This window comes from Micromonospora mirobrigensis (genome assembly GCF_900091555.1).
Classification (GTDB): domain Bacteria; phylum Actinomycetota; class Actinomycetes; order Mycobacteriales; family Micromonosporaceae; genus Micromonospora; species Micromonospora mirobrigensis.
Genome location: NZ_FMCX01000013.1, coordinates 1 through 89,441, shown reverse-complemented (window position 1 = coordinate 89,441; position 89,441 = coordinate 1). Strand labels below are relative to the sequence as shown.

General features: G+C 72.0%; 91 protein-coding genes, 1 other RNA gene and 2 pseudogenes. 39 read left to right on the top strand and 55 right to left on the bottom strand.

The features are described from left to right. The 3 genes and pseudogenes from GA0070564_RS27755 to GA0070564_RS27745 all read right to left on the bottom strand — a co-directional run. Nucleotides 1–183: pseudogene (locus GA0070564_RS27755) on the bottom strand (IS701 family transposase); the annotation flags it as partial. Nucleotides 184–342: 159 nt separating this feature from the next. Further along, the gene (locus GA0070564_RS27750; RefSeq protein ID WP_091615793.1) at nucleotides 343–708 is read right to left on the bottom strand and encodes a hypothetical protein; all 366 of its coding nucleotides are present in this window, start codon (nucleotides 706–708) and stop codon (nucleotides 343–345) included. 32 nt (nucleotides 709–740) lie between these two features. After that, nucleotides 741–983 carry a winged helix-turn-helix domain-containing protein gene (locus GA0070564_RS27745; RefSeq protein ID WP_091615835.1) on the bottom strand — a complete coding sequence of 81 codons (243 nt, stop codon included), beginning with the start codon at nucleotides 981–983 and terminating at the stop codon, nucleotides 741–743. 325 nt (nucleotides 984–1,308) lie between these two features. On the opposite strand from GA0070564_RS27745, the gene GA0070564_RS27740 reads away from it, so the two are divergent. The 4 genes from GA0070564_RS27740 to GA0070564_RS27725 are packed head-to-tail and all read left to right on the top strand — an operon-like array spanning nucleotide 1,309 to nucleotide 3,045. After that, nucleotides 1,309–1,605 carry a hypothetical protein gene (locus GA0070564_RS27740; protein ID WP_245670318.1) on the top strand — a complete coding sequence of 99 codons (297 nt, stop codon included), beginning with the start codon at nucleotides 1,309–1,311 and terminating at the stop codon, nucleotides 1,603–1,605. Between the two features lie 29 nt (nucleotides 1,606–1,634). Then, nucleotides 1,635–1,868, top strand: a complete 234-nt coding sequence (locus GA0070564_RS27735; RefSeq protein ID WP_141714888.1) for a hypothetical protein — start codon at nucleotides 1,635–1,637, stop codon at nucleotides 1,866–1,868. Further along, nucleotides 1,865–2,143, top strand: a complete 279-nt coding sequence (locus tag GA0070564_RS27730) for a hypothetical protein (RefSeq protein ID WP_091615832.1) — start codon at nucleotides 1,865–1,867, stop codon at nucleotides 2,141–2,143. Before GA0070564_RS27735 ends, GA0070564_RS27730 begins: the two co-directional genes overlap by 4 nt. A gap of 2 nt (nucleotides 2,144–2,145) precedes the next feature. Beyond that, nucleotides 2,146–3,045, top strand: a complete 900-nt coding sequence (locus GA0070564_RS27725; protein WP_091615783.1) for a TIGR01777 family oxidoreductase — start codon at nucleotides 2,146–2,148, stop codon at nucleotides 3,043–3,045. A 105-nt stretch (nucleotides 3,046–3,150) separates the two neighbouring features. Here GA0070564_RS27725 and GA0070564_RS27720 read toward each other — a convergent pair whose 3' ends face one another. Then, nucleotides 3,151–4,365: an extracellular catalytic domain type 1 short-chain-length polyhydroxyalkanoate depolymerase gene (locus GA0070564_RS27720; RefSeq protein ID WP_091615780.1), complete on the bottom strand. Its 1,215-nt coding sequence runs from the start codon at nucleotides 4,363–4,365 to the stop codon at nucleotides 3,151–3,153. A 177-nt stretch (nucleotides 4,366–4,542) separates the two neighbouring features. Between GA0070564_RS27720 and GA0070564_RS27715 the strand changes: the two genes are divergently transcribed. The 6 genes from GA0070564_RS27715 to nadE all read left to right on the top strand — a co-directional run bounded on the left by GA0070564_RS27715 (nucleotide 4,543) and on the right by nadE (nucleotide 10,008). Then, a complete protein-coding gene (locus GA0070564_RS27715) occupies nucleotides 4,543–6,366 on the top strand; it encodes a DUF6311 domain-containing protein (protein WP_091615776.1) in 1,824 nt (607 codons plus the stop codon). Between the two features lie 52 nt (nucleotides 6,367–6,418). Then, nucleotides 6,419–7,060 (top strand): lipoyl(octanoyl) transferase LipB, encoded by a 642-nt coding sequence (gene lipB / locus GA0070564_RS27710; protein WP_091615773.1) that lies wholly within the window; start codon nucleotides 6,419–6,421, stop codon nucleotides 7,058–7,060. A gap of 102 nt (nucleotides 7,061–7,162) precedes the next feature. Further along, nucleotides 7,163–7,507 (top strand): YciI family protein, encoded by a 345-nt coding sequence (locus tag GA0070564_RS27705; RefSeq protein ID WP_091615770.1) that lies wholly within the window; start codon nucleotides 7,163–7,165, stop codon nucleotides 7,505–7,507. Between the two features lie 10 nt (nucleotides 7,508–7,517). Beyond that, entirely contained in the window at nucleotides 7,518–8,741 is a 1,224-nt protein-coding gene (locus tag GA0070564_RS27700; RefSeq protein WP_091615831.1) for an RNA polymerase sigma factor, read from the top strand. A 10-nt stretch (nucleotides 8,742–8,751) separates the two neighbouring features. Beyond that, nucleotides 8,752–9,144, top strand: coding sequence for a VOC family protein (locus tag GA0070564_RS27695; RefSeq protein WP_091615767.1), 393 nt, complete (start codon nucleotides 8,752–8,754; stop codon nucleotides 9,142–9,144). A 36-nt stretch (nucleotides 9,145–9,180) separates the two neighbouring features. Continuing rightward, nucleotides 9,181–10,008: an ammonia-dependent NAD(+) synthetase gene (gene nadE, locus GA0070564_RS27690; RefSeq protein ID WP_091615763.1), complete on the top strand. Its 828-nt coding sequence runs from the start codon at nucleotides 9,181–9,183 to the stop codon at nucleotides 10,006–10,008. A gap of 63 nt (nucleotides 10,009–10,071) precedes the next feature. On the opposite strand, the gene aspS is transcribed toward nadE, so the two are convergent. Then, on the bottom strand, nucleotides 10,072–11,358 hold the full coding sequence (gene aspS / locus GA0070564_RS27685) for an aspartate--tRNA(Asn) ligase (RefSeq protein ID WP_091615759.1): 1,287 nt from the start codon (nucleotides 11,356–11,358) through the stop codon (nucleotides 10,072–10,074). Nucleotides 11,359–11,770: 412 nt separating this feature from the next. On the opposite strand from aspS, the gene lipA reads away from it, so the two are divergent. Both lipA and GA0070564_RS27675 read left to right on the top strand, forming a co-directional pair. Continuing rightward, a complete protein-coding gene (gene lipA / locus GA0070564_RS27680; protein WP_091615756.1) occupies nucleotides 11,771–12,820 on the top strand; it encodes a lipoyl synthase in 1,050 nt (349 codons plus the stop codon). Between the two features lie 106 nt (nucleotides 12,821–12,926). After that, nucleotides 12,927–13,325 carry a hypothetical protein gene (locus GA0070564_RS27675; protein WP_091615753.1) on the top strand — a complete coding sequence of 133 codons (399 nt, stop codon included), beginning with the start codon at nucleotides 12,927–12,929 and terminating at the stop codon, nucleotides 13,323–13,325. A 199-nt stretch (nucleotides 13,326–13,524) separates the two neighbouring features. Here the strand turns inward: GA0070564_RS27675 and GA0070564_RS27670 are convergent, their stop codons facing one another. From GA0070564_RS27670 to GA0070564_RS29555, 3 genes are all read right to left on the bottom strand, one after another. Then, nucleotides 13,525–14,118, bottom strand: a complete 594-nt coding sequence (locus tag GA0070564_RS27670; RefSeq protein ID WP_141714887.1) for a hypothetical protein — start codon at nucleotides 14,116–14,118, stop codon at nucleotides 13,525–13,527. 70 nt (nucleotides 14,119–14,188) lie between these two features. Then, the gene (locus tag GA0070564_RS27665) at nucleotides 14,189–17,218 is read right to left on the bottom strand and encodes an ATP-binding protein (RefSeq protein ID WP_245670317.1); all 3,030 of its coding nucleotides are present in this window, start codon (nucleotides 17,216–17,218) and stop codon (nucleotides 14,189–14,191) included. Beyond that, nucleotides 17,215–17,385, bottom strand: a complete 171-nt coding sequence (locus GA0070564_RS29555; protein WP_176730874.1) for a hypothetical protein — start codon at nucleotides 17,383–17,385, stop codon at nucleotides 17,215–17,217. The genes GA0070564_RS27665 and GA0070564_RS29555 overlap by 4 nt, the downstream gene beginning before the upstream one ends. Nucleotides 17,386–17,599: 214 nt before the next feature. Between GA0070564_RS29555 and GA0070564_RS27660 the strand changes: the two genes are divergently transcribed. From GA0070564_RS27660 to GA0070564_RS27650, 3 genes are all read left to right on the top strand, one after another. After that, nucleotides 17,600–18,289, top strand: a complete 690-nt coding sequence (locus GA0070564_RS27660; protein ID WP_091615747.1) for a DUF4191 domain-containing protein — start codon at nucleotides 17,600–17,602, stop codon at nucleotides 18,287–18,289. A gap of 103 nt (nucleotides 18,290–18,392) precedes the next feature. After that, nucleotides 18,393–18,938 (top strand): SigE family RNA polymerase sigma factor, encoded by a 546-nt coding sequence (locus tag GA0070564_RS27655; RefSeq protein WP_091615742.1) that lies wholly within the window; start codon nucleotides 18,393–18,395, stop codon nucleotides 18,936–18,938. Next, on the top strand, nucleotides 18,935–20,263 hold the full coding sequence (locus GA0070564_RS27650) for a hypothetical protein (RefSeq protein ID WP_091615738.1): 1,329 nt from the start codon (nucleotides 18,935–18,937) through the stop codon (nucleotides 20,261–20,263). The genes GA0070564_RS27655 and GA0070564_RS27650 overlap by 4 nt, the downstream gene beginning before the upstream one ends. Here the strand turns inward: GA0070564_RS27650 and GA0070564_RS27645 are convergent. Then, the gene (locus GA0070564_RS27645) at nucleotides 20,260–20,667 is read right to left on the bottom strand and encodes an RDD family protein (protein ID WP_091615733.1); all 408 of its coding nucleotides are present in this window, start codon (nucleotides 20,665–20,667) and stop codon (nucleotides 20,260–20,262) included. The two genes, GA0070564_RS27650 and GA0070564_RS27645, sit on opposite strands and share 4 nt — an antisense overlap. A gap of 274 nt (nucleotides 20,668–20,941) precedes the next feature. Here GA0070564_RS27645 and glnA (GA0070564_RS27640) point away from each other — a divergent pair, with 274 nt between their 5' ends. Continuing rightward, complete coding sequence (gene glnA, locus GA0070564_RS27640; RefSeq protein WP_091615730.1) at nucleotides 20,942–22,366, top strand: type I glutamate--ammonia ligase; 1,425 nt, start codon at nucleotides 20,942–20,944, stop codon at nucleotides 22,364–22,366. Nucleotides 22,367–22,525: 159 nt separating this feature from the next. Here glnA (GA0070564_RS27640) and GA0070564_RS27635 read toward each other — a convergent pair whose 3' ends face one another. The 6 genes from GA0070564_RS27635 to GA0070564_RS27610 all read right to left on the bottom strand — a co-directional run bounded on the left by GA0070564_RS27635 (nucleotide 22,526) and on the right by GA0070564_RS27610 (nucleotide 31,483). Next, nucleotides 22,526–22,861 carry a hypothetical protein gene (locus GA0070564_RS27635; RefSeq protein WP_141714886.1) on the bottom strand — a complete coding sequence of 112 codons (336 nt, stop codon included), beginning with the start codon at nucleotides 22,859–22,861 and terminating at the stop codon, nucleotides 22,526–22,528. A gap of 236 nt (nucleotides 22,862–23,097) precedes the next feature. Beyond that, entirely contained in the window at nucleotides 23,098–24,591 is a 1,494-nt protein-coding gene (gene mptB, locus GA0070564_RS27630; protein WP_091615825.1) for a polyprenol phosphomannose-dependent alpha 1,6 mannosyltransferase MptB, read from the bottom strand. A gap of 72 nt (nucleotides 24,592–24,663) precedes the next feature. Beyond that, a complete protein-coding gene (gene mptB, locus GA0070564_RS27625) occupies nucleotides 24,664–26,106 on the bottom strand; it encodes a polyprenol phosphomannose-dependent alpha 1,6 mannosyltransferase MptB (protein ID WP_091615724.1) in 1,443 nt (480 codons plus the stop codon). After that, on the bottom strand, nucleotides 26,100–27,713 hold the full coding sequence (locus GA0070564_RS27620; protein WP_176730873.1) for a hypothetical protein: 1,614 nt from the start codon (nucleotides 27,711–27,713) through the stop codon (nucleotides 26,100–26,102). The genes mptB (GA0070564_RS27625) and GA0070564_RS27620 overlap by 7 nt, the downstream gene beginning before the upstream one ends. Further along, a complete protein-coding gene (locus GA0070564_RS27615) occupies nucleotides 27,706–30,711 on the bottom strand; it encodes a bifunctional [glutamine synthetase] adenylyltransferase/[glutamine synthetase]-adenylyl-L-tyrosine phosphorylase (protein ID WP_091615720.1) in 3,006 nt (1,001 codons plus the stop codon). Before GA0070564_RS27615 ends, GA0070564_RS27620 begins: the two co-directional genes overlap by 8 nt. Nucleotides 30,712–30,715: 4 nt before the next feature. After that, entirely contained in the window at nucleotides 30,716–31,483 is a 768-nt protein-coding gene (locus tag GA0070564_RS27610; RefSeq protein WP_091615717.1) for a type 1 glutamine amidotransferase, read from the bottom strand. Nucleotides 31,484–31,608: 125 nt separating this feature from the next. Here GA0070564_RS27610 and GA0070564_RS27605 point away from each other — a divergent pair, with 125 nt between their 5' ends. Then, nucleotides 31,609–32,484, top strand: coding sequence for a S66 peptidase family protein (locus GA0070564_RS27605; protein ID WP_091615822.1), 876 nt, complete (start codon nucleotides 31,609–31,611; stop codon nucleotides 32,482–32,484). Between the two features lie 139 nt (nucleotides 32,485–32,623). Further along, nucleotides 32,624–34,171 (top strand): metallophosphoesterase, encoded by a 1,548-nt coding sequence (locus GA0070564_RS27600; RefSeq protein ID WP_091615713.1) that lies wholly within the window; start codon nucleotides 32,624–32,626, stop codon nucleotides 34,169–34,171. Between the two features lie 48 nt (nucleotides 34,172–34,219). Here the strand turns inward: GA0070564_RS27600 and GA0070564_RS27595 are convergent, their stop codons facing one another. Next, the gene (locus GA0070564_RS27595; protein WP_091615710.1) at nucleotides 34,220–35,098 is read right to left on the bottom strand and encodes a Vgb family protein; all 879 of its coding nucleotides are present in this window, start codon (nucleotides 35,096–35,098) and stop codon (nucleotides 34,220–34,222) included. Between the two features lie 173 nt (nucleotides 35,099–35,271). Between GA0070564_RS27595 and GA0070564_RS27590 the strand changes: the two genes are divergently transcribed. Next, the gene (locus GA0070564_RS27590; protein ID WP_091615705.1) at nucleotides 35,272–35,745 is read left to right on the top strand and encodes a hypothetical protein; all 474 of its coding nucleotides are present in this window, start codon (nucleotides 35,272–35,274) and stop codon (nucleotides 35,743–35,745) included. A gap of 120 nt (nucleotides 35,746–35,865) precedes the next feature. Here the strand turns inward: GA0070564_RS27590 and GA0070564_RS27585 are convergent, their stop codons facing one another. From GA0070564_RS27585 to GA0070564_RS27575, 3 genes are all read right to left on the bottom strand, one after another. After that, on the bottom strand, nucleotides 35,866–36,237 hold the full coding sequence (locus tag GA0070564_RS27585) for a VOC family protein (RefSeq protein WP_091615700.1): 372 nt from the start codon (nucleotides 36,235–36,237) through the stop codon (nucleotides 35,866–35,868). Nucleotides 36,238–36,404: 167 nt separating this feature from the next. Beyond that, a complete protein-coding gene (locus GA0070564_RS27580) occupies nucleotides 36,405–37,097 on the bottom strand; it encodes a helix-turn-helix transcriptional regulator (RefSeq protein WP_091615697.1) in 693 nt (230 codons plus the stop codon). Nucleotides 37,098–37,129: 32 nt separating this feature from the next. Beyond that, the gene (locus GA0070564_RS27575; protein ID WP_091615693.1) at nucleotides 37,130–37,555 is read right to left on the bottom strand and encodes a DUF350 domain-containing protein; all 426 of its coding nucleotides are present in this window, start codon (nucleotides 37,553–37,555) and stop codon (nucleotides 37,130–37,132) included. A gap of 196 nt (nucleotides 37,556–37,751) precedes the next feature. Between GA0070564_RS27575 and GA0070564_RS27570 the strand changes: the two genes are divergently transcribed. After that, nucleotides 37,752–38,606 carry a class I SAM-dependent methyltransferase gene (locus GA0070564_RS27570; protein WP_091615690.1) on the top strand — a complete coding sequence of 285 codons (855 nt, stop codon included), beginning with the start codon at nucleotides 37,752–37,754 and terminating at the stop codon, nucleotides 38,604–38,606. Here GA0070564_RS27570 and glnA (GA0070564_RS27565) read toward each other — a convergent pair. Then, on the bottom strand, nucleotides 38,603–39,952 hold the full coding sequence (glnA, locus tag GA0070564_RS27565; protein WP_088972495.1) for a type I glutamate--ammonia ligase: 1,350 nt from the start codon (nucleotides 39,950–39,952) through the stop codon (nucleotides 38,603–38,605). The two genes, GA0070564_RS27570 and glnA (GA0070564_RS27565), sit on opposite strands and share 4 nt — an antisense overlap. A gap of 169 nt (nucleotides 39,953–40,121) precedes the next feature. Here glnA (GA0070564_RS27565) and GA0070564_RS27560 point away from each other — a divergent pair, with 169 nt between their 5' ends. Next, complete coding sequence (locus GA0070564_RS27560; protein ID WP_091615686.1) at nucleotides 40,122–41,879, top strand: NAD+ synthase; 1,758 nt, start codon at nucleotides 40,122–40,124, stop codon at nucleotides 41,877–41,879. Between the two features lie 130 nt (nucleotides 41,880–42,009). Next, nucleotides 42,010–42,855 carry a 3-methyl-2-oxobutanoate hydroxymethyltransferase gene (gene panB, locus GA0070564_RS27555; RefSeq protein ID WP_088972497.1) on the top strand — a complete coding sequence of 282 codons (846 nt, stop codon included), beginning with the start codon at nucleotides 42,010–42,012 and terminating at the stop codon, nucleotides 42,853–42,855. A 181-nt stretch (nucleotides 42,856–43,036) separates the two neighbouring features. Here the strand turns inward: panB and GA0070564_RS27550 are convergent, their stop codons facing one another. Beyond that, nucleotides 43,037–43,480: a VOC family protein gene (locus GA0070564_RS27550; protein ID WP_091615683.1), complete on the bottom strand. Its 444-nt coding sequence runs from the start codon at nucleotides 43,478–43,480 to the stop codon at nucleotides 43,037–43,039. Between the two features lie 131 nt (nucleotides 43,481–43,611). Here GA0070564_RS27550 and GA0070564_RS27545 point away from each other — a divergent pair, with 131 nt between their 5' ends. After that, nucleotides 43,612–45,075 (top strand): HNH endonuclease signature motif containing protein, encoded by a 1,464-nt coding sequence (locus GA0070564_RS27545; RefSeq protein ID WP_342672584.1) that lies wholly within the window; start codon nucleotides 43,612–43,614, stop codon nucleotides 45,073–45,075. A 118-nt stretch (nucleotides 45,076–45,193) separates the two neighbouring features. After that, nucleotides 45,194–45,820: a ribonuclease FAU-1 family protein gene (locus tag GA0070564_RS27540; protein WP_091615812.1), complete on the top strand. Its 627-nt coding sequence runs from the start codon at nucleotides 45,194–45,196 to the stop codon at nucleotides 45,818–45,820. Here the strand turns inward: GA0070564_RS27540 and npdG are convergent. The 4 genes from npdG to GA0070564_RS27520 form a co-directional block, all read right to left on the bottom strand. Continuing rightward, nucleotides 45,807–46,505 (bottom strand): NADPH-dependent F420 reductase, encoded by a 699-nt coding sequence (gene npdG / locus GA0070564_RS27535; protein ID WP_091615679.1) that lies wholly within the window; start codon nucleotides 46,503–46,505, stop codon nucleotides 45,807–45,809. The two genes, GA0070564_RS27540 and npdG, sit on opposite strands and share 14 nt — an antisense overlap. A 120-nt stretch (nucleotides 46,506–46,625) precedes the next feature. Continuing rightward, entirely contained in the window at nucleotides 46,626–48,056 is a 1,431-nt protein-coding gene (locus GA0070564_RS27530) for an RNB domain-containing ribonuclease (RefSeq protein WP_091615675.1), read from the bottom strand. Nucleotides 48,057–48,144: 88 nt separating this feature from the next. Next, nucleotides 48,145–48,942: a hypothetical protein gene (locus tag GA0070564_RS27525; RefSeq protein ID WP_091615672.1), complete on the bottom strand. Its 798-nt coding sequence runs from the start codon at nucleotides 48,940–48,942 to the stop codon at nucleotides 48,145–48,147. Between the two features lie 81 nt (nucleotides 48,943–49,023). Then, nucleotides 49,024–49,227 carry a hypothetical protein gene (locus GA0070564_RS27520; protein ID WP_091615809.1) on the bottom strand — a complete coding sequence of 68 codons (204 nt, stop codon included), beginning with the start codon at nucleotides 49,225–49,227 and terminating at the stop codon, nucleotides 49,024–49,026. 259 nt (nucleotides 49,228–49,486) lie between these two features. Here GA0070564_RS27520 and GA0070564_RS27515 point away from each other — a divergent pair, with 259 nt between their 5' ends. The 4 genes and pseudogenes from GA0070564_RS27515 to GA0070564_RS27505 all read left to right on the top strand — a co-directional run bounded on the left by GA0070564_RS27515 (nucleotide 49,487) and on the right by GA0070564_RS27505 (nucleotide 51,831). Further along, entirely contained in the window at nucleotides 49,487–49,861 is a 375-nt protein-coding gene (locus GA0070564_RS27515) for a hypothetical protein (protein ID WP_141714885.1), read from the top strand. Nucleotides 49,862–50,112: 251 nt separating this feature from the next. Beyond that, a pseudogene (locus GA0070564_RS30090) lies at nucleotides 50,113–50,508 on the top strand (M48 family metallopeptidase); the annotation flags it as partial. A 133-nt stretch (nucleotides 50,509–50,641) separates the two neighbouring features. After that, nucleotides 50,642–51,124: a M48 family metalloprotease gene (locus tag GA0070564_RS30085; RefSeq protein WP_245670321.1), complete on the top strand. Its 483-nt coding sequence runs from the start codon at nucleotides 50,642–50,644 to the stop codon at nucleotides 51,122–51,124. A 293-nt stretch (nucleotides 51,125–51,417) separates the two neighbouring features. After that, a complete protein-coding gene (locus GA0070564_RS27505) occupies nucleotides 51,418–51,831 on the top strand; it encodes a roadblock/LC7 domain-containing protein (protein ID WP_091615668.1) in 414 nt (137 codons plus the stop codon). A 57-nt stretch (nucleotides 51,832–51,888) separates the two neighbouring features. On the opposite strand, the gene GA0070564_RS27500 is transcribed toward GA0070564_RS27505, so the two are convergent. Next, nucleotides 51,889–52,170 carry a hypothetical protein gene (locus tag GA0070564_RS27500; RefSeq protein ID WP_141714884.1) on the bottom strand — a complete coding sequence of 94 codons (282 nt, stop codon included), beginning with the start codon at nucleotides 52,168–52,170 and terminating at the stop codon, nucleotides 51,889–51,891. 146 nt (nucleotides 52,171–52,316) lie between these two features. On the opposite strand from GA0070564_RS27500, the gene GA0070564_RS27495 reads away from it, so the two are divergent. Continuing rightward, nucleotides 52,317–52,883 carry a maleylpyruvate isomerase N-terminal domain-containing protein gene (locus GA0070564_RS27495; protein WP_091615806.1) on the top strand — a complete coding sequence of 189 codons (567 nt, stop codon included), beginning with the start codon at nucleotides 52,317–52,319 and terminating at the stop codon, nucleotides 52,881–52,883. A gap of 123 nt (nucleotides 52,884–53,006) precedes the next feature. On the opposite strand, the gene GA0070564_RS27490 is transcribed toward GA0070564_RS27495, so the two are convergent. From GA0070564_RS27490 to GA0070564_RS29100, 10 genes are all read right to left on the bottom strand, one after another. Then, entirely contained in the window at nucleotides 53,007–54,674 is a 1,668-nt protein-coding gene (locus GA0070564_RS27490) for a DUF262 domain-containing protein (protein WP_091615660.1), read from the bottom strand. Between the two features lie 103 nt (nucleotides 54,675–54,777). Next, a complete protein-coding gene (locus GA0070564_RS27485; RefSeq protein ID WP_091615655.1) occupies nucleotides 54,778–55,965 on the bottom strand; it encodes a tyrosine-type recombinase/integrase in 1,188 nt (395 codons plus the stop codon). Further along, complete coding sequence (locus GA0070564_RS27480) at nucleotides 55,965–56,147, bottom strand: helix-turn-helix domain-containing protein (RefSeq protein ID WP_091615650.1); 183 nt, start codon at nucleotides 56,145–56,147, stop codon at nucleotides 55,965–55,967. The genes GA0070564_RS27485 and GA0070564_RS27480 overlap by 1 nt, the downstream gene beginning before the upstream one ends. Further along, a complete protein-coding gene (locus tag GA0070564_RS27475; RefSeq protein WP_091615647.1) occupies nucleotides 56,147–57,901 on the bottom strand; it encodes a replication initiator in 1,755 nt (584 codons plus the stop codon). The genes GA0070564_RS27480 and GA0070564_RS27475 overlap by 1 nt, the downstream gene beginning before the upstream one ends. Beyond that, the gene (locus GA0070564_RS27470) at nucleotides 57,898–58,455 is read right to left on the bottom strand and encodes a DUF2637 domain-containing protein (RefSeq protein ID WP_091615803.1); all 558 of its coding nucleotides are present in this window, start codon (nucleotides 58,453–58,455) and stop codon (nucleotides 57,898–57,900) included. The genes GA0070564_RS27475 and GA0070564_RS27470 overlap by 4 nt, the downstream gene beginning before the upstream one ends. Beyond that, nucleotides 58,452–58,643 (bottom strand): hypothetical protein, encoded by a 192-nt coding sequence (locus GA0070564_RS27465; protein WP_091615645.1) that lies wholly within the window; start codon nucleotides 58,641–58,643, stop codon nucleotides 58,452–58,454. The genes GA0070564_RS27470 and GA0070564_RS27465 overlap by 4 nt, the downstream gene beginning before the upstream one ends. A gap of 6 nt (nucleotides 58,644–58,649) precedes the next feature. Then, a complete protein-coding gene (locus GA0070564_RS27460) occupies nucleotides 58,650–58,904 on the bottom strand; it encodes a hypothetical protein (protein WP_091615642.1) in 255 nt (84 codons plus the stop codon). Next, entirely contained in the window at nucleotides 58,901–60,499 is a 1,599-nt protein-coding gene (locus tag GA0070564_RS27455) for an FtsK/SpoIIIE domain-containing protein (protein WP_091615639.1), read from the bottom strand. The genes GA0070564_RS27460 and GA0070564_RS27455 overlap by 4 nt, the downstream gene beginning before the upstream one ends. 295 nt (nucleotides 60,500–60,794) lie before the next feature. Continuing rightward, the gene (locus GA0070564_RS27450) at nucleotides 60,795–61,190 is read right to left on the bottom strand and encodes a hypothetical protein (protein WP_026267676.1); all 396 of its coding nucleotides are present in this window, start codon (nucleotides 61,188–61,190) and stop codon (nucleotides 60,795–60,797) included. A gap of 304 nt (nucleotides 61,191–61,494) precedes the next feature. Next, nucleotides 61,495–62,964 carry a P-loop ATPase, Sll1717 family gene (locus GA0070564_RS29100; RefSeq protein WP_141714883.1) on the bottom strand — a complete coding sequence of 490 codons (1,470 nt, stop codon included), beginning with the start codon at nucleotides 62,962–62,964 and terminating at the stop codon, nucleotides 61,495–61,497. 195 nt (nucleotides 62,965–63,159) lie between these two features. Here GA0070564_RS29100 and GA0070564_RS27440 point away from each other — a divergent pair, with 195 nt between their 5' ends. Beyond that, on the top strand, nucleotides 63,160–63,618 hold the full coding sequence (locus tag GA0070564_RS27440) for a hypothetical protein (protein WP_091615799.1): 459 nt from the start codon (nucleotides 63,160–63,162) through the stop codon (nucleotides 63,616–63,618). Here GA0070564_RS27440 and GA0070564_RS27435 read toward each other — a convergent pair. The 4 genes from GA0070564_RS27435 to GA0070564_RS30080 form a co-directional block, all read right to left on the bottom strand. After that, on the bottom strand, nucleotides 63,602–64,378 hold the full coding sequence (locus GA0070564_RS27435) for a glycosyltransferase family 2 protein (protein ID WP_245670307.1): 777 nt from the start codon (nucleotides 64,376–64,378) through the stop codon (nucleotides 63,602–63,604). The genes GA0070564_RS27440 and GA0070564_RS27435 overlap by 17 nt on opposite strands. Then, the gene (locus GA0070564_RS27430; RefSeq protein WP_281182197.1) at nucleotides 64,366–65,178 is read right to left on the bottom strand and encodes a GntR family transcriptional regulator; all 813 of its coding nucleotides are present in this window, start codon (nucleotides 65,176–65,178) and stop codon (nucleotides 64,366–64,368) included. Before GA0070564_RS27430 ends, GA0070564_RS27435 begins: the two co-directional genes overlap by 13 nt. A gap of 158 nt (nucleotides 65,179–65,336) precedes the next feature. Further along, nucleotides 65,337–65,582, bottom strand: coding sequence for a precorrin-4 C11-methyltransferase (locus GA0070564_RS27425; RefSeq protein ID WP_091615626.1), 246 nt, complete (start codon nucleotides 65,580–65,582; stop codon nucleotides 65,337–65,339). 88 nt (nucleotides 65,583–65,670) lie between these two features. Beyond that, entirely contained in the window at nucleotides 65,671–66,207 is a 537-nt protein-coding gene (locus tag GA0070564_RS30080) for a hypothetical protein (protein ID WP_245670306.1), read from the bottom strand. 349 nt (nucleotides 66,208–66,556) lie between these two features. Between GA0070564_RS30080 and GA0070564_RS27415 the strand changes: the two genes are divergently transcribed. Together GA0070564_RS27415 and GA0070564_RS27410 are read left to right on the top strand one after the other, a co-directional pair. Further along, nucleotides 66,557–66,967, top strand: coding sequence for a GntR family transcriptional regulator (locus GA0070564_RS27415; RefSeq protein WP_176730871.1), 411 nt, complete (start codon nucleotides 66,557–66,559; stop codon nucleotides 66,965–66,967). Nucleotides 66,968–67,311: 344 nt separating this feature from the next. Further along, the gene (locus GA0070564_RS27410; protein ID WP_218105012.1) at nucleotides 67,312–68,379 is read left to right on the top strand and encodes a DNA-methyltransferase; all 1,068 of its coding nucleotides are present in this window, start codon (nucleotides 67,312–67,314) and stop codon (nucleotides 68,377–68,379) included. Here the strand turns inward: GA0070564_RS27410 and GA0070564_RS27405 are convergent. The 6 genes from GA0070564_RS27405 to GA0070564_RS27385 all read right to left on the bottom strand — a co-directional run bounded on the left by GA0070564_RS27405 (nucleotide 68,358) and on the right by GA0070564_RS27385 (nucleotide 74,637). Further along, nucleotides 68,358–69,731 (bottom strand): 5-methylcytosine restriction system specificity protein McrC, encoded by a 1,374-nt coding sequence (locus GA0070564_RS27405; RefSeq protein ID WP_176730870.1) that lies wholly within the window; start codon nucleotides 69,729–69,731, stop codon nucleotides 68,358–68,360. The genes GA0070564_RS27410 and GA0070564_RS27405 overlap by 22 nt on opposite strands. Nucleotides 69,732–69,757: 26 nt before the next feature. Then, the gene (locus tag GA0070564_RS27400) at nucleotides 69,758–70,720 is read right to left on the bottom strand and encodes an McrB family protein (protein ID WP_091615609.1); all 963 of its coding nucleotides are present in this window, start codon (nucleotides 70,718–70,720) and stop codon (nucleotides 69,758–69,760) included. Between the two features lie 11 nt (nucleotides 70,721–70,731). After that, entirely contained in the window at nucleotides 70,732–71,376 is a 645-nt protein-coding gene (locus tag GA0070564_RS29095; protein ID WP_141714882.1) for a hypothetical protein, read from the bottom strand. A gap of 850 nt (nucleotides 71,377–72,226) precedes the next feature. After that, an RNA gene (rnpB, locus tag GA0070564_RS27395) (RNase P RNA component class A) lies at nucleotides 72,227–72,641 on the bottom strand. Nucleotides 72,642–72,730: 89 nt separating this feature from the next. Beyond that, the gene (locus tag GA0070564_RS27390; protein WP_141714881.1) at nucleotides 72,731–74,128 is read right to left on the bottom strand and encodes a hypothetical protein; all 1,398 of its coding nucleotides are present in this window, start codon (nucleotides 74,126–74,128) and stop codon (nucleotides 72,731–72,733) included. Beyond that, nucleotides 74,125–74,637 (bottom strand): SigE family RNA polymerase sigma factor, encoded by a 513-nt coding sequence (locus GA0070564_RS27385; RefSeq protein WP_091615600.1) that lies wholly within the window; start codon nucleotides 74,635–74,637, stop codon nucleotides 74,125–74,127. The genes GA0070564_RS27390 and GA0070564_RS27385 overlap by 4 nt, the downstream gene beginning before the upstream one ends. A gap of 270 nt (nucleotides 74,638–74,907) precedes the next feature. On the opposite strand from GA0070564_RS27385, the gene GA0070564_RS27380 reads away from it, so the two are divergent. Next, the gene (locus GA0070564_RS27380; RefSeq protein ID WP_091615597.1) at nucleotides 74,908–76,449 is read left to right on the top strand and encodes an FAD-binding oxidoreductase; all 1,542 of its coding nucleotides are present in this window, start codon (nucleotides 74,908–74,910) and stop codon (nucleotides 76,447–76,449) included. 58 nt (nucleotides 76,450–76,507) lie between these two features. Next, nucleotides 76,508–77,272: a sulfite exporter TauE/SafE family protein gene (locus tag GA0070564_RS27375; protein WP_091615593.1), complete on the top strand. Its 765-nt coding sequence runs from the start codon at nucleotides 76,508–76,510 to the stop codon at nucleotides 77,270–77,272. Here the strand turns inward: GA0070564_RS27375 and GA0070564_RS27370 are convergent. Next, nucleotides 77,266–78,489 carry an MFS transporter gene (locus GA0070564_RS27370; RefSeq protein WP_091615590.1) on the bottom strand — a complete coding sequence of 408 codons (1,224 nt, stop codon included), beginning with the start codon at nucleotides 78,487–78,489 and terminating at the stop codon, nucleotides 77,266–77,268. The two genes, GA0070564_RS27375 and GA0070564_RS27370, sit on opposite strands and share 7 nt — an antisense overlap. A 58-nt stretch (nucleotides 78,490–78,547) precedes the next feature. Between GA0070564_RS27370 and GA0070564_RS27365 the strand changes: the two genes are divergently transcribed. From GA0070564_RS27365 to GA0070564_RS27355, 4 genes are all read left to right on the top strand, one after another. After that, on the top strand, nucleotides 78,548–79,027 hold the full coding sequence (locus GA0070564_RS27365; protein ID WP_091615586.1) for a MarR family winged helix-turn-helix transcriptional regulator: 480 nt from the start codon (nucleotides 78,548–78,550) through the stop codon (nucleotides 79,025–79,027). A gap of 129 nt (nucleotides 79,028–79,156) precedes the next feature. After that, on the top strand, nucleotides 79,157–79,672 hold the full coding sequence (locus tag GA0070564_RS29090; protein ID WP_141714880.1) for a DUF1453 domain-containing protein: 516 nt from the start codon (nucleotides 79,157–79,159) through the stop codon (nucleotides 79,670–79,672). 14 nt (nucleotides 79,673–79,686) lie between these two features. Beyond that, entirely contained in the window at nucleotides 79,687–80,832 is a 1,146-nt protein-coding gene (locus tag GA0070564_RS27360; protein WP_141714879.1) for a sensor histidine kinase, read from the top strand. Further along, a complete protein-coding gene (locus tag GA0070564_RS27355) occupies nucleotides 80,829–81,488 on the top strand; it encodes a response regulator (RefSeq protein WP_091615579.1) in 660 nt (219 codons plus the stop codon). Before GA0070564_RS27360 ends, GA0070564_RS27355 begins: the two co-directional genes overlap by 4 nt. Nucleotides 81,489–81,534: 46 nt before the next feature. On the opposite strand, the gene mctP is transcribed toward GA0070564_RS27355, so the two are convergent. From mctP to GA0070564_RS27320, 7 genes are all read right to left on the bottom strand, one after another. Continuing rightward, nucleotides 81,535–83,190 (bottom strand): monocarboxylate uptake permease MctP, encoded by a 1,656-nt coding sequence (gene mctP / locus GA0070564_RS27350; RefSeq protein ID WP_091615573.1) that lies wholly within the window; start codon nucleotides 83,188–83,190, stop codon nucleotides 81,535–81,537. Next, on the bottom strand, nucleotides 83,190–83,444 hold the full coding sequence (locus GA0070564_RS27345; RefSeq protein ID WP_091615570.1) for a DUF3311 domain-containing protein: 255 nt from the start codon (nucleotides 83,442–83,444) through the stop codon (nucleotides 83,190–83,192). The genes mctP and GA0070564_RS27345 overlap by 1 nt, the downstream gene beginning before the upstream one ends. A 156-nt stretch (nucleotides 83,445–83,600) precedes the next feature. Continuing rightward, nucleotides 83,601–84,716 (bottom strand): bifunctional RNase H/acid phosphatase, encoded by a 1,116-nt coding sequence (locus GA0070564_RS27340; protein ID WP_091615564.1) that lies wholly within the window; start codon nucleotides 84,714–84,716, stop codon nucleotides 83,601–83,603. A gap of 4 nt (nucleotides 84,717–84,720) precedes the next feature. Then, nucleotides 84,721–85,458, bottom strand: coding sequence for a zinc ribbon domain-containing protein (locus GA0070564_RS27335; protein WP_091615560.1), 738 nt, complete (start codon nucleotides 85,456–85,458; stop codon nucleotides 84,721–84,723). Then, nucleotides 85,455–86,321, bottom strand: coding sequence for a Nif3-like dinuclear metal center hexameric protein (locus GA0070564_RS27330; RefSeq protein WP_091615557.1), 867 nt, complete (start codon nucleotides 86,319–86,321; stop codon nucleotides 85,455–85,457). Before GA0070564_RS27330 ends, GA0070564_RS27335 begins: the two co-directional genes overlap by 4 nt. A 37-nt stretch (nucleotides 86,322–86,358) precedes the next feature. After that, nucleotides 86,359–86,958: a flavoprotein gene (locus GA0070564_RS27325; protein ID WP_091615553.1), complete on the bottom strand. Its 600-nt coding sequence runs from the start codon at nucleotides 86,956–86,958 to the stop codon at nucleotides 86,359–86,361. After that, nucleotides 86,955–88,187 (bottom strand): helix-turn-helix domain-containing protein, encoded by a 1,233-nt coding sequence (locus GA0070564_RS27320; protein ID WP_091615550.1) that lies wholly within the window; start codon nucleotides 88,185–88,187, stop codon nucleotides 86,955–86,957. The genes GA0070564_RS27325 and GA0070564_RS27320 overlap by 4 nt, the downstream gene beginning before the upstream one ends. A gap of 217 nt (nucleotides 88,188–88,404) precedes the next feature. Here GA0070564_RS27320 and GA0070564_RS27315 point away from each other — a divergent pair, with 217 nt between their 5' ends. After that, on the top strand, nucleotides 88,405–89,073 hold the full coding sequence (locus GA0070564_RS27315) for a bifunctional DNA primase/polymerase (protein WP_091615546.1): 669 nt from the start codon (nucleotides 88,405–88,407) through the stop codon (nucleotides 89,071–89,073). Nucleotides 89,074–89,120: 47 nt separating this feature from the next. Here GA0070564_RS27315 and GA0070564_RS27310 read toward each other — a convergent pair. Beyond that, the coding region (locus tag GA0070564_RS27310; protein WP_141714773.1) for a transposase at nucleotides 89,121–89,441 on the bottom strand (321 nt) is incomplete at its 5' end.

The following is an 89,441-nucleotide window of genomic DNA, read 5'->3' as shown; positions in this document are numbered from 1 at the left end:
AGCGTCGGCGTCCCACACCGCCCGATACAACAGGCGCTGCATCGCGTCCGGCCGGGCATGTCCGGCCTGCTCGGCCAACTGCCAGCACGTCTTCACCTCAAGCTCGGACAGCAGCCCGGTCACGAACTGTCCCGCCGCCCGACGCGGCTCCACGCGACCAAACCGGCCCGCGAAGCAGCCCAGCACCTCGGCCAACACCCGCTCCCACCGACCAACAGCTACGCTGTGGCACGCGGCCACCGCCAGATCTGATGATGTGTCCACAACGCACAGACGATCACGCGGTGGCCGCCTCGCGTCCACCCCGGTTCACCAGCAAGATCTCAAACGGCGGCTGCCGTACTAGTTGCCGAAGGTGGCGCGCAGGCTCTCGTTGATCAGGTAGTTGATCCGCTTGCGCAGGTGCCCGAGCAGCGACGCGTCCGGCATCGGCTCGTCGACGAGCAGCGTCCAGCGCAGCAGTGTGTCGTACGACCCGTCGGACTCGAGCTCGAAGCGCACCAGGGCGTCCGGTCGCCGGGGCCAGAGTGACGACCAGACGACCAGACCCGGGCAGGACGCCTCCACGATCCGCGGGGGCTGTTCGTCGTCGAGCAGCCGCGACCGCAGCCACGGCCGGGCCGGATCGCGGTCGGGTTGGGTGAGCGCCTCGAACACCACGGGTGGCGGTGGGGGCTGGGTCCGGGAGCGCTTACCGGCTTCGAGCATCACTCAGCCCGCGACGGCGAACGGCACGGACGTCACGACCCGTCCTGCCGCTGCGGCAGTTCCTCGGCCACGAAGACGCCGACGCCGTGCACGCCCTCGACCCACCCCTGCGTCTGCAAAAGGAAGATCGCCTGACGCACGACGGTCTGCGACACGCCGTGCTCCTCCTTGAGCTGCGCGGTCGACGGCAGCTTCTCCCCCGGCGCCAGCTCGCCCGACTCGATCCGCTCACGAAGATGGTCGGCCAGCTGCGCCCACTTTGCCTTGGCGGGCATCCACACTCCCAGGTCTGCACCGCCATTCGACCATGAACCACCAGCCACAACAAGTAAGACCAAGTTCGTCCTTGCTTTGTACAACAAGTTGTGTGAGGCTCAGATCGACCGGCTCCCAGGTCTGCAAACCGTGAGCTGGTCGTCCTGTGGAACCACCCGGCCGGCCACTCCCCCGGTGCCCGGCCGGGTGCCCGCTGCCCGCGACCAGCCGTCGACGGGCCCACCTGAGCAGGCCCGGGGCGGGTGCCGGGCTCCGGCCGACCAGGCGCGCGCCCGGCCGTCCCCGCCCGCCCCGGCGCCACCGTCGACGCGAAGGAGACGTCTCGTGCGGACGACAGCCACCCCACCGGTGGACGCCCTGGAAAAGGTGCTCGGCGAGCTGCCCCTGCCCTGGGTGGTCACCGTGGACGACCTGAAACTGGCGCTGCTGGCGCTGCTCGTGCACGCGCCGGAGCAGTGGCCCACCGGCCCGCTGTGCCGGGCCGACCGGACCGCGTACCCCTGCCTGCTGCACCGGTGGGCGCGGCGGGTGCTGCACTCGCGCGGCCTGCCCGACGAGCTGGTCGACGGGCTCGCCGAGCGCGACGGCCGGCTGGTCGGCGTACCCGACGGGCGGTCGTGATGCGGTGGCCGCGACGCAACGTCGCGCCGGTGCCGCTCGCACCCCGGCACCGGCGGACCTGGCGCGACGGGTGGCGTCGGTGCTCGTGCGGGCTGCGCTGGCCGGCCTGCCCGGACCGGCACGCGCCGGTCCCCACCGAACCGCCCGCCCCGCCGCCGAACACCCGGTGGTGGGAGGAGGCGACCCGGGCGAACCCGCAGGTCGGCCGGGTCGGCCGGCTCACCCCGGCCCAGACCTGGCGGGCCAACGGCGGTCGGTGGTGAGCGTCCCGCACACCCCGCTGCGCCCGCTCTGGCTCTGCCGGTCCTGCGCCGCGCCGTGGCCGTGCGCGCCGGCCCGGCTGCGGCTCCTCCAGGAGTACGCGGACGACCGGGTCACCCTCCTGGTCCACCTGGGCGGGATGCTGCACGACGCGGCGGGCGAGCTGCACCGGCTGCACCCCGACGACGGGCCGACCCCGACGCAGCTCTTCACCCGTTTCCTCGGCTGGGCAATGCGCTCAACGCATCCAGATCGGGTTCCGTACCCGAAGATATGAACATGCGGATCCTCATGGCCGGCGCGTCCGGCTTCCTCGGCACCCGGCTCGCCGACCGGTTCACCGCCGACGGGCACCAGGTCACCCGGCTGGTCCGGCGGCCGGCCCGCACCCCCGACGAGCGACAGTGGAACCCGTCCGCCGCGCAGCTCGACCCGACCGTGGTGGCCGGGGCCGAGGCGGTGGTCAACCTGGCCGGCGCGGGCGTCGGCGACAAGCGCTGGGACGACGACTACAAGCGGCTGATCCGGTCCAGCCGGGTCGACACCACCACCACCCTGGCTGTCGCCATCGCCGGGCTGCCGGCGGCCGACCGGCCGACGGTGCTGCTCAACTCCTCCGCCGTGGGCTGGTACGGCAACACCGGCGACCGGGTCGTCGAGGAGGACGCGCCGGCCGGCGAGGGTTTCCTGGCCGACGTCTGCCGGGTCTGGGAGGCCGCCACCCGGCCGGCCGAGGACGCCGGGGTACGGGTGGTCCGGCTGCGCACCGGGCTGCCGCTGCACCGCGACGGCGGCCTGCTCAAGCCGCAGCTGCTGCCGTTCAAGCTGGGCATCGCCGGGCGGCTGGGCAGCGGCCGGCAGTGGCTGCCCTGGATCTCGATGGTCGACTGGCTGGACGCCGCCGCGTTCCTGCTGGCCCGGGAGAACGTCGCCGGCGCGGTCAACCTGGTCGGCCCGAACCCGGTGACCAACGCCGAGTTCACCAGGGAACTGGCCCGGCAGCTGCACCGCCCGGCGATCATTCCGATCCCGGCGCTGGCGCTGAAGGTGGCCCTCGGCGGCTTCGCCCACGAGGCGCTGACCAGCACCCGGGTGCTGCCCGGGGTGCTGAACCGGGCCGGCTTCCCGTGGCGCCACCCGGACCTGGCCGGCGCGCTGCACGCCGCCCTGACCGAGTGAGGCCCGGGCCCTGGGTGTTTGCAGGGGCCCCTTGTTAACAGACGTCTGTTAACAAGGGGCCCCTGCTCTACCGGAAGCGTTAATAGGGGGCCCCTGCTTACATCCTCAGCAACCGATGACCCAGTAGCTGGGCCCGGTCTGCTTGAGGGTGGTCGTGTAGAAGGTGTTGTAGAGGCCCATCCGCTGGTTGCTGCCCAGCGCGTAGGCGTACCCGCCGGACTGGTAGGCGCGCCCGGCGGTCACATGGGCGTAGTTGCTGGCCGTGACGCAGGTCGGCGACGCCGTCGGGGACGGGCTCGGCGTCGGGGATGCGGTCGCCGTCGGGGTCGGGGTGGGCGACGCGCCGCCGCCCAGGCCGAAGAAGAGCGCGTCCCGGTACGTCGAGCAGATGGCGTCCAGGAAGTACGCGGCCACGTTGCCGCACTGGTCGGCGCCGGTGCCCGGGTCGACGGGCGTGCCGTGGCCCATCCCGGAGACCCGGTAGAGCCGGACGGCGTCGTTGCCGTAGACCTCCAGGCTGGTGCCGCCGGGCAGGGATGCGGTGCTGGTCGGGGTCTGCGGGACGCCGAGCACGTTGGTCCACTGGTCGCGGGACTCGACGGCGTTGGCCGGGGCCACCGTGGTGTCCGAGGTGCCGTGCCAGATCGCCACCCGGGGCCGCGGCCCGGCGTAGCCGGGGTACGCGCCCCGCACCAGGTCACCCCAGGCGGTCGGGCTCTTGTCCACCCCGGGGTTCATGCAGGAGTACGCGCTGGTGGTGCTGGTCGCGCAGCGGTACGGAAGGCCGGCGATGACCGAGCCGGCGGCGAAGACGTCCGGGTAGGTGGCCAGCATGACCGCGCTCATCGCCGCGCCGGCCGAGAGCCCGCTGACGAAGACCCGGGCCGGGTCGACGGCGTAGGTGCTCTTCGCGTAGTCGACCATCTGCTTGATCGACAGGGCCTCGCCCTGCCCCCGGGCGGTGTCGCCGGTCTCGAACCAGTTGAAGCAGGAGCTGGAGTTGTTGGACGTGGCCTGCTGGGGCACGACCAGCGCGAACTTCCACTGGTCGGCGTACTTCTGCCAGCCGGAGTTGGTGAAGTAGCCCGAGGCGTTCTGGGTGCAGCCGTGCAGCAGCACCACCGCCGGCGCGTTGGCCGGCAGGCCGTCCGGTCGGTAGGCGTACATGCTCAGGTTGCCGGGGTTGGAGCCGAAGCCGGTGACCTGGGTGAGCGTGGCGGCCTGGGCGGGCGCGGCGACGGCGACGACGGTGGCGGCGGCGAGCGCGGCCCCGGCGACCGCCCCGGCGAGTCTGGCGAGGATGGATGAGCGGCGGCGCACGGCGACCTCCCGATGAGGGTTGTGAACTGGGTCACTCCCGAGTTGCCGCGACGTTACGTCCGTGTTTCCGACCGGCGACATGGGCCGCGCTCACACATTCGCTCCTGCCGATGTGTCGGGCGGGTGGGCTTTCGTGTCTGCCCGGCGTGCCCCGTTCGGGTTGGTAACGTCCGCTGCGTGCCGAGTTCACCGTCCCTGGTCGACGGCCCCGCCCCCGCCGCGCCGGTCGCCCGCCGGGACCGCCGGGTCGACCTGGTGGTGGCGGTCGCCGCGGTGGCGCTGGCGTTCTGGGTGACCAGCGGGCTGTGGCGGGACCCGAACGGCCGGGCGATCACCGTCAACTCCAGCGACCAGGCGCTCTTCGAGTGGCTGCTGGCCTTCGGCGGGCACGCGCTCACCCACGGCGAGAACCCGTTCTTCACCCAGCTGATCAACGTCCCCGACGGGGTCAACCTCGCCGTCAACACCTCGATCACCGTCTACGCCGCGGTCTTCGCCCCGCTGACGTACCTGGTCGGGCCGCCGGCCACCTTCCTGGTGGTGCTCACGCTCAATCTCGCCGCCACCGGGCTGGCCTGGTACTGGCTGCTCAGCCGGCACCTGGTCGGCAGCCGACTCGCCGCCGGGGTGGGCGCGCTGTTCATCGCGTACTCCCCCGGGATGGTGTCGCACGCCAACGCCCACCTGAACTGGACCGCCGGCTGGCTGGCGCCGCTGCTGGCGTGGGCGCTGTTCGCGCTGGGCCGACCGGGGAACTGGGCGCGCGGCGGGGTGCTGCTCGGGGTGCTGGTGGCGGTGGCCTTCTCCATCGCCGCCGAGGGGCTCTTCTTCACCGCCCTGGCACTGGCCCTCTTCCTCGCCGTCTGGTCGGCGCACCCGGCCCGCCGGGCGCAGGCCCGGGCCGCGCTGCCGCACTTCCTGCGCGGGCTCGGGGTGACCGCGCTGGTGGCCGGGGCGCTGCTGGCGTACCCGCTGTGGCTGCACTTCGCCGGGCCGCAGCGGTTCCACGGCACCGGCTTCGACCCGATGATCCACTCGGAGGACATCGCGGCGTTCGGGGCGTACCCGCAGCGGTCGCTGGCCGGCGCGGCCGGACTGGGCACCGCGCTGGCCCCGAACCCGACCGAGGAGAACTCCTTCTTCGGGGTGCCGCTGCTGCTGCTCGCCGTGGCCTGCTTCGCGCTGCTGTGGCGGCGGGCCGCCCAGGCCCGCCGGGCCACCCTGGCCGCGCTGGGCGTCACCGCACTGGTCTTCGGGGTGCTGTCGTTGGGCCCGGAGGCGAGGTGGGACGGCCGGCGCACCGGGCAACTGCTGCCGTTCGGCGTGCTGGACAACCTGCCGGTGGTCAACGCGGCGCTCCCCTCCCGGCTGGCCCTGGTGGTCGCGCCGGTGATCGGGCTGCTGCTGGCGTACGCGATCGACAGCCTGCGCGCCGATCCGCCGCGCGCCCGGGCGGCCGGCCCGGCGTGGCTGGCCGGCTTCGCGGTGGCGCTGCTGCCGCTGCTGCCGGTCCCGCTGGCCACCAGCGCCCGCGAGCCGGTCCCGGCGTTCATCACAGCCGGCACCTGGAAGCGGCACGTCCCGCCCGACGGGGTGCTCACCCCGCTGCCGCTGACCCTCGACGTCACCCCCGACGGCCAGCGCTGGCAGGCGTACGCCCTGGCCCACCGGCAGGGCGAGTTCCGCATCCCGGCGGGCTTCTTCCTCGGCCCCGGCGGCCCGGACGGCCGGGGTCGGATCGGACCGCCGCCGCGCACCTTCGACACCCTGATGGACCAGGCCGGCCGGACCGGGCTGGTGCCGATCATCACCGACGGCAGCGTCCGGCTCTGCCGCGCCGACCTGCGCTACTGGGGGGTGACCGCGGTGGTGCTGGCCGACCGGGTGCACGGCGCGAAGTACGACCTCGACGAGGACGCTCTGCGCCGCACCGCCACCGCGATCCTCGGCCCGCCGCGACGGGTCGACGACGTCTGGCTCTGGACCGTGCCGGGTGACTGACGCAACGTCGCTCACCCCAGGTGACCGGCGGGTACGGGTCTAGGCTGGGCAGGTGAGCACGACGACTTCCGGCCTGAGCGCCGTCCGCGTGGGTGAGCTCGACTACCTGGCCGCCTGGGACGAGCAGCGCCGGCTGCACGAGGCGGTGGTGGCGGGCGAGCGGGGCGACACCGTGCTGCTGCTGGAGCACCCGAGCGTCTACACCGCCGGCAAGCGCACCGAGCCGTGGGACCGCCCGATGGACGGCACCCCGGTGGTCGACGTCGACCGCGGCGGCAAGATCACCTGGCACGGACCGGGGCAGCTGGTCGGCTACCCCATCGTCAGGCTGCCCGACCCGGTCGACGTGGTCGCCTACGTACGCCGCACCGAGCAGTTGCTGATCGACGTCTGCGCCGAGTTCGGGCTGGCCACCGGCCGCATCGAGGGGCGCAGCGGGGTCTGGGTGCCCGAGGACGACCGGGGGCCGGCCCGCAAGGTGGCCGCCATCGGCATCCGGGTCGCCCGCGGGGTGACCCTGCACGGCTTCTCGATCAACTGTGACTGCGACCTGACGTACTTCGACCGGATCGTCCCGTGCGGCATCCGCGACGCCGGGGTCACCTCGCTCACCGCCGAGCTGGGCCGCCCGGTCAGCGTCGCCGACGTGCTGCCGGTGGTGGAGCGGCACCTCGCCACGCTCGTCGCGGCCTGACGGAATCTCCTCCGCCCGTGGTGTCCCGCGGGGCACCGGGCCGATCGTCCCTATGGTGAGAGGCCAGGCGACCACGCCGGCCGCGACCGCAGGAGACGAACCATGCCCATGTACGCCGCCCTCATCTACAGCGCCGACGTCGACTGGACCCGGCCGGAGTACGCCGAGGAGATGAAGGAGTACAACGAGTTCGGGGCCGCCGCCGCGGCGGTCATCCGGGGCGGCAACGCCCTGTACCAGACGTCAACCGCCACGACCGTCCGCGTCAGCGGCGGCAAGGGCGGCGACATCCTCACCACCGACGGCCCGTACGCCGAGACCAAGGAGGCCCTGACGGGCTTCTACCTGCTGGAGTGCGCGGACCTGGACGAGGCCGTCAAGGTCGCCGCGACCATCCCGGCGGCCTGGGCCGGCGCGGTGGAGGTCCGGCCGGTCATCGAGTTCTGACGTGCCGTCCGTGCTGCCCGGTGACGCGGCGGTGGCGCGCGTGGTCCGCGACGAGCGGGCCCGCATCCTCGCCACGCTGGTCCGCGTCACCGGCAGCCTGGACCTGGCCGAGGACGCCACCCAGGACGCGGCGCTCCGCGCGCTGGAGTGCTGGCCGCGCGACGGCGTACCGGACAATCCGCGGGCCTGGCTGCTGGTGGTGGCCCGGCGGCGGGCGGTGGACCTGATCCGCCGGGAGGCGAACCGGGCGGTCAAGGAGGCGGCGGCGGTGGTCCTGTTCGACCCCGAGCCCGAGCCGCCCGCGACGGTCCGCGACGACCTGCTGCGGCTGGTCTTCACCTGCTGCCACCCCGCGCTCTCCCTGGACGCGCAGGTGGCCCTGGCGCTGCGGACCCTCGGCGGGCTGAGCACCGCCGAGGCCGCCCGGGCGCTGCTGCTGCCCGAGGCGACCCTGGCCAAGCGGCTCACCCGGGCCAAGCAGAAGATCACCCGGGCCCGGATCCCCTACCGCGTGCCGGAGGCCGAGGAGTTGCCCGATCGGCTCACCGGCGTCGCGACCACGGTCTACCTGATCTTCAACGAGGGGTACGCGGCCGGCGCGGGCGAGGACCTGGTCCGGGTCGCGCTCGCCGACGAGGCGCTGCGCCTGGCCCGGCTGCTCGTCGAGTTGATGCCGGACGAGCCGACCGTGCTCGGGCTGCTCGCCCTGCTGCTGCTCCAGGACTCCCGGCGGGCGGCCCGCACCGGCCCGGACGGCCGGCTGCTGCTCCTCGCCGAGCAGGACCGGTCACGCTGGGACCGGGCCGCGATCGTCGCCGGGGTGGAGCTGGTCGGGCGGGCCCTGCGCCGCACCCCGGACCACCCCGACCGGTACGTCGTCCAGGCCGCGATCGCCGCCTGCCACGCCCTCGCCCCGGCATACGACCGGACCCCGTGGGACGCGGTGGTCTCCTGGTACGACGTGCTGCTGACCGTGCACGACACGCCGGTGGTCCGGCTGAACCGGGCGGCGGCGGTGGCCGAACGGGACGGGCCCGGGGCCGGGCTGGCCCTGGTCGACGCCGTGGCCGGGCTCACCGGCTACCCGTGGTGGCACGCCACCCGGGCCGAGCTGCTGCGCCGCCTGGACCGGCCGGCGGAGGCGGCGGACGCGTACGACCGGGCGCTGGCCCTGGAGCTGAGCGGACCGCAGGCCGCGCACCTGCGCCGCCGCCGGGCCGGCCTGCCCGCGTAACCTGCTGGGGGTGCGCATCGACCTGGTCACCCTCGTGGTCGCCGACTACGACCCCGCGATCGACTTCTTCACCGAGGTGCTCGGCTTCGAACTGGTCGAGGACAAGCCCTCGCAGACCAACGACGGCCGCCCCAAGCGCTGGGTGGTGGTCCGTCCGCCGGGCGGGGGCACCGGCCTGCTGCTGGCCCGCGCCGACGGTGAGCGGCAGCAGGGCGCGGTGGGCGACCAGACCCACGGCCGGGTCGGCTTCTTCCTCCAGGTCGACGACTTCGACGCCACCTACCGCCGGATGGTCGAGGCGAGGGTCGAGTTCGTGAAGCCGCCGCGCACCGAGCCGTACGGCCGGGTGGCCGTCTTCCGGGACCTCGCCGGCAACCCGTGGGACCTGCTCGGCCCCGCCTGAACCCGCTCGCCCCCCTCAACCGGGAAGGACCCCCTGATGACCGACGTGATGTCACCGCAGCGGCAGATCGCCGAGGAGCTGCACGTGTCGCCGACCTTCGACGCGGCGCGGGAGATCGAGCGGCGGGTGGTCTTCCTCGCCGACCGGCTGGTCGACACCGGGCTGCGGACCCTGGTCCTCGGGATCAGCGGCGGCGTTGACTCGACCACCGCCGGCCGGCTCTGCCAACTGGCGGTGGAACGCGCCCGCGACGCCGGCCACAGATGCGAGTTCGTGGCCATGCGGCTGCCGTACGGGGTGCAGGCCGACGAGCACCACGCCCGGGCGGCGCTGGACTTCATCAAGCCCGACCGGGTGCTCACCGTCGACGTCCGGCCGGCCAGCGACGCCGCCCTGGACGCGCTGCTGGCCGCCGGGCTGACCTTCCGCGACGCCGCCCAGCAGGACTTCGTGCACGGCAACGTCAAGGCCCGCCAGCGGATGATCGCCCAGTACGCGGTGGCCGGGGCGAGCGCCGGGCTGGTCGTCGGCACCGACCACGCGGCCGAGGCGGTGACCGGTTTCTTCACCAAGCACGGCGACGGGGCGGCGGACGTCGTACCGCTGACCGGGCTGACCAAGCGGCGGGTCCGGGCGGTCGCCGCCGAGCTGGGCGCCCCGGCCGAGCTGGTCGGCAAGGCGCCGACGGCCGACCTGGAGAGCCTGGCCCCGGGCAGGCTCGACGAGGACGCCCTCGGGCTGACCTACGAGCAGATCGACGACTACCTGGAGGGCCGGCCGGTGCCCGCGGAGGTGGAGGCGGCGCTGGTGGCCCGCTACCGCGCCACCGACCACAAGCGCCAGCTCCCCATCGCCCCCGCCTGAGGCGCAAGGAGGGGCCCCTTGTTAACGCCTCCGGTATAGCAGGGGCCCCTTCTTAACAGGCGGTCAGGGCGTGAGCCGGTGCAGGTCGCGCGGGAAGGCGGTCACCTCGCGGACGTTCGCCGCGCCGGTCAGCCGGGCGACGAAGCGTTCCAGGCCGATCGCGAAACCGCCGTGCGGCGGCATCCCGTGCCGGAACGCGTCCAGGTAGCCGGCGTACGGCTCGACCGGCTCGCCCCGCGCGGCCAGCGCCGCCAGGTAGTCGGCGTGCCGGTGCAGCCGCTGCCCGCCGGTGACCAGCTCCAGGCCGCGGAACAACAGGTCGAACCCGTTCGAGTACGCCGGCCGAGCCGGGTCCGGATGGGTGTAGAACGGCCGCTTCGCCATCGGGTAGCCAGTGACGAAGAGGAACTCCGACCCGTGCTCGCGCCGCGCCCACTCCCCCAGCGCCCGCTCGTGCGCCGGGGCCAGGTCCGGCTCGTCGGCCGGCGCCCCGGCGATCTCCAACGCCTCGGTGAAGTGCACCGCGGGGATCTCCGCCGGCACCTCGGGCGCCTCGACCGCGAGGGTGGCCAGCGCGCCGCCGGCCCGCTCCCGGACCGCGTCGAGCATCCCGGCCAGTGTGTCCCGCAGCACCACCATCACGTCCCGATGGTCGGCGACGAAGCCCAGCTCCACGTCGAGCGAGGTGTACTGCGCCAGGTGCCGGGCGGTGTCGTGCGGCTCGGCCCGGAACACCGGCCCCACCTCGTACACCCGCTCGAAGACGCCCACCATGAGCTGCTTGTAGAACTGCGGCGACTGCGCCAGGTACGCGGGCCGGCCGAACCAGTCCAGCGCGAAGACGTTCGCCCCGCTCTCGGTGGACGAGGCGACCACCTTCGGGGTGTGGATCTCGGTGTGGCCGCGGGCGTCCAGCGTGGCCCGGAAACCGGCCACCGCCGCCGCCGAGATCCGCAGCGACGCCGACCGGGTCGGGTGCCGCAGCGCCGTCGGCGCGTGGTCGAGCTGGGTGGACAGGCCGGCGGCGAGCACTGGCCGGTACAGGTCGAACGGCGGCGGCACGGCGGCGTCACCGAGCGGACGTACCGTCGGGTCGGTCAGCTCGACCCCGGCGGGCGCGGTCTCGTTCGTGACGACCGTGCCGACGACCTCGACGACGGTCTCCTCGGTGAGCGCCTCGACCTGCGCGCGCACGGCGGGCGCGGCGACCACCACCTGGGTGAGACCGGTGGCGTCCCGGACGATCAGGAAGGCCACCGACTTGAGCAGCCGGCGGCGGTGCACCCAGCCGGCGACCCGCACGGTCGCGCCGACGTGGGCGGGGAGCTGGGCGGAGAGGATGCGTTGCATGGCGGTTACCTCCTCGTTCGATCGCAACGCGATCCCGGGAGGTGTGGGCGAGCGGGTCCTCGCGGTGCCACCACACCTTCGCCCCCGGTTTCCCGGGAGCCTCGTTGGTCGCCTTTTCACCGGGGCCAGCCGGGCGGGTTCTACTGGGCTGAGGTGTTAAGAGGGGGCCCTTCCTATACCGGAAGTGTTAAGAGGGGGCCCTTCCTTGCACGTCAGCTGTTCTTCCCGCGGCTCGGGAGGGTCTTCGCGCCCCGGCGCCGGACCGCCTCCCAGCACCTCGGCGGCTCTCTGCACCGGCGGGTCGGAGCGGTACTCGTCTCCGTCACAGCCGTGCCGGCACGCTAGCACCGCCGCCCCGGCGCTGTAACGGGGATTTCGGGGTGCTGGTGTCCGGTGTCACAAGGTCTGTGGCGTGACGCCGGTCGCCCGACGTTCATCGACGGCCCTCGTCCGGCGTAGGCTCGGTTTTGTGACGATCGAGCACTCCGCGCCGACGACGACGCCGCAGGCCACTCGTACCGCGACGGCCGCCCCCGAGGGGCGACGGCTGCTGCGGATCGAGGCCCGCAACGCCGAGACGCCGATCGAGCGCAAGCCGCCGTGGATCAAGGTCAAGGCCAAGATGGGCCCGGAGTACACCCAGTTGCGCGGGCTGGTCTCGCGCGAGGGGCTGCACACCGTGTGCCAGGAGGCCGGCTGTCCCAACATCTACGAGTGTTGGGAGGACCGGGAGGCCACCTTCCTCATCGGCGGCGACCAGTGCACCCGGCGCTGCGACTTCTGCCAGATCGACACCGGCAAGCCGGCCGAGTTCGACGCCGACGAGCCGCGCCGGGTCGCCGAGTCGGTGGTCTCGATGGGGCTGCGCTACGCCACCATCACCGGTGTCGCCCGCGACGACCTGCCCGACGGCGGCGCCTGGCTCTATGCCGAGACGGTCCGGCAGATCCACGCCCTCCAGCCGGGCTGCGGCGTCGAGCTGCTGATCCCCGACTTCAACGCGGTCCCGGAGCAGCTGGCCGAGGTGTTCGGCTCCCGCCCCGAGGTGCTCGCGCACAACGTCGAGACGGTGCCGCGGATCTTCAAGCGGATCCGGCCGGCGTTCCGCTACGAGCGTTCGCTGGACGTGATCCGGCAGGCCCGCGCCGACGGGCTGGTCACCAAGAGCAACCTGATCCTCGGCATGGGCGAGGAGCGGGCCGAGGTCTCCCAGGCGCTGCGCGACCTGCACTCCGCCGGCTGCGAGCTGATCACCATCACGCAGTACCTGCGCCCCTCCCCCCGGCACCACCCGGTGACCCGCTGGGTCAAGCCGGAGGAGTTCGTCGAGCTGCGCGAGGAGGCCGAGGAGATCGGCTTCGCCGGGGTGATGAGCGGCCCGCTGGTGCGCTCGTCGTACCGGGCCGGCCGGCTCTACCGGCAGGCCCTGGAGGCCCGCGGCGTGTCGGCCACCGTCTCCTGACCCCGGCGACCGTCGTCGTTCGACGGGACAACGGCCCGACCCGCCGGCTGCTAACGTGCCCGCCGCACGTCCCGACAGGGCGTCGGGAACGGACACGGGAGGGCCCATGGGCATCCGCAACTCAACGATCGTCGCGCTGACCGGTCTCGCCACGGTGGCGGGGCTGGCGATCACCCCCTCGCCCGCGATGGCGTACGGCGGCGGCTGCACCGACTACAGCCGCAACGGCTGGAACGTGGGTGTCTGCAGCTCGGACAACGGCATCCGGGTGTACGGCGACATCTACGTCAACACCCGCGGCAGCCTCGGCGGCAGGTGCTCCATCGTCATGGGGCTGTTCAAGAGCGGCGGCAGCCTGGTGGCGTCGCGGACCGACGGGTGTTACTCCGGGCACCACTCGCCGATCAGCGCCCCGATGAGCGGCGGCTGCTACTACAACAGCTTCTCGGTGAACGTCGACGGCTACCTCCGGGACAACGGGACCAGCCCCAGCAGCTGCAAGTGAGCGACGGCCGCTAGTTCGCGGCACCGATCGGCCGTGCCATCGATCCCACCCGGCCCGAGGCGGGTTCCCCCTCCGGCGGGACGTGGCACGGCCGGCCGGTCAGCCGGAGCGGACGCCGGCCCGAGGACGGCGTACCGTGCAGGACCGCCCGCTTCCACCGCGCAAGCAGGCGGCCCCGGATCCGAACGGACGGTTCGGGCTACGGCGTGGTGTCGCCCGGCCGACGGCTGATGTCACCCGCCTCGTCGTCGTTGTCGCCGTACCACACGTTGGTGCACTGAAGAGCACCCGAGTGACGGAGGCAGACCCGGACGTAGTGGTGCGCCCCGTCAATTCTCTTCGACGTCAGCTTGCCACTGCTGGTAGCCGTTTTCTCGCAGTAGTCCCACGTGCCCAGCGCCTGGATCTGCGCGGTGGTCTTGAAGTAGTGGTCTGCGGTTCCGCTCACCCGGAAGACCGAGCGGTCGATGGACACCACGTCCCCGGTGCTGGCACCGTCGACGGTCGCGACCACCGAAGCGTTGGCGACATTGGTGTATAGGTGCACCGTCTTACCGTGCAGGGTCGCCGGGTACCGCGTGTCGCCGGTCGAGCCGCTCCTGTTGACCTCTGAATCTCCCAAGGCGTTGTAGTTGCCCAGGAAGCAGGCATTCGCCGCCTCAGCTCCCGTGGGCGTCCCCGCCTGCACCACTGCGACCCCCGACACCGTCAGGAGGGAGGCAGCAGCGGCTCTTGCGACCGGAGCCAACCACTTCTTGCCGTGAATCCCCGAAATACTACGATTATTTTCCATATATAAATACTTTATGGCAAACGTCGATGAGTCAAGGTCGAACCGTCATCCCCGTTCAGCGGGACGGGTCTCAGGAACTATGCGACGAGGAGCTGCCGGACAGCAGGCCGAGCCGGTGGGCCAGCGCCGCGGCCTGCACCCGATTGCTGACGTCCAGCTTCGCGATGATCCGGGAGACGTGCACGCTGGCCGTCTTCGGTGAGATGAACAGCTGCTCGGCGATCCGGCTGTTGCTGTGCCCCTCGGCGACCAGCCGCAGCACCTCCCGCTCCCGCGAGGTGAGCAGGTCCGGCCCCGGGGTGCCCCCGCCGCGCAGCCCGACCCGCCGGGCCAGGGTGGCGACCTGCTCGGCCAGCGGCGTGGCGCCCAGGTCGCGGGCCAGCGCCGCCGCCTCGCGGACCGCGTCCGGGACCAGGTCCCGTTCACCTGCCGAGGCGGCCGCCTCGGCCAGCTCCAGCAGCGCCCGGCCCAGCGGGTAGGGCTGGCCGTCGACCCGCCACGCGGCCACCGCCGCCCGCCACGCCGGCAGCGCGGTCGGCGCCGGGGCGAGCAGGGCGGCCACGGTGGCGGCGTGCGCGCGTTCGGCCGGGTACCGGGCGGGCAGCCCGGCGGCCAGCGCGCCGACGAAGGCGGCCAGCTCCGGCACGGCGTACCGGGCGGCGGTCCGGGCCGCCGCGGTGAGCACCGGCCAGCCCTCCCGGGGCTGCTCGGGCAGGCACTCGTCGGCCAGCGCCGCATGCGCCGCCGCGACCGCCTCGGTCCGGTCGTCGGCCGCCAACGCCGCGGAGATCCGCAGCTCGTGCAGGGGCAGTCGGTGGTTCGCCCACAGGTACGGCCGGGCCAGGAAACCCAGCGCCCGGCCCACCATCTCACCGGCGGCGGCATCGCCCCGGGCCAGTCGCAGCCCGGCGCGCAGTTGCAGCCAGTGCAGGCCGGAGACGCCCGGCGGGTCGGTCCGCGCCGCCTCCGCGCAGGCCGCCTCCGCCTCGTCCCACCGGCCCAATGCGATCAGCGCCTCGGCCTGGTTGGAGAGCAGGTACGCCCCGCCGGAGCGGCTGATCCCGACCCGGCGCGCCTCGGTCACCCCCTCGCCGGCGGCGTCCGCCGACTCGGCGTACCGGCCCAGCTCGAAGAGCACGTCGGAGAGGTAAACCAGCGCGCTGACCAGCGCCGGCACGTTCCCGGCGGCCCGGGCCAGCGCCTCGGCCCGACGCAGGTCGGCCAGGCCGCGGTCGGAGTCCCGACCGAGCCGGCAGAGCATCGCGATCCGGGTGGGCAGCAGCGTGACGTCCTCGCCGAGCGCCGCCGCACCGGCCATCGCCTCGTCGGCCACCGTGACGGCCTGCTCGGGATCCACCTTCGACAGGTGCGCGGCGAGGTCGGCGAGCAGCCGGAACCGCTGCGGCCCGTCCGGCACCCCGGCCGCCAGCCGGTACGCCTCCCGCAGCTCGGCCGCGCCGTCGCTCTTGCCGAGCAGGGCCAGCAGCCAGCCCCGCCAGTCCAGCAGGCGGGCGGCGCGCAGCGGCTCGGCGTCCCGGTCGACCTCGGCCAGCGCGGCCCGGGTGAGGGTGAGCGCCCGGCCGTAGTCCCCGGCCGTGGTGGCCGCGCCGAGGGTCTCCTCCAGCACCGCCAGGTGATCCATGCCGAGCCGGTCCGCCGCGTCGGGCACCTGCTCCCAGAGCTCCAGCACCCGCTCCAACAACCGGCTCTGCTCCGCGTACGCGTACCGGTCGGCCGCCGCGGCCGCCGCCGCGCGGGCGCTGACCAGGGCCCGCGGGTGGTCGTGCGCGGCGTTCCAGTGGTGGGCGATCTCGGCCGGGGCCCGGCCGGCCGGCACCAGGTGCGGCTGCGCCTCGATGGCGGCGGCGTACCGGGCGTGCAGCCGGGTGTGCTCGCCGGGGAGCAGCTCGTCGTGCACGGCCTCCCGGACCAGGGCGTGCCGGAACTCGTAGTCCCCGTCCGGGTCGGCGACGACCAGCTGCGCGGCGACGGCGGCGCGCAACGCGTCCTCCAGCTCGGCCTCGGGCAGGCCGGCGACCTCAGCGAGGAGCTGGTGGGCGAAGCGGCTGCCCCCGGCGGCGGCGATCCGCAGCACCCGCTGCGCCGGCTCGGGAAGCCGGTCGACCCGGGCCAGCAGCAGGTCGCGCAGGGTGTCCGGCAGGGTGGCGCAGCCGACCGGGGAGCCGGCGGCGGCCAACTCCTCGATGAAGAACGGGTTGCCCTGGGTGCGGCCGTGCACCTCGTCGACGGCCCGGGCGGTCGGCTCGGCGCCCAGCAGGTCGGCCAGGACGGCGGCGGTGCCGTCCCGGTCCAGCCGGCCCAGTTCGACCCGCTCGACGCCCCGGACCCGGTCCAGCTCGGCGAGGAAGGGCCGCAGCGGGTGCCCCCGGTACAGCTCGTCGGTGCGGTAGGAGCAGACCAGCAGCAGCCGGCCCGGCCGGGCGGCGCGGACCAGGAAGCCGATCAGGTCGCGGGTGGACCGGTCGGCCCAGTGCAGGTCCTCGATCACCAGCACCAGCGGGCGGTCCTCGGCGAGCCGGTGGAACAGCCCGGCGACCAGGTCGAACAGGTAGCCGCGGGGCGCGTCGGAGTCGGCCGGGCCGCCGGGCACGGCGACGGCGAACGGCCCCCGGGCCAGCTCGGGCAGGAGGCGGGCGAACTCCGGCTCGTACCCGTCGAGGACCCCCGGGCCGTCCTGGCGCAGCACCTCGCGCAGCGCGGCGGCGAACGGCGCGAAGGGCAGCCCGGCCTCGCCCAGCTCCAGGCAGTGGCCGACCAGCAGCCGGGCGCCGCCGGCGACGGCCAGCAGCCCGAACTCGTCGAGCAGCCTGGTCTTGCCGACGCCGGCCTCGCCGCCGACCAGGACGGTGGTCGGCTCCCCGGCGCGGGCCCGGCCCAGCGCGTCACGCAGGACGCGCAGCTCGCGTCGGCGGCCGACGAGGAGGGTGCTGGCGGCGCGTACGGTCACGGCACCGAGCATGCCACGCCCCTGGCCGGCGCCGACCCGGCCGACCGGCCGGTCCCGGACCGACCCGTCGGCGTCGGCCGCCGGCCCGGCCGCCCCCGTGGCGGCCGGGCCGACGACGACCGGCGCGGTCACCGGCGGGCGTCGGTGCCGCGGGCGGCGTGCTGCCGCCGGCCGAGCCAACCGCGCGGGTGGCGGCGGGGCAGCGCCCGGGCCAGCCGGTCGGTGGCCGCGTCGGCCTGGAGCTCACTGGCGTGGGTACGGTGGATGGTGAGCATGAGGTCCGCGTCGTTGCCGAACATTCCGGTTCTCCTGTCGTGCGGTGTGCCGTTTCGCTGTCGACACCTACGTTCCGCCTGAAGGTGCCCCGGGGGCATGGGTGCGCCGCCTCATCTTGGCCCGCCGACCCTCCTTACCCACGGGCCTGCGGGGGGCGGTGGCGACGTAAGGTACTCAGCCGCCGCGAGAGCCGGCCGCGGATCAACGCCGGGCGGGGCGACCACTAGACTCTGCGGCATGGCAAAGCCCCAGGAGAAGGTCTCGTTCGGCCAGCGGCTGAAGCAGATCGGGATGGTGTTCCGGTTCACCGCCAAGCAGGACAGGTGGTTCGCCCCGCTGACCGCCGCGGCGGTGCTGCTCCCGCTCGCGCTCACCGTGGTCGCGGTGGTCCTGTGGGGCTGGCTCTGGCTGCCGATCGGCATCCTGATCACCCTGCTCGCCGTGCTGATCGTGCTGAACCTGCGGTCCAACAAGGCGATGATGAACGCCGCCGAGGGCCAGCCGGGCGCGGCGGCGCAGATCATGGAGAGCATGCGCGGCGACTGGCGGGTCACCCCGGCGGTCAGCTCCACCACCCAGATGGACATGGTCCACCTGGTGCTGGGCCGCCCCGGCGTGATCCTGCTGGCCGAGGGGAACCCGCAGCGGGTGCGCGGCCTGCTCGGGCAGGAGAAGCGGCGGCTGTCCAAGGTCATCGGCAGCGCCCCGCTGCACGACTACGTGATCGGCCAGGGCGAGGGTGAGCTGCCCATCCGCAAGCTGCGGATGACGCTGATGCGGCTGCCCCGCACGCTGGCCCCGAAGGACGTCAACGCCCTCGACAAGCGCCTCAAGGCGCTCACCGCCCGCCCGCAGATGCCCAAGGGCGCGATCCCGAAGAACATGCGGCCGCCGGGCGGCGCGTTCCGCCAGTCGCGGGGCCGCTGACCCCGATCGACGTACGCGAGGAGCCGGGCCCGTCCGACGACGGGCCCGGCTCTTTCCGTCTCCGGGTAAACCCGCCCCGGCCCGCCGTCGTCTGTAACCGGTGATGAGCACCCACGACGAAGCGGACTCGTTCGACGAGTTCGTCCGTAGCCGCTCCACCGCCCTGCTGCGGTCGGCGTACCTGCTGACCACCGACCGGCACGCCGCGGAGGACCTGCTCCAGGACGTCCTGGAGCGGCTGTACGCGAAGTGGCAGCGGGCCCGCTCGGCGCCGGACACGTACGCCCGGAAGATCCTGGTCAACCGCGCGGTCGACAGGTGGCGGTTCCGCGGCCGCCGGCCCGAGACGCCGCTGGGCGAGCGGACGGGTACACCGGCGCTCGACCACGCCGACCACGTGGTGGTCCGGCAGACCGTGCTGGCGGCGCTGCGTACCCTGCCGCCCCGGCAGCGGGCGGCCGTGGTGCTGCGCTACCTCGACGACCTCTCCGAGGCCGAGACCGCCCAGATCATGGGCTGCTCGGTCGGCGCGGTGAAGAGCCACACCGCGCGGGGCCTGACCCGGCTGCGGGAACAGGCCCAGCTCGGTCCGGCCGACCCGCCGGTGCTCATCTCCCCCACCGCCGAACCGACCCGGAGGACGCGATGACGAGCGACCTGGACCTCGACCCGGTACGCCGGGCCCTGACCATCACCGCCGACGGGGTGCGGCCACCCGCCGACCTGACGGACCGGGTCCGGCGCGGTGGCCGCCGCCGGGTGCGCCGCCGCCGGGCGGCCCTGGCCGGCACACTCGCGGTGCTGCTGGCCGGCGGCACGGCGGGGGTCGTGCAGCTGGCCCGGCCGCCCGCGTCGGCGCAGTTGGGCGGAGTGGCGGAACTGCTGCTGGACCAGCCGACCCGGGGCGACCTGGCCGACGACCGCCGCTGGCTGTCGACGGTGCTCGCCACCTACCGGCGGACCCGCGACGACAGCCCGCTGCGCGGCCTGGGGCTGACCCGACGGCCCGCCGGTGAACCCCACGTGACCTGGGCGGGCAGCACCCCGGCCGGCCCGGCGGCGGCGGTGGTGCAGCGGATGTGGACCGACCGGCACCAGCCGTCGGTGTTCATCTGGTTCGCCGGCACCGACCCGGCCGGTCGGGTGGAGCCGGTCGGCGCGGACATCCTGGCCGCGCCGGGCCGACCGGCCGGCTGGGGAAGCCGGGCCTTCCTGACCGGGGTCGACCGGTCGACGCTGGTGGTGCTCGACGTCGGCGGCGACGTGCAGTGGTCCGCGCGGCGGACCTACCGCGCCGACCGGGTCGTCCGCACCGACTGGCGACCGGTCACGTTCACCGACGGGGCCGCCGTGGTCCGGGTGCCCCCGCAGCGCGACCGGTACGCCGTGGCGGTCCGCGACGGGGCCGGGGCGTACCTGAGCCTCGGGAACCTCACCGACCCCACGGTGATCCCGGACGATCCCGGCCTCGGGTGGCGCACTCCGGCGGGCGGCGGTTGGCCGGCGGATCGACCGGCCCGCTTCCCGCTCGCTCCGCGCGGCGCCCTGTCCCTGGACACCGTGTTGATGTTCCTCGGCAAGGGCGACGCCGGCCAGCACGAGCCGGCCGGTGGGGCGACGGGGCGCGACTGGACGGCGTACGGCCGGACCGGGCGGGGCGAGTTGTTCGTGGCCGCCGACGTGCGCTTCGGCGGCGACCCCACCCGCACGGTGGTCTACATCCAGCCGCTCACCTCGACCGACCCGAGGTTCGGACCCGTCGTCACCGTGTACGGCGACGAGGTGGACCGGACGGCGCCGCTACCGGTCGCGGTCCGGCTGCCCGACGGGCGGGGCTGGCTGGTGGCCCGGAAGGACGCGACGCTGAGCTATCTGGACCACGACGGGCGCTGGCACCCCGCCGGCCGGAACGCCGCCCTGCTGCCCTCCACCGCCACCCGCGTCCGCGTCGACACCACGGAGGTCGCCCTCTAGCTCCGGCGGGCGGGGCGGGGGGCGTCGGTGACGACCGAGCCGGTGAGGCGGTCGTGCAGGCCACGGCGGTGCTCGTCCATGATCAGGGCGGGGACCACCAGCGCCAGCAGGGCGCCGCGGAGCAGGGCCCGGATCACCCCGATCCGGCCGCCGTCGGCCCAGGCGACGCAGCGGATCCTGGTGATGTACATGCCGGGGGTCTGGGCGAACAGGCCGAGGAAGAAGCCGTACTCCAGCACCAGCACCAGCACCGGGGCCCAGCCGTCGCGGACCGGGTCGGCGAAGAAGTTCGACACCAGCAGGCAGAGCACCCAGTCGACGATCAGCGCGCCGAACCGGCGGCCGAGGGTGGGCGGTGCGAACCCGGGGTCCCGGGCGGGCGGTACGGGGTGCGGCGTGGTCACAGCAGCCAAGGGTAGCCAGCCGCCCGCCGGGGCGTACGGACGGTCACCGTGGGTGTCGGACGCACCTCGCGGGCAAACGGACCAATGATGTTGAACTGCGACAGTCTGCACCGCCGGGTATCGTGCGAACGGACATCCCTGGGCGACTGAGCGGCGCGGATGACGCTGCGCGAGCGACGTAACACGGCAGAAACACTCAAGACATGGCAGGGCAACCCTGCGGTCATACCGTCGCCAGGAGCCCAGCCACCCCGTGGACGTGCCAGGAGGACGTGTGTTCGCCAATCCCGAGGAACTCCTGCGATACCTCAAGAACGAGGACGTGAAGTTCGTCGACGTACGTTTCTGTGACCTGCCCGGCGTGATGCAGCACTTCAACCTGCCGGTGGAGTCCTTCGACGACAGCGTCTTCAGCGACGGTCTCGCCTTCGACGGGTCGTCGATCCGCGGCTTCCAGTCGATCCACGAGTCGGACATGCTCCTGCTCCCGGACGTCGCGAGCGCCTTCATCGACCCGTTCCGCGCGCAGAAGACCCTCGCGCTGAACTTCTTCGTCCACGACCCGTTCACCCGCGAGGCCTACTCCCGGGACCCGCGGAACGTGGCCAAGAAGGCCGAGGCGTACCTGGCCGCGAGCGGCATCGCCGACACCGCGTACTTCGGCGCCGAGGCGGAGTTCTACATCTTCGACTCGATCCGCCACGAGACCTCGGCGCACCAGTCGTTCTACTACATCGACTCGATCGAGGGCGCCTGGAACACGGGTCGCGAGGAGCCGGGCGGCAACCGCGGCTACAAGACCGCGTACAAGGGCGGCTACTTCCCGGTGCCGCCGGTGGACCACTACGCCGACCTGCGCGACAGCATGGTCCGCCGCCTGGTCGACGCCGGCTTCACCGTGGAGCGCTCGCACCACGAGGTCGGCACCGCCGGGCAGTCGGAGATCAACTACAAGTTCTCCACCCTGCTGCACTCGGCCGACCAGCTCCAGCTCTTCAAGTACCTGATCAAGAACGAGGCGTGGGCCGCCGGCAAGACCGCCACGTTCATGCCGAAGCCGCTCTTCGGTGACAACGGCTCGGGCATGCACACCCACCAGAGCCTCTGGCTGAACGGCGAGCCGCTGTTCTACGACGAGACCGGCTACGCCGGCCTGTCGGACACCGCCCGCTGGTACATCGGCGGTCTGCTGCACCACGCCCCGTCGCTGCTGGCCTTCACCAACCCGACGGTCAACTCGTACCGCCGGCTGGTGCCGGGCTTCGAGGCGCCGGTCAACCTGGTCTACTCGCAGCGCAACCGCTCCGCCTGCACCCGCATCCCGGTCACCGGCAGCAACCCGAAGGCCAAGCGGGTCGAGTTCCGGGTGCCGGACCCGTCCAGCAACCCGTACCTCGCCTTCTCGGCGATGATGATGGCCGGCCTGGACGGCATCAAGAACAAGATCGAGCCGCCGGCTCCGATCGACAAGGACCTGTACGACCTGCCGCCGGAGGAGTGGGGCGACGTCAAGCAGGTACCGGGCTCGCTGCCGGCCGTCCTGGACGCCCTCGAGGCCGACCACGACTACCTGCTCGACGGCGGCGTCTTCACGCCGGACCTGATCTCCACCTGGGTCGGCTGGAAGCGGGCCAACGAGGTCGACCCGGTGCGCCTGCGCCCGACCCCGCACGAGTTTGCGATGTACTTCGACTGCTGAGGTAACTCAAGGCGCTGACCTGCACCAACAGGATCACCACCGATCTTGGGTACAGGTTGGGTACAACCTCACGGACGGCGGTCATGCCCGGCTCACAGCCGGCGTGGCCGCCGTTTCGTGTTGGCCGAAGGCACCGTCAACGAGCTGCACCGCTGCGGCTCATTTTCTGTTCCAGACCGCGTTCTGATCGGTGCTCGGGTCCTTCATGGTGAGGTTCTTGCCGTCGGCGCTCAGCGAGCCGTCCAAGGAGTACCTGGTGATGCCGCAGTCGAACTCGAACCGGTACGCCCTCTTGCCCTGACTCTTGGTGGCGCCGGTGCATGAGACGCCCACACTGGCCGACAGTGAACCGTCGTCGCGCACCGTCATCGTCCGCGAACCATTCTCCGCCATGACCCAGGTGCCAGCGAGCGACGGTCCGTCGCCACCTCCGCAGCCGGTCGCGAACAGTGCGACGCCGAATGCCAACCCCACCAGTCCCCTGCGAGTACGCACGTCTACCCCTCCCCGTGTGCCGAGAGCCTATCGACAACGGGCGGGCCGCCCCCGCCCCGCCGCTCGAGCGGGGGCACTCGCGCCACCGGAGCGGGGGCACTCAGCGCGCTGTCGACCTGATGTCGTGAACGACTCAACCGACCGCGATTCGTTCACGACATCAGGTCCACAGGGCTCGGTGGCCATGGTGCCGGCGCGGGAAACCTCCCGCAGCGGCCGCGGCACGGACCCCAGGGTCAGCCCTGGCCAGACGAACGCTCGGCGGCCCGGGCACGGTGCAGCGCCGCCCGCACCCCGGTCACCGCGAGCACCACCACCAGCGCCGCCATGACCACCGCCCCCGGCGCCTTGGTGTACCGGGCCAGGCTGGTGCCGTCGGGCAGGGTGAGCACCGACGCCACCGCGCAGGGCAGCACGAACCACCGGGTCCGGGCCGCCGGCGCCGTCGCCGCCAGCAGGAAGAGCGGCCAGGTCGCGTACCAGGGGTGGAAGACCGGCGAGAGCAGCACCGTGGCGGCCAGGGCGAGGCCCGCGCCGAGCAGCGCCACCCGGGGCCGGTCCGCGGGCTGCCGGCGCAGCGTCGTCCAGGCCCACCACCAGAGCGCCACCAGCACCACCGCCAGCAGCACCAGTGCCACCGCCCGGGCCACCGGCACGGCGCCCCGCCCCGCGCCGGTCCACACCCGCACGTAGTCGACCACGAACCCGACCGCGGTCGGCGGCGACGTCCACTGCCGGGTGTCGCCGCTGCGGGCCAGCCCGGCCAGCCAGCCCGGGCCGAGCCCGGAGAGCAGCGAGGTGGCCACCAGCGTGCCGAGCGCCCCGACGACCAGCAGCCCACCGTCGCGCAGCAGGGCCCGCCCGTTGTACCGCCCGGCGACGGCGAGCAGCGCGGCGAAGGGCAGCACCACCACCGCGGTCGCCTTCACCCCGACGGCCAGGCCGAACAGCACCCCGGCGAGGAGCAGCGCGGCGGGCCGGCCGGGCAGCCGGACCAGCACCAGCAGGCCGAGCAGGAGCAGCCCGAGCAGCACGGCGTCGTTGTGCGCACCGGCCACCAGGTGCACCCCGACCAGCGGGCAGGCCAACGCCAGCCAGGCCGCCCGCCGGGTCGGCACCCCGGCTGCCCGGGCCAACCCCGGCAGGCAGAGCGCGGCCAGCAGCACCCCGGCCACGGCGTACAGCCGCAGCACCACGATCGTGCCGGTCAGCCCGCCACCGAGGGTCACCGCCAGCGCCGCGAGCAGCAGGAACGGCGGCCCGTACGGCGCCGGGGTGTCCCGCCAGATCGGCGCCACCGTGTCCACCCACGGACAGCCCGCCGCCGCCACCCCGGTCGTGTACGGGTCACGCCCGGCCGCGTACGACCAGCCCTGGCAGGCGTACGAGTAGGCGTCGCGGCTGCCGATCGGGGGCGCGACGAGCAGCGGCAGCAGCCACAGCCCGGCGGTCAGGTACGCCCACCGGGTCGACGGGGCACCCGCGCGCAACGCCCACCAGCAGCCCACCAGCAGACCGGTGCCGACCAGCCAGCAGGCCAGCACGGCCGGACCGCGCCCGGACCGCCACAGGTCACCGAACCCGCCGTCGGCGTCACCGGGCAGCGCCCCGCCGAGCCAACCGGCCAGGGTCAGCAGCACCGCTCCGGCCAGGCCGCCCCAGCGGGCAGACCGGGCCCGGGCGGGCGGTTCGGACCGGAACCGCGGGTCGGGAGCGACGGTGTGCGACACCGGCGGCCCCTCCTCGCTCGGCGGCCCGACCACCGGCCCGCTTGACCGGCCGACGCAGCCGGCGGCCCTTTCCTAGGGCGACGCGGGTCGACCGGCGGTCAGCTCCGGGTCGGGCCGGCGGTCCGCCCGAGCCGACCGTACCAACCGGACGACGACCCAGATCAGCAATGCGGTCATCAACGGCGCACCGGGCATCTTGGTGTACCGGGCCAGTCCGGTGCCGTCCGGCAGGATCAGGAACGACGCGACCAGCGCGACCACCACGTACCAGCGGTGCCGCACCGGTGCGGTGGCGGCGAGCACGGTCAGCGGCCAGACCCAGTACCAGGGGTGCACCACCGGGGAGAGCACCACGGTCAGCACCAGTGCGATCCCGGCCTGGTAGAGCGGGTCGGGCCGGCGCAGCGCCCGGAACCAGAGCAGCACCAGCAGCACCGCGAGCAGCACCACGGCGATGCCCCGGGTCACCGGCAGCGCGTCGATGTGCGCGCCGAAGAGCCGGGCCACCATGCCGACGGTCTGGCCCACGGCGGTCGGCGGCGACGTCCAGGCGATGGCCACCCCACCCTCGGAGAGCCCACCCACCCAGCCGAAGTCCAGGCCGGCCGCGTAGGTCACCCCGACCACTGTGCCGACCGCGCCGACCACCACCGGCCAGCCGTCCCGGATCAGCGACCGGAGGCCGACCGGGCCGGCGATCGCGGCCAGGGCGGCGAACGGCACCACCACCACGGCGGTCATCTTGATCGCGCAGGCCAGCCCGATCAGCACGCCCCCGCCGAGCAGCGCCCAACGCCGGCCCGGCCGGCTGGCCACCACGGCCAGCCCGGCCACCAGCACGCCCACCATCAGCCCGTCGTTGTGCGGGCCGCCGACCACGTGCATGACCACCAGCGGGCAGGCCAGCGCCAGCCAGAGCGCCCGCTGCGGGGCGACGCCGCAGCGCCGGGCCAGCACCGGCAGGGCGTACGCGGTCAGCACCACCCCGGCCAGGGCCATCACCCGGAACAGCACGATGCTCGCGGTCAGCGAGCCGGTCACCTTAACCACCGCCCCGGCGATCACCACGAACAGCGGCCCGTACGGCGCCGGGGTGTCCCGCCAGATGAACGAGATGGTGTCCAGCCACGGGCAGGGCAGCGCGGAGACGCCCTGCTCGTACGGGCTGATCCCGGCGCCGTAGCTGGCCCCCTGGCAGGCGTACGCGTAGACGTCGCGGCTGCCGAACGGCGCGGCGAACAGCATCGGCAGCAGCCAGAGCCCGATGGTGACCAGCGCCCAGCGGGTGGACGGCACGGCGTCGCGCAGCCGCCACCAGGCCCAGGCCAGCAGCGCGGTGCCGACCAGCCAGAGCGCGATCACCAGCGGCCCGTTCGGGCCCTGCCAGATCTTCACCGGGTTGGTACGCAGCGGCGAGTCGCGCAACGCCCCGCCCAGCCAGGCGGCCAGGGCGAGCAGCAACGATCCGGCGAGACCCGTCCAGCGGGTCAGGCGCGGTTGGTCCACGGTCAGCATCTCCCGTTCGGCCGCAGGGAACTCGACACCCGGTAGTCGCCCGGGGCGGCGGCCCGGAGCGTGGTGAAGCCGTCCGCGCCGGGGGCGAGACAGCCGTCGGGGCCGGTGAGGGTGAGCCAGCGGGACCAACGGACCCGGACCGGCACGTCGCCGGGGCTCGGCACGGTGAGCGTGACCGTGGCCCGGTCGGCGGCGACCAGCCGGCCCGGCGCGCCGACCAGCGGCGTCGGGTCGGCCACCGCGTACAGCCGCCAGGTGTCGTCCCGCCACACCTCACGCAGGTACGGCTGGCCGGCCTCGACCAGGTCCGCCTCGGCGCGGCCGTACCGGTCGGGCACGCTGGCCGGGGCGAGCGCCACGTAGCCGACCGCCTCCCGGCGCAGCCACCGCCGGTACCGGTCGGCGGTCAGCTCGCCTTCGTAGAACAGCGCGTTGCGGTCGGTGTCGACCTGGCGTTCCCAGCCCCGGGCCAGCGGCACGGTCGGCGGCAGGTACGCCGACTCCCAGTGGTCGCGCAGCGGCACCACCTCGACCCGGCCGGCCGGCTGCCGGCGGGCCAGCTCCTCGGCGAGCGGGCGGTAGAACCCGGCGTCGGCCTCGGCGGAACCGGCCCGGCCCAGGTCGTTGGTCATCACCGGGTTCTGCCACCAGACCATCGCGGCGAGCAGGGCGGCCAGCCAGGCCGGGGGCAGCGCGGCGAACGCGGCGACCACCGGCACGGCGAACAGCAGCGACAGCCGGGTCGCGTTGGAACCGACCGGGCTGGGCAGGTAGAACGCGGCGACCACCAGCACGGCCGTGAGCGCCGCCCCGATCCGCAGCGCCCACCGGCGGCGGGGCAGGACGAAGAACACCAGCACGGCCAGCGCCACGTTGAGCCGCATCGACTCGGGGGCGTACGGCTGGGTGCCGCCGTTGCCGAAGAGCACCGCCATCGGCGCGAGCGCCACGGCCGGGGCGAGGCAGAGGACCAGGGGTTCGGCGACCGGGCGGTCCAGTCGCCAGCCGCCGGGCAGCGGCCGACCGGGGCCGGGGCCGCGGCGCAGGCCGGCCAGGAGCAGCGCCGCGCCGGCCAGCCCGGTGAAGAGCCCGGCGACCGGGCTGGCCCAGGTGGACAGGGCGGCGAGCAGCGCGGCGAGGACCAGCCGGGCCGGGCGCGACGGGCGGGACGCCGACACGGCGCAGAGGGCGGCCAGCCCGAACGCCAGCCCGACGGCGAAGGTGACCCGGCCGCTGACCAGGTTGCCGACCAGCACCACCGCGCCGAGCACGCCGCCGGTCAGCGGCCGGCGGGCCCGGTGGACGGCCAGCAGCCAGCCCAACGCTGCGGCGCCGGCCACCGCGGCGGCCACCCCGAGCGGGCGCACGCCGACCAGGGCGCCGAGCGCTCCGGTGAAGAGGCTGTAGCCGAACTGGTTCACCCCGCCGTACCAGCCCAGGTCGATCGGGGTGGCACCGTACCGGTCGGCGAAGTCGGCGCGGGCAACCTGGGCGGCCAGGTCGGTGCCCATCGGCCCGGCGAGCAGGAACGCGACGCCGAGCAGCGCGGCGACCGCCGCGGACACCCCGGCGGCGACCGCCGGGGCGGCGGGTGGGCGCTCAGGCATCCAGCACCCGTTCCATCGCGGTGCGGGAGCGCCGGGCGGTGCGCAGGTACTCGTCGAGGAACTCCCCCGGGTCGTCGCGGCCGAGCAGCCGGGCCACCCCGGCCAGCTCGACCCCGTGCCGGGGCAGCTGGTCGCCGGCCCGGCCCCGGACCAGCATCAGCGCGTTGCGGACCTGCGCGGCGAGGGTCCAGCCGGCGGCCATCGCCGCCGCGTCCTCCGCGTCGACCAGGCCGGCGTCGCGGGCGGCGTCGAGCCCGTCGAGGGTACGCGTGCCGCGCAGCTGCGGGTGAACGCCGGCGTGCCGGAGCTGGAGCAGCTGCACCGCCCACTCCACGTCGGAGAGCCCGCCCCGGCCCAGCTTGGTGTGGGTGGCCGGGTCGGCGCCCCGGGGCAGCCGTTCGGTCTCCACCCGGGCCTTGATCCGGCGGATTTCCACCACCTGCTCGCGGGTCAGCCCGTCGGCCGGCCAACGGACCGGGGCGATCATCTCCTCGAACCGGTCGCCCAGGTCGGCGTCGCCGCAGACGAACCGGGCGCGCAGCAGCGCCTGCGCCTCCCACACCTTGGACCAGCGGGCGTAGTACTGCTGGTAGGCGGCGAGGCTGCGGACCAGCGGGCCCTGCCGGCCCTCGGGGCGCAGGTCGGCGTCGACGCCCAGCGCCGGGTCAGGGGCGGGCATGCCGAGCAGCCGGCGCAGCTCCTCGGCGATCGCTTGCGCGGCGGCACTGGCCTGGCTGTCGTTGCCGCCCGGCGGCGGGTCGTAGACGAAGAGCACGTCGGCGTCGGAGAGGTAGTTCGACTCGTACCCGCCGAGCCGGCCCATCCCGATGATCGCGAAGCGCAGTCCGGGCAGCTCCGGGCGGGCGGCCCGGGCGATGCGCAGCGCGGCGGTGAGGGTGGCGTCGGTCACCGCGGACAGGGCGGTGCCGACCGTGGTGACGTCGGCCAGCGGGGCGGCCGTCGCGCCACGCTCGGGGCGGGGGGCCAGCCCACCGGCGCGGCTGAGCAGGTCGGCGCAGGAGAGCCGGACCAGTTCCCGGCGGCGCAGCGCGCGGACCGCCCGGGTGGCCTGCACGGGGTCGGTGTGCCGGGCGGCGGCGGCGGTGAAGCCGTCGCAGAGCACCTCCGGGCCGCGCGGGGTCAGCTCGGTGTCGTCGGCGAGCAGCCGCAGCGCCTCCGGCTCGCGGGCCAGCAGGTCGGCCGCGTACCGGGAGGAGGAGAGGACCCGGGCCAGCCGGCGGGCCACCGGGCCCTCGTCGCGCAGCAGCCGCAGGTACCAGGGGGTGCTGCCCAGCGAGTCCGAGACCTGCCGGTAGTTCAGCAGGCCGCGGTCCGGTTCGGGGGCGTCGGCGAACTCCGACAGCAGCACCGGCAGCAGGGTGCGCTGGATGGCGGCGGTCCGGCTGACCCCGCCGGTGAGGGCCTGGAGGTGGCGCAGCGCCCCGGCGGGGTCGGCGAAGCCGAGCGTCTTGAGCCGGTTGCGGGCCGCCTCGGGGGTGAGGCGCAGGCCGTCGGCGGGTACCCGGGCCACCGACTCCAGCAGCGGCCGGTAGAGCAGCTTGGCGTGCAGCCGGCGTACCTCGCTGGCGTGGGTGACCCACTCGGCGCGGAACTCCTCGACGGCGCTGCGGCCCGGCGCGGCCTGGTAGCCGAGGGCTGCGGCCAGCCAGCGCAGCGCGGCCGGCTCGGTCGGTACGGTGTGGGTGCGGCGCAGGCCCTGGAGTTGCAGCCGGTGCTCGACGGCGCGCAGGAAGCGGTAGCCGCGCAGCAGCGCCTCGCCGTCGGCGCGGCCGACGTAGCCGCCGGCGACCAGCGCGCGCAGCGCGGGGATGGTGCCCGGAACCCGCAGCGACTCGTCGCCCCGGCCGTGCACCAGTTGCAGCAGCTGCACCGCGAACTCGATGTCCCGCAGGCCGCCGGAGCCGCGCTTGATCTCGCGGTCCAGCTCCTTGGCCGGGATGTTCTCGATGATCCTCCGGCGCATCGACCGGACGTCCTGGACCGCCTCGGGGCGTTCCGCGGCGGTCCAGACCAGCGGGGCCAGCGAGCTGATCCACTCACCGGCCAGCGCCAGGTCACCGGCGGCCGGACGGGCCTTGAGCAGGGCCTGGAACTCCCAGGTGCGGGCCCAGCGGCGGTAGTAGGCCAGGTGGCTGGCCAGGGTGCGCACCAGCGGACCCCGGTTGCCCTCCGGGCGCAGCGCGGCGTCGACCGGCCAGGCGACCAGCCCGCAGACACCGATCAGCCGGGCGGCGACCGTGGTGGCGACGGCCAGGTCGGCGTCGTCGGCGGCCACGAAGATCACGTCGACGTCGGAGACGTAGTTCAGCTCGTCGCCGCCGCACTTGCCCATCGCCACCACGGCCAGCGCCGGCTCGGGCGTGCCGTCGGGCAGCTCACCCACCGCGATCCGGTACGCCTGCGCGAGGGTGGCGTCGGCCAGCGCGGAGAGCGCCGCCATGGTCTGCTCCAGCCCCCGCCCGCCGGTGAGGTCGGCCGCGGCGATCCGCAACAGCGCCAGCCGGTACGCCTGCCGCAGCACCGCCACCGGCTGCGTCGACGGGGTCAACCGGCCGGCCAGGTCGAGGTCCAACCGCCCGTCGGCGGTGGGGGCCAGGCCGTCGGCGGCGGTGTTCAGCACCGTCCACTGTCCCGGATTGGCGACCAGGTGGTCGCCGAGGGCCGACGAGGCGCCCAGCACGGCGACCAGCCGCCGGCGCAGCCCCGGGTCGTCGTGCAGCGCGTCCAGCACCGTCGAGGTGCCGGTGTCCCGGCGTTCGGCCTCCACCAGCCGGTGCAGCTGGCGCAGCGCCAGGTCCGGGTCGGCGGCCCGGGAGAGCGCGGCGAGCAGCTCGGCGGCCCGCTCGCCGGCGGGCTCCTGCTCCTGCGCGCGCCACAGCCCGAGGCCGTCCGGGCCGAGCAGGTCGGCGGCGCGAACCCCGCCGTCCCCCTCGGCGAAGCCGTACCGGGCGAGGCGTCCCCTGGCCGGTCTGGTCATCGCCTCAGTGCCCGAGCAGGGGCAGGCCGGGCCGGGTGACGTCGTCGCCCAGCTCGCCCATGGCAAGGGCGGCGAACCGGACGGCGAACGGCTGCCAGACCTCCTCCACGTCGGCCAGCACCCGGTCGCAGGCGGCCACCACCAGCTCCTCGTCGTAGCCCAGCTCGGCCAGCAGCTCCGAGTCGCGGGCCCACTCGGCGATCATCGCGGTGTCGCACTCGATGTGGAACTGGAGGCCCCAGGCCCGGTCGCCGAGGCGGAACGCCTGGTGCGGGTAGCGGGTGGAGGCGGCCAGCAGGGTGGCTCCCCGGGGCAGCTCGGTGATCTCGTCGGAGTGCCACTGGAGCACGTCCGGGATCAGCGGCACGTACCTGAACAGCGGGTCGCCCTCGGCGGCGTCCCGCTTGCCGACCACGCCCGGCCCGACCTCCGGCCCGGAGGGGCTGCGCTCGACCTGCCCGGCGTGCGCGGTGGCGAGCAGCTGCGCGCCGAGGCAGACGCCGAGGGTGGGCAGCCGGCGCCGGACGGCCTTGCGCAGCAACCCCTCCAGCGCCGGGAACCAGGGCGCGCCGGGCGTCCCGTCGGGCAGCGGGTACGCCTGCTGGTCGCCGCCGAGCACCACCAGCGCGGCGTACCCGTCGAGGTCGGCGGGGAGGTCGTCGCCGGCGTGCGGGCGCAGCACGGACAGCTCCAGCCCGCCCTCGGCCAGCCAGTCGCCGAGCCGGCGGAGGTCGTCGGTCGGGTCGTTCTCGATCACCAGCGCGGTTGCCACGCCGTCGAGGCTAACGGGTAGGCCCACGCCCGCTGGGAACGGCTCGGCCGGCACCGGCGTTAGGCTCGGTCGTCGTGACCACCTCCGCGCTGCGCCCGCCCGTCCTGCGCCCCGGCGACCCGGTGATGCTCGTCTCGCCGTCCGGGCCGACCACCCCCGAGCTGGTGGCCCGGGGTGTGGAGCTGCTCACCGGCTGGGGGCTGCGGCCCGTGCTGGGACCGAACGCGTACGCCCGGCACGGCTACCTGGCCGGCGACGACGTGCTGCGGGCCGCGGACCTGAACGCCGCGTTCGCCGACCCGGAGATCCGCGGGGTGATCTGCACCCGGGGCGGCTACGGCGCGCAGCGGGTGGTCGACCTGATCGACATGGCGGCGGTCCGGAGCGACCCGAAGGTGGTGGCCGGCTTCTCCGACATCACCGCCCTCCAGTTCGCGCTCTGGCGAGGCGCCCGGTTGGCGGGCGTGCACGGGCCGGGCGCGGCGTGGCGGGACGAGCGCCTGCCGCTGGCCTCGGTGGAGTCGATGCACGCCGCGCTGATGACCCCCGCGCCGGTGACGGTCGCGGCGGTCGCGGCCGAGGAGAGCTTCGGCGTACGGGTGCCGGGCCGGGCCGAGGGCGTCCTGCTCGGCGGCAACCTGTGCCTGATCACCGCCTCGATCGGCACCGCCGACATGCCCGACCTGACCGGGGCGGTGCTGCTGGTCGAGGAGGTGCAGGAGCCGCCGTACAAGATCGACCGGATGCTCACCCACCTGCGCCGCGCGGGCGCGCTGGACGGGCTGGCCGGGGTGGCGGTGGGCCAGTTCACCGACTGCGCGGACGGCTGGGACACCACGGTGGTCGACGTGCTCACCGACCGGCTGGGCGACCTCGGCGTGCCGGTGCTGGGCGGGCTGCCGATCGGCCACGGCCCGGGGCAGCTCACCGTCCCGGTCGGCACCCCGGCGGTGCTGGACGCGACGGCGGGCACCTTGACCGTCGCGCCGGCGGTGCGCTGACCACCCGGCCGGGCACGTTCGGGCACTGAACTCCCATAACCGCAGAAAAGGTGAAAAACCGTCGGTACGGTCCCAACCAGGCCATACCTGACAGGACCTCGCGTGTCGGCCGGGGTCACCGGCTCTGCGGAGGAGCAGCATGAAGCGTCGGAACGGGTTGCGGATGGCGGTGCTGATCGGCTCGGTGGCCGTGGCCGCCCTGGCGTCCGCCCAGGCGGTGCCGTTCGCCCTGGCGGACGGCGCGGGGCAGGTCGAGGGGGACGGCGGCGGCCACCGACCACCGTACCCACCGCCCTCGCCGCAGCCGTCCCCGACGCAGTCGCCACCGATCCAGCTGCCACCACCACCGCCACAGGATGCCTGGGCGTGGACCCAGCTCGTCCCGGCGGGCGCCCAGGTCCGGTTCGTCACCCCGGCCGGTAGCTGCCCGATCCTGGTGGTGACCACCGGCGGGCAGCCGGTGCGGCGCCAGATGGTGCAGGAGAGCACGGTGAGCATGTATCCCACCACCGCCACCGTCTGCACCCGGCTCGTCCCGCCGGCCGCCACCGCCGCCCGGATCGACGTGACGACCAGCCCGGTGCCGGTGAACGCCGGCGTCAACGGCGCGGTCCCGCTGCCGAACTGGACCCAGCTCGGCGCCGCCACGTCCCGACCGGCCAACATCGCCGAGATCGGCGACACCGGCTGCCGGATCCCGGCGGTGGGCGCGGCGCAGGTCTGCCAGAACACACCGTCGAACTGGCCGCTGCAGAACGTGGCGAACGCGGCGGCCGCCAGGCCGGTCCCGCCGGACCTGGTGATCCACACCGGCGACTACATCTACCGGACCCTGGTCCAGACGCAACCGGCGCCGCTCTGCGGCGGCCCGAGCACGAGCCTGAACTACCGCACCTGGGGCTGCCTGGTCACCGACTTCTTCGAGCCGGCGGCGGCGCTGCTGAGGACGGCGCCGTTCGTGTTCGTTCGCGGCAACCACGAGACCTGCCAGCGCGCCGGTGAGGTGTGGTTCCGCTACCTTGCGCCCACCCTGAGCACGACCGCGTGCAGTCCCGGGGCGGTGCAGGACTACAGCCCGCCGGTCCGGCTCAACGCCGGCACCCTCGGGTTGCTGCTGACGGACACCTCCTGCGCCGGCGACGACCTGAACCCGCCGACCTGTGACACGGCATCCGGGCTCGCCAGGTACACGGCGCAGTTCAACCAGGTCAACAACACCCTGGTCCGGCCGGGCGACAACTTCCTGCTCAGTCACACGCCGATCTGGGCGGTGGTCGCCCAGAACATGGCCGGCAACCCGGTCTGGATCACACCGGTGCTGGAGAACGCGGTCGCGGCCACCACAGTCGGCATGCTCGACGCGCGGATCGACCTGATCCTCTCCGGGCACGTCCACCTCTACCAGATGCTTGACTTCGGCACCGCCACCCCGCGCCGCCCGCCGCAGGTGACCGTGGGCGACTCGGGCACCGCACTGGACGACAAGAACTGGCAGGACGCCAACCTGATCAACAAGCCCGTCGACGGCGTGCCCCTCGTTCACCTGGTCACCGTGCGGGACTTCGGCTACGCGGTGCTGCGCGACGTCGGCACCACCTGGAACCTGCGGCACTTCGACCAGGCCGGCGCCGTCGTGCCGGGCACCAACTGCAACCTGGTCGGCTCCGAGTTCCCCAACTGCGTCTGAGCCGCGCTCTTCGCGGCCGGCGGGACCCCTCGAGGGACCCGCCGGCCGTCAGGGGGTCAGGACGGCGACGGCGCCGGTCTCCAGGGCCGCGCAGACGCTCCCGTCGGGGGCGACCACGATCCCGTGCGGTTCACCGGCCGGGGTGGGCAGGTCGTGGCCGATGATCCGGCCGCCCGCGTCGACGTGACCGATCCGGTTCGCGCCCCACTCGGTGAACCAGCAACCGCCGGCCGGGTCGGCCGCGATCGCGTGCGGGCGGGCGGCCCGGTCCGGCAGCGGGAACTCGGTGATCTCACCGTCGACGGTGATCCGGCCGAGCTGCCCGGCGAGGATCTCCACGAACCAGAGCCCGCCGTCGCCGCCGGCGCTGATCCCGACCGGGCCGGCCGCGTCGGTGGGCAGGGCGTGCAGGCGTACCCGCCCGGACGGGTCGATCCGGGCGATCGCGTTCGCCCGGTTGAGCGTGCACCACAGCGCCCGGTCGGGGCCGACCGCCAGCATCGACGGGAAGGCCCCGTCGACCGGCAGCGGGAACTCGGTGACCTGCCCGTCGAGGGTCACCCGGCCGACGGTGTCGCGGTTCATCGCGGCGTACCAGAGGGCACCGTCGGGACCGGCGACGAGCCCGCACGGGCCGCTGCCCGCCGGCAGCGGCACCGAGCCGGCGACCCCGTCGGTGGTGATCCGGCCCAGCCGGTCGTCGCCGGAGCGGGTATACCACAGCGCGCCGTCCGGCCCACCGACGATGATCAGCGGACGGCTCTCCGCCGGGTCCGTGAGGTGCTCCCGGACGTCGCCGTCCAGCCCGACCCGGGCCGTGCCACCGCTGCCGGACAGGGTCACCCAGAGCGCGCCGTCCGGGCCCACGGTGATCCCGTACGGCCCCGAGCCCGCCCCGGCCAGCTCGATCTCCCGGATCCGCGCCATCCGGCCTCCCCTCCTCCGGCAACGGGCCCACCCTGCGCTCCCCCGCCCGCGGGCGCAACGCGATTCCGGCGCGACTGCCAGCTGACTCATAGGGTCGCCACGGCTTCCGCCCAGCTCAGCCGGTCACTGTCGGTCACGTAATCGCCGCACCACCGAAACCGACCGGAGGACTGATGTCCCGCACGATGTCGAAGAAGCACCTGCTGGCCGGCCTGGCCGCCGCCGGGGTACTCGGCGTGGGGATCGCCGCCGCCCCCGCGTTCGCGGAGGAGAGCGCCACCCCGACGCCGAGCGCCAGCAGCAGCGCCGACCAGGGCGGCACGAACGATCAGGGGACCGACCGGCAGCAGCAGCGGGCCGACCGGCAGGCCGAGTTCGCCGAGGCGCTGGCCAAGGAGCTGGGCGTACCGACCGAGAAGGTCACCGCAGCGCTGGAGAAGCTGCGCGCGGAGCACCAGGCCGACCGGCCGGCGCGCCCGTCCGCCGAGGATCGGCAGGCCATGCTCAAGCAGCGGCTGGACCAGGCGGTCAAGGACGGCAAGCTCACCCAGGAGCAGGCCGACGCGATCACCAAGGCCGCCGAGTCCGGGGTCTTCCCCGGCGGCGGCATGGGCGGGATGGGCTTCCGCGGCCACCACATGCGCTGACCCGGCGCGTGACTCGTGCGGCATGTCGCGGTTCCCGCCCTCCTGGGACCGCGACATGCCGCACGTCGGCTTCTCCACCGCTCGGGCAGCCCGGGCAGCGGCCCGGTCGGCGCAGTTCGGTCAGGCCGGGGTGGGTGGCGTGAACACGCCGACCCGGTTGCCGGCCGGATCGAGCAGCTGGGCCAGGGTGAGTCCGCGCGGCGTGGTCCGCGCCGGCACCAGCACCTTGCCACCGGCCGCCTCGGCCCGCCGGCAGGTCTCCGCCACGTCGGTCACTTCGGCGTGGAAGATCGCGTAGTTCGCCGCGTCCCCCTCGGTGGCCCGGATCGCCCCGCCGATCCCCCGCTCCCCGCCGGCCACCGTCTGCCGGTACGACGCGCCGGGCGGCCCCTGCTCCTCGAACGTCCAGCCGAACAGGTCGGCGTAGAAGCCCTCGACCTCCGCCGGGCGGTCGGAGCCGATCTCGAACCAGGTGATGGGCGTGCCGGACATGCTGCCTCCTTCTGAGCGCGCCGGCCGGGGTGGCCGGCGCCGTCAGGAGTCAGCCTCGGCGACGTCCCCGACAGCGTCCTGTCGGTGTTTCCGGAGCGATTCGCCGCACCTGCGCCGGGAGCCCGCCGCCGGCGCCCGGATCGGCCCACCACCCGCGCCGCCGTCCTTCAGACCAGGCTGAGCGCCCGCACCCGCTCGCGCGGGATGTCCAGCTCGTCCAGGCGCAGCTCCCGCGTCACCCGCTCGGCCAGCGGGCGCACCGAGACGATCCGGTCGGTGCGGAAGCAGCGCGGCCCGCCCCGTAGCCGGCACCACGCCACGAGGTACCAGTGCCGGGCGTTGCCCAGGTAACCCAGCGGTTCCACGTCCCGGGTCGAGACCGCGCCGACGCGGTCGGCGTACCCGAGGCGCAGCAGGCGCCCGGCGGTGACCGCGCCGGCGACGAGGGCCGGGACGGGCGTGGCCGGCCCGTCGCCGATCAGGTGCACCCGGCCGGCGAGCCGGTGCGCCTCGGCCACGTCGGCGGCCGGCATCACCGCGACCAGCTTGCGCAGCGCCGCCCCGGCGGCCGACGCGAAGGGGGTGCCGCGCAGCCGGTGCAGGCCCACCGCCATCGCCACCGCCTCCCCCGCGGTCAGGTTGACCGGCGGCAGGGTGTGCGCGCGGTCGACCGCGTAGCCGCCGGTGCGGCCCGGCTCGGCCCAGATCGGCACCCCGGAGGCCTGCAAGGCGCCCACGTCCCGCTCGATGGTGCGGGTGCTCACCTCGAAGCGCCGGGCCAGCCAGGCGGCGCTGCGCGGCCGCGGCGAGACCACCCGCAGCTCCTCCACCAGGGCGTAGAGACGGTCCGTCCGGTTCACCCCCGCAGGCTAGGCCCCCGGTACGACAGCCCTCAGGCGATGCAGGCGCAGACGATCAGCGCCGCGCCGAAGTGGGTGGCGGCGCTGACCCGGGCCGCCGGGTGCGGCTGGTCGGCGCAGATCACCTCGCCCAGCCTGCCCGGGGTGAGCAGGTCCAGCACGAAGAAGGCCAACGCCATGATCACCAGCCCGATCAGCCCGAAGACCACCGTCGAGGCGAGCCCCTTGCCGAACGAGTCGTAGCTGGTCAGGATCGCGGTGAAGACGATCCCGGCGATGCCGAGCTGGTTCGCGGCGAGCAGCAGCGCGGCGTTGCCGTTGCGCTGCACCCAGATCAGCTCCCGGAGCTTCCCGGGCGTGAGCAGGTCGACCAGCACGAAGCCGGCCGCCATCAGCCCCACCCCGACGACTCCGAACACGACGCTCTGCCATGCTCCGGTGAGCAGATCCTCCAGCACCGACGGCCTCCCGACCTCTGCGCCCGGCGGAAGTGCCGGCGCGGTGATCGAGACGATAGCGGGACCGCACCACCGCCGGCAGACCCGTGAGCCCGGCCCTGCGCGCGCCCGTCGGACGGACGACCTGCCGGGCCGGTGGCGGGGGCTGACCGTACGGGCCTGTGCCGGTGGGGCCGACGGGACGAGAATCGCCGGCATGGACCCAGCGGGAACAGCGCGCAGCGCCCGGGTGGCGGCCCTCTTCGACCGGGTGGCCGACACGTACGACAACGTCGGGGTGCCCTGGTTCACCCCGGTCGCCGAAGGGCTGGTCCGGGAGCTCGCCCCCCGCCCCGGCGAACGCGCCCTGGACGTGGGCTGCGGGCGGGGAGCGGTCCTCCTCCCGCTCGCCGAGGCGGTCGGACCGACCGGGTCGGTGACCGGTGTCGACCTGGCGCCGGCGATGGTGGCGGCGACCCGGGCCGAGGCGGCCCAGCGCGGACTGGCCCAGGTGGACGTACGGCTGATGGACGCCACCGCCCCGGACCTGCCGGCGGGCGGCTACGACCTGGTGGCCTCGTCGCTGGTGCTGTTCTTCCTGCCCGACCCGGCGGCAGCGCTGCGGGCGTGGCGGGAGCTGCTCGTGCCCGGCGGCCGGCTCGGCGTCGCCACCTTCGGTGACCGGGACCCCCGCTGGGAGGAGCTGGACGCGATCTTCCGACCGTACCTCCCGCCGCAGCTGCTCGACGCCCGCACCAGCGGCACCGCCGGCCCGTTCGCCAGCGACGCCGGGGTCGAGGAGCTGCTCACGGCCGCCGGATATCAGGGGGTACGCACCGTCGGGCTCGACATCGAGGCCGTCTTCACCGGCCCCGAGCACTGGTACGCCTTCTCCATGTCGCACGGCCAGCGGGTCATGTGGGAGGCCGTCGGCGAGGACGAGCGCGCGAGGGTCCGCGCCGCCACCACCGACTTCGTCGGTCGGCTGCGCGGCGCGGACGGGACGATCCGGCTCACCCAGCGGGTGCGCTACACGCTGGGTGAACGACCCGCCGCGGACGCGCCCGCCTAGAGCGAGAGGTAGTGCTGCCGCTCGTACGGGGTGACCTCGCGGCGGTACTGCTCCCACTCGGCCCGCTTGTTGCGCAGGAAGAAGTCGAAGACGTGCTCGCCGAGCACCTCGGCGACCAGCTCGGAGCCGGCCATCACGTCGATCGCCTCGGAGAGGTTCTCTGGGAGCGCCTCGTAGCCCATCGCGCGACGCTCGGCGCTGCTCAGCGACCAGACGTCGTCCTCGGCGCCCGGAGGCAGCTCGTAGCCTTCCTCGATGCCCTTGAGGCCGGCGCCGAGCATGACCGCGAAGGCCAGGTACGGGTTGGCCGCCGAGTCCAGGGAGCGGACCTCGACCCGGGCCGAGTTGGGCTTGCCGTACGCCGGGACGCGGACCAGCGCGGACCGGTTCAGGTGACCCCAGCAGACGTACGCGGGGCTCTCGGTGATCCGGTCCGGCAGCGCCTGCGGGAAGAGCCGCTTGTACGAGTTGACCCACTGGTTGGTGACCGCGGTGTATTCCCGGGCGTGCATCAGCAGGCCGGCGATGAACGACTTGGCGACCTTGGAGAGCTTCATCGGGTCACCGGCGTCGTGGAACGCGTTGCGCTCCCCCTCGAACAGCGACAGGTGGGTGTGCATGCCGCTGCCCGGCTGGTCGGTGAAGGGCTTCGGCATGAAGCTGGCCTGCACGCCGGTGGAGAGCGCCACCTCCTTCACCACGTGCCGGAAGGTCATGATGTTGTCGGCGGTGGTCAGCGCGTCGGCGTAGCGCAGGTCGATCTCCTGCTGGCCGGGGGCGACCTCGTGGTGGCTGAACTCCACCGAGATGCCGATCCGCTCCAGCGACAGCACGGCCTGCCGGCGGAAGTCCCGGGCCACCGCGTGGGTGGTGTGTTCGAAGTAGCCGCCGGTGTCCACCGGGATCGGCACGGAGCCGTCCTGCGGACCGTTCTCCAGCAGGAAGAACTCGATCTCCGGGTGGGTGTAGAAGGTGAAGCCCTTCTCGGCGGCGCGGGAGAGCGCGCGGCGCAGCACATGCCGCGGGTCGGCCCAGGAGGGGCCGCCGTCGGGGAGCAGGATGTCGCAGAACATCCGGGCGCTCTCGCCGCTGACCCCGCCCTCGAACGGGAAGACCTGGAAGGTGGTCGGGTCGGGCATGGCCACCATGTCGGATTCGAAGACCCGGGCGAAGCCCTCGATCGCGGAGCCGTCGAAGCCGATGCCCTCCTCGAAGGCGGCCTCCAGCTCCGCGGGCGCGACCGACACGCTCTTGAGCGTGCCGAGCACGTCGGTGAACCACAGCCGGACGAAACGGATGTCCCGTTCTTCCAGCGTGCGGAGGACGAACTCCTGCTGACGGTCCACAACAACCCCTCGCGACACTGTTTGCAAGCCACCGGTCGGACCGGCCACGCACCTGACCGACCAGTGTCCATCGACCTCGTTACGCCGACGTTACGCGACCCCGCGCCCGCCGGCCCGCCGTGTCCCACCTCTGCCGGCCGGGCGGAGGCCGCTGGGGCAAGATGAGGACATGCCCACGCTGCGCCTCGCCCTGTCCCAGGTCAACCCGACAGTGGGCGACCTGGACGGCAACGCCGACCTGGTCCGGCGGTGGACCCGACGGGCCGCCGACGCCGGCGCCCAACTGGTCCTCTTTCCCGAGCTGGTGCTCACCGGCTACCCGGTGGAGGACCTGGTCTTCCGGCGGGCCTTCGTCGCCGCGTCGAAGGCCGCGCTGGACCGGCTCGCCGCCGACCTGGCCGGCGACGGCCTCGGCGAGCTGCCGGTGCTGGTGGGCTACCTGGACGCCGACGGGCCTCCGCAGGTCAGCGTCGACGCCCGGCCGGGCCACGGCGCCCGCAACGCCGCCGCCCTGCTGCACCGGGGCGCCGTGGTGGCCACCTACTTCAAGCACCACCTGCCGAACTACGGGGTCTTCGACGAGGACCGCTACTTCGTGCCGGGCGACACGCTGACCGTGGTCCGGATCGGCGAGGTGGACGTCGCGCTGACCATCTGCGAGGACCTGTGGCAGGCCGGCGGGCCGTTCGCGGTGGCCCGGCAGGCGGGCGTCGGGCTCGTGCTGAACATCAACGGCTCGCCCTACGAGCTGAACAAGGACGACATCCGGCTGCCGCTGGTCCGCCGCCGGGCCGCCGAGGCCGGGGCCACCATCGCGTACGTCAACATGGTCGGCGGCCAGGACGAGCTGGTCTACGACGGCGACTCGATGATCGTCGCCGCGGACGGCACCCTGCTCGCCCGGGCCCCGCAGTTCGTCGAGCACCTGCTGGTGCACGACGTGCCGCTGCCGGCGGCCGGGGAACCGGCCGACCCGGGCGAGCTGGCCGACGGGATGCGGCTGGTCCGGCGTACCGTCGGGTCCCTGCCGCCGGCCCCGACGGGCCCGGCGGCGGTCGGCGGGGTGATCGAGCCGGTCGCCGACGAGGCGGAGGTGTGGCACGCGCTGGTGACCGGCCTGCGCGACTACGTCGACAAGAACCGCTTCCCGTCGGTGGTGCTGGGCCTCTCCGGCGGCATCGACTCGGCGCTGGTCGCGGCGCTGGCGGTGGACGCCCTCGGCCCCGACCGGGTGGTCGGGGTGTCGCTGCCCAGCCAGCACTCCTCCGAGCACTCCCGGTCCGATGCCGCGGAGCTGGCCAAGCGCACCGGGCTGGACTACCGGATCGAGCCGATCCAGCCGATGGTGGACGGCTTCCTGGCCAACCTGTCGCTCTCCGGGGTGGCGGTGGAGAACCTCCAGGCCCGGGTACGCGGGGTGATCCTGATGGCGCTGTCGAACCAGGAGGGCCATCTCGTCCTCACCACCGGCAACAAGAGCGAGCTGGCGGTCGGCTACTCCACCCTCTACGGCGACTCGGTGGGTGGCTACAACCCGATCAAGGACGTCTGGAAGACGCTGGTCTGGCGGCTGGCGAAGTGGCGCAACGCCGACGCCGAACGCCGCGGCCAGACCCCGCCGATCCCGGAGAACTCGATCGGCAAGCCGCCGTCGGCGGAGCTCAGCCCCGGCCAGCTCGACAGCGACACCCTCCCCGACTACGACGTGCTCGACCCGATCCTGATCGGCTACGTCGACGGCGACCTGGGCCGGGAGGGGCTGATCGCCTCCGGTCACGACGCGGCGGTGGTGGACAAGGTGCTGCGGATGGTCGACCTGGCCGAGTACAAACGCCGCCAGTCCGCCCCCGGCACCAAGATCTCGATCAAGGCGTTCGGGCGGGACCGCCGGTTGCCGATCACCAACCGCTGGCGCGAGCACGGCTGAGCGCTCTCGGTCGGGGCGGCGCCGGGGAGTGAAATCCTCCACTCCGACCTGCCCCCGGCCGGTCCCGCGGTGCGACGATCGCGGCAGAACCCGGGGACCGCGTAGGCGGCCTCGAGGAAGGGAGACAGTGATGGTGGAATCCACCCCCACCGAGGTGACCGCCCTGTACGGCGGGCCGGCCACCCGACGGGTCCGCACCCGCGACCTGATCGCCGCCAAGGAGCGCGGCGAGCGCTGGTCCATGCTCACCTCGTACGACCAGTACACCGCCGGGATCTTCGACGCGGCCGGCATCCCCGCGCTGCTGGTGGGCGACTCGGCGGCGAACAACGTCTTCGGCTACGAGACCACCGTGCCGGTGACCGCCGAGGAGCTGCTGCCGCTGGTCCGCGCCGTGGTACGCGCCACGAAGCAGGCGCTGATCGTCGGCGACCTGCCCTTCGGCTCGTACGAGGAGGGGCCGACGCAGGCGCTGCGCACCGCCGTCCGGTTCATGAAGGAGGGCGGCTGCCACGCGGTGAAGCTGGAGGGCGGGCGGCGCTGCGCCGAGCAGATCGCCGCGATCACCGGCGCCGGCATCCCGGTGATGGCGCACATCGGCTTCACCCCGCAGAGCGAGCACGCCATCGGCGGCTACCGCGTCCAGGGGCGCGGCGACGCCGCCGACGACGTGATCGCCGACGCCCGGGCGGTGGCCGAGGCGGGCGCGTTCGCCGTGGTGCTGGAGATGGTGCCGGGCGAGGTGGCCAAGCGGATCACCGCCGAGCTGCCCATCCCCACCGTCGGCATCGGCGCCGGCCCGGACACCGACGCCCAGGTGCTGGTCTGGCAGGACATGGCCGGCCTGCGGACCGGCAAGGCCCCGCGCTTCGTCAAGCGCTACGCCGACCTGGCCGGCACGCTCGCCGAGGCTACCCGGCGCTTCGCCGACGAGGTCCGCGGCGGCGAGTTCCCGGCCGCCGAGCACACCTTCTGACGGGTCCGGGAGGGCCGCCGCCGCATGGGTACGGCGGCGGCCCTCCCGCCGCGCCGTCCCGCCGGTCTCCCGCCCCCGCGCCGTCCCGCCGCTCTCCCGCCCCGCGCTGCCCCGGCGGCCTGCCGTCCGCCCCGGCTGGCACATTCCTGCCGCCCCGCGATCGGTCGGGCGGCGACCGGGGTCAGACCACGCAGAACTCGTTGCCCTCCGGGTCGGTGAGCTGCACGGCGTAGTGGCCGTTCTCCGGGTCGTCCATGGCGCCGAGGACCGCGGCGCCGAGCGGGACGAGCCGGTCCACCTCGGCGTCCACCCGCTCCCGCCGCTCGGCGAGTGGCACGCCCCGGCCACCGCCGACCTTGAGGTCGATGTGCAGCCGGTTCTTCAGCGACTTGACCTCGGGGACCGGCTGGAACCAGAGCCGCGGCCCGGCGCCGGTCGGATCCTCCAGCCGGTCAGCGCAGTCGCCCTCACCCAGCTCCTCGGCGGGGACACCGTGCGCCAGATACCACTCCCGCCAGGTCGGATGCCCGTCCGGCGCGGGCTGCGGCCGGTAGCGCAACGCCTGTGCCCAGAACGCGACGAGCCTCGACGGCTCCCGACAGTCGATCACCAGTTGCCATTCCATCCGGCGATCCTGTCCCAGGGGTACGACATCGACCTCCATCACGGTCGGACCTCGGGCGCGACGTCGGTCTGTGCATGACGTGCCGAGCGGTCCACAAACTGTCGTACGCCTGTTCTAACGTGGTGTCCGTGATGGACGAACTGGCCCGGGCCGAGGCGGCGCTGCGCTCGCGCCTGGAGGAGGCCCCCTGGGCCCTGTCCGAGGCCGAGCTCGTCGACGCCCTCGACGCGGTGCACGCGCTCGAGCAGCGCCTCGCCGCGGTCCGGCTCGCGCTGGTGCGGGAGGTCGACGGGCGCGGCACCGCCGTCGCGCAGGGTGCCTCCTCGACGGCGGTCTGGCTGCGCGACCGGCTGCGGCTCACCGTTCCGGCCGCCCGCCGAATGGTCGCCCTCGCCACCACGCTGCACGACGGCCCTCCCGAGGTCCGGGACGCGCTCGCCGACGGCCGGGTCGACACCGCGCAGGCGCAGGTGATCGCCGACACCGCGCGAATCGTGCGGGCGGAGGCGGGCCCGGAGGCCGCCGACCGGGCCGTCGGCCTGCTCGTGGAGTGGGCCGGGCAGTTCGACCCGCCCGTGCTCCGCGCGCTCGGCACCCGGATTCTCGACCACGTCGCACCCGAGGTCGCCGAGTCGGCGGCCGCCCGGGCACTGGAGGCCGAGGCCGCCCGGGCCGCCCGGGACCGCCACCTGACCCTCTCCGACCTGCGGGACGGCCGCTTCCGGTTGACCGGCAGCCTGGACGGCGAAACGGCGGGCCTGCTGCGCGCGGCGATCGAGCCGCTGACCGCGCTCTCCGGTCCGGACGACGCCCGCTCGCCCGGGCAGCGCCGGCACGACGCGCTCGGTGCGGTCTGTCGGCTCGCGCTGCGCACCGGCGGGCTGCCCGAGCACGGCGGCGAGGCCGCGCAACTCGTCGTCACCACGTCGTACGACGCGCTCACCGGCCGGCTCGGCGCCGGGCTGCTCGACACCGGCACCACACTGACCCCGGAGACGGTCAGGCGACTGGCCTGCGACGCCGCCGTACTGCCCGCCGTGCTGGGCGGCGCCGGGCAGGTGCTGGACGTCGGGCGACAACGACGGGCCGTGACGGGCCCGCTGCGCCGGGCGTTGGTCCTGCGCGACCGTGGCTGCGCCTTTCCCGGCTGCGACCGCCCGCCCCGCTGGTGCGAGGGCCACCACATCCGGCACTGGGCGGACGGCTGCGCCACCACGCTGACCAACTCGGTCCTGCTCTGCCGGCACCACCACCGTCAGGTGCACCACCACGGCTGGCAGGTCCGGCTCGCCCCCGACGGGCATCCGGAGTTCGTCCCGCCCACCTGGCTCGATCCGCAGCAGCGGCCCCGCCGCAACCACCACCGGCACGCCTGGGCGCGCACGTCACCGGCACCGGTCCCCACATCCGGCAGGCAGCTGACCCGGCCCGCTGCACTCTCCGACCAACCGACGACCCGGGTGCCTGGATTCTCCGACCGGGTGCCGGCCCGGCCCCGGACCCGGCCCGCCGTTCCCGGCCGGACGAGCAGGACCCGCCGGGTCGGTGCCGGACGGTCACCCAGCCAACCGACGGCCCGCTCCCGGCCCCCGTGACCACGTTCCCTCCGGTCGGCGCCGGTCCGGCGCCACCACCGCGCGGCGAGCGCTGGCCGAGGACCGCCGGCGAGCTCACAGGACAGTGCCGCACGGCCGGTTCGGGTACGGTGCGACGGTGACCTTCGAGCCCGGTCAGGTCGTCACCCGTCGCTACTGGCGCGGCGGACTGTGCACCTGGGTGCAGCCGATGCGGGTGATCGCCGACGACGCCGATGGTCTGCTGCTCTGGAGCCCGGTCGGCAGCGACGTCGCCCGGCTGGTCGACGCCGACGGCCGCAACCCGCACGACCTGCCCGTCGACGAGCTGCGGGACCCGCGACTGACCGTCGGCGCCTGGGAGAGGTACGACGTCCTGGTGCTGATGCCGCCGCAGGCCGCGTACTCGGTGTGGTGGTTCTTCGACGACGGCGTCTTCGCCGGCTGGTACGTCAACCTGGAGGAGCCCTGCGTCCGCCACCCCGGCGGCGTCGACACCACGGACCTCGTCCTGGACCTCGTGGTGAGCCCGGAGCGGCGGTGGGAGTGGAAGGACGCCGACGAGTTCGCCGAGCGCGTCGGGCACCCGCTCTACTTCGACCGGGCCACCGCAGACGGCATCCGGGCGGAGGGTGAGCGACTGATCGGGCTCGTCGAGGCGGCGGAGTTCCCCTTCGACGGCACGTACACGGACTTCCGGCCGGGCCCGGACTGGCCGGCGCCGCGGCTGCCGCGCGACGTGGAGGCGGCCGTCAGAGATCGGTGACGCGGATGCCGGCGTGCGCCTTGTAGCGCTTGTTGATGGCGATCAGGTTGGCGGTGAACGCCTCGATCTGGTGGGCGTTGCGCAGCCGGCCGGCGTAGATGCCCCGCATGCCGGGGATCCGGGCGGCGAGGGCGGCGACCACGTCGACCAGTTCCCGGTCCTCGGTGCAGATCAGCACGTCGAGCTCGATCCGGTCGACCTCGGGGTCGGCCAGCAGGGGCGCGCTGACGTGGTTGAACGCCGCGCAGACCCGGGAGTCCGGCAGCAGCCCGGCGGCCTGCTGGACGGCGCTGCCCTCGGCGACGGTGAGCGCGTACGGGCCCTGCTTGTCGAAGCCGAGCGGGTTGACGCAGTCGACGACGATCTTGCCGGCGAGCGGCTCGGCGAGGGCGGCCACGGTGGCGGCGTGCCCGTCCCACGGGACCGCGATCACGACCACGTCGCTGCGCCGGGCCACCTCGTCGTTGGCGGCGCCGGTCACGTCCACGCCGGCCGGCATCCCGGGCAGGCCGGCGATCTCCGCGGCGGACTGGGCGGCCCGCTCGGCGGAGCGGGACCCGATCAGCACCGTGTTGCCGGCCCGGGCGAACCGGTAGGCGAGCCCCCGCCCCTGGTCACCGGTGCCGCCGATGATGCCGACGGTCAGCCCGGACACGTCGGGCAGCGTGGTCGCGTCGTAAGCCATGCCGTCATCCTCGCAAAATGCCGCCGCCACAGCAGCGCCGGGCGTTGTGAGAATGCCCGCTACGGCTGACGCCCGCCTGACGCCGTGCGCCGGGCGGCCCGGGCTTCGGGCGGGCGGGCGTCAGGCGCGGGCGAAGAGGACCTTGCGTTGCACCGGGTCGGCGGTGACCAGCCGGACCCGGACCCGCTCCCCCAGCGGCAGGTCGCCGGTGCAGCGGGCCCGGACCGGCGGCTCGTCGAGGGCCACCGTCCCGCCGGGTTCGCGCCCGGGCTTCGCCTCGCCCGACGGCGGCGCGTCCACGTCCAGCACGGCCGCGTCGAAGGTCTCCCCCACCCGGTGTTCCAGCAGGACCGCCTCGGCCAGCTCGATCGCCCCACGGGTGGCCGCGGAGGCCGTCCGGTCGGTCACCGCCATCACCTCCGGCAGCTTCGGCAGCGCCGTGCGCGCCCAGTCGGGCACCTCCCGGCCCGCGTGCAGGGCCAGGCAGACCTCCGTCGCGTACCGGTCGGCCAGCCGGCGCAGCGGCGCCGTGACATGGGCGTACGCGGCCGCGACCCCGCCGTGCTCCGGCTGCTGCGGCAACTCGCCGTCGAACGCGGTGTACCCGGCGCCGCGCATCAGCTCGGCGGCCTGGTCGATGAACGCGGCCGCCCGGGGCTCGGAGGCGTCGAGCCGGGCGAGGAGCTCACCGACGCCGACGTCGGCCGGCCAGTCCACGCCCAGCGGGGCGGCCGCCGTACGCAGCCGTTGCACCGCCTCCGGCTTCGGCGGGGGCATGGTCCGCAGCAGGCCGATCCGGCCGGCGAGCATGATGTCGGCGGCGGCCATGCCGGTGAGCAGGGAGATCTGCGCATTGTGGTCCTCCATCGGCACCGGACCGCGCAGCACCAGCCGCCAGCCGTCACCGTCGGGCTCCACGTCCTGCTCGGGCAGCGGCAGGTTCATCGCGCCGCGCCGCAGCCCACGGGCGGTGAGCAGGGCGCCGATCTCGGGCAGCAGGGCGATCGGCTCGGGCAGCCGGCCGGCCTCGGCGTCGGCCTGCACACCGAGGTAGTCCAGCTTGGCGCGGGAGCGTACCCGGGCGCGTTCCAGCTCGACCGCGACGGTGCCGCCGTCGTGGTCGAGGTCGATGGTCCAGAGCACCGCGGCCCGCTCCTCGCCCGGCAGCAGGCTGGCCGCACCCTCGCTGAGCGTGTGCGGGTGCAGCGGCACGTTGCCGTCGGGCAGGTAGACCGTCTGCCCCCGGCGCCAGGTCTCCTCCTCCAGGGCGCCGCCGGGACGGACGTGGGAGGCGACGTCGGCGATGGCGTACCGGACGCGGTAGCCGTCGCCCCGGCGGCTCAGGTGCATGGCCTGGTCGAGGTCGCGCGAGCTCGCCGGGTCGAGGGTGACGAGCTCGACGTCGGTGCGGTCGGCGGCGGGCGGCAGCGGCGCGGCGGCCGCCTCGTCGGCCTCGCGCTGCGCCGCGGGCGGGAACTGCTCGGGCAGCTTCAGCTCGCGGCGCAGCGCGCCGAAGTCGATGCGGGGTGCCAGTACGCGTCGGATGACCACGGGTCAATCTTGGCAGCGGAACCGGCGTACCGCCTTCCGGCGGACGGATGGTTCGCCCGCGCGCCGGCGGACGTACCCGTGGGAACCCTCAGCGGGCCGACTTGCGGGCCGAGGCGCGGGCGGCGGTCGAGCGGGCCGGAGTCGATCGGGCGGCGGTCGCCCGGGCCGCGCCGGCCCGGGCGGGGGCCTTTCGGGCGGTGACCTTCTTGGCGGCGGTCGTCCCGGCCGGCGCCTTCTTCGCCGCGGCCTTGCGGGCGGTGGTCGAGGAGGAAGCGGTGGCCTTCTTCGCCGGCGCCTTCTTCGCCGCCGCCTTGCGGGCGCCGCCGGTCGGCCGGGTGGTGGTCGTCTTCCGGGCGGTGGTGGTCTTCTTCACCGCCGCGCCGGTCCGCTTCACGGTGGCGGTGGTCTTCTTCGCGGCGGCGGCCTTCCTGGCCGCGGTGGTCTTCTTCGCAGCGGCGGCCTTCGCCGCGGTGGTGGCCTTCGCCGCGGCGGGGGCCTTCTTCGCCGCGGTGGTCTTCTTCGCCGCCGAGGTCTTCTTCGCCGCCGAGGTCTTCTTCGCCGCGGTGCTCTTCCGGGCCGGCGCCGCCTTCGTGGCGGTGGTCTTCTTCGCCGCCGTGGTCGACTTCCGGGTGGCGGGCGCCGTCTTGGCGGTGGTCCTGGTGGCCGGCGCCGTCTTCTTGGCGGTGGAGGCCTTGCGGGCGACGGTCTTCTTGGCCGCCGCCTTCTTCGCCACGGCCTTCTTCGCCGGGACGCGGCCCGAGCCGGCGCCGGAGGCGTTCGGGGACGCCTTGTCGGCCGACGTCGTCCGGGTGGACGTCGCGGCGGAACCCGCCGCGGTGGTGCGCTTGGCGGCCGGGCGGGTGGTGGCCTTACGTGCTTCGGCCATGTCGATTCCCTCCTTGGGGACCTGCGCTCGCGTGTCTCCTCGCGGAGCACGGAGTTCCTCGACGCGGCCGTCCCGCGCCGTCTAGCTGCTCTCCCCGGCCCAACGGGCGTCCTCGGCCTCCCACGCTTCGTTACGCTGCTGCACCTGCTGCAGGGCGTTCTCCGCGTCGGCCGCCGAGGCGTACGGGCCGAGTACGTGCTTCGCGGGGCACACGTCGGCATCCGTCTCGACCCGGTGGTGTCGAGTGCACCAGAAGTACTGCCCACCACGTCCGTCGTCGCTCATGTGATCACTGTGCACCGCGATCAGCCCAGCCGCCACCGGAACCGGGGAAAGTCGCCGATGACCTCCACAGTAGAGATCATCGGATGTTCGCGGGTCGAAACGGCGGAACCGACCACGACCGTGCTGAGCTGGGGCGATAGGGCCGACCGGAGCGGCCCGGGCGGGCACGGGGCAGACGGCTGAGGGTCAGGTGCCGCACAATTCCGGGGTGCGACGCGGGGGACGAAGGACGCGGCCGGGCCGGGTGGCCGCCGCGGCGGTGACGGCCACGGCCGTGGCGGGGACGGTGGCGGGCGTTCCGCTGTTGCGGGACCGAACGCAGCAGCGGCTGGAGCGGCGCGCCGACCGGGAGGTGACGGCGACCGCGCAGCGCACCCGCGCGGAGCTGCTGGCCACTCCGACCGCGCCACGGGACCGGCTGCGGTCGACGGCCGCCCAGGTCACCGGCGTCGAGGTGCTGGAGGTGCAGGACCAGCCGGTCCGCGCGGTCCGGCTGGTCTTCCGGGTACGGGTGGCGAAGACCGCCGCGTCGCTGTTCGGCTGGCAGCGGGCCAACGCCGACGGCTGCTTCGCCCAGGTGGTGCAGCCCCGGGCGGTTCCGGCGGCGATCGAGCGGCTGCCGTGCCCGGCGTGACGGCGACGGCGGCCACCTGCCCGAGCTGCGGGACGGGCACCGCCGCGCTCCGCGAGGCCACGCCCTGGTGCCCCGGCTGCGAGTGGAACCTGGACGCGTACGACCCGGACCGGCGGGAGCGCGAGTTCGCCTGGCGCCGGCTCGACCGGTGGGCACACCGGCTGGCGTACCGCACGGCGACGGGACAGTTCGAGCGGCTGGCCGGGCGCCCGCTGGACGACTCCGGTTCCCACGCGGCGCGGACGGTCACCATGGCCGTCTCGGCGCTGCTGCTCGCCGGGGTGCTGGCGCTGGCCGGCACGGGGGTGTGGCTGCTGGTCGCCTTCCCGTTCCCCAACCTGTCGATGCTGCTGGGCGTCGTGCTGATCGCCCTGGCGTACGCGCTGCGTCCCCGCTTCGGGCGGCTCGACGAGCACCTCACCGTGCTCGACCGGGCCCGGGCGCCGCAGCTGTTCGCCCTGGTCGACGAGGTGGCCGCGGCGGCCGGCACGCCCGCGCCGCAGGTCCTCGCGGTGGACTGGACCCTCAACGCGTACGCCGGGACGGTGGGCCTGCGCCGGCGCCGGGTGCTCTGCCTGGGGCTGCCACTGTGGGCGGCGCTGCCGGCCGGCGAGCGGATCGCGCTGCTCGGCCACGAGCTGGGCCACTTCGCCAACGGGGACCCGCGTCGGGCGCCGCTGGTGCAGCCGGCGCTCACCATGCTCGGCTCCGCCGCCGACCTGGTCCGCCCGGTGGGCACCGTCTCCGGGGCCCGGGCTGCTGGAGCTGGCCGGCCTGGCGTTGGCCCACGCCGTGCAGGCGGTGCTGGCCCGGCTGCTGCTCGCCGCGCACCTGGTGCTGGTCGCCGTCGCGCTGCGGGACAGCCAGCGGGCCGAATACCTCGCCGACGAGCTGGCCGCGCGGGTGGCCGGCACCGACGCGGCGACCGGCATGCTCGACGCGCTGCTGGCGCAGGAGTCGATCGCGCTGGCCGTACGCCGGGAGTCGCGGGCCGGGCACGGGCCGGACCGCTGGCGCTCCGCGGTGGCCGACGCCCGCGCCGCCGCCGCGGACCGTCTGCCGCTGGTCCGGCAGCTCTCGGTGCGGGACGAGGTGACGCTCTTCGCCGAACATCCGCCGACCGGGCTCCGGCAGCGGCTGCTCGCCAGCCGTCCCCGGCACGAGCCGCTGGTGGTGCTCACCGAGGAGCGCCTGACCCGGATCGACGCCGAGCTGGCCGCCGAGTACGACAAGGTCCGCCGGGCGGTGAGCTGGTCGGGCTGACCGCACCCTGGGACTTCTTGGCAGGCCCACGCGCGATCGACCATCCGTCGGAGCGGTCCTGTCCACGGGACTCCCGGTGTCAGTCATCCGCCGGACAGCCCGATGCGGCTGCCCGCGCGTGCACCGCACGTCCCTTTCGTGCAAGCCTCGACCGGAATCCTTGCGGCGCTCCCCCGCCCCGCACCACCGGTACGACTGGCCGGGCGACCACGCGCCGCAACCATCAGCACACCGCGACCGCCCTCCCCCGCCGCGCCGCCAGCCGGGCCGCCGAGCCACCACCCGCGCGCCAGTTGCCGCCGTCACTGGCCGGCGACCCGTCCCTGCCGTACCCGACGATCGGGCGCGAGCTGACCGAGCTGCGGGTGCAGATCCCCGGGGTGCAGGGCTGCGTCCTCGGCGGCGTCGACGGCCTGCTGGTCGCGCACAACCTGCCCGACGACGCCGACCCGAACGACGTGGCCGCGCTCGCCGCCACCACGTACGGGCTGGGTCGGCAGGTCGGGCTGCGACTCGGGCAGGGCGGTTTCCAGCAGTCCACCGTCCGCAACGAGGACGGCTACCTGAGCGTGTACGCCGTCGACGGACAGGCGCTGCTCGCGGTGATCGGCGCGGACACCATCAACGTGGCCCGGCTGCACCTGACGGCACCGGCGGTGGCCGGGCGGCTGGCGACGCTGCTGGCCGGGGCGCCGGCGGACGCCTGAGGCGGATCCGTCGACGGGCCGGCTGGGCGGTCCGGCTCACTGGCCTGGCGTCCCGGTTCAGCGGCGCGGGGTCTTCGGGTCGGGCCGCCCCGCGTCCGGGTCGGTCCAGCCGCGCAAGCCCCGACGGAACGTCAACCAGCCGGCCACCCCGCCCATCACCGCGCCGATCAGCAGCGCGGCGGGGAGGTCGTGGGCGCCGAGGCCGTCGGGGCCGCTGCGGGAAGGCAGGCCGAGGAAGAAGACGAACAACCCCACCGCGATCGCGGCCAGTACGCCCACAGCGACGGCCGGCTTCGCCCGTCCCGCGCCCCGCGGCCTGCCCCGGTCACCAGCGTCCATGTCGCCCCCGCTCCGATCGACGGGGATATTTGCCGGCCGCCCTGCTGGCCAAACCGGATCGGCACGGGTGGCGGACGGTCAACTGGACGGCGCCATACGGCACGGCCGAGCGGGGCCGGATCTGGCAGGCTCTCGAAATGCGCCCGATGGACAGCCGTGACGTCGACGAAGCCGTGGCCGAGATGGTGCGGGTACTGGCACCGCACGAGTCGGCGGACTGGCGACGCCCGGCCGGCTCGCTCGCCTGGAGTTGCTGGGAGACGGCCGCCCACGTCGCGCACGACCTCCTCGCGTACGCCGGGCAACTCGCTGCCCTGCCCGACTCCGCCTACCTCCCGTTCGACCTGGTGGTACGCGACGACGCGTCACCCCGCGATCTGCTGCGGACGGTCACCGCCGCAGGAAGGTTGCTCAGCACCGCGCTGGCCGCATCCGACCCCTCGGTACGGGCCTGGCACTGGGGACCGACGGACCCGAGCGGCTTCGCGGCGCTGGGCGTGAACGAGACGCTGGTGCACACCCACGACATCACCGAGGGTCTCGGCATCGGCTGGCAGCCACCCGCATCTCTCTGCGGCGCCGTGCTCGCCCGACTCTTCCCCGACGTCCCGGCCGGGGATCCGGTCCAGGCGCTGCTCTGGTCCACCGGGCGTACCGACCTTCCCGGCCTTCCCCGACCCACGTCGTGGGTCTCGCGGGCCGCGGTCGGATAGGTCGCTGAGCCGGTGGGCGACGGACGAGTCGACCTGTACGCCGGATTAAGATCACCACAACCCCGCTGACCAGGGGTGAAGCCTAGCGAAGGCCGTTGTAGGCCGTCGCCAGGCCGTCAGGAGTTAGCCAGCGCTCGCAGTGAACCCCGCCACGTCCGATTGCCTTAGCCTTCTGTGCGGCACTGCAGGATCGACCCCGCAGAGCTGGTACGCCTTCTCAGTAAGCTTGGCCACTCGCGCTCGCAGGAATTTCTCTAGGTCATCTTCGAAAACAAGCTCGTCCACGCAAGCCGACTCCAATATCATTGCCAAAGCATCGGAATCTGAAGGCATTAGGCGCCGGTATTGCGACGGAGCGCTAGCCCGGATTTTGTTGTTGTCGGCCCTTGAGAGGAAGCAAAAGTTTGCAAGCGAGTTCACGAATGCAGCATATCTAGGGCGCTCCTCCAATTTCTCCACATAAGAGCGAGGGAAAATGTGATGGAATTCAGCCTTATTGTATGCCTGAAGTACCCGCTCCAGGTCCACGAAACTTCCAGATATGAAGCTCCTGGGATTAAACTGGGCAAGCATGGTAACGAATGTTGCAGTCTTTGCGCTATTAATTCGAAAATCCGTGAGCAAGAAAAAGTGCTCGGCGATATCGACCTGGAAACTTCCAAGGGCACTTGGCCGCCCCTCTCGCAGATGCTGCATCTCCGTCACATCTATACGGGCAGCTCGAACTGACTGGCCGCTATAACGCTCCGAGAAGCATGATCGCCAGAACCACTGCTTCAAGACTCTAGTTTCCCTCTCCGGAGTAATCCGGAGGCCCTCACCAGGAACTGCGAAGTACACGCTGAGGGGCGCCAGCATCAAGGGGTAGGGAAGAGTCTTTATCGTGGCAACCTTGAGCTGCTTTTTCAGGAACTCAATGGCTCCCTTAATTCCATTTTCTACCCGCTCGAAGTTGTCGCGGATTTCGGCTCCATCCAAGTCGATCAGTACTTCGACCGAGGGGTCACCCTTCAGGATCGCCGCGCAGCACCGCAATACCAGGTTCGGGTCCGACCCAATATCTCCGAAGGAGAAGTTCTCCAACTCCTCCTGCAACACCTCAAGCTTATTCCGGAGGTCGAAATCCTCGCTCCAAGTCCAAGCCGACAGAAGCTCTAGGGTGGTCAACTCCACCCCCATTCGATTAATGCGCTCGAATACGATCGCAACGGTGGCACGATCCTCGGTTTCCATCATCTGAATTGGAAGCTGCGCTTCCTTGAAAACGCTATGCAACCTGTCGATTTTACGAATTTCTCGCTCGCGCGTGAAGCGGGCCGAAGCAAGCCGATACGCGACGGAGTCGAAGAGGCAGTTCAGTGGAAAATGAGCAGACTGATCGACTTCGCTAGGCTTCAGGGCAACAAATTGGGACTGTTGCGCATTATCGGGAGCAGCGAGGTCGAAATAAATCGACCGCCAGTCAGGGTCGGCAGGCTGGACGAACTCCGTCTGAAAAGTAACAAAGAGCGATGTGACTCTTTGCTGCCCGTCGAGCACGTACGTAACCGGGTACCGCTCATGCGGGGCAGGTAGATCAAACGGCCCCAATTTACGCTCCGACAGAAGCCTTCCCTGCGTCAGCCAGAACAGCAGGGAACCAAATGGATACCCTTTATATATGCTGTCCAGGAAGTGAGCTACATGGTCCGCGTCCCACACAAAACCGCGCTGGAATGCGGGAACCCTAATCTGCCCACCATAGATATGATCCAGAAGCTTTCGAATCGGATAACTTGTAAGCTCACTCACGCTCGCACTCGATCCTCATCAGACGCTGTCCTTCATGTACACACCATGTTGCTGTACAACGAGAATCCGGTCAAGTCTGAGTTACAGAAGGTGGCTGCCGCTCCTAACGGAACAATCTGTCGATAGTCATCCGCGTCCGCTCTTCACTGGCCGGCATCAAGTGGGTGTAGACCCGCAGCGTGAAGCCCGGATCGGAGTGGCCGAGGTATGAGGCAAGGGCCTTGATGCTCTCCCCCGCGTCCAGCAATGCCGAGGCGTAGAAGTGGCGAAGCGCGTGCATCCCGGTCGCCCGGGTTGGGACGATGCCGGCCGCCCTCACCGCCGGACGCCAGTTCTTGTCGTCGAAGGTGGCCCGCTTGATGGCACCCCGGCGGGTGGTGGTGAACAGCAGCGGCACGGTCATCCGCTCATCGCTGAACGGCTCCTCCCACGGCAGAGCGATCGAGAGCGGGTCGTACTTCTCGGTGTGTTCCTTGAGCGACTGGGCTACCGAGTCGGGCAGCGGCACGCGACGGTCCCGGTCGTTCTTGGGCAGGCCGAAGACCAGCCGGGAGCGGACCACCTTGACCTGCCGAACGATGTGCACCCAGCCCGAGTCGAGGTCGATGTCATCGACGCCCAGGCCGAAGATCTCGCCCTGCCGCATGCCGCAGCCGGCGCCCAGATCGACCATGGGGCGGTACCGCTCAGCGAGACCACCGCGGATTGCCGAAACCTCGTCGGCCCGCCAGGGAACAACACGGCGTTGCGCCGGCCGGGGCGGCTTGACCGAGGCTGCCGAGCACGGGTTCCTGGCGATGCGCTCATCGTCGACGGCCGCGCCGAGGATGGTCCGCAGGTGCGCGAAGATGACGGCCCGAGTTGCCGGGGCCAGCTTGCCGACCATCCCGGCGTCCCACTCTCGGATGTGACCCGGCTTGATCGAGGCCAGCTGCCGAGAGCCGAAGAACGGCAGCAGGTGCTTCCGTACCCGGAACTCGGTGCTCTCCCGCGTCGACTCGTCGAACGAGCGCGTACGCAACCAGCTCTCCGCGTACTCGGCGAAGGTGATCCGGCCGGCGGACGGATCAACGTACGAGCCCCGGAGCTTGTCCGTCTCGGTGGAGACGAGGAAGGCGTCAGCGTCACGCTTGGCCCGGTCCGGGAAGGACTGGCTACGTTCCCGGCCATCCGGGCCGATGTACCGCACCCGGTAGCGCATCCCCTTGCCGAACAGATCCGACTTGACCCGCTCCTTCCGGCCGCCGGGGTGCCGGATCACCTTGAACCAGCGATCTTCCACGTGTCCCATCAGGCCGCCACCTGCTCACGTACCCAGGCCCGGACCGCTTCCGGCTCGTACCGCAGGTGCCGACCGACCCGGGCCGCCGGCGGACCGTACTTGACCTTGCGCCAGCGGTACAGCGTCTCCTGCGGTACCCGGAGGTACGCCGACACGTCCTGAACCGTCCACAGCTCATCCTTGGCCGCCATCACAGCCCCTCCCCCGTCTTGTCATCCGCCTCCGTCGTCGAGCTGTCCTTGGGGAGCTGCGCCGCGCGGTCCTTGGCGGCGAGCAGTTCGGAGCGCCAGCGGGCGCGTTCGCTGATCGAGCGAAGGAGCCGGTGAGCCATGGCCGGCACGTCAGGATCATCGGGCCGGGCGAGTTCCCAGGCGTGCCGGACCGGTTCGACGGTGGCGCCCTGGTCGTCGACGCCGTCAAGACCGACCGTCACGCCGAGCAGCGCCCGCACCCAGGCCCGAACGTCGTGCTTGTGGTCGCTCAGCGTCTTGCCGGACCAGTCACGCGAGATAAGGATGCGCCGGCCACCGATGCCGAGGGTGTCCCGCTGGTGAACCTTGCCCTTGCAGCGGCCCGGTTTGAGCTTCGCGTTCGCCTTCTTGGGCTGGACGCCGTAGAGCAGCCAGTTCGCACACCGGTCGGTGCACGGGGTGACCCGGAGTTCCTGCCATAGCCGGTCCAGGTGCGCCCGCTGCCGGCCGGTAGTGATCTTGTGGCAGTCGCCGGTGTGCTTGGTGATGTACTTCGTGACGTACCGGATGGTCCGTTCCGCATCCTCGGTGCCGGGCATGACGCCGCGCGCGTCGACCTGGGCGCCGAAGCGAACGACGTGCACCGGTTCCGCATCCGGGTCGTCGTCAATGGCGTCGAGCGCTTCGGTCCAGGTGCTCAGCGGCCGGCGGGTGTCCGGGTCGACCCACGCGGAAGCGTTTTCGTCCCACACCGGGGGTCGGTCGGCGGTGTACCGCTGGACATCAACCGACGGCCACCACACCTGGTGATAGGTCGCCGCCGCCACCGTGCGCAGCACGTCCCGAGGAATCGTGCCCCGGATGGCGAAGTGCGCGTGTGGGGCGAGTCGGCGTTGCGGCTCGACGCAGCCGGCGTACTGGACGTTCCAGCCTTCGCACCGCCGGAGGTTCTGCCAGAACCGGTCCAGGAGCCGGGGAAAGTGCACCGCGTCCCAGGCCGCCCGCCGGTAGTCGTACCGGTCGGGGTTGACCGGGGTGCCGTCGGGGCGGACCGGGCCGTACGAGTCGAGGGTGAGCGTGAGCCACATCGACGGCCGGTAGGTGGAGCCGTCGGGGGCGGTGTAGGTCTTGCCGACGGTGCGCCGCTCGACCTTATGCCGGGGCAGCTCCGGGGCATCCTGCCGCCGCTTGGTCGACCGCTTGCGGCGCCGGCCGGTGTCGTCGTCGCCCTGGTCGTCATCGCCGGACGAGTGCGGAGGCGCGACCCGTCCCCGGAGCCCTTCGGCGGCGATCGCCTCTTCCACCTCGTGGATCGCCTCGTCGAGGTCGGTCACCTGATCCCACTGCGCGGCGCGGGTGGCCTCGTCGCGGGAGAACTCCAGGTGTGCGCGGAAGAGGATCAGGGATTTCTGCGCCTCGGTTGCGGGTTCGGGGCCGGGTAGGGGTTCCTCGTCGCGGTGCCAGCCCTCGCGGATCTGGGCTTGGCGTAGCCGGCGGTTCTTCTTGGCGCAGGGCGCGCACTTGTCCTCGAGGGTGGCGCCGCAGGGCAGGTCGATGACTTCGGTCTGGCCGGTGTCGAGGTCGGTGCGGCGCATGGCGAGGGGGCGCACGCAGACGCCGTACTCGGCGGCGATCTCCTTGAGGACATCGACCGATCGGGGTAGCGCCATGCGGGCCGCCCGCGACCCCGGCCGGGGAGCGGCAGCCGGGGTCGGGGCGGTCGGCGTGAGGCCGGGCAGGGTGGGAGCGGTCATCGGATGATCCCGACGACGTGCGGCCGGTTCGGCTGGACGACGCCGCGCGGAGGCAGCACCGGGGCGGAGATGACAGCCGGCGGCACGGGTTCAGCCGGACGCTCGGGTTCGGGTTCGGTGGTGACCTGCTCGGGCACCTCGTACCAGTCGGCTTGCGGCTGGTCGGGTTCGGGAGTCGGTGGGGTGGCGGGGGTGTTGGACAGGACGACCTTGACCAGGGCGAGGAATGCCAGGGACGGCACGGCCGCCATGGTCCAGCCCCACACCGAGGGTTCCGCCTCGGCGACCTGGACGGCGAGGGACAGCAGCGCGAACGCGACCAGGAGCGAGCCGACCAGGCCGACGGGACGACCGGCCCGGCGGCGGGCGCGCAGTTCGAGGCCGAGGTAGATCGCCATCAGCTCGACGGCTACGGCGTTGGCCCAGCCGATCCAGTCGGGTTGACCGTGGGCCACGGACAGGTCGTGGACGTGGGTGAAGGCGGCGGCGCCGGCCATGATGCCGATGGCGAGCAGGATGACCAGGCGTACGGCGAATTCGGTGCGGTCGGTCATCGCCACTCCTCCAGCGGCTTTTCCCGGATGGTCAGGTCGATGCGGATGCGCCGGTCGTTCATGTCGGAGCGGCGGTTGACCATGTGCGCCAGGCCATGCAGGGCGGCGGCGGTCTGGTCGGCGGGGCCGACGAGGCGGATACGCAGCGGACGCCGGAGCCGATTGACGAAGCGGGTGAGGGTGGTCATGACGGGTTACCTCCTGGCCGGGCGGATGTCAGTGCGGATGTAGTCAGGTGGGGTGCCGAGCGCGGCGACGGCTTCGGAGAGGCAGCGCCACAGCGCCCACGCCTCGTCGGGGGTCAGGGACATCCGCCGCCGGCCCGCACCGACCGCGAGATAGACCGGGTACGGGTCCGGTCGTTCCGGGTCGACCCGGACAGACACGGCGGTAGCCGGTTCGGGGGTACGCAGCCGGTAGAACCGTCGGCCGGTCGGAGCAGCGGTCACCGCGGATCACCCCCGCTGTCCCGGTCGAGGAGGTTGCGCAGCGCCTCAGGCAGCAGCGGCCCGGACGGCTTGCGAGGCAACGGAAGGCGTACCGGTTCGACGGCGGTTTCCCGGCCGACCTGGGCGAGGATGTCCGCCGCGTCGGCCGGGGCCGGGTACTGCCGCGCCATGTCGCGGATGTCGTCGTCGCTGACGTACGAGAACCGGACCCGCATCGGGTCGGGCGTGCCGTCGAGGATCACGTACCCGACACCCTTCGCCCATCGGGGCATCTGGTCCGCCAGAGCGCCCCGGTTGCGGGCACCATCACCAAGAACCAGGTCGACTTGCGACGCCTCAGTGAGCCCGAGCGCGATGCGGGTCGGGAACAGGTCCCGGAACGGCAGCACCTCCTTGCGCGGGTCCTGCAACGCCGCCACCACCAGGACGCCGACGCCAGCACCCTGGGACAGCAGCAGCCCCAGCGAGGACGCGATGCGCTTGCGCAGGTCGACGTCTTGCAGGTACGCGGTCAGCGCCGCCATCTCGTCGACGACGACCACGACCAGGGGGTCAGCCTCAGTCGGAGTGTGCACCCGGACCCTGCCGGCCAACCGGGCCTGACGCTCACGCAGGACGGTCACGGCCTCGTCGAGGAGGTCCGCCATGGCCTCGAACGACTTGCAGGCGAACCGGGCGAACATCGGACGGCCAAGCGCGAATTCCATGCCGCCCTTGGGGTCGATCACCCAGAGCCGGACCAGCCCGGAGGCGATCCCGCCGCCGAGGACCCGGACCAGCGACCAGAGCACCGAGCCCTTCCCGGACCGGGTGGCGCCGCCGACCAGGACGTGAGTGGCGAGCAGGTGCAGCGACCAGGTTCGCAGGTCTTCGCGCCGGGCCAGCGGCAGCGCGGTGAAGTCCGGCACCGCAGGCACCGGGAACGGCGGAACCACGGTGCGCAACGCATCGGTACGCACCAGCGCCAGGTGGACCACCTTCGGCCGATCCCGGTAGCGCACCCGGTCGACGGGCCGCAGCAGCCAGGCACCCCGGCCGGTACGGGTCGGCGGATCGACGGGACGTTCCGAGTAGACCCGGGCGTGCCGCCGACCGAAGGCGTAGGCCAGGTTGGCACTCACCTTCTGAAACTGTTCCGGCGTCTGGCCCCGGACCATGCGGACCGTCAACACGTCGAGCGCCTGATCCGAACGGACCCGCAACAGGTCCGGCAGGACATGCCGACGGTCGTACGTCTCGGCGAGCCCGCACAGCGTCATGGCCTCACGCCACACCCGCCGGTAGACGAACACCCGCCGGAACGAACCGAGCAGCGGACCCGCCAACCAGGCCCACCAGGACGACTCATCCCGCCAGCGCCACACCGCCGAGGTCGCCGACGTCAACACGAGCGGCACCACCAGGCCGGGCCAGTCGAACTCGGCATACAGCCAGAGCGCCAGCACCACCGAGGCGGTAGCCACCGGGTGACGCAGGCACCACCAGAACGCCCGCCCGAACCAGCGCAGCACCAGACCGAGCACCACCGCCCAGACCGGCAACTCGAACCGCCTCGGCCGGATCACCAGTAGGTCACCGGCCGAAGTCGTCACCACCTCACCGCGAGGCCGCCCGATCACTTGGCACCCCGCAGCGACACGAACCGACCCGACGCATCCCGGACCGGAGGGAACGGAAGAACGAGCTGCCCGACGCAGCGCGGGCAGCGGTCAGCCACCCCGCCGGCCGGGTCGAACCGGGACTGACACACGCCGCACCGAGGCTGAGCCGGGGCAGGCGAACGCCTACGCTTGGACACGTCACTACCTCTCTCGACAGAGCAGGGGGAAGAGACAGAGGGCGGGGCTGCCGTCCGCCAAGACCTGACAGCCCCGCCCCCACCTGATGCGGCTACGCCGCCGCCTTCTTGGCCACACCCGCCGGAGCACGCATCCCGGTCGCCCGGAGTGAGTACGCCATCCGGTTGTTGTTCGACACGTACGGCGTGACCGTCATGCCCTCGAACTCCACCGCCTCGAAGGGGGCGCCCGTCGGCGGGACCGGCTGGTAGTCGGCGGAGATCTTGACCGTCGTCTCCCGGGAGCGCTTGCCGAGCTCCGGGTCCAGGTCCATCACGCGGACCTGCCACACCCGCTGGCCGGTCAGCTTGTCCTTCGCCGGGCTACGCCGGCCGGTCTTCTCGTCGTAGTCCTCGACCTCACCCAGGGACTCGGGGACCAGGGCGCATCCCGCCGGGAACACGTCCTCACAACGCACGGCGAACCTCGTACCGCCACGCAGAGCCATCGCTCAACCTCCAGGTTGTTGGCATGTCTGCCAAGTTGAGACTCCAAGGTAGACGGCACTTGGCAGACAAGTCAACAAGCAGCAGCGACCGTGCCGGACCTGAAACCGGCAATTGGCTCTAATCGCTCGACCAGCGCGACACTATGTGCAGGGTGGTGGTCAGGACACGCCCGAGCGCAGCGCGAAAAAGCGCAGCCACAAGGCGATTAAGACGGAGCGAAGGTACAGCACAGGCAGGCGTACCCCGCCATGCAGCCAGAGGTACTAATGCGAGCCAGCAACTACAACCAGACCCGCGCGCCCATCACGGTTGCGAAGAAAACGGAATGTTCAGCGCGATCATCAGTCCGTTATGGATCAGCCAGGGCCCAGACCGGTTGTAATCATAAGTATTCCGGCGATGGTAGAACTGAACGTATCCGGCGTTCGGCCTGAGGTTGCCGATAGCGCCCTGCAAAAAGAGATACTCAGCCAGATCGTCAAGTGTAACCAAGTCTTGTATGCCTGCGGTTTCGATGGCGCTCTTGAGCGCCTCCCGCGTGAATTCCCTCCCAGGCATGGCTTGCAACACTTGTGGAAGCCGGTTGATTACCTGCTGATCGAGCAAGCCCGTCGCCTCCGACAGAATCTCCGACAAGAGATGAGACGAGGAGAAGTTGTCCGCAGCTGAACGGACCTGCGAACTCGACAAAGATTTGCCAGGAGATGCCCTCTCCTTGAGTGCCCCGAACAGCAGATTCATATCCCGGGGCGTATACCTAGTGAAATCTAGCAAGTAGCGCAAAGTGGAAATAGGCCGCGCTGTCGGTCCCACCTTGACAAAGTCGGGCAACAAATTCAGCAGGTCATTTACCTCGACCTGAGCCTTGCGCGCAACGTAATCCCACAGCACGACATCCCTGGGGTCCCTGGCCTCAGCGCCCCAGTCAATGTTGATGCCACCATCAGCGGCAATCTTGGCCGAGTCGGCGAAGTTAATCCGCCGAAAAACGTCATTTCTGCACATAATTAGCAGAAAGATGCTTCTATTCCCGGCGCGGAGCAGGCGCTGAGAGATCCAGTCGGAAGCTCGTACGAGTGCCGCAAGCGTTCGCCAATACGACTCGTTGTCCCCGATTGCTTTGTCGAGACCATCAATCGACAGAAGGTGCCTGTTACTCGTGACCGATGCAGCGGCCAAACGGATCACAGCGTCGCCCAACTGAGGGAGGCTGACTGAGTCCGTGTCCGAAGACTTCCATTCAGTCGAAGCGATTTTCGGAATACTGATCGTCGACTTTCGCTCTCTGATCTTACGCAGCACCTTCGGATAATCGTCATCAGCCAGGCCCGCGCTCTTCAAGTCCGCTAACAGTTTGATGGCCTGCGGGTCCCGACTAAGATTACACGCCCCGTCTTGAATCAAAGATTCAAGGATACGCACACCAATAAATAGCTTCCATGCGGCATCAGTAAGGGCGGTGACCTCGCCAGAAACCAGCTTTTTCTCAAGCGAGTACAACGGACTTTGCGAACGGTTCAGTTCATCAAAGTCTACAAAATTAGTAAATACCGCATGCTCGCCGATTTCCCTCTTCCACTTCAGCGCCACATATTGAGCGGCAGCGCTTTTTCCGGATCCTTTCGGTCCGAGGATCAAGAAGGTCTCGTGGTCCAACACGCGCCCTGGAAGGTTCCAGCGATCGAGATAGGTATCTACGAACCGATCGGGGCTATGCAGCACATCCCTCTCGGCGGAGGCCCGGCCAAAGTACAGCCTGGTGATGTCGAGCATCCAAGACTCCTGTCGGTTCAGCAGAAGATTCAAGGCTAGCCAACTGGCTTAGCCTTTACTGCCCTGCCAACAAACGGCGCGTCTGCACCAATCCGCTATATCGGATATTTACGCCAAGTTTTACACAAGCAACCAAGGGTACATATGCGTTGAACTGACCGCAAGAACGAACACAGTGGGGCTACGGGCATGAGCATGGACCGTGAAAGTAGGAGGTACCCAGGGGTGGCGGTGGATCGTGTCCACAGCCGTCCGGACGGAACCGACGATAATACTGTCGAAGCTCTCGGAGAACTGAGCAAAGCGCTTGAGACGATTCACCGAGTACGGGGCCACCTGTACTCGGCGCACCAGCTCGTTGGCGGCGCGGATCTCACCCTCGATCGGGTGGTGAAGCTGCTCCGCGAGGCCGGGCACGACGAGATGGCCGACCGGGTCGAGCACGAGCTGTTGGGGCGCAACCTGCTACCCGGCCGTTGGACCTTCCAGATCATGGAGGAGTTCGACGACGGCTACTACGCCGCGTTCCAGGAGATCGAGCGGGACGCCCGGGAGAAGCTAGCCGGCGGCCGGCGGCACATCTACGAGGCGGAGATGAAGGAGCGGCGGCGTACCCACGGAATGCCGGGGCACGAGGCTACGCCAGAGGAGTGAGCGGTAGACCGTTCGGCAGCATCGAGGCCAAGGCGTTGGCTCTGGCCTCGATGATCCTCATCCGCGCTTGATACTCGGCCGGTTCCCGGTGTGCGGCCTGGCTGGTGACCTGGCCGGGCCACTTGCGGTAAAGCAACCCGTACTCCCGGGTGAAGTAACCGGCGCTGACGGCGTTGGCGGCGAGCAGTAGTCCCGTGTCTTCGGAGGCGGGAAGGGCCATCCAGCCGCCCAAGGCGAAGACGAGATCCCGCCGCAGGCACAGGGTCGCCGGGTGCACCGATGCTCGGTAGTCGTTGGCTTGCCAGAACGACAGGACCGCCCTGCGGTCGACGACCCCGCCGGCTGGATCCTTGTCCCATCCGGCGGTCGACCCGTCGGGCAGCAGATCGAGTACCCGCGAGGTGGTCCAGCCGATCTGCGGGTGCGCGTCGAACGCGGCGATGTCCCGGGCGAGCGCGCCGGGGGTCAGCTGGTCGTCAGCGTCCAGAACCTTGATGAGTTGCCCGGAAACTCGGGAAAGGGCGAGGGTGCGGGCAACACCGGGCCCACCGGGGCGGCCGGTGCCGAGACTGATCCGGGGATCGTCAGGCAGCGCGTCGACCAGGGCGCCGGTCTGTCCGTCCTCCTGGACGAGCCATTGCCAGTCCCACCCGGTGGGCATTTCCTGCTTTGCCAACGACTCGTAGGCGCCAGCGAGGTGCTCGATGCTGGGCGCGTGGACCGGGGTGATGACCGAGACGAGCTGCGTCAAGTTTTCCACCGTTGGAGTTTGTGGGAGTAGACAAGCTCGGTCCGGTCGCCCGGCATCACCACGTCGGCGACCTCGACGACCCGGCCCGTGGTGTCGATCGAGGTCTTCCGGACGGTGAGCACGGAGACGCCCGGGTCGATGTCCAGCAGTTCGGCCTCATCCGGGGATGGCGGACGTGCCCGGATCTCGTCGTCGATCCGATCCAGCTCGATGCCGAGCGTGTAGAGCTGGTGCTGCGTGCCGCCGGGCCATGGTTCCTTGCTCTCATCGAGCAGGTCCGGGTTCGTGGCCACCAGGTCGTACGGCAGGTAGGAGTACGACACGGTCAGCGGTGCGCTCTCGTGGCGGGACGACGTCCAGTAGACCCGGCGCAGCAGTGGCGTACCCGATTCGACCTGCAAGGCCGCGGCCATCTCCGCATCCGCCTCCACCCGGGAGTACTCCGCGTGGAACTTCAGATCATCGACGGTCAGGCCGGTGTCGTGCTCGGTGGCACCCGTCTTCAACCGCTCGGCCTCGTCGAGCAGGACCCGGTCCTTCTCCCACTGGTACCGCTCGCTGTTCCGACGGCGTACCCGCTGCCGAGGCGCCCGGACGTAGGTCCCGCGCCCCTGCTCGGCCCGGACCAGGCCCCATTCCCGGAGCTGACGGATGGCGTTGCGGACGCTGGTCCGGGACAGGCCGGACGACTCCGCCAACTCCGTCTCGCTCGGCATGAGCGTTCCCGGGGCCATCTCTCCGCTCATGATCTTTACCCGCAACTCCTCCGCGAGTTGCAGGTAGCGAGGGCGCCAGTCCCGGCCATGCACACCGGTCACCGTACCCCCTAGACGTTCCAACGTCTGCCAGGTGGTCCCGCCGGCGGGCCGCTCAGGAACCGGCGGAACCGTTATCGCTGCTCGCGGTGGCTGCCCACGACGTGGGCCAGGAGTACGGGGAACGGCCACGCGCCGACGGCTGCCGGGGTTCATCGCCCCTCCCCCGTCCAACGGCCCTGACTGACCGGTGCCCGCATCACCTCACGGGCGCGCGTCAGCTCGTCAATCAGCCGGTCGAGCTGCGCCGCCGAGAGAAGCACGGTTTGCGTCGCGCCGTAGCGGGTCGCGTCGAGTTTGACGGCCAGGTCCCGACGCGCGAACCGGTCGATGAGAAGCTGAAGGCTGACCCAGCCGGTCCGCTCCCGGCCGATCGTGGCGATGAAGCCGCGGTGCATCGGGTCGTTCGGTCCGCAGCCCCGGCACCACCCCGGGCATGCGGCCGACGGGACCGACAGCGGGGCGCTCCCGGTCATGGGCCGGCCCTCACTCATCGTCGGCTCCCAGGTCGCCGCCGGCCTGCTTCAACAGGCCCCGCAGATGGTCGACCAGTTGGGCCACCTGGGACAGCGGCAACTCCGCCCAGGCGTTCCCCGCCCGGCACGTCGCGTGCACTGCGACCAACGGCGCCAGGGCGTCAGCACCGATGAGGTAGGTGACGACTGCTCCGCCCGACCGGATGTCACCAAGCCGGTACATCGGGCCCCGGTGACGCCGGGCCATGTGCGCCATCACCGGCGGCACCAGGTGGCCGCAGCGATCCGGCGCACACCAGTCCGGGTGGCTCGTGATCTCGGCCGACTTGTTCGTCCGCCTCACCGCTGCCACCGCCCACCATTGCCCCGGTAGGACTGCGCCAGCGTCATCAACGGCGCGTACCGCAGCATGGGCAACTCCCGCGTCGGCCCCACACCCCACCAGTACGTCGGCCCGGCATTGGTCGGCGTGCGTCGACTCGGCAAGACGTTGCTGCCGGTGGGCACAGCCGGCGGACGTCTCCGGGACCACCAGGATGAGAACCAACGGCGCCGACGATGAGAGCCGGACATCGCACCTCCACAGGTAGGCGAGGACCGGTGGCCAGCCACGGGGGAATGCAGCCGGCCACCGGCCCGGATGAAGGCACGGCGCACCGTCCGACACAGACGGGTCGGGTATCGCCGAGCCAACTTGTACGCGCGGCTACCGCAACCGGTCCGACAGGACGCCGCGCATCAGGTGCGACCAGGGCTGGCGCGGCACCACCCCTGACGCGAGCCGTCACCCTGGCCGCACACAGGGAAACGTACCTACAAGTGGACGTGTTGTCTATACGTCGAAACGTGTCGCTTGGTTGGCACTTGGTAAGACAAGTGCCAGGTACGGTGAGCAGGTGCCCACCCCGCACTACGGACAGCCCCGTTACAGAGTTATCGCCGACGAGCTGCGAGAGCGAATCGAGAGCGGCGCTATCCCGCCCGGCACCCTCTTGCCAGCAGAAAGCGTCCTCATATCCGAGTTCCGCGCAGCCCGCGGCACGGTTCGGAAGGCAATAGCTGCTCTGAGGGAGGAAGGTCTAGCCGTCACCGAACACGGCAGGGGCACTTACGCGGCGTCTCACGCCCACAACCATGCCGACCAGCCGGAGACCAGGCAGCGGAAGATTCCTGCCGATGCACACCTCGCAGCCCTGTTCGAAGTCGAGGTTGGAACGACGCTGGTTGAACGGGTCACCGTCGTCCGGCGGGGAGAGCAGGTCGACAAGGTCATCAGAACCTATCGGCCAGGCCCCAACGACTCGTAGCCGTCGGAGCACAGCTGCTACCCCTTCCAAGCGGCCCGCTACGCAGGTCGTCGCGCCGCCCAGCGGACCGGACCGGAGCTCCACCGTGCCTGGGCAACTCGCCGGGACGGTCCTCGACGACCACCGCTCTACCGGCTATACATGCTTCGAGGGCTGGTTCGATCGGCTGGATATGATCTTTCGAGGTGCGTCCGGCAAGATGGCAGCCCTGCCTCCAGCCTGCGCATCGATCGAGCCAAAGTAGTAGGAAAGGGAAGCCCGTGAACCGCCACTCCAGGACGTCTCCCATGCATGCCCCGGAGACCGATGCGGAGCCCGTTGCAGCCCGACCGAACCTTGGCGCAGTGTCCGTAACCCAGCTTGAAGACTGGGAGTGTGACCTACTCGACCCTCAGCTCACCTTCACACCCGGCGACGCCCGCAAGACCGGGCTCCCAAAAAACTCAGTCGACCTAATTGTCACATCTCCCCCGTATTGGAACAAAAGGGACTACGGGCACGCGGACCAGATCGGGCAAGAGGCGACTCCAGAGGCGTATGTCCATGCAATGCTGGAATGCCTTGAGGAGTGGAAACGTGTACTACGACCACACGGCTCGCTCTTCCTGAACGTCGGTGACACATATTTCAAAAAGTCGCTGCTTGGCATCCCCGGCCGCATCGAGTGGGACGCAATAAATAGCGGCGGTTGGCTAGTTCGCAATAGGATTATCTGGGCCAAGGAATCTGGCATGCCAGATCCAGTGAAGAACCGGCTCGCCAACCGCCACGAGTACATCATCCACTTGACTCCGCGCCCGGACTATTACTATGACCTTGTCGGGTACTCGGAGTCAGTCGGCAATGGCGCCAACCCGGGTGACGTTTGGTTGATCAACCCTGAGCGCAACATGGGCGAGCACCTTGCCCCGTTCCCGCGTGAGATAGTGCGCCGTGCAATCATGCTGGCCGCGCCGCCGCAGGTCTGTGCGACATGCAATGTCCCACGCCGCCGAGTGATCGAGCGTACAGCCGATTTGGATCCGACGCGCCCGCAGGCGAAGCGGGCGATGGAACTGGCTAAGGAATACAACTTGACGCCAGATCACATCCGTGCGATCCAGGCTTTCGGCGTTTCAGATGTCGGCAAAGCCACTAAGTTTCAGAGCGGCACCGGGCGCAACAGTCTCGAAGTGCAGAGGCTCGCGATGGAGGCAAAGGCGGTGCTCGGTGGCTACTTCCGCGAGTTCACCTTCGCCAAGAAGCGCACGGTAGGCTGGACTGACTGCGGACATGGCACACCCGCACGCGGCGTAGTTCTTGACCCCTTCGCTGGCACTGGGACAACTCTAAAGACAGCGAATGCGGAAGGCCGTGACGCGGTCGGCGTCGATCTAGTGCCCCTAATGAATCAGGCCGAAATCGGCGGCTGACCGGCGGGCAGCCCTGCAAGGCCGGCCACAGTCAACGCCATGTCGGCCAGTGCCTCATCAGTGCCCTCATCCTTAGACAGATCAAGCCTGTAGTCATATACGTCGACAGAGCGCACTCGGCCGACGTAAACGAGCCCCTTCTTACCCTTGATCCAGGGATGGATTAACAGGGCGAAGTTGAGGCCATAGCGCAAAGCATAGGTTACTGCCTGCTCGACCTCATCTCGATCGGGCAGGACGTCTTCCGCTTTTGAGTTCTTGCCGTGAACAGTGTTTTTAACCTCGGCGATGAGCCGGAAATTGCGATCGAGTCCCCGCACAACAATATCAGGCTGCGCCTTTCCCGGATCAAGGCTAGCGAGCGCTTTAAGGGGCGTTCCGAGGGGCGATGGCAGAGGGTCTGGCACATCATATAGGTCGACCCGACCTTCGGCGTTACCGTCGAGGACCTCCACCGGCCAATTCTGTCTTGCTGCATGCTTCGCCAAGCTGATACGAACAAAGTTCTCGAACAGCTTATTCGTGTCAATGAGGAGCGAGCTTAGACGCACGCCGGTGCCACCAAGATCAAGCGAAATACCGGCGCCACGCAGAATCACGACCGACAGGTCTAGCGCGGATCGGTAGTAGGCGCGTGGATCGGGAAGCGGCGTCAGACCGAGCACCACTGGGTCATCGAGGAATCGGTAGCCAGTGTCTTCGCCTACTTCCTCAAAGGCAAGTAGCTGTCCTGCCAGCCGGGCGATCTTTGCGCGATCACCCCTCCGCGGCTTCGCCTTTGACTTAGTCAGATAGGCGTGCACTACTTCCATCGCCGCCTTGATGCAGCGGTTGGCCGGAATGTCGACGGTGCGCTCGAACCAGGAGTAGGCGGCCTTGTTCGGCACCCCACGCGCGGCGAAGCGTTGCATTGTCTGAGTAAAGTCAATACGGCCATGCGGGAAATGGCCTTCATCTTCGCAGCGCTCATATGAGCGCATCATGCCCGCATCGAGTAGCTCATCCAGGTAGTCGAGCAGTGCGTCGGCGAAGATGTCCATCGCCCAGTCGTCAGCAGTGCCGCGACTGGAGTACTCCCGGAAGGTGGATAGAGCCAATACGTCATGCCCAGTCTCGATCACCATGCGCGTCAAGTTGGCGATCGGGACGCGAGGTTTGACTCGGACAATGACGCGATCATTTAGAGGGATGACACCGACATACGAAGTGGCCTGGAGCCGAAGCGCACCCTTGCGGAAGTTTGCGCGAAGAATATCCCGTCCGTCGATTTCCGAGTTCAGGACCAGGTGGTGGTCGCTATTCAACCAGAGCGCCGTGTCAATCTCGACGCTCTCATGCTCGGCACACTCCACAATTACTAGGTCCGCGGCTGCCTCTGTCACTTCGGCGGCTCAGGTGACGACTGGCCAGCCGAGGCCGACAGCGGCTCCGGCGTAGGAAAGATGTGCGTCCATGCCGTCTCCAGATCGGCCCGGGTGTTTTCGTCGCGGCGGAAAGCTCGCTGCACGAGGTACTTCAGTTGGTACTCCCAGATGTCCCAAAGGGATGCCTCGTCCGTCGCAGTAGAGAAATAGGCGTGACCTACGGCGGCGGCAGGGTTTTTGCGGGCGTGTCCGTTGATTCGCCCAAACCAGCGGATCACGCCCGCCTTGAGCTCTTCCTCCATCCCGTTGCCATCGAGCATCTCCACCAGAACATCTTTGTCCGGATCCATCGAGATTTTGGCGAAGCGGCGCTCGAAGGCAGCGTCGACTTCATCTACTCCTCGATCGAAGGGATTCATCGTCGCGAGGATGATTAGATTAGATGGCACCCTAATCTCTTCACCATTAGCTATAGTGAATGGCAATTCGCGCTTACTACGTTCGACGTATGTCAGCGCTTCACCGAACACCCTCCCGACGTCGGCGCGGGACAACTCATCGATAACAAGTACGTAGGTGTTGCCTCGGTCTTTAGTTGCTGCGTGCACCAGGCGGAGAAATGGGCCCTTTTTGAAGCCAAACCCGCCTTCCTCGGGAGACAGCCCGAGCATAAAATCTTCATATTGATAACTGGCATGGAACTGAACGAATGCACACCGTTTCTTTGCGCCACCTGCAATCACCTCTGCTGCGGCGTGCGCGAAGAACGATTTCGAGGTTCCCGGCGGACCAGTGAGGATCACGCCGCCGTATACACCGGCAAGGCGAGCAATTTCCTGCACACGGGGGTTATCGCCAGTGATCTCTGGCGCGTCCGGAGCGGAGGAGGAATGACTGATCTCTGCCTTCGCCATCGAGCCGATCCCCAAGTCGTCGGCAGCTAAAGTCCGGACGCTGGGCACGATTTTCTCAAGCATTGGGTCCTCAATCAGGAATTCTGGATGACAGAGGAATTTGGTTGTTCGAACCATTCGAAATCAACGCCGGTTGGAACATTAGCCTTAAAGAGGGTAGCGAACTCGTCCTCTGCATCATCTGGGTAATCGAACTTCAATCTGAACCCCGCGATCAGATCGGTAGGAGCCGGCACGCCTGAAATAATAAAGCCGTCATTGCGTAGAAAGTACGCTCCTAGCGCGAGCGCCGAGACCGGCGTTTCGTATAGCAATTCGCGCAACGCTCGGTCGATGTGGTCCTGAGGAAGGGTATATCCGCCGTTGGAGAGGCCCATCCATCCGCCGCCCTTAAGGCGGAAGATGGAGCCTGGCGACCAACTCCCAGGAATGTTCTCCGCGCGCCAAAAGCTGGGCAGCAGTTCCCCTGGCTTTCGCTTCCCGCGGTCGATCAGTGGAAAGTAGTACGGCTTCGTTGGGTTACCAGGCATCCGGATCAGGGCTAGCAGCTCGTCTGACGATGCAGATGCCTCGCCCAACTTCCCTGCTCGCTGCTGTTTGCGCAGGTAGAGATACATCACGAACGTCGGATGCAGCCGCTGGAACGCGAGGGTTTCAATCCCCCAGCGCACGGCCTCGGCTGTCAGGACGTGCGTCGGCGTGTATTCGCTGTCAGGCACCCGATGAGCCTAGCGACGCCTCTACAGTATCCCCAGACCCGCATAGGTTGTACTCGGGCGCCGTGAGCCGGTCGACGTGACCGCCTCGTGCCCGACCGATAGGCGAAGAGACGATAGCCAGTGGGTGCGATCCGCCTCGCTGCCGCACCCGGTCCCCTCGGTTGTGCAGGTCCTCGCACTGTGTCAGGCCGTTTCCTGAGGCGACAACGGGGACCTTCCGAGCTGGCGGTGCGGCGCAGCGACCGTCAACGTGACGTCGACTGGAACCGGGTGTACAGGCACGTATCCAAGAATGTGATCCAAGAACCTTTGCCGATTTGCTCTGTTCTGGATCAAGGCACCGCGCTCCGCGCGGTGCGGGGCGGCAAGCCCGGCCGGCGGCAAGCCGCCCCGGCCGCCTACGGCGCCGGGGCGGTGAGCCACCGACAGCCGCCGGGACACCGCCCCCACGGGTAGAGGAACCAGCCTCAGCGAGGCCGTGACGGAAGCCAGCGGGGCGCCCTGGTCGGATGGTCGGGGCTTCCGCCTGCCGCGCCAGTCCAACCCCGGGACTGGCTTGCCGCCGGATCACACGGTCGCGGCACCAGCTCCACCGCCAGGACGTGCCCGGCATTCCATGACAGCCGGCGGCACAGCGGCAAGAGCCCTCACGCCGCCGAGAGGCACTCAAGACAAAGGCAGGGTGCAGGCTGGATCCGAAGCTCGCTGAGCCAGCGCTCAGGCCGTCTCCAGGCCGTCTCAGGCCGTGGCCAGGCCGTCAAACGCCACCTAACGATGACCAAGGCCAACCAACAGCACCAGACAAAGAGCCAGCTCAGAGCCTTGATCACGACTCTGAGCTGGTGGGCGACGGACGAGTCGACCTGTACGCCGGATTCTGTGCCCGGCGCGTACCCCGAAGGGCGCACGCCGGCGGCGGCCATCCATCTCGGCCTGCCGTTGCCGACAGGCTCATGCGGCCTACCCGCAGACATCGGGCGGGCAGCCCTCGAGCGTCTGCGCCGGGCCGTCGCCTTGCGGTGACGGCCCTTGCTTGGCCTTGCTCCGGGTGGGGTTTACCGAGCCATCCCGGTCACCCGGGATGCTGGTGGGCTCTTACCCCACCGTTTCACCCTTACCGACCCTTTCGGGCCGGCGGTCTGTTTTCTGTGGCACTGTCCCGCGGGTCACCCCGGGTTGCCGTTAGCAACCACCCTGCCCTGTGGAGTCCGGACGTTCCTCGGCGACGGGCCGGAGCCCGTCGACGCGACCGCCCGGTCGACTCGTCCGTCGCGCCCCCATCCTAACGGCGCACCGACCGCGGCCATTTCCGGTGGTCCCGGAGCGACCCGTCGGGGCCGCTCCGGGACGCCGGTCACCAGGCCGAGATCAACTCTTCGCCGAAGAGGCGCGGGCCGTGCTCGGGTTCGCGGAGCCCGGTGCTGGCCAGGACCGTACCGTCGGCGGCGAGGGCGCGGATCATGGCCCGTTCGCCGACCGGCAGGGTGAGCACCGTGGCGCCGTCGGTGACCGGCCGGCCCACCAGGCTGCCGTCGGGCCGGTACGCCTCGACCGTGGCCGTCCGCTCCGGGGGTACGACCAGCACCTGGTCGCCGAGCTCGGCGTGCCCACCGGCCCGGACCGGGATCCGGACCACGGTGAGGTCGGCCGGTCCGCCGGCGGCGGTGCTGGCCAGCGACCAGCCGGCGCGCTCGGCGGCGAGGGTCTCGCTGTCGTCGGGGACGGCGTCCTGCGGCGGTGCCAAAGCCAGCATGGTGTCGCCGTTCGGGCCGATCTGGAGGAGGGCGGGCGCTCCGGCCGGGCCGCCGGTGACCACGGCGGCGGTGAGCCCGTCACCGCCGGGGAGCCGGCCGCTCCAGCGTCGTACCGGTGCGCCGCCGAGCCCGCTGGCCCGGGCGAAGATCCGGTAGGTGTTGGCCGCGGCGGCCTCGGTGGCCGGGATGCCGCCGCCGGTCGGGGGCGTCGTGGGGGGCGGAGGGCTGCCGTCGATCTGGACGGTGTTGTCCAGTGGGCCCTCCTCCCGGACCGTGCCGTCGCACTCGACCCGGTACCAGCCGTTGATCTGCGGCTCCGCCAGCAGCAGGTAGCCCTGGGTCGGCGACGGTCGCCAGGTGCGTCGGATGCTCCCGTCGGCGGCCGGCTGACCGGTCGGCGCCCAGGACACGGTGCAACCGCCCGGGACCAGACCGACCATCACCTGTTCCTCGGCCGGGCCGACCCCGTTGACCCGGTTGAACGGGCGGATGTGGGTGGTGGTGGATCCGTTGCCGCGCAGCAGCTCCGCCGGTGCGGCCCCGGCCCGGGCCTGGCGGGAGCTCAACACCACCTCGGTGTCGGAGTGGTAGACCACCACCACCTGCCGGATGCCCGCCGTCTCGTCGACGAAGAGCACCTTGACCTCGGACAACTCCTTCCCGACGCCGTTCGCGGCTCGGGCGTCGCCAAAGACCCGGGTCAGCTCCTGGACCAGCCGGGTGTCACCGGCCAGGTTGCCGCGGGTCGGCGCGTCGATGAGCCGCCACACCCACTCGGAGACGACCGGTCCGTCGCCACCACCACCACCGAACCCGATGCCGGTGGCGGGCACCGCCAGGGCGGCGGCGAGGGCGCCGGCCAGGGCCGCGCCGATCCCGGTGCGCCGGACCAGCCGGCGCCGTCGGGCGTGCCGCAGCAGCCGGCCGTACGGGTCCTCCGGCGGCACCACGGTCGCCGCCGCGCGGGCCAGCCCGGCCCGCAGTTCGTCCACGCTCATGCCTGCTCCCCGATCAGTCGGTCGGCCACCGCTGGGCGGTCGGCCGGTCGCAACACGTTCCTCAGCCGGTCCAGCCCTCGCGCCGCCTGGCTCTTCACCGTTCCCACCGAGCACCCCATGGCCGCCGCGACGTCCGCCTCGGAGAGGTCCTCCCAGTACCGCAGCACCAGCACGGCCCGCATCCGGGCGGGTAGCCGCCCCAGCGCCAGCATCAGCTCGTCCCGCTCGGCCACCACGTCGGTGTCGTCGGCGCGTGGCCGGTCGGGCAGCACACCCGGGAGCAGCTCCCGCAGGCCGAGCCGGCGCCACCGGTTGGTGCGTTCGTTGACCATCGCCCGCCGGACGTACGCCATCGGCGCGTCGACCTTGGCCCAGTGCCGCATCGCCCGGAGCAGGGCGTCGTGCACCAGGTCCTGCGCGGCGTCCCGGCTGCCGGTCAGCAGGTACGCGGTCCGCAACAGGTCGCCGTAGCGGACCTCGACGAACTCGCGGAAGTCCGGGTCATCCACTCGGCACCCCTTCACCGCTCATCTGCTCGCTCCCCTCCATGGGTCTCACCGGGAACGACACGGGGCGGGCATCAAAGGTTGACTCCGATGGCTGCGTCTTCACGATCGACCGTCCGGGCATGTCCTCACCTGCGTCACTCGACCGGGTTGTGAGGCAAAGTCACGGATATACCGGTAATTCCTTCGCATTACGTTGTGACTGCGCTGCCAGGCGGAGCCACCAGTGCCTCCGGTCGGCTGCCGACCCCACCGATCGTGAGGAGATGGATCATGCGCGACCTTTCCCGCCGGAACCTGCTGAAGGCGTCGGCCGCCGTCGGCGCCGGGGCGGTCGTCGCCCCGGGGCTCATGGCCGGGGGCACGCCGGGGATCGCCGCCGACGGCTCGGGGGTCGGGGTCGACGGCCCCGACTCGGCGGTCGACGGCTCGGGCGCACCCCTCGGCGCGCGACACCCGAAGGCGAAACTCACCGGCCGCATCGTCCGTCCGCAGAACCCCGGCTACCCGAGTGCGAGCCTCGGCTGGGACGAGCTCTTCGTCCACTACCCGCTGGTCATCGTCTTCGCCCAGGAGACCCAGGACGTGGTCAACGCGCTGACCTGGGCACGGCAGAACAATGTCGCGCTGCGGGTACGCAGCGGCCGGCACAGCCTCGAGGGCTGGTCGAACGTCGACAACGGCATCGTCATCGACGTCAGCGAGCTCAAGGGTGCCCACATCGACCCGGCCGCCCGGATCGCGCGGGTCGGCGCCGGGCTCAACCAGCTGGAGGCGGTGACCACGCTCGGCGAGTACGACCTGGCGGCGACGACGGGAACGGAGGGAAGCGTCGGCCTCTCCGGCGCGACGCTCGGCGGCGGCTTCGGTTTCCTCACCCGCTATCTCGGCATGGCCTGCGACAACCTGGTCGGGGCGGAGATCGTCGTCGCGTCGGGCGCCGACGGGGCGGAGGTGCTCCAGGTGGACCCGTGGAAGCACTCCGACCTGCTCTGGGCGCTGCGCGGCGCGGGGAACGGCAACTTCGGGATCGTCACGTCGCTGACCTACAAGGTGGCTCCGCTCAAGCGGGTCGCGTACGTGCAGGCGACCTGGGAGGGCCTGGGCGACCTGTACCGGGTCTTCGACACCTGGCAGCGCTTCGCGCCGTTCGCGGACCCCCGGCTCGGCACCCAGGTCGAGGTCCACAAGTCGCAGATCCTGTTCTTCGGGGTGCTCGCGGAGGGGTCGGAGGCGGAGGCGCGGCACCTGCTGGAGCCGCTCCTCTCGATCGGCAGGCCGGAGGTCACTGTGCAGATCGGCGGCTGGGGTGACGTCTACGCCGGATTCCAGATTCCCACCGAGGACGAGCCGGCGAACTGGAAGTTCTTCTCGCAGTTCGTCCAGGAGCCGTTCCCGAGGCGGGCGATCAGTGTGATCGGCTCGTTCCTGGCGGACGCCCCCTCGGAGGACAGCAACTACTTCACCCAGGCCTTCGGCACGGGGATGCAGCGCAGGGAACCCTTCGGCGGCACGGCGTTCCCGCACCGCGACTCGCTCTTCTACGGCGAGCCCGGCATCGGCTGGGGCACCCGCGGCGAGCCGGACAGCGGTGACGCCCTCACCGCGCGCGCCCAGACCTGGATCGCCGAGTTCAGCCAGGCGCTGCGGCCGTACGTCGACGGCGCCTACGTCAACGTGCCCAACATCGGCATGGCGGAGTGGGAGAAGGCCTACTGGGGGCACAACTTCGCCCGGCTGCGCAAGATCAAGGCGAAGTACGACCCGCACAACGTCTTCCAGTACGAGCAGAGCGTCCCGCCGGCGACCTGCTGAACGATCCCGGTCCCCGAGGCGTGCCGTGGACGACGGCGTCCACTAGCCTCGGGACACCATGGATCTCTCCCAGGTCGCGCTGCTGGTCGCCGCCGGTCTCGCCGCGGGCACGGTGAACGCGGTGGCCGGCGGGGGTTCGCTGATCACCTTCCCGGCGCTGATCGCGATCGGGCTGCCGCCGGTGCCGGCGAACGTCAGCAACTCGGTGTCGGTCTTCCCCGGCTACGTGGCCAGCGTGGCGGGCAGCCGGGCGGATCTGCCCGAGTGGCGAGGGCTGTGGCGGTTGCTGCCCACGGCGGTGCTCGGCACGGTGGTCGGCTGCGTGCTGCTGCTGGCCACCCCGGCGCGGGCCTTCGAGCTGGTGGTGCCGTTCCTGGTGCTGGGGGCCACCGCCGTGCTGGCGTTCCAGGATCCGCTGCGCCGGCTGGTCGGGCACCCGGCGGAGCTGAGCGCGCGCCGCCGTACGGTCACCGTGCAGGCGATGGTCGCGGTCGGCACCGTGTACGGCGGCTACTTCGGTGCGGCGCTCGGGGTGATGCTGGTGGCCGGGCTGGCCCTGGTGCTGGACGCGACCCTGGCCCGGGTGTCGGCGATCAAGAACCTGCTCTCCGCCGTGGTGGGGCTGACCACGCTTGTGGTGTTCGCCCTGTTCGGCCCGGTGAACTGGGCGGCCGTGGCGGTGGTCGCCCCGGCCACCCTGGTCGGCGGGTACGTCGGCGCCCGGCTGGTCCGGCGGCTGCCGCCGGTGGTGTTGAGGACGCTGATCGTCGCCTTCGGCACGGTGATCGGGCTCTACCTGTTGTGGCGGGCGCTGGGTCAGTAGGCCTCGCCGACCGGCTCCTCGGGGGCGTGCTCGGCGGTCCGGGCGGCCCGGTTCCACACCACCCGCTCGCCGTAGCCGGCGGCCATCACGTGCCCGAAGGCGAGGAAGGCCAGCACCCCGACGGCGAGGACGCCGAAGCCGACCCAGAACGGCAGGGCGAGGCTGTGCTCGGCGAGCTTGCCGGAGATGATCGGCGCCGGCGCGGCGGCGCCCCAACGGACCAGGTTGAACGCGCCGGTTGCCACCCGGCGGTCGCTGGAGCCCAGCCCGAGGGCCAGGTCGGTGAGGTTGGCGTTGGCCAGGCCCATGAAGAGGCCGGCGATGACCAGCACCACCAGCGACCGGGCGGTGCTGTGCGAGGTGGCGAATCCGACCATGCAGATCAGCAGGCCGACGATGGCCACGCCGACGGTCTGCACCGCGCCGATCCGGTGGGCGAGGCGGTGGCCGATCACCAGGATGCCGGCGGCCAGGCCGAGGCCCCACGCGGTGAAGGCCAGCCCCAGCGGCACCACGTCCAGGTGCAGGAAGAGCGGGGTGTAGCCGAGCACCACGAAGAAGACGAAGTTGTAGGCGGCGGTGACCACGCAGAGGGCGACGAACGCCGGCCTGCGGTAGGTGGCGAAGATCTGGCCCACGCGTACGGGCGCCTGCCGGTTGGTCGGCTCGCGCAGCTTGCGGGAGGCGACGGCCAGCGCCAGCACCATGAACACGCCGCAGACGAAGAACGGCAGCCGCCAGCTGACGTGCCCGAGCAGGCCGCCGATCAGCGGGCCGACCGCGAAGCCGAGGCCGAGCGCGGTCTCGAAGAGGCCGACCACCCACTCCCGGTCGATCGCGAGGTTGACCAGCACCACCATGGCGGTGGCGAAGAACATCGCGTTGCCCAGCCCCCACACGCCGCGCAGCACGGAGAGCTGCACGATGTCGTTGCTGAACGACGCGAGGATGGCGGCCACGCCGACCACCGAGACGCCGGTGATCAGCACCGGCTTGAAGCCGAAGCGCCCGCTGGCCAGGGTCGCCGGGATCATGCCGAGCGCCATCACCGCGATGTACGCGGTGAAGAGCAGCTCGACCTGCCAGGCGGTGACCCCGATCGCCTCGCCGATGGCCGGCAGGATCGGGTCCACCACGGCGATGCCGGCGATGGCGAGGAAGGCCACCAGGGTGGTGGCGTAGATGGCACTGCGGTTGGGTTCGGATCGCCGATCCACTCCGCGCCTCCAGACAGATAGCTGTATCGTACAGGTAATTCCGTTGTATCATACAGCTATGACCGACGACCACACGAGCGGACCGGTTCCGGACGAGATCACCCTGGGCCGGATCGAGACCGAGGTGGCCCTGCTGATGCGCTTCGGCGAGGCCACCCGGCGGGCCAGCGGCAGCGCCGAACACCGGGTGCTGGACCGGGCGGCGTACGTGATCCTGCGGCACCTCGACGTCGCCGGGCCGCAGAACGTCTCCGCGCTCGCCGCGAAGCTGAACCTGGACGGCTCGACGGTCACCCGGCAGGTCTCCGCGATGCAGCGGGACGGACTGATCGCCCGTACCCCCGACCCGGCCGACGGACGCGGCACCGTCGTCTCCCCCACGCCCGCCGGCCTGCAACGGATGGCCGCCGTGCGGACGGCCCGCACCCGCCTCTACGGCGACATCCTCGCCGCCTGGTCCACCGACGACCGGGACACCCTGGCGGAGCTGCTGCACCGCTTCAACCAGGCGCTGGAATCCCGCCCCCGCCCCCGCTGAGCCACCCCGGCCTCCACCCCCGGGTGGAGACCGGGATCCACCCGGGACCCACCCGGGGGCGGCGGTGGCCAGGGCCACCGCCGCATACCGTCAATCCCGTCGGCGAAACCGAGTGACGGGAGATGACGGGTGAACCTCACCACGATGGGCGTGGCCCTGCTGCTGATCGGCTACGTCCTGGTCCGGCGGCTGGCCGGGGAACCACTGGCGGCCCGACGGCTGGTCGTGCTGCCGGCGGCGCTGGTGGTCTGGGGTGCCGTGTCCCTCACCGGCGCGCTCGCGGCGGCGTCCCGGCTGGACCTGGCCGTGCTGGCGCTGGAGGCCGGCATCGCCGTGCTGACCGGGCTCGGGCGGGGCGCCACGGTCGCGATCCACTCCCGCGACGGTCACCTCTGGTACCGGTACCGGCCGATCACCGTCGCGGTCTGGCTGGGGCTGCTGCTGACCCGCGCCGGCATCACCCTCGTCGCGCACCGCGCCGGGGCGCAACCCGCCGTGCTGCACCTCGCGCTGCCGCTGATGTTCGGCCTCAGCCTAGTCGCCGAGTCGGCGGTCGTCGGTCGGCGGGCCCTGCGCAGCGGCCTGCCGTGGGCTCCGCGGCGCGGTCGCCGCACCCGACTGGTCCCCGCGAACCGGCCGGTCTGACGCAGACTGACCCGATGCCGACCATGAGCGACCGGGCCACCGGCGCGCGCCGCGCCCGCGCCGTCGTCGGGCTGCTCCTGCTGACCTGGGGCATCGCCCAGGCCCGACCCCACCCGGGGCTCACCGGTCCGGGGCTGGTGATCACGGTCGGCCTCGTCCTGGGTGGGGCCGCGTGGCTGGTGATGACGTTGCACCCCGGCGGCCGCCGACTCCGGGTCGTCGGGGCGCTCGCCTGCGGCGCCGCGGGTATCGCCATGCTTGCGGCGGGCGGCCGCGGCCTGCCGGTGATCTATCCGGCGGCGGCCTGCTACGTGGCCGGCCGGATCCTGCCGGTGTCGTCGGCGGCCGTGCTCAGCGCACCGCTGGCCGCCGGGGTGGCCGTCGCCGCACTGGTGGCCGGCGACGGCCCCGGCGGCGCCCTCTCCGGCGCCGCATCGCTGCTGGTGGGGCTCCTGCTCGGCATCGTCAGTCGGCAGCGTGACCGGCAGGAGACCCAGACCCGGCTGCTGGCCGTCGAGACCGCCCGGGCCCAGGAGGAGCACGCCCGCGCCGCCACGCTGGCCGAACGGGCCCGCCTGGCCCGGGAGATACACGACGTCCTGGCGCACTCGCTGTCGGCCCTGTCGGTGCAGCTGGAGACGGCCGCGGCGTTGCTGGACCGGGGCCGGACCGCAACGGCCGCGGAGGTGGTCGACCGGGCTGGCCGGCTGGCCCGCGAAGGGCTCGCCGAGACCCGACGGGCGGTCACCGCGTTGCGCGGCGACCCGCTGCCCCTGCCAGAGCTGATCACCGCCCTGACCGACGGCTACCGGACGGACCTGGCCGCGCCGGCGCGACTCACCGTCACCGGTGAGCCCCGCCCGCTGTCCGCCGAGACCGGACTGGCGTTGTACCGCAGCGCGCAGGAGGGGCTGACCAACGTCCGCCGGCACGCCGCCGGCAGCCCGGTGGAGGTGGAGTTGGCGTACCGCCCGACCGACGTGCGGCTGACCGTCACCGACGCAGGGCCGCAGGACGGGAGCCGGACCCCACCGGGCGCCGGAATGGCACCGGGGTACGGCCTGACCGGACTACGGGAACGCGCCGAGCTCGCCGGCGGCACGGTGACGGCGGGCCCGGACGGCGCCGGATGGCGGCTCGATGTGACGATGCCCGGATGAGCATCCGAGTGGTGGTGGCCGACGATCAGGCGGCGGTACGGGAGGGGCTGGTCCTCCTGCTCGACCTGCTGGACGACGTCACCGTGGTCGGCGCGGCGGGTGACGGCGAGCAGACGCTCGCCCTGGTCGCCGAGCACCACCCGGACGTGGTGCTGATGGACCTGCGGATGCCACGCGGCGACGGGGTCGCCACCACGGCCCGCCTGCACGCCGACTTCCCGGCGACCCGGGTGGTGGTGCTCACCACGTTCGCCGACGACGAGCACATCCTCGCGGCGCTCCGGGCCGGCGCGCTGGGCTACCTGACCAAGGACGCCGGCCGGGCCCAGATCGCCCAGGCGATCCGGACCGCCGCGGGCGGACAGTCGGTGCTGGACCCGGTGGTGCGGCAACGACTGCTGGCGGCGGTGACCGACCCCGGCCCCACCGACCCGGCGGGCGCCCCACCCCGGCCGGCGCCGCACGGGCTGACCGAACGCGAGTTGGAGGTGCTGCGGCTGATCGCCACCGGGCTCTCCAACCGGCAGATCGCCGGCCGGTTGTACGTCACCGAGGCGACGGTCAAGTCACACGTCAACCGGCTCTTCGCCAAGACCGGGGTCCGGGACCGGGCCCAGGCCGTCCGGTACGCCTACGACCACGGGCTGGTCGACTGAGGGCCCCCGGTGTCCCGCGCGCGGCGGTCGACCGGGGGCCGCACGGTCAGGCGACGGGCTCCCGGGCGGATTCCGCGTCGCGGTCGGCGCCCGGGGTGACCCGGGGGTCGCCCTCGTCGGCGAAGTAGTCGTCCGGCGTGGTGCCGTCGGCCCCGTCGGCGACCTTCGCCGCCCGCAGCACCAGGGTCAGCAGCGCCGCCACCGCCAGGTTGACCAGGACGGCCACGATGCCGACGTAGATCGTCCTCTTGGTGTCGAACCCGAAGTCGGAGAGCGGGAACGCCGAGCCGGCGAAGTGCTTCTTGCCGGTCGTCGGGTTCGCGACCTGGTAGAGCATCCACATGCCCAGGCCCATGCCGGCCGCCCAGCCGGCGATCAGCGCCCCCCGGTGGAACCAGCGGGTGTAGAGGCCCAGCGCCACCGCCGGCAGCGTCTGGAGGATGATCACGCCACCGATCAGCTGGAGGTCGATGGAGAACTGCGGGTCGAGGAAGACGATGCAGGCCACCGCGCCGACCTTGACCACCAACGAGGTGATCTTCGAGACGTTCGCCTCCTGGGCGGGGGTGGCGTCCCGCTTCAGGTACTCCTTGTAGATGTTGCGGGTGAACAGGTTCGCCGCCGCGATCGACATGATCGCCGCCGGCACCAGCGCGCCGATGCCGATGGCCGCGTACGCCACGCCGGCGAACCAGTCGGGGAACTGCTGGTCGAACAGGACCGGCACCACCGTGTTGCTGTCGACGCTGCCCGCCTTGGCCCCGGGCAGCGGCTTCACGCCTGCCGCGATGGCCATGTAACCGAGCAGCGCGATCAGCCCGAGCAGCAGGCTGTACGCCGGCAGCGCCGACATGTTGCGCTTGATCACGTCCCGGTTCCGGCTGGCCAGCACGCCGGTGATGCTGTGCGGGTAGAGGAAGAGCGCCAGCGCCGAGCCGAGCGCCAGGGTGACGTACTGGAGCTGGTTGTTGCCGTTGAGCAGGATGCCGTCGTTCGGCGCGGGTGACGCCTTGAACTTCGCGTCCGCCGCGTCGAAGATCGAACCCCAGCCGCCGAGCTTGTACGGCAGGTAGACCACCGCCACCAGGATCACGATGTAGATCAGCGCGTCCTTGACGAAGGCGATCAGCGCCGGCGCGCGCAGCCCCGACTGGTAGGTGTAGGCGGCCAGGATCGCGAAGGCGATGATGATCGGCAGGTGCCGGGCCACGGCGCTGTCCCCGGTCACCCCCATCGTCTTGAGCACCGCCTCGATGCCGACCAGCTGCAACGCGATGTACGGCATGGTCGCCACGATGCCGGTGATCGCGATCAGCAGCGCCAGGATCGGCGAGTCGAAGCGACGCCGGACGAAGTCGGCCGGGGTGACGAAGCCGTGCCGGTGCGACACCGACCAGAGCCGGCAGAGCACCAGGAACACCAGCGGGTAGATGACGATCGTGTACGGCACGGCGAAGAACCCGGCCGCGCCCGCGCCGAACATCAGCGCCGGCACCGCCACGAAGGTGTACGCGGTGTAGAGGTCACCGCCGACCAGGAACCAGGTGATCCAGCCGCCGAAGCTGCGCCCGCCCAGCCCCCACTCGTCCAGGTGTCCCATGTCCTTCGGGGCCCGCCACCGGGCGGCCACGAAGCCCATCGCGCTGACCAGCAGGAACAGCAACGAGAAGACGATGATCTCGGTGAGATGGTCCCGCCACATCAGCGCTCACCCCGCTTCTTCTTCGTCATCTGGTAGACCAGCGTGGTGGTGGCCACGCCGAGCAGGATCCAGGCCAGCTGGAGCCAGTAGAAGCGCGGGAAGCCGAACAGCCGCGGCGAGTCGCCGTTGAAGAACGCCGGGATCAGCGGCACCACGATCGGGACGAAGAGCAACCAGTTCCAGGGACTGTGGTCCTTCGCCCGCGACCGTGTCGCGGTGGGCGCCTCGGGCGCCTCCGGCTCGGGTGCTGCCATGTGACACACCTCCGGGAGATGTCGTAACTCGCCAGGTGACGGCCGGAGGCTACGACCACGTGACGGCGGTCACGTTCAACGCGGAGGCGAGGCTGCGCCGAACGGCGCGCCGGCTGCGCCGAACGGCGACAGCCGGCGGACCGGCCGGCGACGGACTCAGCGGGCCGGGAGGTGGGCGGTGTCGTTGACCGACCGGACGGCGATCCCGCCGTCGGGCCACATGTCGAGCATCGAGACGCCGGCCGCGTCCAGGAAGAGCCGGTGCAGGAAGGCGTCGCTCGCGGCCAGGGCGTCGCGCAGCGCCAGCTTGATCGGCGACACGTGCGAGACCACCACCACGGTCTCCCCCGGGTACGCCTCGCGCAGCGCCGTCACCGCCCGCTCGACCCGCTGGCCGACGGCGGTGAACGGCTCCCCGCCGGGCGGGGCGACCCGGGTGGAGGCGAGCCACGCGTCCAGCTCCCCCGGCCAGCCCTCGCGTACCTCGGCGAAGGTCTTCCCGTCCCAGTCGCCGAAGTCGCACTCCACCCAGTCGGCCTCGGGGCGCACCGGCAGCCCGCCCAGCGCCCCGGCGATCGCCTCGGCGGTGGCCGTACATCTGGACAGCGGGGAGCTGACCACGGCCGCGACGGCCGGGGCCAGCTCGGCCACCCGGACGGCGGTCGCGGCGGCCTGCTCGCGGCCCCGGTCCGACAGCGGCACGTCGGCGCGGCCGGCGTAGCGGCCCTGCGCGGTCCACTCGGTCTCACCGTGCCGGACCAGGATCAGCCGGGTCGCCGTGGTGCTCGGCCGCGGCTCCCAAGTCGGCTTGACGGCCGTCGGGTCGGTGCCGGCGTCGGGCACCTGCCTCGGCGGCTTACCGGCGGCGGCGTCCATCGCCGCGTTCGCCAGGGCGTCGGCATGCCGGTTGCGCTCGCGGGGAATCCAGCTGAAGGTCACCGCGTCGAAGCGGTCCACCAGGGCGGCGGCCCGGGCGGCGAGCGGACGCAGCCCGGGGTGCTTGATCTGCCAGCGGCCGGACATCTGCTCGACCACCAGCTTGGAGTCCATCCGGGCCTCGACCCGGGCGGCGCCCAGCTCGGCGGCGGCCTCCAGGCCGGCGATCAGGCCGCGGTACTCGGCGACGTTGTTGGTGGTCGTGCCGATCGCCTCGGAGCGTTCCAGCAGCACCTCGCCGGAGTCCGGGTCGCGGACCACCGCGCCGTAGCCGGCCGGCCCCGGGTTGCCCCGGGAGCCGCCGTCGGCCTCCACCACGACCGCGCGCACCGCCACCGCTCTACAGGCCCGACTCGTTGGTGCGGACCATGATCCGCCGGCAGTCCTCGCAGCGGACCACGTCGTCCGGAGCCGCCTTGCGGATCCGGGCCAGGTCGGCGCCGGAGAGCTCCAGCCGGCAGCCGCCGCAGCGGCCCCCGGTGAACAGGGCGGCGCCCAGGCCGGTGTCCTCGCGGATCTTGTCGTAGAGGGCGACCAGGTCGCCCGGGAGGTCGGCGGCGAGCGGCTTGCGCGCGGACCGCTTGAACTCCTCCTCCTTGGCGATCTCGGCGAGGGTCTCGTCGCGGCGCTGCTCGGCCGCCGCGCGCCGGTCCCGCGTCTCGGCCAGGCGCCCCTCGACCCCGTCGAGGACGCCCTGCGCGGTCTCCCGCTGCTCCATCAGCTCCAGCTCGGCGTCCTCCAGGTCGCCCTGTCGGCGGTTGAGCGAGACCATCTCGTGCTGCAACGCCTCCAGCTCGCGGGCCGGGCCGCTGCCGGCGGTCAGCCGGGCCTGGTCCTTGTCCTTGCGGGCGCGGACCTGCTCGATGTCCTTCTCCAGCCGGGCGATGTCCCGGTCGAGGTCGTCCACGGCCACCTGGGCGCGGACCCGCTCGTCCTCCATCGCGGAGAGCTCCCGGGCCAGCCCCTCCAACTCCGCCTTCTCGGGCAACGAGCGCCGGCGGTGGGCGAGCTGGGCCAGGGTGGTGTCGATCGCCTGGAGATCCAGCAGGCGGCGCTGGACCTTGGGGTCAGCCTTCACGGTCGGGGCTCCTTCTCGGCCACCGTCGGTGCGGCGGCGTGTACGGTCCACGGGTCGGTGTCCAGGTCGGACACGATGGTCTCGACGCCCAGGGCGGCCCGCAGGTGGGCGGCCAGGTCGTCCAGCCAGGGTCGTTCGGTCGCCCAGTGTGCGGCGTCCAGCAGAGCGGGGCCGCCGGCGGCGAGGTGCTCACCGGCGGGATGGTGGCGCAGGTCGGCGGTGAGGAACGCGTCCACGCCGGCGGCGGTCGCCTCGGCCAGGAAGGCGTCGCCGGATCCGCCGCTGACGGCAAGCGTACGCACCGTGCGGTCCGGGTCGCCCGCGGCGCGGACGCCCCAGGCCGTGACCGGCAGCACGGCGGCGGCGTGCCGGGTCAGCTCGGCCAGGGTCATCGGGGTGGGCAGCTCGCCGATCCGGCCGATGCCCCGACCGTCCCCCGCGGCGGGGCTGCCCGGCGCCGCCGGGTGCAGCGGACGCAGCCCGGTCAGCCCGAACCGGGCCGCCAGGGCGTCCGAGACGCCCGGGTTCGCCGTGTCGGCGTTGGTGTGCGCGACGTGCAGCGCCACGTCCGCCTTGATCAGCCGGTGGACGATCCGCCCCTTGAACGACGTCGCGGCCACCGACGACACGCCGCGCAGCAGCAGCGGGTGGTGCGCGACGATCATGTCCGCGCCGGCCGCGAGGGCCTCGTCGACCGTCTCCGGCACCACGTCGACCACGCAGGCCACCCGGCGTACCGGGGTCGAGGGGTCGCCGACCACCAGGCCGACCCGGTCCCACTCCTCCGCCCAGGCCGGCGGATAGCGCCGCTCCAGCTCGGCCACCACGTCGGCGACGGTGGGCGGGGATGCAGTTGGGCTCACGGCCGGTCAGCTTACCGGCCCGGCGGGGCGTACCGGCTCAGGCGGCCGAGCCGACCGAGGCGAGCCGGCCGCGCAACGCCGCCAACCCGGCGTCCCAGGGAAAGGCCTGCAGGTGCCGCTCCCCCGCGCCGGGCGGGTGCAGCGGGAAGAAGTGGTCGCCGAAGAGCACCGTCGTCCCCCACTCCGCCAGCCGGGCGAGGCTGGCCCGGAACGCCGGGTGGGCGGCCATCGCCGCGTTGGTGAACGGCACCGCCACCACCGGCAGCCCCTTGCCCTGCCCCTCGATCAGCAGGCCCAGCGCGAGGGTGTCGGTGATCCCGGCCGCCCACTTGTTGACCGTGTTCACCGTCGCCGGGCAGACGATCATGGCATCGGCCGGGGGCAGCACGTCCGGGTCGCCCGGGTGCTTGTAGTGCGTCCGGACCGGGTGACCGGTCTGCCGGGCCAGCCCGGCCCGGTCGACGAACTTCGCCCCGTCCGGCGTCGTGACGACGCAGACGTCCCAGCCGTCGGTCTGGGCGAGCTCCACCAGCCGCCCGACGTGCCGGGCCAGCGGCGAGCCGCAGGCGATGACGTAGAGCACCTCGCGGCGCCCGCTGCTGTCGGCGCCGCCGATCCGGCCGGCACCGGCGTTCACACTCCCACTCCCATGTGCTCAGCCAACTCCGCTATCGGCGGAGGCGGCGCACCACGTGTGCGACGCAGCACGTCCGACATCACTTCGTGGGCGATCGGCCGGCAGCGGATCTCCGAAGGGGCGAGCCGGTCGCCGCGCAGCAGCATCTCCCCGGCGTTGGCCACGTCGCCGACCTGGGCGAAGCCCCGGGCGATGTCGAGCAGGTGGTGGGCCCGGCGCTCGGGCAGCAGCGCGTTGAAGGCCGGCTCCTGGATCCGCTGCCGGTGGATCTCCACCGCCCGGCCGCCGTCGCCCAGCTCCACCGCGGCGGCGGCCCGGTGCAGCTCCAGGTTGGTGGGGCCGAACGAGGTCCAGTAGTGGTTGTGGTCGCCGCCGAGCAGCGTCGCCGCCTCCTGGGCGCCGGTGAGCAGATCGTCCACGGTCGCCGAGTCACCCAGCCGGGCGGCGGCCATGGCGCCCTGCAGCAGCAGCATGCCGTAGACGGAGAGCCGGGCCGGGGTGGGGTCGTTCCCGCCGCCGGGGGCGAGCCGGTTGGCGATGGTGACGTTGAGCTCCAGCGCCGGCCGGGACCGGCCCATCGCCGCCATCGCGTTGCAGACCCGGGTGGTGGCGATCCCGGCCAGCAGCGGGTCGTCGGCACGCTGGGCGACCGCCATCGACCGGTCGGCGGCCAGCCAGGCCAGCTCGCACTCGCCGAGCTTGCGCAGCACCGAGGAGGCGATCTGGTAGACCTGCCCGAGCAGGTGGGCGGCCTCCCGGGCCGGGTCGGCACCGCTGTGGCCGGCGTCGGCCGCCTGGGCGTCGCGCAGCAGCTTGGGCAGGGCGCGGGTGAGCATCCCGTAGCGGCCGTACTGGTAGGTCAGCCAGGCGTGGTTGACGGCCTTGCGCAGGTCGGCCAGGGGCGGCGGGTACGGCGCCGCGTCGAAGTACGCGCTCATCGAGTCGTAGCGCTCCAGGGCGGCGCGGATCTCCTGGACCTCGACCTGGTCGATGCAGTTCAACGCGTCGGTGCGGCGCTCCGGGTCCTTGCCCATGAGCAGCTGCACGTCGACCTGGAGGATGTCGGCGATCTCGTAGAGGACGGAGAACTTGTCCAGCCGGCGCACCCCGCGCTCGACCTTGTCCACCCAGCTCTTGGACTTGCCGAGCCGGTCGGCGAAGACCTGCTGGGACATCTTGCGGCGACCACGCCAGTAGGCCACCCGCCGACCTATGGGTAACTCGTCCATCTGCGCGTCCCTCTCGTCGCCGCCCGGTCGATGTCCGTCCGTCTTCAGGTTTTCGCTGGTCGCACAGCCTGTACGTCAGCCGTACGGGCCGTCCTCGTAGTTTTCGTGCAACTTGCATCAGCCGTTCGTCAGCTCAACGATCGCGGGTTACGGCAGTGACGGCGTTCGACGCGTGCCCGGACGGCTGTCGGTCATCGGGCGGAGGGAGATCACACCAATGTGGGGGAATGTCGGTCCTCGTGTCGCCCAACTGACACCACTGGAACGGGTCCGGCTGCGCCGGATCGCGGTGCGCTACGCGATGCACGGCTGGGAGGTGACCCCCGGCGCCTGCCTGGCCCGCAGCCGGTTCGTCTGCGGCCGGGCGGGCTGCCCGACGGTCGGCTGCCATCCGGCGCTGGAGGACTGGGAACACGGCGCCAGCACCGACCCGGCGCGGGTGGCCACCTGGTGGCGCAGCCGTCCGCACGGGGTGCTGCTGCCCACCGGGCGCGCGTTCGACGTGCTGGAGGTCCCCGCCCACCTGGGCCGCCCGGTACTCGACGCGGTACGCACCCACCCCGCCGGGCCGGGCGTACGCGGCCCGGTGCTGGTCACCCCCACCGGACGCTGGATGTTCCTGGTCCGACCCGGTGACCCGCTCCGGCCCGAGCTGGCCCACTGCTTCCAGGTGGTCCGGCACGGCCCCGGCTCCTGGGTGCCCGCCCCACCCACCCGGCTGCCCGAGGGGATGGTCCGCTGGGCGGTCGCCCCCGAACAGGCCCGCTGGCAGCTCCCCGACTCCTACCTGGTGCAGAACGCCCTGATCGAGGCGCTGCTCGCCGCGGGCGTACCGCTGGTGCCGGTGCTGCCCACCCAGCTGCCGCTGCCCCGCCGGGGCCGCTGAGCAGCCCGGGCCGGCACCGAGCACGGGCCGCGATGCTCCTATGGATGTCAAGGGGTGTTGAGGGCGGTGAAGTCGGTGAGGAGGGCGGCGTGGACCTCGCGGACGACGTATCGCTTGAGGCACCGCATGATCTCTTTCTTGCCGAGGCCCTGTTTGGTGCGTTTCTCAACGTAGGCGCGGGTTCGGGGGTCGTAGCGCATCCGGCTGAGCACGATCGTGTGCAGGGCGTTGTTCGCGGCTCGGTCGCCGCCGCGGTTGAGGCGGTGCCGGTCGATGCGTCCGCTGCTGGCGGGGATCGGGGCGGCGCCGCAGAGGTGGGCCAGGGCCGCTTCGGAACGTAGCCGGTCGGGATTGTCGCCGGCGGTGGT

Bases quoted from the DNA above. Each gene is read 5' to 3' on its own strand.
- GA0070564_RS27750 (WP_091615793.1), bottom strand. From the start codon at position 708: ATGCTCGAAGCCGGTAAGCGCTCCCGGACCCAGCCCCCACCGCCACCC.
- GA0070564_RS27745 (WP_091615835.1), bottom strand. From the start codon at position 983: ATGCCCGCCAAGGCAAAGTGGGCGCAGCTGGCCGACCATCTTCGTGAG.
- GA0070564_RS27725 (WP_091615783.1), top strand. From the start codon at position 2,146: ATGCGGATCCTCATGGCCGGCGCGTCCGGCTTCCTCGGCACCCGGCTC.
- GA0070564_RS27705 (WP_091615770.1), top strand. From the start codon at position 7,163: ATGCCCATGTACGCCGCCCTCATCTACAGCGCCGACGTCGACTGGACC.
- nadE (WP_091615763.1), top strand. From the start codon at position 9,181: ATGACCGACGTGATGTCACCGCAGCGGCAGATCGCCGAGGAGCTGCAC.
- aspS (WP_091615759.1), bottom strand. From the start codon at position 11,358: ATGCAACGCATCCTCTCCGCCCAGCTCCCCGCCCACGTCGGCGCGACC.
- GA0070564_RS27675 (WP_091615753.1), top strand. From the start codon at position 12,927: ATGGGCATCCGCAACTCAACGATCGTCGCGCTGACCGGTCTCGCCACG.
- GA0070564_RS27670 (WP_141714887.1), bottom strand. From the start codon at position 14,118: ATGGAAAATAATCGTAGTATTTCGGGGATTCACGGCAAGAAGTGGTTG.
- GA0070564_RS29555 (WP_176730874.1), bottom strand. From the start codon at position 17,385: ATGTTCGGCAACGACGCGGACCTCATGCTCACCATCCACCGTACCCAC.
- GA0070564_RS27660 (WP_091615747.1), top strand. From the start codon at position 17,600: ATGGCAAAGCCCCAGGAGAAGGTCTCGTTCGGCCAGCGGCTGAAGCAG.
- GA0070564_RS27655 (WP_091615742.1), top strand. From the start codon at position 18,393: ATGAGCACCCACGACGAAGCGGACTCGTTCGACGAGTTCGTCCGTAGC.
- GA0070564_RS27650 (WP_091615738.1), top strand. From the start codon at position 18,935: ATGACGAGCGACCTGGACCTCGACCCGGTACGCCGGGCCCTGACCATC.
- mptB (WP_091615724.1), bottom strand. From the start codon at position 26,106: ATGCTGACCGTGGACCAACCGCGCCTGACCCGCTGGACGGGTCTCGCC.
- GA0070564_RS27620 (WP_176730873.1), bottom strand. From the start codon at position 27,713: ATGCCTGAGCGCCCACCCGCCGCCCCGGCGGTCGCCGCCGGGGTGTCC.
- GA0070564_RS27615 (WP_091615720.1), bottom strand. From the start codon at position 30,711: ATGACCAGACCGGCCAGGGGACGCCTCGCCCGGTACGGCTTCGCCGAG.
- GA0070564_RS27605 (WP_091615822.1), top strand. From the start codon at position 31,609: ATGCTCGTCTCGCCGTCCGGGCCGACCACCCCCGAGCTGGTGGCCCGG.
- GA0070564_RS27600 (WP_091615713.1), top strand. From the start codon at position 32,624: ATGAAGCGTCGGAACGGGTTGCGGATGGCGGTGCTGATCGGCTCGGTG.
- GA0070564_RS27595 (WP_091615710.1), bottom strand. From the start codon at position 35,098: ATGGCGCGGATCCGGGAGATCGAGCTGGCCGGGGCGGGCTCGGGGCCG.
- GA0070564_RS27590 (WP_091615705.1), top strand. From the start codon at position 35,272: ATGTCCCGCACGATGTCGAAGAAGCACCTGCTGGCCGGCCTGGCCGCC.
- GA0070564_RS27585 (WP_091615700.1), bottom strand. From the start codon at position 36,237: ATGTCCGGCACGCCCATCACCTGGTTCGAGATCGGCTCCGACCGCCCG.
- GA0070564_RS27570 (WP_091615690.1), top strand. From the start codon at position 37,752: ATGGACCCAGCGGGAACAGCGCGCAGCGCCCGGGTGGCGGCCCTCTTC.
- GA0070564_RS27560 (WP_091615686.1), top strand. From the start codon at position 40,122: ATGCCCACGCTGCGCCTCGCCCTGTCCCAGGTCAACCCGACAGTGGGC.
- panB (WP_088972497.1), top strand. From the start codon at position 42,010: ATGGTGGAATCCACCCCCACCGAGGTGACCGCCCTGTACGGCGGGCCG.
- GA0070564_RS27550 (WP_091615683.1), bottom strand. From the start codon at position 43,480: ATGGAATGGCAACTGGTGATCGACTGTCGGGAGCCGTCGAGGCTCGTC.
- GA0070564_RS27545 (WP_342672584.1), top strand. From the start codon at position 43,612: ATGGACGAACTGGCCCGGGCCGAGGCGGCGCTGCGCTCGCGCCTGGAG.
- npdG (WP_091615679.1), bottom strand. From the start codon at position 46,505: ATGGCTTACGACGCGACCACGCTGCCCGACGTGTCCGGGCTGACCGTC.
- GA0070564_RS27525 (WP_091615672.1), bottom strand. From the start codon at position 48,942: ATGGCCGAAGCACGTAAGGCCACCACCCGCCCGGCCGCCAAGCGCACC.
- GA0070564_RS27520 (WP_091615809.1), bottom strand. From the start codon at position 49,227: ATGAGCGACGACGGACGTGGTGGGCAGTACTTCTGGTGCACTCGACAC.
- GA0070564_RS27500 (WP_141714884.1), bottom strand. From the start codon at position 52,170: ATGGACGCTGGTGACCGGGGCAGGCCGCGGGGCGCGGGACGGGCGAAG.
- GA0070564_RS27495 (WP_091615806.1), top strand. From the start codon at position 52,317: ATGGACAGCCGTGACGTCGACGAAGCCGTGGCCGAGATGGTGCGGGTA.
- GA0070564_RS27485 (WP_091615655.1), bottom strand. From the start codon at position 55,965: ATGGGACACGTGGAAGATCGCTGGTTCAAGGTGATCCGGCACCCCGGC.
- GA0070564_RS27480 (WP_091615650.1), bottom strand. From the start codon at position 56,147: ATGGCGGCCAAGGATGAGCTGTGGACGGTTCAGGACGTGTCGGCGTAC.
- GA0070564_RS27475 (WP_091615647.1), bottom strand. From the start codon at position 57,901: ATGACCGCTCCCACCCTGCCCGGCCTCACGCCGACCGCCCCGACCCCG.
- GA0070564_RS27470 (WP_091615803.1), bottom strand. From the start codon at position 58,455: ATGACCGACCGCACCGAATTCGCCGTACGCCTGGTCATCCTGCTCGCC.
- GA0070564_RS27465 (WP_091615645.1), bottom strand. From the start codon at position 58,643: ATGACCACCCTCACCCGCTTCGTCAATCGGCTCCGGCGTCCGCTGCGT.
- GA0070564_RS27450 (WP_026267676.1), bottom strand. From the start codon at position 61,190: ATGGCTCTGCGTGGCGGTACGAGGTTCGCCGTGCGTTGTGAGGACGTG.
- GA0070564_RS29100 (WP_141714883.1), bottom strand. From the start codon at position 62,964: ATGCTCGACATCACCAGGCTGTACTTTGGCCGGGCCTCCGCCGAGAGG.
- GA0070564_RS27440 (WP_091615799.1), top strand. From the start codon at position 63,160: ATGGACCGTGAAAGTAGGAGGTACCCAGGGGTGGCGGTGGATCGTGTC.
- GA0070564_RS27425 (WP_091615626.1), bottom strand. From the start codon at position 65,582: ATGCACCGCGGCTTCATCGCCACGATCGGCCGGGAGCGGACCGGCTGG.
- GA0070564_RS27400 (WP_091615609.1), bottom strand. From the start codon at position 70,720: ATGCTTGAGAAAATCGTGCCCAGCGTCCGGACTTTAGCTGCCGACGAC.
- GA0070564_RS27390 (WP_141714881.1), bottom strand. From the start codon at position 74,128: ATGAGCGTGGACGAACTGCGGGCCGGGCTGGCCCGCGCGGCGGCGACC.
- GA0070564_RS27380 (WP_091615597.1), top strand. From the start codon at position 74,908: ATGCGCGACCTTTCCCGCCGGAACCTGCTGAAGGCGTCGGCCGCCGTC.
- GA0070564_RS27375 (WP_091615593.1), top strand. From the start codon at position 76,508: ATGGATCTCTCCCAGGTCGCGCTGCTGGTCGCCGCCGGTCTCGCCGCG.
- GA0070564_RS27365 (WP_091615586.1), top strand. From the start codon at position 78,548: ATGACCGACGACCACACGAGCGGACCGGTTCCGGACGAGATCACCCTG.
- GA0070564_RS27360 (WP_141714879.1), top strand. From the start codon at position 79,687: ATGCCGACCATGAGCGACCGGGCCACCGGCGCGCGCCGCGCCCGCGCC.
- GA0070564_RS27355 (WP_091615579.1), top strand. From the start codon at position 80,829: ATGAGCATCCGAGTGGTGGTGGCCGACGATCAGGCGGCGGTACGGGAG.
- mctP (WP_091615573.1), bottom strand. From the start codon at position 83,190: ATGTGGCGGGACCATCTCACCGAGATCATCGTCTTCTCGTTGCTGTTC.
- GA0070564_RS27345 (WP_091615570.1), bottom strand. From the start codon at position 83,444: ATGGCAGCACCCGAGCCGGAGGCGCCCGAGGCGCCCACCGCGACACGG.
- GA0070564_RS27320 (WP_091615550.1), bottom strand. From the start codon at position 88,187: ATGGACGAGTTACCCATAGGTCGGCGGGTGGCCTACTGGCGTGGTCGC.
- GA0070564_RS27315 (WP_091615546.1), top strand. From the start codon at position 88,405: ATGTGGGGGAATGTCGGTCCTCGTGTCGCCCAACTGACACCACTGGAA.